Genomic DNA, 94,953 nt, shown 5'->3' with positions numbered 1-94,953 from the left:
AATGTCTATAGCAACATTTAAGACATGTACTTTTTCTTTTTCCTTAGAAAGTAGTGATTCTAGCTCTTTTATTCGTTGTTCTGGAGTATTCTTTTGTGACATAGATGGTAATTCTTTCCAATCTAAGATACTATGTTTTCGCATCCAAACCAAAACAGTGCTTCTACCTTGAATTCCATACTTTTTTTGAGCTTGTTTATAGGTTAACTCGCCTTTTTCTACTTCGGCAACTACTTGTAATTTAAAAGCTAGGCTGTAATCTCGTTGACTACGTTTTTGTCTTTGCGGGGATTGTGATTCCATAAATTAAGTTGTTTGAGTGACAACCTATTTCAGGACGGGACAACGTCACAAAAAAAGCCATTCAGATTGCGAATGGCTTTTGTAATTGTATCTGAAAAGTAATTTTTTATTTTCCTTTATTGGCTTCAATAATGTATTTTTCCAAAGCCATTGTCATGGAAGGCGTTGCTGGTGTTGGTGCAAGAATATCGACTCTTAAACCATGATCCAACGCTTCTTTTTGAGTTGTGCTTCCAAAAACAGCAATTCGGGTGTCGTTTTGTTCGAAGTCGGGGAAATTCATAAATAATGATTTTATTCCGGTTGGACTGAAGAAAGCCAAAACATCATAATAGACATCAGCTAAATCGGATAAATCGCTCATTACCGTTCTGTAAAAAACAGCTGGTGTCCAGTCTACTTTTAGTGCGTTTAGCGTTATTGGCGCGTCGGCATTCAATTGGTCTGAAGCAGGCAGTAAGAATTTTTCGTCTTTGTATTTTTTTATCAAAGGAGATAAATCAGCAAAATCTTTAGGTCCAACGTAAATTTTACGTTTTCTGTACACTACATATTTTTGCAGATAAAAAGCAATTGCTTCTGATTGGCAGAAATATTTTAATCCTTCCGGAACTTTATAACGCATTTCATCAGCTACTCTGAAAAAGTGGTCAACAGCATTTTTACTGGTTAAAATAATTGCGGTGTAATGATTAAGATCGATTTTTTGAAGTCTAATCTCTTTGGCATTAACTCCTTCTACATGAATAAAAGGTCTGAAATCAATTTTTACTTTATACTTTTGTTGAAGTTCAAAGTAAGGTGAATTTTCCACCTTGGGCTCGGGTTGTGACACCAAAATTGTTTTCACTTTCATATATAACGTTTTCTAAGCACTCCCTTTTGTAAACCAATAATACATAAAATAATAGGGAGCTATTTCGAGAGCGCAAAGATATAAAATAAAATAAAACAACTTACCGAATATTAAATTTTGATAATTTTTTATTGAAATCAAATATGTTAGTGTGTTTATTATCAGTATTATAGCTATAATTACTAACGGAATATTTCTTGAAATTGAGTCGTAATAAAACAAAATTATATTCAAAGGCAGTATGAATAATCCAATATACGTTCTGTAAGTCACTTTTTGCAGGTTAAACTGTTCCATAAATTCTTCAATATTGAAGGATGTGGCAATTATTTTTTCAATCAAATATTTCGATAAAATAAAGAAAACCAAAAACGTAAATATTTGAATGTAGAGCAACCAATCTGTTTTCGAGGCATGACCAAAATAACTCAGCGAAATTTGAATAAAGAACGCGACAGAAATCACTTGGACAAAAAACAAAGCAACAGTAAATCCACTTTTCAGGTGGCTGCTGTCTCTGTAAACTTTGGTGTATTTGTTGGAAAAAATAAGGTTTGCAAAATCACCAAATCGATTTTCGAAAACAGATTTAGTAATCGCGATAATTGCAAAAGACAGAACAAAAAGCACGGTTGCCCAGTCTTTATTCTCAGTTATTCGGGGATGAAGAATAGTTTCGATCATAGCGCTGCAAAATTACTAATTTTTCTATCATTCTTTTTATTATAATTTTATTAAGGCTGAAATGGCATAAAAAGTTTACTTTTGCGTGGAAATTAGTCAAAATATGAATGATTGTATTGTTATAATTCCTACTTATAACGAAATTGAAAATATAGAAAGCATTATTCGATCGGTGCTTTCGCAACACAAACCTTTTCATGTTCTAATTATTGATGATAATTCGCCGGATCACACTGCTGATAAGGTCATTTTACTTCAATCAGAATTTGAGGATAGATTGTTTTTGGAAAAAAGAGAAAAGAAATCAGGTTTGGGAACCGCTTATGTTCATGGATTCAGATGGGCACTGCGACATAAATATGATTTCATTTTTGAAATGGATGCTGATTTTTCCCATAACCCCAATGATTTAGAAAAATTATACAGCGCTTGTCATTTTGGTGATGCCGATTTAGCGATTGGTTCCCGTTATGTGACCGGAGTAAATGTGGTAAACTGGCCCTTGAGCCGCGTATTGATGTCATATTTCGCATCGGTTTACGTGCGAATGATTACCGGAATGAAAATTCATGATGCCACGGCAGGTTTCGTTTGTTACAAAAGAAAAGTTTTAGAAGAGATCAACTTAGACAAGATAAAATTTGTTGGATACGCTTTCCAAATTGAAATGAAATACAGAACCTACTGTAAAAAATTTCAAATTACTGAGGTTCCAATTATTTTTACCGACAGAACAAAAGGGCAGTCCAAAATGAGTAATTCGATAATTGTTGAAGCCGTTTTTGGAGTTATTGCGCTTAGATTAAAAAGATTAGTCAACACATTATAAGAAAAAGATACGATGAACAGGGTTTTAATTAAGAATGCCAAAATAGTAAATGAAGGAGCAATTTTTGAAGGCGATGTATTAATTGAGAATGACTTAATTGTTGAAATTTCAGAAAGTATCAGTGCCAAATTCTCGGACTGTAAGATTATTGATGCCGAAGGAAATTATTTAATTCCGGGTGCAATCGATGATCAGGTGCATTTCAGAGAACCAGGACTGACGCACAAAGGCGATATTGAATCAGAATCCAGAGCGGCAATTGCAGGCGGTATTACTTCCTACATCGAGCAACCCAACACGATTCCGAATGCAGTTACCCAAGAAATATTAGAGCAAAAATACGAGTTGGCTGCACAGAAATCGTATGCGAATTATTCGTTTATGATGGGTGCTACCAATGATAATTTGGAAGAAGTTTTAAAAACAAATCCAAAGAATGTTGCCGGAATCAAAATATTTTTAGGTTCCTCAACCGGAAATATGTTGGTGGATAATGAAGCCACTTTAGAGAAAATATTTTCGAGTACGCCCATGCTTATTGCGGTGCATTGCGAAGATGAAGCGACCATCAAAAATAATTTAGCCAAATACAAAGAAGAGTTTGGAGAGGATGTTCCCGTTACGGTTCATCACCTCATCCGAAGTGAGGAAGCATGTTATATTTCGTCTTCCAAAGCGGTTGCGCTGGCTAAGAAAACAGGCGCTCGTTTGCATATTTTTCATCTTTCGACGGCCAAAGAAATGGATTTGTTTACAAATAAAATTCCTTTGGAAGACAAGAAAATCACTGCCGAAGTTTGTATACATCATTTGTGGTTTACCAATGATGATTATGCTACTAAGGGCAACTTAATAAAATGGAATCCTGCGGTGAAAACCGCAAATGACAGAAAAGTGCTTTGGGAAGCATTATTGGACGACCGAATTGATGTGATTGCTACAGATCACGCGCCACATACTTTAGAAGAGAAAAAGCAATCGTACCTGAATGCGCCTTCCGGTGGACCATTAGTGCAACATGCTGTTGTGGCTATGTTTGAAGCGCACCACCAAGGAAAAATAAGCGTAGAAAAAATTGTGGAGAAAATGTGCCACAATCCGGCTAAAATCTTCAAAATAGAGAAACGAGGTTTTATCAAAGAAGGGTATTTTGCGGATTTGGTAATTGTAAATTCAGGTTTGCCTTGGAGCGTAAAAAAAGAAAATATTCTGGCTAAATGTGGGTGGTCGCCATTTGAAGGATTTACTTTTAAATCCAGAATTACCCATACTTTTGTGAACGGACAATTAGTTTACAACGCTTTTAAAGTGAAAGATATTCGTGCAGGAAAACGTTTATTATTCGAAAGATAAAATTTATCAGATGAGAAAAATTATACCATTTTTAGCGATACTGATTTTTTTAATAAGTTGTAAAGATGAAGTAGTCAAAAAACCGGAGCGTCTTATCAAGAAGGATGTTATCGTTAATGTGATGTATGATTTAGCTGTTTTGGAAGCGATAAAATATCAAAATCCAGCTTCTTTGGATACTTTTAAAATAAATTCAAGAGACTATATTTATAAAAAATATAAAATTGACAGCCTTCAGTTTGCCAAAAGCAATGTGTATTACGCATCGGATTATGAAGATTATAAATTGATGTTTGAACAAATTACAAAACGACTGGATGCTAATAAAAAAAGCGTCGATTCATTACTGAATTTAGATAAAAAGAAAAAGAAACCAATTCTTCAAAACAATAAAAAACCAGCTCCGATAGTTGTTGACACGACGAAATTGAAATAAAATAACTGCAGTTTTAAAGTTTAGAAATCTCTTTTATGTAGTGATGAATATTAATGAAATCAGTTTTCAATCGGTCTTTAATCTTCTCATTAGAATAATTATTTACCGAATAGGAAGCTCTTGCAGTGGCTTTAGATAATTTTCTCTTTTGTTGAAAAACATTCGAAACAAACCAATCCAACCTCCAGAGTAATTCCATGAAAAAAGGTTTTGCATGAGTTTTAGGGCGCTTTACACCTAATGAATCGGCCATAGAATTCAGAATTTCCCGGAAAACACTATTTTCTGCAATCAAAGTAAAGCGTTCATTCTTAATTTCGCTTTGCATTAATTGGTAAGTAATTCGAACGACATCAGTAACGGCAACAAATCCCGTTGAGCCCAGCGTATAAAATTTCAACCCGTTTTTTACTTTCGTAAAAAGTAGTCCACTTCCCTGTTCTCTAAAACCGGGACCAAGAATAACGCCTGGATTTACAATAATTACATGTAAGCCCTCTTGTTGTCCGCGCCAGATTTCCATTTCAGCGCCATATTTAGAAATGGCATAATCATTATGGTACTTTTCCGGATTCCATTCGGTTTCTTCTGTGATGAATTTTTCATGAGGAAGTAAATCACCCAAAGTGGCAATGGAACTCACAAAACACAGTTTTTTTATTTCATAGGCGATACAAAAATTCACAATATTCGCCGTGCCTTCAATGTTTGTTTTTCGCAATACATCTTCATCTTTTGGATCAAAAGAAATCAAAGCGGCGCAATGGTACACGATGTCAATATTTTGGAAGGCAATTTCTAAGGAAGGAACCTCGGTAATATCTGCGGGAATCCATTCGATTTGCTCAAATAGGGATTCCTTTTTATAGGTAGCGAACAATGATTTGGTTTTCTCCATTGAAGCAATTCTTCGATAAATAGCGCTTACTTTTTCTCCATTATCAATTAAATGAAGCAATAGATGTGCGCCTACTAAACCAGTTCCTCCTGTGACTAAAATCATAAATACAAATGTAATGAAATCAATTTCAATGGCAATAACAATAGCAATTTCAATCGGATGACATTTTCAATCACAACTTCAATTTAGCACTTTGAAATTAATTTTTTACAAAAATTGTTATTGTAATTGAAATTGATTTTTGCCATTGATATTCTTATCTTTGTGCAAATTGATTAAAAAGATGAAGAATTTTATTGAAGAAGTGACTTGGAGAGGAATGCTCCACGATGTTATGCCCGGCACAGAAGAACATTTGATGGAACAAATGCGTGTGGCGTATGTGGGAATTGACCCAACTGCCGATTCATTGCATATAGGACATTTAGTTGGGGTGATGTTGTTGAAGCACTTTCAACTATCGGGACACAAGCCATTAGCGTTAGTGGGCGGTGCAACAGGAATGATTGGTGATCCGTCAGGGAAATCGAACGAAAGAAATTTATTGGACGAACCAACATTACGTCACAATCAAGAAGCGATAAAAGGACAATTGGCTCGTTTTCTGGATTTTACTTCCGATGCGGCTAATGCGGCAGAATTAGTGAATAATTACGACTGGATGAAGAACTTTTCTTTTCTGGATTTTATTCGTGATGTAGGTAAACATATTACCGTAAATTATATGATGGCGAAAGATTCTGTAAAGAAACGTTTGTCTTCTGAAGCCGCCGAAGGAATGTCATTTACGGAGTTCACGTACCAATTGGTTCAAGGATATGACTTTTTACATTTGTACAGAGAAAAGAATTGTACGCTTCAAATGGGCGGAAGCGACCAGTGGGGAAATATCACCACGGGAACCGAATTAGTCCGCAGAATCGCTAGTGGAAAAGCGTATGCATTGACATGTCCGTTGATTACAAAAGCGGATGGAACCAAATTTGGAAAATCCGAAGGTGGCAATATTTGGTTGGATTCGGTAAGAACTTCACCATATAAATTTTACCAATATTGGTTGAATACATCTGATGTGGATGCGGAAAAATACATCAAGATTTTTACTTTTTTATCCAAAGAAGAAATCGAAATTTTAACCGAAAAACACAAAGAAGCACCGCATTTGCGTTTGTTACAAAAACGTTTGGCCGAAGAAATTACGGTGATGGTGCATTCAACAGAAGATTTAAAAAATGCAATAAAAGCGTCTAATATTTTGTTCGGGAATTCTACTTCGGATGATTTGAAACAATTGGATGATGCGACTTTCTTGGATGTTTTTGATGGAGTTCCTCAAGCGGAAGTCAGCAGAAATGAAATCGAAACTGGAATTAATATTGTTGACGTTCTAAACGAAAAAACAGGATTTCTAAAATCAAATGGTGAAGCAAGGCGCGCTTTGACAGCCAATTCTATTTCAGTAAATAAAGAAAAAGTGACGGAAGATTTTGTGCTTTCGACCAAAGATTTAATCAACAATCAGTTCGTATTATTGCAAAGCGGAAAGAAAAATTATTTTGTGGTGCGAGTGGTTTAACCGCAAAGTAAACATAGTTTAATTTTGTAAATTATTCTTTGTGAACTTTGTGCCTTATTCGTGTCTTTGTGCTTAAAGCACCATCAAATTACAACCTCGAATATCAGAATTATCAAAACGTCCCAATACCTCGAAAGAGTTGTTGGGATTTTTTTTGCCCAAATCCTGCGTGGCAATAAACGAACAGGAATTGAGGTTGGCCAAATCAATGACGTTGATTCCTCCTGTTTTTCCGTCTTGGATGTATGTCAGAGCATCTTCTGTATCACGAACGAGTATTTGCATCCAAGAAGGGCATTCAAACACTCCGTTTCCTAAAGAATACGCTTGCGAAAGTAATTCGGTCATCCCGTATTCAGAATGTATGGCTGAAACGCCAAATCCTTTACACAATTGTTCGTGCAATTCTTCCCGAATCATTTCTTTTCTTTTGCCTTTCATACCGCCAGTTTCCATGATTATTGTATGTTTTAGTTGGAACTGTTGATTCTCGATTAAGTCTAACAACGCAAACGTCACCCCAATCAAAATCACATTTTGGCCAGTCTCATCTAGGGTGATAAGTTTAGCAATTAGTTCGTCATGATTGTGCAGGTAAAAACCACTTTCGGGATGATTGGATAATTCAATTAAATCCTTGACCATGTATATTAACGAAGAGCCTTCTCGTTCCAGATAGGATGGAAGCAAGGCCAAAACAACGTAATCTTCGAGATTGCCGTAAAATTCAGAAAATCCTTTGCGGTAACTTTCTTCGTACAGAGTAACATCCGTTACTGAATGTTTGCTTGTAATCATTCCGGTAGTTCCGCTGCTGGTAAAGGTTTCTTGAATGGGATTGGTATTGGAAACCACTTTATGGCTCTTAAAAAACTGAATCGGTAAAAACGGGATCTGTTGTAATGATTTTACTTTTTGAGGATCTGTTTTTAAAAAATCACAAAACTCCTGATACACTTTATTGTTTTCATATTGGAAACGAAACATTTTCAAGGCAATTTTTTCAAACTGTTTTTGACTGGAAATGGTAAATATATCGGATGATGTGATCAAGAATTTTTTTTTGCAAAAGTAATCAAAAATTTAAAGGCAAACCAATAACGGAATTGGATAAACTTGATTCTTAGGATCGATTCCATTTTAACAAGACACAAAAAAAGCCCCAATTGCAATTGGAGCTTTAGTGCTGTATTTTTGAAATTATCGGATAATTAATTTTCTAGTTGCCGATGCTTCTCTTTCATTGATTTTTATAATGTACACACCAGAAGAAAGATTCGAAACATTCAATTCTTTTGAGCTTATCATGGTTTGAAGTACTTTTTTTCCTAAGACATCAAAGATTATTATTTCTTTATCAAGTTCGTTTTTTGTAGAAATGTAAACTTTGCCATTACTTACGGGGTTCGGGTACAAGCTTAAACCTTCTATAGTGGCGTTTTCTTGCATTCTTGGTTGTTGTTTAATTTCCTGAGCACTACCGTTCAGAGAAAATAAAAGAACCAATACAGTACTAATATAAAAGTAGTTTTTTGCCATCAGATCAGTTTGAATAGTAAATATACAAATAATAATTCAAAAAGCATACCAAAAAAAAACATCCTGATTGCTCAGGATGTTTGATATTGAATATAGGATTGTTGATTACAAATTTCCTAATAAGTTAACCCCGTCAACAATAGCCCAAGCACCAGGAGTCAATACAGCTCCAGTAGCAGTAGTACTAGTTGTATAGTTTGCAGGTAAAAATGTTACTGTGAAAGTTGTTGTACCAGCACCCCATAAAGAAGTATTGTCTGCAATTTTTACATTAAGCATTTTAATTTTTCCTGTAAGAACTTGATTGGTGTTTGTAGCAGCATCTTGAATTCTTACTGAAGTTGCATTTGCAGATGTATATCCAGAAATTACTACATTAGAATATTCTCCATTTCCTTCTTTTTTAAATTGGATTGCATCTACTTCAAGAGGATTTCCAGCTTCAGTAATGGTTCCGGCAGCTCTTCTTAAAGTAATATTTGATACTTTAGGAAAGAATGCATTATTTACACTTTTTGATTCAATTTCCATTCCAAAATTTCCTGCTCCAGTTTGATACGCATACCAGTTGGTATTTGCTTGACCTTGCCATCCATCTTGCCAGTCAAATGAATCATCTGTGTTTCCGTAAGAAATCAGGTTTTTTGCACTTACAGTTCCTCCGTAAAACTCAAACCCATCATCAGCTCCTTTGTATGAAACCAAATTTTCTAATACTGTTCCAGAACCAACGGAATAGAATGAAAAACCATTCATTTCAGAATTTCCGTCAAGGATTTTTTTACCTGCATATTCTACTCTTACATATTTCAGTGAACCACCGTTGTGAGCTGGATTTGTACCACCGTAAACAATGTTTGTGCCATCTTCAGAGGTAGCTGTTGTTATTGGAGCTCCGGTAGAAGAGCTTTTTCCAGAAACAATTGGAGCATCACCAAACATGATTATACCACCCCAAGAACCTGCAGTTTTAGATTTTTCAGTGAATACAACTGGTTCAGCGGCAGTTCCTGCAATATTTAATTTTCCTCCGTTTTCTACTAACAATGCATCTGCACCATTTGACGCATCTGCAGTAACTACTGAACCCGCTTCAAAAGTTAAGGTAACGCCACTTTTTACTCTCACGGTACCGCTCAATGCGTAAGTACCTTTTATGTACGTTTTTGATGCCGCAACGTCACCTGTGATATCGCCTGTTGCCATCGGTGGAGTAACCGCTACATCGTCGTCACTTGAAGTACAGCTTGTAAAAACTAAGCTTAATAAGGCAAGGCTGAATACTAATTTTTTCATTTTAATGATTTTAAAATTATAATTTTTTTATTATTTATTACATTCAAAAGTACATTGAGTCTTCTGAAATTTGGTTACGAAATTGTTACTAAAGTATTATATAACAATCAATTTGATGTAAATTTTATGTTACTTGTGTAAACAAGAAAAAGAGCTTTAATAGCTCTTTTTCTTATCATAATCTTTTTGTTCTTAAAATGTGTATCCTATGTTAACAGAGAATCCGACACCTTTTTTAAATTCTCTTAACACTAATGAGTCTTCAGTAATATTTGTAGTGCTTTTGCTTCCTAACTCTTTTTTATAACTTGGATTTAAGATGTTGTCTACACCAAATTTAAGTTCAACATTTTTCGAAAGTGAGCTCGTCCAGATGAAATCTAATTTACTGAATGATTTTTCATAAATGTGATCAATTCCTGATGAACCTACTGCGAAAATTCGGTCTCCGTAAACGTTATATACTAATGTCATAGAGTTTTTCCAATCTTTTCTCAAAACGAAATCGTATTTTAAATCGGAATTAATCAACCAGCTTGAAGCTCCTTGTAATTTTCGGTTGGTACTATTTTCTAATTCGTTTCCTTGTTTAGTAGGATCTACTTTTACATCAGTACTCATCAATGACGTATTCAGACCAAAGGAGAAATTAGAAAGTGATTCGTTGATTCTGCTCAATTGTAAAAGCATTTCTATTTCGGCACCATAAATAACGGCTTGTTCAGAGTTTTTAAAAGTTGTGATTTGACCACCACTATTTGCAGTTGGTTTGAAAACTCTTTCAATAGGATTGTTAATTACTTTTCCAAATACTCCTACAGCAAATAATTCTTTATTGTTTGGGAATAATTCATATTTGAAATCAGCATTGTAATTTTCACTGTCTTTCAAATCTGAATTACCACTTTCTGAAGTTCCGTCTGGATTAATGTAGTTTATGGGTAACAATTCCATTGCAACTGGACGAGTGATTGTTTTTGCCAATGAAAGTCTTAAATTGCTGTTTTCATTTAAAATGCGTTTTGCATTTACAGAAGGTAAGATATCAAGTTTTTCATCTGTTTTTTTGCGGAAAGCACTTCCAAAAACATCACCTTGGTTTCTGTATTTTATTATACGAGTAGAATTTTCAGCTCTAATTCCGGCATTTAAATCCCATTTTTCTCCAAGATTCATAAACAAATTGAAATATCCTGCATTGATAAACTGATTCAATTTAAATTTATAATCTCCGTTAGACTCTTCCTGAACATAAACAATTCCGTTGTTGATGTCTTGGTTGATGTTTTGGCTAATAGTATTTAAATCGGCAGTATAGCTTTTCTCAATACTTCTTCTTCCTGAGAAGAAACGGTACGAAGATTCCATGTCGTTCAACGAACTGTTGTATCCAATAGAAAGTTTATTAGAATCTTCTTGGTTTCCAAATTTCAAATTATATTCTAAAAGTGATGAGTAATAAAAGTTTCCTTTTACATCTAAGAATTGACGGTTCAAGTTGTTACCACCATAAGACATGTTGATGTCATTTTCGTTTACTTTTATACCAGTAATAAATTTTCTGTCCGGTTGCTGAAAAGAAGTTTTCACATAGGAACCTCCGGCTTTCAAACTGTGTTTACCGTCTTCAGATAATTTATAATCCCCGTACAATTGAGTGTTCCAGTAGTTAGACTCCTCGTACTGGTTTAATCGGATAAGATTATTCGTTTGATTTGCTAAACTGTTTGTGTATCCTAATTGATCTTGAATTTTGCTTTCAGTAGCTTTAATTAAAAACGTATTGAAGTTTAAATTAAAACGGTTTGTTTTATATTTCATTCCAGCTAAACCTGAAAATGTAGTGAAGTAACTGTATTGTGTATTGTATAAATTATTGTCGAAGTTCCCTTGTCCAAGATTAAAAGTTCTGTCTACACCTTCTCTGAAAGTGTATTTATTGTCAAAATTAAACGACATGATATAACTGATATTTTTCTCATTCTTAAGACTGAATTTTTGTGCATGTAAAAAACCAATGCTGCTATTCAAAGGACTTTGTGTGTTATTAACATCCCACGATTTGTTACCAAATCCATTTTCATGTTCTGCAGGAGAAAGTCTTTGTCCGCTTGGAACCGATCCAAAAACACTTGGAAGTGCTCTGTCTTTTCCTATAAGTCCTAAAGTTCCTTTATTAGAGTTTGAATCATCAGAAATAAGGAAATCCTTAAGATTATTGTTAGTTGTATAGCCAAAACCAATATTCAACTTAGTAATGTTTTTTGCTTGCGGTGTTTCAATGTTAACGGTTGCTCCAGCAAAATCTCCAGAAATATTAGGATTGAAGGTTTTGTAGATATTCAAAACTCCTACTACATCTGTAGGGAACAAATCCAGTGGAATGATTTTTTTGAAAGGACTGTTTGACGGTGATTGTAAATCGTTTATCAATAAGTTATTGTAACGATCTTCTAAACCTCTGATGAACAAACCTCTACCGTCAACTTTAGTAATTCCGGTGATTTTTGTCAAACCTTCTTCAACATCACTAATACCTTTACGGGCCATTTCTTGTGCGCCGATGCTTTGTTTAATCACAACCGCTTGTTTTTGGTCTAATAATAAGGCAGTTTCCTTTTCTCTATTTACTGCAGCTCTAACAATTACATCTTCTAATTTATACCCTGCGGAACCTAATGCTTGATTTATAGTTACAATTTCATTTGCAACAACAGTTACGGGAATTTCCACAGATTCATAACCTACGAAACTAAATTGAATAGTGTAGTTTCCCGGTGCTGCAACAATGGAATATTTTCCATCAATATCTGTATTGGTTCCTAAATTTGTTCCTTTAATAAGAACGTTAGCAAATGGTAGGGATTGATTATTAGCATCTTTGTCTGTTAACATTCCAGTAACCGTTCCTTTGTTCTGTGAAAAAGAAATGGCTGTTATTAATAACGTGAAAAATAGTAACTTGAATTTCATTTGGTTTTAATTTTTTGCAAAGTAACGCCCGAAATGTAAAATGTAAGTTACTGGTTTGTTATGATTATGTTTTGTTTTGTGCTGTAAAATGAACCCAATATTAAATTACGGTTAACAGCTTTTCAATACCCCAATTAGTATTACATTTACAATTCAAAAACAATTTTTGGCGCTTTATGAAGAAAAAACACACCAAGATTCTATTAGTAGACGACGAGCCGGATATCTTAGAAATTGTAGGGTACAACCTCTCTCAGGAAGGATATCAAATCTTTACAGCGGCAAACGGCAAAGAAGCTGTAGTCAAGGCAAAAAAAGAAATTCCAGACCTTATTATAATGGATGTTATGATGCCGGAAATGGATGGAATGGAGGCTTGTGAAAACATTCGAAAAATTCCGGAACTTAGCAATGTTCTCATCACCTTCCTGACAGCCAGAAGCGAAGATTACTCTCAAGTTGCTGGTTTTGATGCTGGTGCAGATGATTACATCACCAAACCTATCAAGCCTAAATTATTAGTTAGTAAAGTGAAAGCTTTGTTGCGCCGATTAAAGGAAAAAGAGCAAAACAGTGAAACACTGAACGTAGGCGGAATCGAAATTAACCGAGAAGAATACAAAATTGTAAAAGATAATATCGAAATTGCATTACCCAGAAAAGAATTTGAGTTGTTTTATCTTTTGGCTTCAAAACCTGGAAAAGTATTTAAACGAGATGAAATTTTGGACAAAGTTTGGGGTAATGAAGTAGTGGTGGGCGGAAGAACGATTGACGTTCACATCAGAAAATTACGTGAAAAAATAGGCGAAGATTTCTTCAAAACAATTAAAGGAGTGGGATATAAGTTTGAAGTGTAAATGACAATAAATTTTAAAAAAACATATCGTTTTGCCGTCAAGTCGGCTTTATATATTACTCTTTTTTCTACAGGATTAGTTAGTTTTCTCACCTACTTGTTTTTTACTTTTTCATATCAGTTTTCCCTTCTTTTTGCCTTATCAATTGCTACATTTTCCTTTATCGTAATTCAATATCGGGTGGAACGTTTCATTTATAAAAAGGTAAAAAAAATATACGATGATGTTTCTTTATTGGAATCAAGCACATTTAGAAACCAGCCTATAACTACTGATATGGCTACACTTACCCGTGAAGTCAAAAAGTTTGCCACGGATAAAAAGTTGGAAATAGAGACTTTAAAAGTCCGTGAAGAATACAGAAGAGAGTTTTTGGGCAATGTTTCTCACGAACTCAAAACTCCGCTTTTTATGGTTCAAGGCTATCTGTCAACTTTGCTTGACGGCGCCATGAACGACAAAACAATCCGAAAAAAATACTTAGAACGAGCCGAAAAAGGTGTGGAAAGACTCATTTACATTGTTCAGGATTTAGATATGATTTCCAAACTCGAAATTGGCGATTTGAACTTGGAAATAGCTAAATTTGATATTGTTAAACTCGTTCAAAATGTCTTTGATTTGCTCGAAATGAAAGCTTCTAAGAAAGATATTTTGTTAATGTTTGATATGAGATACAACAAACCTATTGTGGTTCTGGGCGATCAGGAAAAAATTCAACAAGTAGTAATGAATTTGATTGTGAACTCTATTAAATACGGAAAGTTAAAAGGTTCTACAGAAGTTAGTATTGAAGATTTAACGGACGAAAAAGTCATCGTCCGAATTACTGATAACGGCGAAGGGATAGAGAAAAAGAATATTCCCAGACTTTTTGAACGTTTTTACAGAGTAGACAAAAGCGGTGCGAGAACAGAGGGAGGTTCCGGCTTGGGATTATCTATTGTAAAACACATAATCGAAGCTCATGAGGAGAAAATTTATGTAGACAGTACGTTTGGCGTCGGGTCTGAATTTTCTTTTACACTTGAAAAAGTAAAAAACAATTAAGAAAATATAGCTTGTAAAGATTTACTATTTTAAAAAACCAATTCATCTGAATTGGTTTTTTTATTATGCTTAAAATAATTTACTATTTTTTAAAAACCTGAAACAAATCCATCCATTCTATTTTAGAATCCAATCTTGGTAGCCCTTTATAATCCTGAATTTCCTCAATGTTTTCCATCCTGAAATCATTTTGATTCGAATAAGGAGCCAAGCCTTCTTTCTTTAATTTTTTAGCCAAATATTCCTGTTCGTATTGCCCGGGTGTGGGAATAAAAAAAGCCTTTTTTCTCAAGATTGCAAGATCCATTATTGTGGTATAACCGGAACGACAAAGCACCATTTCACTTTCGTTAAAAGCTTGTTCCAGCGCTGTTGAATTCATGAAATTATAATAGGTTACATTTTCTTTTACAACAATTTTCTGTTCAGATTCAACGTTTCCTTCAATAAAAATCACATTTCCTTCGAACCGAACGATTTCTTTTTTTAAATGGTTTTCTAATAATCCCCGTTGAGGTTCCGGTCCCGAAAGAATCACGAGCAAGTCGTACTTTTTGGGCAACAGTTTCTTTTGCAGTCTGCTTACCGGTCCAATATATTTGATTTTGGTATTCACGCTGTCAATATGACCTAGTTTCCCAGTAAGATTTAGATTGCCGGGATGATCCGGAACCCAGCATTCAGTGTATTTATTAATAACATATTGATGGATTTTGCTTGTAATCCAAGTCGTGTTCCCTGTCAATACATTCAATTGATGCGTGATATACACCGAGGGAACTTTCCTACCGAAAACACCCAATCTGTTATCCGAAATAATGCCGTCAATGGCATATTTTTCAATCCAGTTTTCAATTATTTTCTTTTCTTGGCGAACTGCTTTTAAGGTTCTCAAACTATTTTTTAATAATTTCCATTTGAAATTTTGTCCTTTTTTTGCATATTCTATTTGGTAAGAGGGAAGTTCCAGTGTTTGTATGTTGGGAAATTCCTTTTTTAGCAATGCCAATGCAATCCCATCGGATGCAATTATTGGGATATAGTTGTTTTCTGATAGCGCTTTAATGATTGGAATGCATCGTGTAGCGTGACCTAAACCCCAATTTAAAGGTGCAACTAAAATAGTCTTTTGTTCCAATTTCAAATCCATGTGCAATAAGTAGGTTCGTTGTATTTAATGTGAAAGTTAGGCAATCAACCCGTTTCGCATATTTCTAAGGCATTACCAAACCATTAAATTATTTCATTAAAAATAAGCTCTTAATTGCACGTTTCCAGTATGAATGGCTTGGCTTGTTTCGCTTTTTCGACCTTGGTAATTAACGTTTATATCTAAAAATTGTGTGATATTTTTTTGCAAAAGCAATCTCCACGTCAAGTTTTGACCCGTTTGTAATCCTTCCAGCATTTGAAATCCTACGGAAGAGAATTCATTTCCTTCGAACTTATTTTGGTAAAAAGAAACCTCTCCATTCATCGTAAACTTTTTAGTTCCTGCATAAGAAAAGGCAGTCCCAAAGCGATTTTGCAGCAGCGTTTCCGCTACGCCAATTTGATTGTCTTTCTTTTGTAATTCATAAAAGATATCCCAACTGGTACTTTTGGAAAACAAATAACTGATTTTTGGAGCCAATTGATGACCAGTGATGTCGAAGTTTTTCTCAGGGAAATTCTCCGATTGAACGGTGGTTTGAATCGTTTTGGCAAAAAAACCAAACAGCCAGCTTTTCTGGTATAAATGGTTGTACTGCAATTGATGGGAATTGTTGGTAGCTTCCTGCGAACCTATGGACAATAAGTTTTTCGTTTTATTTTGAAGATAAGAATAGGTAATCGAATGGTTTTGTTTCCCTCGATTGTAAAACAAACTGTTTCTTAAACTGGAATTCAGTCCCAGCACATTTTCATTGGAGCCGCTAAACGGATTTAATTCAAAATTAGCTCCGTCACTTCTCGTTTTTCGGTCGATTATAAAAGCGGTTTGATTGTAGAAATAAGAAAGTAATTTTTTTATTCCTTTCTCATTTTGCCATTGATTTGGGTTTAAGGTTACGGATTGAGAGAACTTATTTTGATGTGTTTTTATATAAATCCGATTGTGTAAAAACACCCGGATAAATTTCGCCTGATCGATAAACGGAGCGACTTCAAACTCCTGTAATTCCTGAATTCCATTGTCGTTGTAATCATTCCAAGTGTAAACGCCCTGTCCGGCCGGTACTTCCAGATAGGTAAATTCCTGTTGCGGAATGGTTCCTGAATTCGTCTCGTAAACCGTTGTGCTTTGGATTAATTGATTGAAAAAACGGTCCGTGTACACGATTCTGGAATTCAATGTTGGTTCTTTTTTTCGTGTAGCGTCCACAAATTCCAAAATTCTGTAATTGGCATAAAGGGACAAATCACTTTTATTGGTTTGTATTAATTTTGATTTCAGCATAAAAGTCTGGGAGGAATTTACGCGCTGAATCAAACTCCCGACACTTCGGGATTGTAAGCTGTCATTGGTTCTTCTAAGATAACCCAATTCTACAAAAACTTTCGTGCTGTCTCCTCTTCCAGTAAAAAAACCGTACTCTGTAAATTTTTGGCTTAAAGCCGAAAACTGATTTGTGACTTTGTCTTTTTCCTGATTATCCTCTAATCGCAAACTGGAACCAACCCAATTTTTATCGAAGTGAAAACGCATTTGAGACTGGTTTCTTAAAAATTTGGAAGATAAAATATTTGCATCGCTGTTTAAAAAACTGCCTTGGTTTTGAAAAGTCCAATTTTTTATTCGAAACAAACCATTTAAAACATGCCTGCTACCCGAAAAATTTTCGGAGAAATCCAGTTTTTCAAATTGATACAATACTAATCCTTTGTTGGTGGATTTTGGTTTTGGATTTAAATCCAATCGCAATCCGGAAACTAATAAACTTTGATTTCCAATACCTGCAGTTCCTAAGTTCCAGTCCCTGTCAAATTCGACATTATAAAGCCGTTCCACAGACTTGAAATTGTTCTGAATAAATTGATAATTAGCGAAAGCATCCATCTGCCATTTTTTTGAAAAAAGCCGTTGTTTGGCATTTATTTTTCCAGCCAAACCTTTGTTATTCGCATCATCAATGGTCGAAAATAAATTTTTATCATTGTTGCTGATGCCAATTTCAAAATCTACAGCTGTTTTTTCAGTGGGTTTAAATTTCCCTAAAAAGGTGGCGACTTGTATCTTCGTTGGCGCAATAAGTTGAATTATGGGTTCGTAATTTCCTTGCGAAATCCCGTTTATAGGAACAATGTATTCGTAAACTCGGGTGATTTTTGCTGCATTGGTCAAAATATAATTCCCGCTATTGGTTCCTACCAAAGTGAATCGGACATTGAATAACTCTTGTTGTGCGTCATTCGAATATTCGAAAATTTCTACGGCATTAACTAGCGTTTTTCGATACAGCACTTTATTTTCGGAGTAAGTGTCAGAATAGGCTGAAGGTGCAGTCATCAAACTTGGATTGTCTCCGGAATTCACCAATATCTGGGCTTGTTCCTCTGAAAGGTTTTGTTGTAACGGTTGATTTTTCAAGTCGTTTTCCGAATATAAATAGCCACCAAAACTCCATTTTTCATTTTCATGCGTGGCTCCGGCGTAAGTTACAAAGCGGGTATAATTTCGATCGGAGTATTGATATTCGATAGCAATTCGCATTTCGGAAGTGATAGTAAAAAGTGGCGTAAATACAATTTCACCGGCGTTGTAATCTATTGTATAATCATTGTTTTCGCCACGTTTTAATAAAATGCCATTTACATAAACCCGTTCTGAACCTGAAACCACCAGAACATACAATTCGCCATTTTGTCCTTTTAATTTGTATGGACCTTGATTGCCCTCTTGTCCCACAAAATTACTTTTGGCATATTGTCCTCGAACTAATGCCGCTGACGCAAATACATTTGTTTTGTTTTCTTCGGTTCCAAAGTTGAAATTTGTCGCCAGTCCCTGTACTTTTTTGTTGAAATTCAGGAATTGGGTTTTCTTGTTTTCCAGAAAGATATCGCCCGCTCGAATATTCCAGTCCTCGCTGAACAATTCCATGAATACATTGTCAAACTGATCCAGTTTTTGAGAATAGCCGCCGTCCTGCAACGGAATATTACTGTCTTGGATGGAGGCTCTCAAACTTACTTTTTCGGAAATTTTCCCTGTGATTTGTAAATCTAAATTGGAGTTCAAAACCGCATTTTGATTGTTTCCAATCGTCAAGCCACGCGTAATGCTCCCGGAAGTATTCAATCCGTCAAAAGGCACATTTTTGTTTATGTTTTTTTCTTCAATTTTGTATAAATTTCCAGTTCCTGCCTCATTACTGACTACTCGGCTGGAGTCGTAAATATGGTATTCTTGAGTTAATATTGCCGGAAACTTTAGATACTGTATTGTAAGTGAATCGGAGCTAAAATTGCTGTTTTCCTTTAAAAGTAGCGTGCCTTTTTCGAAATTTATTTTAAATAATGTGCTGTCGATTCGCTTGCTATTGGCGTCAAGCAATTTGAAAAAACTGGAATTAATACTTTCTTTTTCAATATAAATCGTGTCGCTTGAGGGAAGGATTTTTTTGGTTTTGTACAGCGAATTCATTTCCTGGGCATGGAGCCCAGAAAAACAGCTTATTACAATCCAAAAAAGTAATTTTTTCAACATAAATATTATAACTCGAAAGTATCAAAAGTAGTATTTATAATTCGATAATTAGAATATGGGTTAATCAGAAAATCAGCCGATACATAAATAAACATATTCTCCATTTAAGCTTTTGTATTTATACTTTTAGCAACAAAAAATGGGAATCAAAATTTAATTTTGATTCCCATTTTTCAATAGTATTAAACAGTTTTTAAACTTCTTTTGTCACGACTTGCATGGTTTCACGACTGACTTGTTTCAATAAGACAATTTTGTTTTCTTCGACAGTTTGCGTTGCTTTGTCATCGAAATGTCTAATGGTATATAAAGTGACATTTTCATTAAACTCAACTTTGAATTTTTTAGATAAAATGGCATTCAATGCTTTAAAAGTATCAAATTTATCTTCCACACATACAGAGAAACTAATTGCAGAATTCTGAATTAAGTTTACTTTTATTTTGAATCGGTGAAACAATGCAAAAATCTCACTGATGTTTTCTTCCATGATGAAAGAGAAATCTATTGAGGAAAGCGAAATTAAAAGTTGGTTTCTTTTGACAATAAAACAAGGCAGATACGGTTCTAAATCGACACCTTTAGCAACACTTGTTCCTTTCAATAATGGGTTTATAAATGATTTCACATATAAAGGAATTTCCTTTTTCTGTAAAGGCTGCAACGTTTTTGGGTGAATAACTGTTGCGCCGTAAAAAGCTAATTCAATGGCTTCGCGATAGGAAATTTGATTTAATAAACTGGCATTTTCAAAATATCTTGGGTCGGCATTCATTACGCCGGGTACATCTTTCCAGATAGTTACGCTTTCGGCATTTAAGCAATATGCAAAAATCGCAGCAGTATAATCGGACCCTTCACGACCCAAAGTGGTAGTGAAATTATTCTCATCTGAACCCAAGAAACCTTGTGTGATGTTCAGTATTTTTCGTTTTACGTTTTTGGCAATATTTTTTTGCGTCAATTCCCAATCCACTTCGGCATCTCTATAATTTGCGTCTGTTTTTATGAAATTACGAACGTCTAGCCATTGCGTTTTTATGCCCATGAAATTCATGAAATGACTCAGAATAGTAGTCGAAATTAATTCTCCGTAACTTACAATTTGGTCGTAAACAAAATTATAATTGGGAGATTTATTGTGTGCCAAGAAATATTCTAAATCAGTAAATTGTGTATTTATAGCGGCAAAAACTTCATTTTTGTCATCTTCAAATAAATCCATCAAAATTTGATTGTGGTATTTTTTGACTTCCTGGACAGATGAATTTAATTCAGCCGATTTGTCGAAATAATTTTTTATGACAATTTCCAATCCATTCGTCGTTTTTCCCATTGCAGAAACGACCAACAATACATCTTCGTATCCCACTTTTTGTAAAACTTCATATACGTTTTTAATTCCTGCGGCATCTTTTACAGAAGCTCCTCCAAATTTGAATATTCTCATAGTTTTAAACAAAAATTGTTCTTTATGCTTTATTTTAATTTATCTTTCACGAAATGGTTGATTCCTATTTCGTCCATTTGTACCACATACCAATCTCGAAGCACTTTTGCACCTGATTTTTCATAGAATTCGATTGCCGGTGTATTCCAGTCTAACACATTCCATTCCACTCTTCGAACCTGATCTTTTTTCGCTTGTTTTAAAATTTCAGAATATAACGCATATCCAAGTCCGGTTCCTCGCATTTTGTCTTTTACCACTAAATCCTCTAAATGAATTGTTTTTCCTTTCCAAGTTGAAAAGCGGTAATACCATAATGCGATACCTACTATTTGCTTCGGCTGTTCGCTGTCGCTCGTGTCATCATCCACTTCGGCAACAAAAACATGAAATAAAGGAACAGGACCAAAACCATCCCGAATTAAATCGTCAACAGTTACAAGAACAGCATCTGGTTCTTTTTCAAATGCAGCTAATTCTTGAATAAGGCCTAAAACGGCTTGCATGTCTTGCGGATTTCCTCTTCGAATATTCATAAATTTTTATTTTAATGGTTCAAAAATGCAATAAAATTGCATTTTTACGTATTAATTTTGTGGTTTATTCAGCAAATATACAATACTGGTAAACTAAGTAAATTTTATTCAAATCATTTTCACAAAAAAAACGATATTTGTGACTTCAAATTAACTACATCGATTTCGTAATGGAAGAACGCAACAAAACACTAGGAGAATTTATTATTGAAAATCAAAACGCTTTTCAATATTCGTCAGGCGAATTATCCCGAATCATTAACTCCATCCGATTGGCTGCCAAAGTAGTCAATTATAAAGTAAACAAAGCAGGATTAGTTGACATTGTTGGGGCAGCCGGAGAACAGAATATACAAGGTGAAGATCAACAAAAACTTGATGTTTATGCCAATGAAGTTTTCATTCAAACTTTAATCAATCGTGAAATTGTTTGTGGCATTGCCTCTGAAGAAAATGATGATTTCATCACCGTAGAAGGAAGTGATAACAGCCATAATAATAAGTACGTAGTGCTAATGGATCCGCTTGACGGTTCATCAAATATTGATGTAAATGTTTCGGTTGGAACTATATTTTCGGTTTATAGAAGAATTACTCCAATAGGAACTCCAGTTACCCTTGAAGATTTTTTACAGCCAGGAATCAACCAGGTTGCAGCAGGATATGTAATTTACGGTACATCGACAATGTTAGTTTATACAACAGGACACGGCGTCAATGGATTTACGCTGAATCCGGCCATTGGAACCTTTTATTTATCGCATCCAAAAATGAAGTTTCCAACAGATGGTCATATTTATTCCATCAACGAAGGGAATTATGTTCATTTTCCGCAAGGAGTAAAAGATTATATTAAATACTGCCAGTCAGAAGAAGATGATAGACCTTACACATCACGTTATATAGGAAGTTTGGTTTCGGATATTCACAGAAATATGATTAAAGGCGGAATTTATATTTATCCAACAAGTTCCAAAGCATCAAAAGGAAAATTACGATTGTTGTATGAATGCAATCCATTAGCTTTTATTGCTGAACAAGCCGGAGGAAAGGCTTCTGACGGATTTAACAGAATCATGGAAATTGAACCGACAGAATTACATGAAAGGGTGCCGTTCTTTTGCGGAAGCTACAACATGGTAGAAAAAGCGGAAGAATTTATGCATGAAGCTAAATTAAGCAAATACTAAAATTCAGGTTTATAAAAAAAGCTCTCAGATTTCTGAGAGCTTTTTTCGTATGCTTTGTAATTACTTGTTCATGTTTTTCATTTCGAAAAGAAAAGTGTCCGAATCAACTTCTTTTTCTACTAATATCAGTGCTTTATCTACGATGTAATTCACATTTTCAGTGTTAAACCCTAAACCAACACCAATTTTTCTCAGCATCAGCTCTTGTTTCTCACCTAAATGATGATCAACGTGAACGATTCGGGCTAAATCATACAAGCGCTCTATTCTTTGTTCGTACAAATAAGGAGGATTGATTGGGTATTTTAAAGGATTCTCTAAAATTTCCTCATATTCTGCGGAAGAAATTTCTAATCGAACTGCCAGTTTGTCTAAAAATGCTTTTTCTTCTGGAGAAAATTTCTCGTCAGTAAGTGCTACACGGACAATTGATGCAAAATGGCCTTTATTTCTTTGCTTGAATTCGCTATCAAATAAATCTGAAAATGACATAATTATTGGTTTTATATCTTACAAAGATAAATCTATTTTTAAATTAATAATTTTTATTTTTTTTATATTTTTTCTTTGCTTTAGATGTCTTTTGAAATGTATTTATTTAAATAATCAAATCAATCATTTTCAAAATTAATCGTAAGTTTACAACCCCTTTATCAACCTAATTAATTACCGATGTCAGAATTTTGGATTTACTTTCAAATAGGATTAAAACACGTTTTAAATATTCATGCTTATGACCATGTTTTGTTTTTAATAGCATTAGCAGTTCCTTTCTCTTTCAAGGATTGGAAGCGAGTTGTGCTTTTGGTTACCCTTTTTACCATTGGTCACACAATGGCTTTAATGCTTTCGGTTTTTGAAATAATTGCCATAAAAGTAAATGTGGTCGAGTTGCTGATTCCAATTACGATACTCATAACGGCGTTGTTTAATCTTTTTACGGCAGGAAAATCAAGCAAGAAAGAAAGTATAAATGTGATATTTTTTATCACGCTTTTCTTTGGGATTATTCATGGTTTGGGATTTTCAAATTATTTCAAATCGATTCTGGGCGGTAATGCTATTTCTAAAATATTGCCATTGTCCGAGTTTGCGTTGGGAATAGAAGCGGCTCAGATTGTAGTGGTTTTTGTGGTTTTGATCTTGTCGTATATTGTTCAAACCGTTTTTAGATTTTCGAAACGCGATTGGACATTGGTAATGTCGGCCTTTATAATAGGAGTAGTTATTCCTATGATTGTTGAAAGTGAAATCTGGTAAAGATAAAATGAGCGAAAAAAAATTGAATAAGTACGATAAAGCATATCTCAGAATTGCCAAAGAATGGAGTCTTTTGTCCTATTGTAAACGCAAACAAGTTGGTGCGATTATTGTGCGGGATAGAATGATAATCTCTGACGGATACAACGGAACACCTACTGGTTTTGAAAACTGCTGTGAAGATGCAGAAGGCTTGACACGTTGGGATGTTTTACACGCTGAAGCAAATGCGATTCTAAAAGTAGCCCGATCCACGCAATCTTGTGAAGGCGCCACTTTATACATTACGCTTTCGCCTTGTAAGGAATGCAGCAAGTTGATTCATCAGTCGGGAATAAAAAGAGTGGTTTACCATAAGGGATATCGCGATGATTCTGGAATCCAATTTTTGATAAAAGCAGGAGTTGAGGTGGAACATATTTCAATTTTAGAAGAATAAATGAACTTTAATACTAAATATCTGCCCATTCTTATTTTTGCAACACTTGCTTTGGGTGTTGTCCTTGGTGGCATGTTGAATTTCCCTAATACAGCGGATTATTTAGTCAACAATAATTCAAAAAATAAACTGAATAAACTCATCGATTTTATTGATAATGAATATGTAGATGATGTCAACACAGATTCTATTGTAAACCTTACCGTTGATAATATTCTGGCGAAATTAGACCCACATTCCGTTTATATTCCGCCCAGCGACCAGCAGGAAGTGATGGAAAGCATGAAGGGGAACTTCGTGGGAATAGGCGTAAATTTTTACATGTATAAAGATTCTGTTGCCGTTATTAAACCAGTGGAGAACGGCCCTTCGGCAAAAGCTGGAATTAAAGCAGGTGATCGAATTTTATATGCCGATAAAACAAAATTATTTGGGCGAAAATTGCCAAGTGACAGTTTGTATTCTAAATTGAAAGGAACGGTTGGATCAAATATTGAACTTACCATTTACAGAAAATCGGAAGGCAAAAGACTAAAAGTGAAAATTAAGCGCGATGTTATTCCCCTGAAAAGTGTCGATGTGGCGCTGCTTTTGAGTAATAAAACAGGGTATATTAAAATAAATCGGTTTTCGGAAACGACCTACAGTGAGTTTATGTCAGGTTTAATAAAACTGAAGCATCAAGGTGCAAATTCACTTATCATTGACGTTCGAGATAACGGTGGAGGTTACATGGAAGAGGCCATTGCCATTGCCGATGAATTGTTGACGGATAAGCAACTGATTGTGTTCACAAAAAACAAAAACGGGAATATTGATAAAACATTTGCGACTGCAAAAGGCAATTTTGAAAAAAGGAATGTTTTTATTTTAATCAATGAAAACACTGCCTCGGCCAGTGAAATTCTTGCCGGAGCAGTGCAGGATAATGACAGAGGAACCATTGTAGGGCGCCGTTCTTTTGGAAAAGGATTGGTACAGCGAGAAATGAATTTTGCTGATGGTTCAGCCGTTCGATTGACTATTGCCAGATATTACACGCCAACCGGTCGTTCGATTCAAAAACCATATTCAAAAGGGAATGAAGCGTATTTCAAAGAATCTGAAGCCCGTTTTGGAAATGGGGAATTATATGAAAAAGACAGCATAAAAGTTTCGGACACTATAAAATTCAAAACTAAAAAAGGCAAAATTGTTTACGGTGGCGGCGGAATTGTACCTGATGTTTTTGTACCGCTGGAAGTGGAGCACGGAAATGAAAGTGCCGCTTATTTATTACAATCGGGAATCGTAGGTAATTTTGTTTTTGAACAATTAGATAAACATAGAAGCACTTTTAAAGGCTTGTCTTTTAACCAATTTAAAACTAAAATGACTAAAACGGATTTCTATTTCAATGCATTTGAAAAATTTATTTTCGGAAACGGTTTGGATTTGAATTTTAGAAAAAGCAAGGCTTTAGTAAAAAGATATTTGGCTGCTGAATTTGCCCGACAATTGTATGGGGAAAGCTATTACTATCAAATTGTTTTGAAAGAAGATGCGATGGTTAAAAAGGTTTTAAATCAAAAATAATTAATATTTTCTACAATATGCAATATAAGTTTTCTGGAATGACAGTTAATGAACGATTGTATGTTGCAGGACTTATGAATGATTTTGAAATTTGCTTAAAACAAAAGGATTTTGAAGGAATTAATTCTGTTTTAAAGAAAGTTGAATTGAATGAAGATTCTATTATTGAAATAATTAATAGTTTAAAGTTGATGCATAATTAAAAGTTTAATTCAACTTTTTCTGCCCAATACTGTCATGTGTTTGCGTTTTAATCTCGCCACTCCATAAAGTAAGAATGTCTGTTGCAACTGCGGCGCTACTTCCGGCAGCAATGACCAGTTGAATTCTCCAATCTGCTAAAGTTTCTGTCACATAAATGCGTTCGGCAACTTTATGGTCAATGTTCTTGAGTTGTATTTTTTGTTTTTCAAGAAGTGATTTTTAATGCGATTCTATATAATGCATTAAACCTTCACTGGAGAAAGCATTAGCCGAAGCAATTTCTGCCACAATTATACTGTTTTTGTAGGTAGTTTTATTTGTGGTCACTGTAAATGTCTGAAAACTGCCTTCAATTTTCAGTACTTTTTAACCGAGGATTTGTGTAATGTTTGAATACGTTTATTGAAGATATGTAATGCTTTCCTTCAATAAATCAGCTCCTAATACTGCCGAATGTATTCTACGTAGGCATTATTGAAAACCGCTTCTAAAATGAAGATATTTTTTGATGGGTAAAAACGCCGATTTTTTGATCGGATACAAGAGATTTATTTTTAGCAGAATATAAAATAAGCTAACATGACATTGCTGAAACGCTACCACCTAAGATAAGTATATCAAATTCAATGATTACTTTTCGTTGGTTTTTTCTTCAATTCTTTTTGAAATTCTAAAGATTAAGAGAATCATTACAGCACAAAACGAAGCTGCGATGCCAATAAAAGCAACGACACTATCTCCCTGAAAGGGATTTCTGAAATCCAGCAAAGTAACATTAAAAAGGATTAGAGCTATTGCTAAAATTACCAATATGTTGGTGAAAATTTTCATAATACGTTATTGTTTTTGTTTTGAAAGAAACAGATAGATGAGGTAAGTTTTTTAAACTGAAAATAAAATTCCCAAAAAATCTAATTTATTTTATTGCATTCAATTGGAGGGTAAATTTATGTAAATTTAATTTAGACAAACAAACCTTTAACATTCGCAGCGAATAATTTAACAGCAATCGCAAGTAGTACAACTCCAAAAGTCTTTCGGATGACTCCAAGTCCATTCTCGCCAAGCATTTTTTCTATTTTAGAAGAGGATTTCAAAACGATGTATACCAGAATAATATTCAAAATGATGGCGATTACAATATTTATAGTGTAAAACTGAGACCGTAATGAAAGTAAGGTAGTCATAGTTCCCGCGCCGGCTATAAGAGGAAACGCGAGCGGAACAATTGAGGCGGAACTGGCTTCCTCGTCACGATAAATCCGAATTCCTAAAATCATTTCCAACGCCAAAAAGAATAAGACAAACGAACCGGCAACGGCGAAAGAATTCACGTCGATACCAATTAATTTTAAGAGTTCTTCCCCTGCAAAAAGGAAAACAATCATAATAACACCGGCAACAATCGACGCTTTTTCAGACTCAATGTGTCCATGTTTCGTTCTTAAATCAACAATTATCGGGATTGATCCCACAATATCAATTACGGCAAAAAGTACCATACCCACTGTGATAATTTCTCTAATGTCGAATTCTAACATATCTTTTTTTGTATGCAAAGGTATATTTTTATTCTTGTATTTGCTTTTAGTTTTCTTCGGTGTAATACTTTAAAAACTTTTTTTAAAAATAATTTTTTGAAATTTTGAAGAATTTGAAATACTTAAATTCAACTCTTTATTTATTATTTGTTGGATATTTGAAAAATGGTCATTAGTACGGATTTCTGTGTTTTTTTTGTTTTAAACTCTATAACCAAATAGTTTTTTTTATTAATTTGGTTAAAATGTGTGATATGTTCAAAGAAATAATATTGTTTTAATCACTATATTTTTATTTGTAGGATGTTCTAAATCCCTTTATAACTTCATATTACTCAAATATGAATGAAATTCTTTCTTTTCCTTATGATTTAGTATTTGATAATTCAGGCATTTTATTTTTATCAACAGATGAGGGTGTAATTAAATAACTACTTCTGGGCTCATTTCAACTTTATTGAAATTATATTATTGGGGGATGTCTTTTGATACCAAAGGCAATTTATTCACTTTAAAATTTGAAAATACTTTGTCGAATATTAATAAAATTAATGTTTATGGAAACGCCATTCCGTTTTTAAAAGTTGATTTTTTTGCTGGCGATTTGTTTTTTGATGAAAAAACTGTGATTTATTTGTCAATGATTATTTTGATGGAAACTTAAAGAATGCAGATGGTTCAGGAAATATTTCTCAATTTACGTTAGGCTATGGATTAGTTGAAGATTTTACAATTGATACCAAAGGGACTTATTATTTGGCTTCTTATTCAAGTATTGCCTCAATAAGTTCCAAAGGTACTCACAGGTGGCTGATTTCTAATTTAGAATCTCCTTTAGCGATTTAAAATGTGATAGCAAAGGCAATGTATATATGGGTAATTTAAATAATACTATCAGTAAAATAACATCTACTGCAGAAGGAGTGTCTTATCAATCAGCTGGCAGTTTTGGAGGTTTAAGATGTATGACCATCGACAAATACGAGAATATTTATATAATTACGTCTAATCAAAACTCAAATTATAATTCTTTTATTAGTGTTTTTAAAATTTCATTTTAAAATTCCCTTTTGTCTTAGTTTGATTATCTTTGCATTTTATAATCATACTACTTCGTAATAATGTTTCAACTAGGAAAAACCATCGTCTCTGAAGACTTACTCCAAAAAGATTTTGTTTGCAATTTGACTGCTTGTAAAGGAGCTTGCTGCGTAGACGGCGACGCTGGAGCACCATTAAGTTTGGAGGAAACTCAAATCCTCGAATCTATTTATCCAAAAGTAAAACCATTTTTACGCAAGCAAGGAATTGCTGCTATCGAAGCGCAAGGAACTTGGGTAAAAGGAACTGATGGCGATCTTGAAACACCGTTAATAGATAATAAAGATTGCGCGTATGTAATTTTTGACGGTAAAACGGCTTTGTGCGGTATTGAGCAAGCGTACAATCAAGGAATAATCGATTGGAAAAAACCGGTGTCCTGCCACTTATACCCCGTTCGTGTAAAAGATTTTACGGAGTTTGCTGCTGTTAATTACGATAAATGGGATATTTGTGATCCAGCCTGTTCTTTAGGTCAAGAGTTAGAAGTTCCGGTTTATAAATTTGTCAAAGAAGCTTTGGTAAGAAGGTTTGGAGAGGATTGGTATGCCGAACTCGAAACAGTTGCGGAAGAGCTTAAAAATAATTCAAAATAGAATAAAAAATCCTTGTTTTCTATTTTTAAAATCCTATATTCTACGGTACTTTACAATGTTTTTTAAATTTTAATTAGCTGATTTACAGTTTTTTATAGTTTGAATAAAAATCCTCTTTATTTTTCTATTTGTTAAAAACTATAACCGATTGTGAATAAGTTTGGCTTTTAATTTCAGCAAAATTTCACAATCTTTGTAACTCCCAAAACGGAATTTATTTCGTTAAAATCTCAAAAAAACAAACAATTATAATGGCACAAGTTGAACCAATTTTACAAGAGAATAAAAATCGTTTCGTAATTTTTCCAATCAAACACCATGATATTTGGGAATTTTATAAAAGTATGGAAGCCAGTTTCTGGACTGCTGAAGAAATTGATTTGTCACAGGATTTAAATGACTGGAATAACAAACTTTCGGAAGATGAGCGTTATTTTGTTAAACACATTTTGGCATTTTTTGCTGCTTCAGATGGAATCGTAAATGAAAATCTGGCTGAAAATTTTGTGAACGAAGTGCAATATGCGGAAGCAAAATTCTTTTACGGTTTTCAGATTATGATGGAAAACATTCATAGCGAAACCTACTCGTTATTGATTGATACGTATGTAAAAGACGAGGCAGAGAAAGATGACTTATTCAATGCTTTAGAAGTTTTTCCTGCAATTAAGAAAAAAGCGGACTGGGCTTTGAAATGGATTGAATCTGATTCATTTGCAGAACGATTGATCGCTTTTGCAGCGGTGGAAGGAATTTTCTTTTCGGGAGCATTTTGTTCGATTTATTGGTTGAAAAAACGTGGACTAATGCCAGGATTGACGTTTTCTAACGAATTAATTTCTCGTGATGAAGGCGTACACTGTGATTTTGCCGTGCATTTACACAACCACCACTTGGTAAATAAAGTGCCAAAAGAAAGAATCAGAAGCATTATTGTAGATGCTTTAAATATTGAAAGAGAATTTATTACGGAGTCACTTCCCGTAAGTTTGATAGGAATGAATGCCGTATTGATGACACAATATTTAGAATTTGTTGCTGACAGATTATTAGTGGAATTAGGTTGCGATAGAGAATATAATACTACAAACCCATTTGATTTTATGGATATGATTTCGCTTCAAGGGAAAACAAACTTTTTTGAAAAGAAAGTAGCCGAATATCAAAAAGCAGGTGTAATGAATACAGATGGTGATGCTCAAAAAATATCTTTTGACGCCGATTTTTAAAATTTGAATTTTTATCGATTTATCAAATTTTTTTTTGTGCTACTCTTGCATTAGCCCAGATAGTAATGGAAATCCTTTCTAGTCCTGAACTTGTTTCAGGATCCTGAAACAAGTTCAGGACTAGAAAGATTGTAATGGATAGCTGGAAATAGCTCCAAAAAAAGATGCTGAAACAAGTTCAGCATAAATTACAAATAACGAAAAACAGCGAAGGGATTTTCTGTTTTAAAAAACAAACAAAAGTATGTACGTAGTAAAAAGAGACGGCCACAAAGAGCCGGTAATGTTCGACAAAATCACAGATAGAATTAAAAAACTATGTTATGGTTTGAATGATTTGGTTGATGCCGTGAAAGTAGCAATGCGAGTAATTGAAGGGCTTTATGATGGAGTTTCTACGTCAGAATTAGATAATTTAGCAGCCGAAACTGCGGCTTCAATGACTATTGCGCATCCTGATTATGCACAATTGGCAGCAAGAATTGCAATTTCGAATTTACATTCCAATACTAAAAAATCATTTTCGGAAACGATGAATGATATGTTCAATTATGTGAACCCTAGAAACGGTCAATACGCACCATTACTTTCTGAGGAAGTACATCAGGTGATTATGAAAAATGCGGAATTTTTGGATTCACATGTGATATATAACAGAGATTTTAATTATGATTATTTTGGGTTTAAAACCTTGGAAAGATCATATTTGCTTAAAATAAATGGCAAAATAGTGGAGCGCCCGCAACACATGTTGATGCGTGTTTCGGTTGGGATCCATTTAGATGATTTAGATTCGGTGATTGAGACGTACGACTTAATGTCTAAAAAATTCTTTACACATGCAACGCCTACATTATTCAATGCGGGTACTCCAAAACCTCAGATGTCTTCTTGTTTCCTTTTGGCGATGCAAGACGATAGTATTGACGGGATTTACGATACGTTGAAGCAAACGGCGAAAATCTCGCAGTCAGCAGGTGGTGTTGGGCTTTCTATTCACAATGTAAGAGCAACTGGTTCTTATATTCGTGGAACTAACGGAACTTCGAACGGAATTGTTCCGATGTTGCGTGTTTTCAATGATACGGCACGTTATGTAGATCAAGGTGGTGGAAAACGTAAAGGTAGTTTTGCAATATACATCGAAACTTGGCATGCGGATATTTTTGAATTTTTGGACTTAAAAAAGAATACCGGAAAAGAAGAAATGCGCGCCAGAGATTTGTTCTTTGCAATGTGGACTTCGGATTTGTTTATGAAACGAGTTCAAGAAGACAGTTATTGGACGTTGATGTGTCCTAACGAATGTCCGGGATTGTATGATGTGTATGGCGAAGAATTTGAAGCGATGTACATTGATTACGAGAAACGTGGAAAAGGTAGAAAAACCATTAAAGCGCACGAACTTTGGGAGAAAATTCTAGAATCTCAAATCGAAACCGGAACGCCTTACATGTTGTATAAAGATGCAGTTAATAGAAAATCAAACCAGAAAAATTTGGGTACGATTCGTTCTTCGAATTTGTGTACCGAGATTATGGAATTTACATCCAAAGATGAAATTGCAGTCTGTAATCTAGCCTCTCTTTCCTTGCCAATGTTTGTTGCCAATGGGAAGTTTGACCATGAATTGATGTATACCGTTACAAAACGGGTAACCAGAAACTTGAATAAAGTAATTGACAGAAATTATTATCCGGTAATTGAAGGAGAAAATTCGAATAAACGCCACCGACCAATTGGTCTTGGAGTGCAAGGATTAGCTGATGCTTTCATTATGTTGCGTCTGCCGTTTACGAGCGACGAAGCTAAAAAACTGAATCAAGAAATTTTTGAAACATTATACTTTGCTGCGGTAACCGCATCGATGGAAATGGCCAAAGAAGAAGGACCATATTCGACATTTAAAGGTTCGCCAATTTCTCAAGGAGAATTCCAGTACAATTTGTGGGGAATGAAAGATGAGGAATTATCTGGTCGTTGGGACTGGGCTTCATTACGAAAAGAAGTGATGGAACACGGAGTGAGAAACTCGTTGTTAGTGGCTCCAATGCCAACGGCATCGACTTCTCAAATTTTGGGGAACAACGAGGCATTCGAACCCTATACTTCTAATATTTACACCAGAAGAGTCCTTTCGGGAGAATTTATTGTGGTAAACAAACATTTGTTACACGATTTAGTGGAGCGCGGTTTGTGGAATGAAACATTGAAACAAGAATTAATGCGAAATAACGGTTCGGTTCAAGATCTGAATATTCCGCAAGACTTGAAAGAATTGTACAAAACAGTTTGGGAAATGTCAATGAAAGACATTATCGATATGTCCCGTCAACGTGGTTACTTTGTGGATCAATCACAATCATTGAACTTGTTTATGCAAAATGCTAATTATTCAAAATTGACATCGATGCATTTCTATGCCTGGCAATCAGGATTGAAAACAGGAATGTATTATTTAAGAACAAAAGCTGCGGTGGATGCGATCAAATTTACATTGAACAATGATAAAAAAGCAGAGCCAATCGAAATTAAAGAGCAATCAATCGTTGTTCCTGCAGTTGCTGAAGCAGTAGAAATGACTTCGGATGAATACAGAGCTATGCTTGAATTATCTAAAAATGCAGGTCCTGACGAATGTGAAATGTGTGGGTCGTAGGTCAGCGAGGAACGAAGCAAACTCATTTTGAAACCATTTTGTTGACATCAACTAAATGGGTTTAAAACAAAAAGGCAGTTATTGTAATGATGACTGCTTTTTTTTTGGAGCTATCTCCCGCTTTCCGTTGCAATCTTTTTATTTTTAAAGAAAAAATAAAAAGGATTTCCACTTCAATCGGGTCTAAAACACCAAGATTTAACATTAACATTTGTAAATAATTCACTATATTTGGGATAGTTATTAGCCTTAAAACCCTTTTTATTATAATCAAAAACATTAAAATGGAAAATAGAAAATTTACTGTTACAGATGATTTATTAGCTTCCAAAAGCAAGCGTTTCCTGAATCTCCTTATCGATATATTTATAATTTATGTTATCGGAATCAGTATTGGTACAACCATAATTTTAATTGGAGATTTGACTCAAAGTGATACAGGATCAAATTGGGTTACATCATTAAGCGTAGTTGAAAGTTTCTTTTTCGGACTTGTTATCTTGTTTTTTTATTATTTAATTACTGAAATGTACTTTTCCAGAACCTTCGGGAAGTATTTCACGAAAACAATGGTTGTAAAGCATGACGGTTCAAGACCCAACATGAAAAGTGTAATGATTAGAACACTTTCTAGATTAATTCCTTTTGAGCCTTTTTCTTTTTTAACTGCTAATAGAGGATGGCATGATACATTATCAGTTACTTATGTGGTGAAAAAACACGAATTTCTTGAGAAAAAGAAAATGTTTTCTGAGGAATAAAGAAATAGAAAAGATAAAAATAGCGGTCATTTTAGACTGCTTTTTTGTTTTTAAACACATCCTTTTCTTTATATTCGCTCCTTTTAAATACCAAAAATAAAATGATGAACTGGGAACAACTTTTATCACTGAAACGACAAGGCGACAAAGGCAAAAGATTGCGTGTAGAACAAGACGATACTCGTTTGGGTTTTGAGGTGGATTACGATCGTATTATTTTCTCGGCGGCTTTTAGAAGTTTGCAGGATAAAACGCAGGTTATTCCGTTATCAAAAACTGATTTTGTTCACACCAGGTTAACGCATAGTTTAGAAGTTTCGGTTGTGGGGCGTTCTCTAGGACGATTGGTTGGTAAAAAAATAATTGAAAAATACCCACATCTGAAAGAAGTTCATGGCTATCACATGAATGATTTTGGGGCTATTGTTGCCGCCGCATCTTTGGCGCACGATATTGGGAATCCTCCTTTTGGACATTCTGGCGAAAAAGCGATTGGAGAATATTTCTCCATTGGAAAAGGACAGCAATACAAAGACCAGCTTACGGCAAAAGAATGGCAGGATTTGATTGATTTTGAAGGAAATGCCAATGGGTTTTCGGTACTGACAGCCAGTCGTCCCGGAATTGAAGGAGGACTTCGAATTTCGTATGCAACATTGGGTGCTTTTATGAAATATCCTAAAGAAAGTTTACCTAAAAAACCAACCAAAGAAATTGCCGATAAAAAATACGGTTTCTTTCAAACCGACAAAGCTTTTTTTCAAGATGTGGCTTTAGATATGGGTTTGATTCCAAATAAATCAGGAACCGACATTGGTTTTGAAAGACATCCTTTGGCTTATTTAGTGGAAGCAGCCGATGATATTTGCTATACCATCATTGATTTTGAAGACGGAATAAACTTAGGATTAGTTTCCGAAGATTTTGCTTTAGAATATTTGATAAAATTGGTAAAAGACAGTATAGACACTTCCAAATATAAAACGCTTACTACTAAAGAAGATCGGATAAGTTATTTACGTGCCTTAGCTATTGGTAGTTTAATCAGTGATGCAGTAAAAGTATTTATCGAAAATGAAACATTAATTCTGGAAGGTAAATTCCCTTTTGCGATCATGGATAAAAGCAAGTATAAAGCACAAATGGATGATATTATCAAGATTAGTGTTAATAATATTTACCAAAGCCGTGAAGTCATCGAAAAAGAGATTGTTGGCTATCAGATTATTCAAACGTTGTTGGATAAATTCATTACGGCTTTTAATAATAAATACAACGGGAATACGTCTAATTACGACTCTTTAATTCTGAAAATGTTGCCTGAGAAACATCATCTTGAAAAAGAGGACCTATACGCAAGATTACTTCATATTTGTCATTATGTATCCATGCTTACCGATGGTAATGCACTGGAATTATTTGAAACTATTAAGGGGAGAAAAAAGAATTAATTTTTAAAATATATACTCAATTCCAACACCTATAGCCTGCCTTATTTGTGTTTTTGGGCCTTCTGTTACTTGTATTCCAGCAATTTCTCTTTTTGATTTGATATCGTCGTCATATATAACATGTGCTCCAATATTGGCTTTTACGTATTGATTCACCACAAGTTCGACTTGTAAATCGCAGTCTACGTCTATATTTCCAAAACGATTTACATAGTCTGAATATAAGCTTAAGCGGTTTTCTAAAATGACATTTTTGAAGATTTCTTTTTTGTATTTATTGGTTATTAAAAAACCAAGTTCCATTTTTGATCTTTCTCCTTCAGTGAGTAAATTTCCATCCAGATCGTAAGTAGCCTTAGGAACACCAAAGGCACCTTGATCAGCCAGTCTTTGATCTAAAACTAAAGTTGTTTTGAATGTAAATGGAGAGATATAAAATGTTCTGTTCTTATCTTTGTCAATATTTTCAGCGCCTATTCCCATAAAAATGTAAGCAGGTGCAAAGGGTTTTGAAATCGCTTTTTCAATATTTGGATACGCGTAACCGTTAGTAAATTGCGTATTGAAATTAAATTTAGCCGAATGAAACCAGTTTGAAAGCGTGTCTTTTCTGTAGCCAAATGTGGAGTTAAATTGGATGGCATCTTCGGTTTTTCTAAGATCAATTCCGTCTTGTTTATTCAAACCGTATTTTACGATTAACTCATTTGACCAGTTGTAATTACTTCGGTTATAAACTCTATGAAATTTACCTTTAAATAAACCTGAAATTGAACTTGTTCCCCCGGCAGACCAGTTGACGAAAGCCACTTCGGAAATGTCAAAGCCCAAACTGTTTTTTTTACTCCAATAAGTTAAAGGAAGGAAGTGTGTTTTGGTTTGTATTTTTAGTGGGACATGCAATGATTTTCCTGTGGTTGTTAGTGTTGTTACAGGTGTAAGTCCATCGGGAAGAGTGGTGTATGTTACTTCTTGGGAAAAACAATGAAGAGGAATTGTGAATGCAAGTAGTAATAATGTGTAGGTTAATAATTTCATTATAGTGTAGTTGTATTTAAGAGGGCAAAATAATTATTTTAATAACTTGAAAAAAGTATTTCAAGACTTTTAACGTCAATTTTGCAATATTGTTGTAATTCAGCTACAGTTCCGTGTTCAATAAATTCATCCGGAATACCCAGAACCGTTACTTTTGAAGTATAGTTATTCTCAGAAGCAAACTCGAGAATCGCACTACCGAAACCGCCTTTTATAATACCGTCTTCTATCGTTATGATGGTTGTAAATTTATGAAAAATGGTATGTAATACTTTGTCATCTAATGGTTTGACAAATGAAAAATCATAATGTGCAATGGTTTCCGGATGTTTCATTTTGGCTATAGCCAAAGAGACATTATTGCCAACAGTTCCATTGGATAAAACGGCTACTTTCGAACCTTGTTTGATACAAACACTTTTGCCAATTGCTATTTTTTCATAATTACCAAAATGTTGCGTTTGCCAATCTGCAATGACACCGCGTCCTCTCGGATAACGAATTGCGATAGGATGATTTAATCCCAATTGCGCTGTATATAAAATATTTTGTAACGCTATTTCATTTATTGGGGCATGAATAATCATATTAGGAATGCAACGCAGATAAGCCAAATCAAAAACACCGTGATGCGTTGCTCCATCTTCTCCCACTAAACCGGCTCTGTCCAGACAAAAAATTACCGGAAGATTTTGCAGAGCCACATCGTGGATTATCTGGTCGTAGGCTCTTTGTAAAAAAGTCGAGTAAATATTGCAATATACAATCATTCCTTGAGTTGCCATTCCGGCAGCCAAGGTAACCGCATGTTGTTCAGCAATTCCCACGTCAAAAGCACGTTTAGGAAATGCATCCATCATGAATTTCAACGAACTTCCGGACGGCATTGCAGGTGTAATCCCGATTATTTTCTCATTTTTTCTAGCCAAATCCAAAACCGTCAAGCCAAAAACATCCTGATATTTCGGAGGTAAATTTTCTTCTGATTTAATGTGAATTTCTCCTGTTAAAGCATCAAATTTTCCGGGAGCATGGTATTTTACCTGGTCTTCTTCGGCTTGTTGCAAGCCTTTTCCTTTGGTGGTAATGATATGAAGAAATTTTGGTCCTTTTACTTTTTGTAAGCGTTTCAGTTCTTTGATAACGGCAAAAATATCATGACCGTCTATTGGACCTGAATAATCAAAATTCAATGATTTAATCATATTATTTTGCCTCGGATTTTTTCCTTCTTTTACGGCAGTGAGATATTGTTTTAAAGCGCCGACACTTGGGTCAATTCCGATGGCGTTATCATTTAGAATTACTAATAAATTTGCATCAGTAACTCCGGCGTGATTTAAGCCTTCAAAAGCCATTCCTGAGGCTATAGAAGCGTCGCCAATCACCGCTATATGTTGTTTGTTGAAATCGCCTTTTAAATTAGAAGCAATTGCCATTCCTAAAGCTGCAGAAATGGAAGTAGAGGAGTGGCCTACGCCAAAGGCATCGTAAATACTTTCACTCCTTTTTGGGAAACCGGAAATACCGCCGAGTCGCCTATTGGTATGAAAGCTTTCTCTTCGGCCTGTGAGTATTTTATGTCCGTAGGCTTGATGGCCTACATCCCAAATCAATAAATCATTTGGTGTGTCAAAAACGTAATGCAATGCAATAGTCAATTCGATAACTCCTAGGCTTGCGCCAAGATGTCCTTCTTTTACAGCCACAATATCGATAATGAAATCGCGTAATTCTTGAGCGACTTCAGGAAGTTGGGATTCATCAAGCAGGCGTAAATCGGTTGGATTGTTTATGTTTGAAAGTAAATTATCTGACATGGGGCAAATGTACGAATTGAATACTGTATTTTTGCAATTATGATAAATCCTTTCACCGACGAATATTTCATGAAAAAAGCGTTGCAGGAAGCCGAAATGGCTTTTGAAAAGGGCGAAATTCCTGTTGGCGCTCTTATTGTCATTGATAATAAAGTCATTGCCAGAAGTCATAATTTAACCGAATTACTTCATGACGTTACGGCTCACGCCGAAATGCAATCCATCACTGCTGCTGCGAATTATCTTGGCGGGAAATATTTAATGGGTTGTACGCTTTACGTCACACTGGAACCTTGCCAGATGTGCGCCGGCGCTTTGTATTGGAGTCAGATTTCAAGAATTGTGTATGGAGCCACAGATGACAATCGTGGTTTTGTAAAAATGGGAACGCAATTGCATCCTAAAACAACTGTTGTGAAAGGTATTTTGGCAAATGAAGCTTCGGAGTTGATGAAGCGATTTTTTGTGGAAAGAAGGAGGTAATATAATACTCGAATACCCTAGCCCAGATAGAAGTGAAAATCCTTTCTAGTCCTGAACTTGTTTCAGGATCCTGAAACAAGTTCAGGACTAGAAAGATTGTAACGTATAGCTGGAAATAGCTCCTGAAAAAAAAGAGCAAAAAAAAACTCCTCAATTTCTTGAGGAGTTTGTTATTTATTCTATGACAGCATTTTCTTTTTTGTCGTAGAAATGATATTCTAAATACGTGTAAGCATCACGAGGTATGATTTTCACCCACTTTTTATGTTCAAGAAACCATTTTGAACGTAATGATGGAAAACCTTTGGTAAGGTATGCGGCCACAAACGGATGTACATTAAGCACAACATCTTTGTGGTTTTTTAATACTCTTTCCAGATCAAAAGCGATTTTATCAATGATTTGAATTGGCGCTTCAATTTCGCCGCTTTCATTGTTTGGATCTTCTTCTCTGGTCTTAATATTTACTTCTGGTCTTACTCTTTGTCTTGTAATTTGAACTAATCCAAATTTACTCGGAGGTAAGATCTTGTGTTTCGCTTTATCGTCGCTCATTTCTTCTTTCAAGAAATCGAACAAAACTTTACGATTTTCAGGATTTGACATATCGATAAAATCGACTACAATGATTCCACCCATATCACGAAGACGTAATTGTCTGGCAATTTCGGCAGCTGCAATCATATTCACTTCCATGGCTGTATCTTCCTGGTTGGTGGCTTTATTAGAACGGTTTCCGCTGTTTACGTCGATAACGTGCAAAGCTTCAGTATGTTCGATAATAAGATAAGCCCCTTTACTCATGGATACTGTTTTTCCAAAAGAAGTTTTGATTTGTCTCTCTATGTTGTATTTCTCAAAAATAGGTGTGTCTTTTGATTGATAAAACTTAACGATTGATTGTTTGGATGGTGCAATTTCTTGCAAATAATCCTTTGTTTGGTTGTACAACTCTTCGTCATCAATTTGAATACCACTAAAGGTATCATTAAATACATCTCTTAATATTGAAGAAGCTCTGTTGAGTTCTCCTAGTACTTTAGACGGATGATGAGCAGTTGGTAATTTTTTACACATTGCAGTCCATCTGCTGAGCAGGTTCTGCAAATCTTTTTCTAATTCGGCTGTATTTTTGCCTTCGGCTACTGTGCGAACAATAACACCAAATCCTTTTGGTTTGATGGATTGTACTAATCGTTTCAAACGGTCTTTTTCTTTTTTGTCTTCTATTTTTTGTGAAATAGAAACACGGTCAGAAAAGGGAACCAGAACAATAAAACGTCCGGCAAGAGAAAGCTCTGCGCTAATTCTTGGTCCTTTGGTAGATATAGGTTCTTTGACGACTTGTACTAAAACAGACTGATTGGAGCTTACTACATCAGTAATAGTACCATCTTTGTCTATTTCTTTTTCAAACTGAAAGGTTTTTAGGGAGAAATCTTTTAATTTACCTGCGCTTACAAGTTTTATGAATTTCAGTTGGGAAGCTAAATTAGGTCCTAAATCGTGATAATGTAAAAAAGCATCTTTTTCGAAGCCTACATTTACAAAAGCAGCGTTAAGTCCGGCAACTGGTTTCCTGATTTTGGCAATAAAAATATCACCAACCTGGAAGTTGCTTTTTTCTTCTTCTTTATGTAATTCAATTAGTTTTCCATCTTTTAATAAGGCAAAATCTACGGCTTCAGAACTAGATCTAATGATTAATTCTTTATTCACACTGTAAATTTTTTATCTATTCGCCAAAGCGAACAAATGGATTAAACAATATTTTAACAGGTATTGAACCCGGGGAAAATTAGCTGGCAGTTCGCAGTGTTAAGTTCGCAGTTGCCTGACTACTAAAAACTGAATACTGATGACTAACTTTCAATTTCAATGAACGTTTAAAAAGAAAAAAGTAGTTTAAAACTACTTTTTCTTTTTGTGACGGTTAGCTCTCGCTCTTTTCTTACGTTTGTGCGTTGCTACCTTATGTCTCTTTCTTTTTTTACCACTTGGCATGTCTTGTCGATTTTATGATTAATATTATTATTTTGCTTCGTTATTTGTTTTCACTCCTTCTACAAAAACTTTTGCAGGTTTAAATGCAGGAATGTTGTGTGCAGGAATTTTTATTGTGGTATTTTTAGAAATATTTCTTCCTGTTTTTTCCGCTCTAGTCTTCACTATAAAACTTCCAAAACCTCTTAAATAAACATTGTCTCCAGTTTCTAATGAATTTTTTACTTCATTCATAAAAGTCTCTACAGTTGCCTGTACATCTCCTTTTTCAAGACCTAATTTTTCTGAAATTTTTGCTACGATATCTGCTTTCGTCATTTTCTTTCCTATTTATAATGTTGTACTATTTTTTTGAGTTTGCAAATATAGGGATTTAAAAAACAATTATTCAAGCTAATTCATTAAATTTTAATCACATAAACTTTTACTTTTGCTAACAAAAAATTAAAACATGATTTTTTCTAACTTGTTAATACAATGGTATTTACGAAATAAACGCGATTTACCGTGGAGAAATACCACTGATCCGTATCCTATTTGGCTCTCTGAAATCATGTTGCAACAAACGCGTGTTGCGCAAGGAATGCCTTATTTTTTGTCTTTTACAACCGCTTTTTCCACTGTTTTTGATTTGGCGAAAGCCAATGAAGAACAGGTTTTGAAACTCTGGCAGGGATTAGGGTATTATTCCAGAGCCCGTAACTTGCATAAAACCGCGCAGTATATAGCACAGGAATTATCAGGAGTATTTCCAGGCAATTATAATGACTTATTGAAACTGAAAGGGGTAGGAGAATACACCGCCGCTGCCATTGCTTCTTTCTCCTATAATGAGGCCGTTCCTGTTGTTGATGGAAATGTGTTCCGGGTTTTGTCCCGTTATTTTGATATGGATACCGATATTGCTCAGGCTTCCGCCAAAAAAGAATTCGCTTCTTTGGCTTTCGAACTGATGCCAAAAAATAATCCTGCGACTTTCAATCAAGCTATTATGGAATTTGGCGCGTTGCAATGCGTTCCTAAAAGTCCGAATTGCGGTATTTGTATTTTCAACGAAAGTTGCGCCGCTTTGCAAAAAAACAAAGTCGATCAGTTGCCTGTAAAATCCAAAAAGATAAAAATTCGCAACCGATACTTTAATTATTTGGTTGTTGCAGATGAAAATGACAACACCATAATTCAAAAACGAACGGATAAAGGAATATGGCACAATCTCTATCAATACCCATTGATTGAAACAGAAAAAGAAGAAGATTTTGATTATGTAAGTGAAGCTGTTCAGGGTGATTATTTTAAAGATAATACTGTTATAAGTATGTTAGAATACAACGAGAAAAGTATCATTCATAAATTGTCACACCAACATTTGCATATCAAATTTTGGAAAATAAATGTAAAAGGAAGAATTGAAAACGGAATAAACAACGAGACTTTGAAATCGTTCCCATTCCCAATTGTGATTCATAATTTTATAGAAAAAGATTTGTAATATTTGTTTGACGAGTGTTTTTTATTCGTTTCTTTAATGAATGTTTGAAATTTTATATTTTATGAAATTGCTAGGCATCAATCTTTTAAAATTAATTTAAATAAATAAGAAAAATGAAAGTTACGTATCTACTTTTTTTATTGTCGATTATTGGATATTCCCAAACTGTCACGGTTAATTATGCTGAGAAGAACATTTTAAGTAAAGAAAACCTAGAAGCAACTCCTAAGTTTGCGAGAAAGATGAAGCTAGCTTCCCATAATTATATCATGCAATATCAAGACGGTATTTCATTATATAAAAATAGTACAGAAACTAAAAACATAGAAAAGATTGAAGAGGGTGGTTTCGAAGAACCTGAAGCACAGTACAATTTAACCAATTATTTCATAGAGAAATGGTATTATAAAGATTTCAATAAGAATGAGCTGTTATTTAATTTTTATAATAATAAAAATTTTTATGGGAAAGACAGTTTACTCAAATGGGATTGGAAAATTACCAACGAGACTAAAGAAATTCTTGGTTTTAAATGTAAAAAAGCAACGTCAAATGCTTTTGGTTATTTTTTTATAGCTTGGTTTACGGAGGATATTGCCATCAATGCCGGACCAGAAAAATTCGATGGACTTCCTGGGCTTATATTGTATGTTGGTACTGCATATCATGAAACTCACGCTACTGCATTGAAAATTGAAAAGACTCCGATTGAAATAGTAAAACCGGAAACACCTAAAGAAACCGTTACTATGGCGCAAGTTGAGAGTTATGTCAAAGTTAAGGTCAGTGAGTTTAATTCAGGACCTAAAACTACCACTGAAATTAGAGGGAACAGCACAATTACCAGAATAAAAATTTCCAGCAAAAAGCAGAGTATTGAAGGTCATTAAAGTGTAAAACGTTACAAATTGTGCTTCGTAATTTTATTGAAAAGGATTTATAGAGTTTCTAAAAAAATGTATCTTTGATAAAATACCAAATTTTAAAATGAACGGAACATTAAATAAGGTTATGCTAATTGGTTTTCTTGGCGATGATGTCAAAATGCATTATTTTGACGGAGGCAATTGTATTGGAAGGTTTCAGTTGGCAACAAACGAAGTGTATATCAACAAAACCACGAATGAAAAAATCACTTCTACAGAGTGGCATAATTTAGTTGTTCGCAATAAAGCGGCTGAACTTTGTGAAAAATACCTTTCTAAAGGCGATAAAATATATGTGGAAGGACGCATTAAGTCCCGTCAATGGCAGTCAGAGGATGGAAGTACGAAGCACACCACTGAAATTCAGGTAACCGAATTCACTTTTCTTTCCACAAAAAAAGACAGTGAAAACAACAAACAAATTCCTGCAGCTGATGTTGCGAAAAACACTAATTTTGACCCGGAAAATAATGTCTTGCCTATTAATGACTTGCCATTTTGATTGTTTAATTAATCTTAACTAATTTGGACCCAGAGCCCAGTTTATTTTTTGCTTACGTTATTGATAGTAATGTAGTATTTGGCTTTACAGGAATAGTTATTTTGCTATTTTGTTCTGCTTTAATTTCAGGTGCCGAAGTAGCTTTATTTTCGTTGTCACAAAAGGATATTGATAAAACAGTACAGGAAAATAACTCCAAAGGAAAAATTATTGTTAAACTTTTAGAAAAACCAAAAAAACTGCTAGCGACACTTCTTGTCGCTAATAATTTCATCAATATTTCTATAATACTGTTGTTTTCATTCGTTGGAAGAACTATTTTTTCGGGCGTAACATCGCCACTTTTAAAATTTATTCTGGAAGTGCTGACAGCCACTTTTTTAATTTTATTATTTGGCGAGGTCTTACCAAAAGTTTACGCAAGCAGAAACAATATAAAGTTTGCCAAACTGATTGTATATCCAATTGCTTTTTTGGATAAATTGCTTTCGCCAATAAGTTTACCCATGCGTGCCGTCACAATTTATTTGCACAATAAATTGGGAAAGCAAAAAACAAATTTCTCTGTCGACCAGTTGTCTCAAGCATTAGAATTAACAGCTTCAGATGAAACTTCGACCGAAGAGCAGAAAATTTTAGAAGGAATTGTAAGCTTTGGAAATACCGATACGAGGCAAGTGATGAGTCCCAGAATCGATATTTTTGCTTTAGAAATAGACGAATCTTTTTCTGTTATTTGTCCTAAAATCATAGAAAAAGGATTTTCCAGAATTCCGGTTTATCGAGACAATATAGACCAGATAGAAGGCGTTTTGTTTGTCAAAGATTTACTTCCGCATATTAATACAAATGAATTTGACTGGAAATCATTGTTGCGAGAGCCTTTCTTTGTTCCTGAAAATAAAAAACTGGACAATTTGCTAAAAGATTTTCAGGGTATGAAAAGGCATTTGGCGATTGTAGTCGATGAATATGGAGGAACTTCCGGTTTGGTATCACTTGAAGATGTTATTGAAGAAATTGTAGGTGATATCAGTGATGAATTTGATGACGAGAATATTAATTTTTCGCAAATTGATGATAAAAATTACCTTTTTGAAGGAAAAATAAACCTCAAGGATTTTTACAGAATAATTGATGTTGACGAAGAATTATTCGAAATAAAAAAAGGAGAAGCTGAGACATTGGCTGGTTTTATTCTTGAAATTTTAGGAAATTTTCCAAAAAAAAATGAGAAAATTTCATTCGAAAATTGTCTGTTCATTATAGAATCAGTGGATCAGAAACGGGTGAAGCAAATAAAAGTAACAATTGAATAATCCTCTGCCTAACCGCCTTCGAAGCAAGGGAAACTATTGTGGAATGTGTTTCTTTTGAAAAATAAGAGATTAAATAAATTTAGAATAAAAATGTTTAAAAAAATAATCACTTTTTTGGCAATAGTAATAATGTCACTGTTGAGTTTTAGTTGTAAAGATGATGTCTTGCCTAAACCTTCCAGCTATTTGCGATTGGATTATCCGGAAGCTAAATATGTAAATTTTGCAAATGAATGTCCTTTTACTTTCGAAATGAATTCGGCTGCTATTATCAAAAAAGAGACGGATTGCGGTTTTACCATTACGTATCCAAAAATGAAAGCAACTATTTATCTCACCTACAAACCAGTCACGAAAAATATTAATGAACTGTTGCGGGATGCGCAAAAATTGACTTTTGAACACGTGATAAAAGCGGACGATATTCTGGAACAACCGTATTTGAATCCCGATAAAAAAGTATACGGTATGTTTTATCAGGTAGAGGGAAATGCGGCCACAAACTCACAGTTTTATGCTACGGACAGCACGCGACATTTTGTGACAGGTTCCGTTTACTTCTATGCAAAACCCAATTATGATTCTATTATGCCGGCGGCGAGTTACATCAAAAATGACATGCAGCGACTGATGGAAACCTTGAAATGGAAATAATAACACTATAAATTTTCAACAAGCAATATTTTTTTATAATCATACAAGACATTTAATTACAAATAAGCGTGTAAATATTGGATACAGCGCTTTCTTAAATGAGTTTCACTTTCTTGTATAAAAAAAGCATTCGGTTACTGGCGAATGCTTTATTTATGCAATTTAAAAGTCTATTTACGACTTCATATTTGAAACTTTGTATGTTTTACCGTCTGCGGCGGCTTCGACAACTTTAGTCAATTTTTCTGGAGTTTGAACTGTTTTGTCAAAAGTTACGGTGGCTAATTTTTTTTCAAAATCTACCGTTGCTTTCTGAACGCCGTCCAGTCCGGTTAGATCTTCTTGAATCGTTTTGGCACAACCTACAGCGCATGTCATTCCTTCTACAGAGAAACTCGCTGTCTGAAGATTGGCAGCTGCAATTTTCTTCGGCTGTTCGCTATCGCTCGGGTCTTTTTCAACTTTTAGAGCTTCTGTAGTTGCTGTTTCTTCTGGAACCATTTTCGTTTCTTTTTCTTTACAACCTACAAATAAAATACTTGCAAGTACTAGCGTTACGATTGATTTTTTATAATTCATTATGATGTAGATTTTATAGATTAAAAGCGTCTTTGTATTTCACAAAATTAATTAAAAAAAGAAGGACTAATTCATAAAATAATTACAATTTTGGGGCAAAATTATTTTTATGGAATCGAAGCAGTTAAAATGGGTGTACTTGATAATTCTTGCCTTGGTGTGGGGAAGTTCATTTATACTAATAAAAAAAGGACTAATTGGCTTAACGGCTTTACAATTGGGATCGTTGCGAATCATTTTTGCTGCTGTTTTTTTAGTATTGATAGGGTTTAAAAGTTTGTCCAAAATTCCGGCACATAAATGGAAATACATTGCTTTAACTTCTTTATTCGGGACATTTATACCCGCTTACTTGTTTGCAATTGCACAGACTGAAATTGATAGTTCCGTGAGTTCTATTTTGAATTCCCTGACCCCTTTGAATACGCTGATTTTAGGAGCTTTGGTTTTTGGATTGCAATTCAAAAGAAATCAGATTTTTGGTATTCTAATTGGTTTATTAGGAAGCGCCTTGTTGATTTTGAACGGTGCCATGCATCATCCGGAACAAAACTATTATTATGCTATTTTGGTTTTAATAGCTTCGATATGCTACGCAGTAAATGTGAATTTAATCAAAAAATATTTGCATGATTTGAGTCCGTTGAGTATTACTACCGGGAATTTTATGGTATTGTTTTTTCCGGCATTCATAATCTTGGCTTTCTCCGGTTTCTTCGAAATAGTACATGATGTGAAAGTGCAGGAATCGATAATGTTTATAATGATTCTTGGGGTTGTGGGAACCGGAATTGCGAATATTTTGTTTTTTAAATTGATCCAAATGTCTTCACCGGTTTTTGCTACTTCAGTAACCTATTTGATTCCTGTTGTTGCTTTTTGCTGGGGATTGTTAGACAATGAAATGCTTACGTCAGTGCAGTTTTTTGGTGCCTTTATTATTTTAATCGGAGTGTATTTATCATCGAAGAAGTAGTAATCATTTTGAAAAGTTTAAATAGCATAAAACAACAAAGGCTGTCTTTTTAGACAGCCTTTGTTTGTTAATTCAAGATTTGATTATAAAAAATCAGCATCTGAAACACCTTCATTAATTTTTACATCAGACATTTTTATATCCAATTCAAAACCTACATTTTGTATGATATTAAAAGGAACTTTAACTCCTTTTACTTCTTTGTAATCTGCATAATTTGTAGTTTGTGTAATGCTTTTACCGCCTTGTTCAACCACTTTAGATTCGGCTAATTTTAAACCAGATGCTACGTCATAAAACAAAGTAGTTTTTCCGTTTTTAACAGCATAAGCATCTTTTCCGTTAATAGACTCAATAGTTTCTAAAGTTAATCCTTGTTTTTTAGAAAGAGATAATTCTTCAAATGGTGTTGCAGCCGCTTTCATGTCTGTTAGCATTGTTCCTTCGATGTTTTGGCGCTGTCCCTGTTGCATTACGTAAGCTCCTTTTTCATTTACCACTTGTTTCATTATGCTCATTGTTCCCATGGCTAATTCAACCATAAGTTTTCCTTTGGCATCAATTTTAGAAGTAAAATTTAATGGAGAAGGCGCTTGTGGAATTGTTGTAGTTCCAAACATTGCGATTGTTTTTACAGCCGAAGCTGCTTTTTCTCCGCCAATAGCTTTGATGTAATTGTCAATAACGCTTTTTGCAGTAACTCCAGCTGGAACCGATTTTTTGAATTCAGGTTTAGCCGTTGGATTTCCGTATTTATCAAAGTATGATACCGGGAATTTCAATTTTTCTAAATTAGGAGCTACATCAGCTGCTTTTCCTACAATTACAACTCTGCTGTTGTCAGCCAAGAAATATTTATTGGCAACTCTCAAAATGTCATCTGCTGTTACAGCGCTGATGTTTTTGATGTAATTTTCGTAAAAATCGGCCGGTAAGCTTTGCGTTTGAATTCTCAAAGCATATCCTGCTACCGTTTGTGGTTTTTCAATTTGCATTACAAATCGTCCAATGTATCCTGCTTTTACGCTGGCTAACATTTCTTCAGTCACTTTTTCAGTTCTGATTTTTTTGAATTCTTTGAAAATCTCAACAACCGTACTGTCTGTTACTGCATTACGAACTTGCGTAGAAGCATTGAAAGTAGAAACGCGTTTGTCTCCGTAAATGCTAGTTCTAGCGCCATACGTCCATCCGTGAGCTTCTCTTAAGTTCATATTAATATAACTGTTGAAATCACCTCCAAGGATTTGGTTTGCTATCAAAACAGCAAAATAATCAGGATCAGTCATTTTAAGTTTCGAAATATTCAATACCGCAACTTCTGATTGAACTGCATTCGGCATATCAATAAAGTTAATTTGTGAAGCCGAAACATCTTTTGGATCGCTGTAAGAAATAGAAGGAGCAGCTTCTTTTTTCCATGAACCAAAGAATTTCTCTACCATTTTTTTTGTTTCTTTGAATTTTACATCCCCAACAATAATTAGGTAAGCGTTACTTGGAACAAAATAAGTATTGTAATTCGCTTTTACATCCGCAAGTGTTACATTTTTCAATGTAGCTTCGCTTACATATTCGCCTGCGGGATGGTTTTTTCCATAAGTCAAAACATTTATAACTCTTGCTGCTACTGCTGAAACGCTTTTTTCATTTGCTTTCAATCCTTCAATAAGTTTTGTTTTTTCTTTGTCAAATTCCTCTTGGGTGAAGTTTGGGTTTAATGCACCATCAGCCATTAGTTCTAAAACTCTTCCAGAATATTTAGATAATGCGCTTGCTGAAGCGCCATTAGTACTAAAATTGATGTTGGCTCCCAGAAAATCCACTTCTTCATTGAAAGCTGTTTTAGAAATTTTAGTTGTGCCGCTTCCAATTAAAGTACTGGTCATGTCAGCAACTCCTTTTTTGTCGCCTTCAGCATACGGATCATTGTCTAACGTAAGACTGAATGATACTCGAGGTAATTTATGGTTTTCGACCACCATAACTTTTAAACCATTTTTTAATTCAAATGTTATCGGTTTTCCAATTTTTATTGTTGGAGCGACTCCGGGTTTAGGCTGAGGGATGATTTGTCCTTGCATGATTACTGTTAAGAACAAGCTTGATAAAATTAATATTGATTTTTTCATAATGATATATCTTAGTTTTGAGCTTTGTCTTTAGATGGAACGTAATCCAAAACTAATCTTTGGTTTGGATTTAAATATTTCTTGGCAATATCTCTGATTTCTTCACGAGTGATGGAATGGTAGATTTCGATTTCGGTGTTGATTAAGTTTACATCACCGTATAACAAATGGTAAGAAGCCAAGTTGTCAGCAATACCGTCAATGGTCGAATTGCTGTTTACATATTGGTTTTCGAATTTATTTTGTAATTTTTGTAAATCTTTTTCAGAAAGTAATTCCGTTTGAAGTTTTACAATTTCCAAGTCGATTTCAGCAAGAATATTCTCAGCAGTGTTTGGAGCTTGTGGCAAACCGTAAATGATATAACTGCCATAATCTTCTTGACTGTTACTAAAAGCGCCAATCTGCAGGGCCATTTTCTTGTCGTCAACTATTTTCTTGTATAATCTTGAGCTTTTTCCATCGCTTAAAATAGATGAAATCATGTCTAGTACTCTTGCATCTCTGGTTTTCATAGAGGGCGTTCTGTACGCTGCTACAATTGCAGGAATTTGGATGTTAGCATCTTCAAATTTTGCTTTGATGGTTTTGGTAATCGGCTCTTCAACAAATTTTTCTCTTTGAATAGCAGGTCCTTTTTTAATAGGTCCAAAATATTTTTGAATCCATTCTTTTGCTTGTTCATTTTTGAAATCACCGGCAACAATCAAAACAGCATTGTTCGGAATGTAAAATTTCTTGTTGAAAGCTTGGAATTCTTCTAATGTTGCAGCGTCTAAATGGCTCATAGAACCGATAGTTGCCCAACGGTATGGGTGTTTTGTGAAAATATTCTTTTTTACTTCCGCCAAAAAGTTTCCGTAAGGCTGATTGTCAACACGCAGTCTTTTTTCTTCTTTCACCACTTCGTTTTGAGTATTAACACCAATTTGATTGATTACTGGATGCAACATTCTTTCTGCTTCCATCCATAAACCTAATTCCAGGTTGTTAGAAGGAAAAACTTCATAGTAATACGTTCTGTCATCAGTAGTGTTCGCATTGTTGACACCGCCGTTTCCGGTTACAATCTTAAACCACTCACCGCGTTTGATATTTTCGGTTCCTTCAAATAACAAATGTTCAAAAAAGTGAGCAAAACCAGTTCTTTCCGGATTTTCGTCTTTGGCACCCACGTGGTACATTACTGAGGTAATCACAGTAGGAGCAGATGGATCGTTGTGTAAAATCACATGTAAGCCATTGTCTAATTTGTATTCCTCAAAAGCTACTTTCTGCGCTGAAGCGACTCCTCCTAGCATAAACAAAGCACCTAAAGCCATTAATGAATTTTTCATAAGGTTAATAATTTTGTTAATATGCAATATTAGTAGAGGTTTTAATTTTTTGTTACACAAAAATCACTTTGGTGTGGGAAATTTAACACTAGTTCATCAAGCTGTTTCATGGAAAAGCTTCAAAAAGTTGATGAAATAAGGAATTGTGACGTAAAAAATATTTTTTTTCTTCAACAGATTGCGAGGTAAATATTTAATTGTATATTTGCAACCTTAAAAATTATTAAAACAATCCAGTATGTATGCAATCGTAGAGATAGCAGGGCAACAGTTCAAAGTAAGCAAAGACTTAAAGGTTTATGTTCACCGTTTGACTAATGAAGAAGGTTCAAAAGTTTCTTTTGACAAAGTTCTTTTATTAGATGACAACGGGACAATCACTTTAGGCGCCCCAGCTATAGAAGGTGCTTCAGTAGAAGCCAAAGTGTTACAACACTTAAAAGGAGATAAAGTTATCGTTTTCAAAAAGAAAAGAAGAAAAGGATACAGAAAGAGAAACGGTCACAGACAATATCTTACTCAAATTGTAATTGAAGGTATTACTGGTGTTGGTGCTAAAAAAGCAGCTCCTAAAAAAGCAACAGCTGACGCAGTTACAGAAGAAGTTGAAGCTCCTAAAAAAAAGGTAGCAAAAGCTAAAAAAGAAGATACTCAAGAATAATAACAAAATATAAAACTAATACGTCATGGCTCACAAGAAAGGTGTCGGTAGTTCTAAGAATGGTAGAGAATCAGAATCAAAACGTTTAGGCGTTAAGATATTTGGTGGTCAAGCTGCTATTGCTGGGAACATCATCGTAAGACAAAGAGGTTCAAAACATAATCCAGGTGCAAACGTTTACATTAGTAAAGATCACACACTACACGCAAGAGTAGATGGAGTTGTTTTCTTCCAAAAGAAAAGAGATAACAAATCTTATGTTTCTATACTTCCATTCGAAGTTGAAGCATAATTGATTTTCTCAATTATTTAAAAACCCGTCCCGATTTTATCGGGACGGGTTTTTTGATTTTAATATTTCATGAAAAATTGATATCATGAATTATGTTTGAAGTTTAGATTGCAGATTTTTGATACCTGAATGAATTTGTGTATTCACTTAAGAAAAGTTGTTGCTATTTTAAAAAACTCTAGCTGTCTACAATAAAAATTAAACTTCTGATTGATTTATTCTAAGGTTTTATATAAAATATAGCTGTTCAACAGAAAGTAAAAAAAGGCTGGTAAGGAAACTAACAAAGAATCTTTCATTTTTATTCTTACGCCCACGCCAAGCAGCATCAACAAAGCTAAGCCCCCTGAGGCAAAAACTAAAATAGTATAATTCTGGATGCCTATAAATAAACCAAAAGCGCCTGTCAACTCTAAAACAGCGGTTAATATTCCAAACTTTTCAAGGCCAAAGCGTTTGAATTCATTTTTCATGTTTGTAGAGACAAAATAAGCGATTCCGTAAATAAGAAACGAGGCTGCCGAAAAGAAAATAAGTACGTTTAAGAAATTCATATTTTAATTATTTGGAAGCGAATAGCGCAACAAAAATGGATAACGCCAAAAGAAATAATGATGGAAAATGTTTAGACCAAGGATTTTTTGCTTTAAAATGAAAAAATTGTGCGCATGTCATTAAAAAAGCCATTAATAGTGCCGGTATAAATACTAATACAGGGAACCATATTCCTGTTACTAATAAGGTTGCCAAAGTTATTTTTGATGCGCCTACAATGTTTCTTGTCAAATCAGACAAGCCGTATTGTTTAAATTCTTTAACGATGTTGTCAAGCCTAAAAATCCAAACATAACATACAGACAATGCGATTATAAGTTGGGCGATAATAGAATAAGTATTCATGATTTTGTAGTTAAGGTTATTCTTGCTTCGGTTTTATGATTACGGCTTTTCAGTAAGTTTAAATTTCCTGAACAAAAATAATTCTCTCAAATATACCATAAACTTAGATTATAATGATTCCGTTACTGATTTATTAATAATGGGTGTTACTTTTATTGTGCTGTCAATTAAACCTCGGTCTGTTTACGTGTTAATAAATAAAATCTGTGAGATGGGTTTTACTAACAACAAAAAGACGCGCAACATGGTCACGAAAAACAAAAAACCCTCACATTGCTGCAAGGGTTGTATCTTAATACTTAGTAGAACATTCGTAATACTAATATCTGTAATATTCTGGTTTGAATGGTCCTTCAACTGGAACACCTATATAATCCGCTTGATCAGTACGTAAAGTCTCCAATTCAACACCTAACTTAGCTAAGTGTAACATTGCTACTTTCTCATCTAAATGTTTTGGTAACATGTACACTTCATTATTGTATGACGCGCTGTTTTTCCATAATTCGATTTGAGCTAAAGTTTGGTTAGTAAATGAGTTACTCATTACAAAACTTGGGTGACCTGTAGCACAACCAAGGTTTACTAAACGACCTTCGGCAAGGATAAGAATATCTTTTCCAGCGATAGTATATTTGTCAACTTGTGGTTTGATTTCAATTTTTGATGCACCGTGGTTTGTGTTTAACCAAGCCATATCAATTTCGTTATCAAAATGCCCAATGTTACAAACGATAGTTTTATCTTTCATTTTTTCAAAATGAGAACCCAAAACAATATCTTTATTTCCAGTCGTGGTAATGATAATATCAGCAGTAGCAATAACAGTATCTAATTTTTTTACTTCAAAACCGTCCATTGCAGCTTGTAAAGCACAAATTGGGTCAATTTCAGTAACAGTAACAATAGATCCGGCACCTCTAAAAGAAGCCGCAGTTCCTTTACCCACGTCACCGTATCCACAAACGATTACTCTTTTTGCAGCAAGCATAATATCAGTTGCACGACGAACCGCATCAACTGCAGATTCTTTACAACCGTATTTGTTATCAAATTTCGATTTTGTAACCGAGTCATTCACGTTGATTGCCGGCATCGGCAATGTTCCCGCTTTTACTCTTTCGTACAATCTGTGAACTCCAGTTGTAGTTTCTTCAGATAATCCTTTGATTCCAGCAACCAATTCTGGGAAACGGTCAATAACCATATTTGTCAAATCTCCACCGTCATCAAGAATCATGTTCAATGGTTTTCTGTCTTCGCCAAAAAATAATGTTTGCTCAATACACCAGTCAAAATCTTCCTCGTTCAATCCTTTCCAAGCATAAACCTGAATTCCTGCAGCAGCAATCGCAGCAGCAGCTTGATCTTGGGTAGAGAAAATGTTACAAGAACTCCAAGTAACTTCAGCACCAAGAGCGATTAAAGTTTCAATCAAAACCGCAGTCTGGATTGTCATATGCAAACATCCTGCAATACGAGCACCAGCAAGTGGTTGTTCGTTTTTGTATTCAGCACGAAGTGCCATTAAACCTGGCATTTCAGCTTCTGCTAGTTCAATTTCTTTTCTTCCCCAAGCCGCTAGAGAAATGTCTTTTACTTTGAAAGCCACAAAAGGCATAGTTGTAGTACTCATTTATAGTATATTTGTAATTGTAAATTTTTTGCAAATTTACGTAATAACTTTAGAATTTAACTGTTTTCCAAAAGATTTATGAATTGTTTAATTCGCTAATCTTTTGAACATTAACTAAATAATTTTTATTAGGAGCTATTTCCCGCTTTTTGTTGCAATCTTTTTATTTTTAAAGAAAAATAAAAAGGATTTTCACTTCAATCGGGGCTAAAAATCAAGATCATAACACGATGCCACTTTTCAAAACGATAAATTTATCTCGAATCGTCGGGAACACTACGCAAATTCTTGTTTGGAAAGTAACCGAATCCTATTCAGAATTATTAGAGCAAGTAATTTTAAACGAGACCAATCGCATGCGGCTTGACGGGATGAAATCTGAAATGCACCAGCGCGCATTTCTCAGTGTTCGCAAATTATTGCAGGAAACGGGCCATACCGATTTGGATTTGTATTACGATGAATTTGGGAAACCGCATCTTCATGGAGAAAAGCACATTTCGATAACGCATTCGCATAATTTTTCGGCTATTATTGTAAGTGACGAAACCGTAGGAATCGATATCGAATTGCAAAGAAATAAAATAATCCGCATTGCAGATAAATTTTGTAACTCAGAATTTCAATTCTTGGATCGGAATAGTGACGAATACATTCGAAAATTAACGGTTATATGGGGTGCTAAAGAAGCCATTTTCAAAATTAGAAATGAAAAAGGAATTAGTTTCAAAGATCATATAAACGTTCAGTCATTCGAGTTAAATGCTAAACAAAATAATACTAAACTTCATTATGATAATGTAGTGAAGGATTTCAATATTCATTTTGAAGAAATAGAAGATTTTACGTTAGTTTATGCTTTCGAAAAATAGTTCACAGTATTTCATGGCGAGGTTTTTCATTGCTTCGCCCGAATTGGTTAAGCAATGTCAAGACAAGTAATAAGTAACAGAAATAAGTTTAAATCTGTAAAATTCGCGTAATCTGCGTGCCAAAAATGACAAACATTTATAACGAAATCATCCAATCTAAAGTTGAACGTCAAAAACTTCTGGCAATTCTTCTTGATCCTGATAAAGTAGTTTTGGAAAATTTACCTATTTTAATTTCAAAAATAAATCAATCACCGGCAACTCATATTTTCATTGGCGGAAGCCACGTTAAAACTACTATTCTAGACGAATTAATTGTAAAAATTAAACAAAACTGCAATTTACCAATCGTTCTTTTTCCCGGAAATCCTTCCCAGATTTCAGCGAAAGCAGATGCCATTTTGTTTTTGTCTTTAATCTCTGGTCGCAATCCGGATTATTTAATCGAACATCAGGTAAAAGCCGCGCCCATTTTAAAACAAACCAAACTTGAAATTATTTCAACGGGATATATTCTCATAGATAGTGGCACAGAAACAGCGGTAGAACGCGTAAGTAAAACCAAGCCTTTAGACCGAAGCAATTTAGATTTAGTTTTGGGAACCGCACAAGCAGGCGAAATGTTAGGCAATAAGTTGATTTATTTAGAGGCGGGAAGCGGCGCGAAGCAAGCCGTTCCGCTGGAGATGATTAAACTACTTGCTCAAAATATTGAAATTCCACTACTCGTTGGCGGCGGAATTGTAGATTTGCAGGGAATCAAGAATGCGTATGATTCGGGAGCCGATTTAGTAATTATAGGAACTGCTTTTGAAAAGGATATTAATTTTTTTAACCCTTAATTAATGATAGATTATTTTTTTTCACAATACAGCGAATACCCAACATTAGACATTATATTGGAAATTACAGCTGTCATTTTTGGATTATTGAGTGTTTGGTACGCCAAAAAAGATAATATTTTAGTTTTTCCAACCGGATTAGTAAGTACATCCATATTTGTGTATTTGCTTTGGAAATGGACTTTATGGGGTGATATGATGATAAATGGATATTATTTTATTATGAGTATTTATGGTTGGTATCATTGGACTCGCAAAAAAGGGGATACTGAAGAATTTCCTATTTCAAAAATTTCGAGTTCAGAAAAACGAATTGCAATAATTCTTTTTATATTTACCGTCGCCTTTGTGGTTTCAGTTTACCATTATTTTGGTAAATTCACCACTTGGTATGCCTATATAGATACATTTATTACAGGGATTTTCTTTGTGGGAATGTGGCTCATGGCCAAAAGAAAAGTAGAGAATTGGATATTTTGGATTATTGGTGATGTGATTTCCATTCCGTTATATTTTGCAAAAGGCTATACTTTTACCAGTTTTCAATACATAGTATTTACAGTAGTTGCCATTTTTGGCTATTTAGAATGGAAGAAAATCTCAGACAGCTCCAGCAAACTGGAACCACAGAAATTATAAAAATTGCTCTTTTTGGTCCCGAAAGTACTGGCAAAACCACATTGGCCAAGCAACTTGCGGAATATTATAAAACCGAATGGGTTCCTGAATTTGCACGCAATTATTTACAAGAGAAATGGGATGCAAGTCAACAAATATGTACTGTTGACGACATGCTGTCAATTGCTTACGGTCAAGCCAAATTAGAAAATGAGCGAACGCTGATTGCCAATAAATATCTTTTTTGTGATACTAATTTAATGGTGACTAAAGTTTTTTCGGAGGTTTATTATAACTATTGTGATCCGTTGTTATATGAAGCAGCTTGCAATCACGAGTATGATTTGTTTTTTCTGACTGATATTGATGTGCCTTGGGAAAAAGACGATTTAAGAGACAAAGCCGAAGGCAGAGAGTCAGTTTTTGCTGTGTTTAAGCAATCATTAATCGATAATAACAAGCCATTTATAACACTTTCCGGAAACAAGGATTTACGACTTAAAAAAGCAATAGCGATTGTCGATGATTTGACTTTAGCGAGAGAATTAGGGTTTTCATCAGCTGATTTTCTACATATAAAAGAGTGTGGACTTTCAATGAAAAATATTCAAAAGCAATTGAATTTTTTTAAAGAGGGAATACCAAAAGCGGATGTCATTAGTCCTGCTACATTGTCAAATGGTATTTTGAAATTATCTGAAAAAGATTTTCAAGATAAAGCTAATTTTTTCGATGCCCATAAATTAAACCTGAAATTAAACAAATTTGTTCCTGCTTCTGGTGCAGCCAGCAGAATGTTTAAGTTTTTGACTGAATTTATTAATGAATTTGATATTGAAAACGAATCGATAAACGCTTACATCAACCGAAAAAAAGCAAGTGATCTTTCTATTTTCATAGTAGGAATGGAGCAGTTTCCTTTTTTTGAAGCAATAGATAAGCAACTGAGAGCGGAGTTTACAGATTTTGATTCTATGGACCGCAGTTTTAAGAATTACTATTTTATAAAATTACTTTTGTCATCGGAATCTTTTGATTTTGCAAATCAGCCAAAAGGGATTCTTCCTTTTCACAGGTATAAAACCCATATCGCAACTCCTGTTGAAGAGCATTTGCTGGAATGCACATATTATTCGAGTACTAATAATAGTACTCATTTGCATTTTACAGTGTCAGAATCACATCAGCAACATTTTGAAAGCATTATAGATGCAATTAAACCTGAAATTGAAAATACGTCGGGTGTAGCAATAAATATTAGTTATTCGTATCAAAATAAAAGTACAGATACCCTCGCGGTTACTGCTAAAAATAAGCCTTTGCGAGATGAAAACGGACAATTAGTTTTTAGACCTGGAGGCCATGGCGCTTTGATTGAAAATTTGAATAATCTGGATGCTGATATTGTGTTTATCAAAAATATTGATAATGTAATTCAAAACAATTTAGAGAAAATTTCTCTGTACAAAAAAGGCTTGGCGGGGTTGTTGTTAGAAATTCAGCAACAGGTTTTTAGTTATTTAAACTCTTTGGATTCTGTAACAATTGAACTCAAAATAATAGATGAAATTATTCTTTTTTTGAAGAATAATTTAAATATTTCAATGAAGGATGGTTTTTATTTAAATTGTTTAGAAAATAAAATTACTGAACTGCTAACTATTTTAAACAGACCAATACGTGTATGTGGAATGGTGAAAAACGAGGGAGAACCTGGCGGTGGCCCATTTTGGGTGCGTGATAATCTAGGAGAGATTTCATTACAAATAGTAGAAAGTTCTCAAGTCGATTTGGATAATGATACTCAAATGGCAATTCTGAATGCCGCTACTCATTTCAATCCGGTTGATTTGGTTTGCGGCATTAAAAATTATAAAAACCAGAATTTTGATCTGACTCAGTTTGTGGACTACAACAGCGGTTTTATTGTTGAAAAAAATGTGTCGGGCAAAAATATTAAAGGATACGAATTGCCCGGTTTGTGGAACGGCGCAATGGCAAACTGGCTGACGGTTTTTGTTCAAGTGCCTTTGATTACTTTTAATCCTGTAAAAACAGTGAATGATTTGTTGAAACCGGCACATCAATCTTAAAAAATCACCTGCAATGGAAATCGATAAAATCTTGTCCGAATTAACTTTTAAAGCCGTTCGCAGTAGTGGCGCCGGTGGTCAAAATGTAAATAAAGTTTCTTCAAAAGTCGTACTGACTTTCGATTTAAAAAATTCTCAGGCTTTAACTGACGAAGAAAAACTTTTGGTTGAAACCAAATTATCTTCCAGATTAACAACTGATGCTGTTTTAATCTTGAATTGTGATGAAGACCGAAGTCAGTTTAGAAACAAAGAAATTGTAATCAAACGATTTTTGGAACTTATAAAAAATGCATTGCATATAGCTAAAGAGCGAAAACCGACTAAAATTCCAAAATCTGTGATTAGAAAGCGAATAAAGGATAAAAAGAATATTTCTGAGGTCAAGAAAAATCGCAGGAAACCGGATTTAAATTAATTGTAATTTTTAGTTTTGATTTTTTTTAAAATCTAACCTTCAAACTATCTAAATATCTAAAAATCTTTTCTAAATTTGCGCTGTCTCAAAGGGGTGCTCTAAATAACGAGCTGAGATTATACCCAACGAACCTGAACAGGTAATGCTGTTAAGGGAAAAAATGATAAAAAATAGTGTGCACACTACTTTATTTGTCATAGGAAACAATCATTTTTTAATTTAACAAAAGAATAATTCCCCCTTTTATTCGTAATCTTTTTACGGATGAATACTTTACTTTATATTATTGGCCACAAAGGCAAAAAAGCACAAAGCGCAAAGGCGAAACCTTCAAACTCACTTTCGATTCGTCTATTTTCTATTTTCTTTTCTCTGTTTTCTTTTCTCTCTTTTTCGCAAGTCAAAGACACCACAAAAGTAAACCAACTTGATGAAGTCTTGGTTTCTGCGGTGCGGGTTACCACAAAAACGCCGGTAAGTTTTAGTAATTTGGACAAAAAGGAAATTAAATTCCGAAACTTAGGACAGGATATTCCTATTCTGATGAATTATTTACCTTCAGTTGTTACCACTTCTGATGCGGGAAATGGCGTGGGATATACCGGAATTCGGGTTCGTGGTAGCGATGCTACAAGAGTAAATGTTACCATCAACGGAATTCCGTACAATGATTCTGAAAGTCATGGAACCTATTGGGTAAATATGCCTGATTTTGCATCATCATTGGAGAGTTTGCAATTGCAACGCGGCGTAGGAACTTCTACTAACGGAGCAGGAGCTTTTGGTGCCAGCTTAAATATGCTTACCGATAATTTTGCCAAAGAAAGCGCAGGAGAAATCTCGAACTCTTTTGGAAGTTTTAATACCAGGAAACATACCGTAAAATTCAGTACAGGTTTAATGAACAATCATTTTGAAATCGCGGGACGACTATCGGCTATCAAGTCGGATGGATTTGTGGATCGTGGAGCGTCTGATATGAAATCCTATTTTTTGCAGGGAACATACGTGGGTAAAACGACTTTAATAAAAGCATTGGTTTTTGGAGGTACCGAAAAAACGTACCAGTCTTGGAATGGAATAGACGCAGAAACGCTGCAAAATGACCGAACGTTTAATTCAGCAGGTGCTTTTACGGACGAACAAGGAAATGCTCGTTTTTATCACAATGAAACCGATAATTACCAGCAAGATCACGCTCAGTTGCATTGGAACGAAAAAATATCTGAAAACTGGAGTACTAATTTTGCTTTGCATTACACCAAAGGAAAAGGATTCTATGAAAATTATAAAGAAGACGGTGATTTAGCTGATTATGGATTACAGCCTGCTGGCGCAGTAACAACAACGGATTTGATTCGTCAAAAATGGTTGGATAACGATTTCTACGGAACTACATTTTCTGCAAATTACAAGAAAGATAAACTGGATGTCATTTTTGGTGGTGGATGGAACAAGTATGAAGGCGATCATTTTGGAAAAGTGATTTGGGCACGGAATGCCTCACAGAGTGAGTTAGGAGATCGGTATTACGATGATTATGCGAATAAAACGGACGGGAATATTTTTGCGAAAGCCAATTACCAAATCACGGAACAACTAAGTTTATTTGGGGATTTACAATACCGTACGGTTAATTACAAAGCTAACGGCGTTCAGTCAACATTTGTGGATGATACTTTTAATTTCTTTAACCCTAAAACGGGATTAACCTACACAATCAATTCTGGAAATTCCGTGTATTTGTCATACGCCAGAGCCAATCGCGAACCGAATAGGAGTGATTACGAAGGCGGAAATGTAAAGCCGGAGAAACTGAATGACTTTGAATTGGGTTGGAGATATGTTGCGGAGAAAGTACAATTCAATTCGAATGTGTACTATATGGCCTATAAAGATCAATTGATTTTGACAGGAAGTTTAGATGATGTAGGTGCTCCGATACGTTCAAACAGCGAAAAAAGTTACCGTTTAGGACTGGAAGTAGATGCTACAATAGCGTTGACAAGTCAATTGATTATTCGTCCTAATTTTACGTTGAGTGCCAATAAAAATATTGATTTAGCAGTTGAAGGTCAGGATTATGGGACTACTGAAATTGCATATTCACCGTCAATTATTGCAGGAAATATTTTGGTTTATACACCAGTAGAGAATCTTCATATTTCATGGTTGCAAAAATTCGTTGGGGAACAATACATGAATAATATCGAATTACCGGCTGCTAAGTTGGCGGATTATTTTGTGAATGATTTAAATGTTGCGTATGAGTTTAAACCAAAATCGGTTTTTAAATCGATTATTTTGACGGGTTTAGTAAATAATTTTTTAGACAAAAAATATGTTTCCAATGGATATATGTATGATGTTTATCCGTATTATTACCCGCAAGCGGGAATTAATTTCCTTTTCGGATTGACACTGAAGTTTTAGAGTATTATATTAGTTACAATGAAAAAAATCCTGATAGTTTAACTGTCAGGATTTTTTGGATAATACTATTTGCCAGGAATTTTGCTGCAAATCTATTTGAAAGTTTTTTCTATTTTTTTTAGTTTTTTATAAGAAAAATTTTCTATTTTAGATTCGTCAGAAAAATAGAATTTGTTCTGATAGGATTTGAATTCACGTAATAATAGAATTAAATCTATTGGATTTAAATAGCCAAATATAAGATAGTTATATATATGTATATAAAATTAAACTTGTTAAATTTTTGTTAATTAAACAAGGCAATTCTTTAAATTATATTTTTTTTTTTGACATTTACAATGGTTAAGCAAGAAACTATTTATAATCTCAATCACTATCATAATGAAAAATTTCAAACCCATATTCATCATCATTTTGTTTTCTTTGGGTTTTAAAAGTTATTCGCAAATCGCTGTAACTGGATATTCTAATTATGCTCTGGGAATAAATACCAGTAAAAACAAGGCAGTAAGTTTTGAAATAAAGATTTTTACCAATAATTATTTAGAAGATATGCCGGTAGAGGGTACTATGTTTTATAATTTTAAAACCAAAGAATACCACAGATTCTCCATTGGATTAGGGATTAATCTGAGTCCCTTTAGTAGTCCTGATCAGGTAAATTCATTTGTTATTCCAGCCGTATTAGAAATTTTTCCAATAAAGGATTTTAAAAAAATAGCGATAATTTTCGAACTGGCACCAGAATTTAGGATTGAAGATGATGTTATTATCAGAAGCCTTTTTGGTATTAGATATACTTTTGACAAAAAAAATAATTCAAAATTGTAACTCACAATTTTAATATTTCCTTCTTAAAGCAAGCGCTTTGTCATCATTTTAAAAAATCCAAAAAGTTTTTAAACGTTTCGGATTTTTTGGTTTAATTATAAACCCGAAGCACATTTCCATTGACTTGAACGCGATATTGTTTCATAGGATATTGTAAAGTTCCTTGTCCGGTAAATAAACTGTATTCTTTACTGTCACATCCGCAAACGGCATTTATCCCATTTATGGTCATCGTAGAACAAGAGCTCATCGCTTGGTTGGGACAAGCAGCATCAAAAGCATTGTAACCACTGCCGGTATTAAAAACAATAATTCCACGTGCGCCTACTCCTTGATAATAAACCGCATTGCTTACATATTTGAGATTCGAATACGCCGGCAAATTAATATTAATATCTATCGTAAAAGTATAATTAGGGACAAAAGGATTCGTGTTGTCAAAACCTGAATCACTACACGAAAAAAAGAAAGGAACAACAACCAAGAGCAGCAGAATTTTTTTCATTTTAAAATAGTGTCGAAGTATTAGTGAAACAAATTTAATTTATTTAACTTTGAATTATATATGATTAACATATATTTATCGACGAAAAAAAAATAATAATATCTTTGTGGAAAGAAATCCCGTCCTGATGGGATTTTTTCTATTTATATAAATGAGGAATTTATGAGTACAGTATCGTATTACACAGCAGAAGGCTTAAAAAAATTAAGAGAAGAATTGGATCATTTAAAGAGCGTAATGCGTCCAAAAGCATCGGCGGATATAGCTGAAGCAAGAGATAAAGGCGATCTTTCTGAGAATGCTGAATATGATGCGGCTAAGGAAGCACAAGGTATGCTGGAAATGCGTATTGCTAAACTCGAAGAAGTGCATTCTAACGCCAGATTAATTGATGAATCTCATCTAGATCTTTCTAAAGTATTGGTTTTATCGAATGTAAAAATTAAAAACCAAACCAACGGAATGGAAATGACTTATACATTAGTTGCTGAAAGTGAAGCCGATTTAAAAACGGGTAAAATCTCGGTAACCTCACCTATTGGAAAAGGTTTGTTAGGAAAATCAGTTGGAGAATTTGCTGAGATCACGGTTCCGAACGGTGTTTTGAAATTTGAAATCTTAGAAATTTCACGCGATTAAATAGCGAAAGATTTAACAATTAACCCATTTCACAATGTCAAGTATTTTTACAAAAATTATAAACGGAGAAATTCCATGCTACAAAATTGCTGAAGATGAAAATTTCTTGGCTTTTTTGGATGTAAATCCAAATGCAAAAGGACACACTCTTTGTATTCCGAAACAGGAAATAAATAAGATTTTTGAGATGGAAGATGATTTGTATGTGGGACTAATGCAGTTTTCAAAAAAAATCGCAGTTGCTCTTGAAAAAACGGTTTCGTGTAAACGAATCGGAATGGCAGTTGTGGGACTTGAAGTTCCTCATGCGCACGTTCACTTGGTTCCGCTGAATGAAATGGATGAAATGCGTTTTCACAATAAAGTATCGTTGTCCAAAGACGAATTTGAAGCTTTGGCAGAAAGTATAAAAACCAATTTATAATAGTTGCAGAAATAAAATATTTTGGTATGGTTTTCGTTTAAAAGGGAATAGGTGAAAACCTGTTCCCTTTTCTAATTTATGAGGCCTTCATTCTATACTATGAAAAACATTTTTTTCTTTCTTTCTTTCTTTTGCTCCCTTCTTACTTTTGGACAGGTCAACAACGGATATTCTTTGGTTGATGCTAAAATGGCGGATATCCCCGAGAATTCAACAACTTCTACCCAAGCAATTGCAAAGTATATCAATGCAAATTTCAAAACAGAAACGGATAAAATCCGAGCTGCTTATTATTGGACGTCATCTAATATCAGTTATGATATTCCCGGAATGTATGCAGTAAATTTCAGCGAAACAGTACAACAAAAAATCACAAGGGCTTTAAAAACCAGAAAAGGCGTTTGTATTCATTATGCTTCCGTTTTTAATGATCTTTCCCAAAAAATAGGAATTCAATCCTATATAATTGACGGATACACTAAGCAGAACGGAAAAGTAAGTGATCTGGCTCACGCTTGGATTGCTGCAAAAATCGACAAAAAGTGGTATGTTTTTGACCCAACTTGGGGTTCAGGTTATGTCAATAATGGGAAATTTTACAAAAAATTAGATAATGTTTATTTCAAAGCAGAACCTACTAAAATAATCGCTTCCCACATTCCATTTGACTATTTATGGCAATTTTCGAATTATCCGATTACTAATAGTGAGTTTTATGAAGGTAAAATCCAAATCAATACAAGCAAGAAATACTTTGATTTTGAGAAAGAAATCGCAAAACATAATGGCTCGTCTGAAGCGGATCAATTATTTGCTTCAGTAGAACGGATAGAAAAAAATGGATTGATTAACCACATGATTTCAGCACGGTATGAAGGCAAAAAGAAGCAGTTGACCTATTTGCGACACAATACCAACATAGAAAAATTAAATTCTATTGTGAATGAAATGAATGAGGCCGTTGTATTATTAAATGATTTTATCCGTTATAGAAACAATAAGTTCAGCCCTGTTTTTTCAGATGATGAAATTTACCATATGATTGAAACACCAAGAGAAAAATTAGCCAAATGTCAAAATGATATTTACAAAGTTGGCTCAGTGGGCAGTGAGAATGCTTCAAATGTAGCTTCCATCAAAAAATCGATAAGCAGAGCTGTGGCGCAAGCCGAAGAGCATTCTTCTTTTGTGCAAGATTATTTGAATACCTCTAAAACGGTCAGAAAAACGATGTTCTTTAAAGTGTCTCGTTTAGGAGCTCGTTGAGTTAGATTACTTTTTTTAAACTTACTTGCATTGTTGTTCCTTTGCCAATTTCCGAATTCAAGACTTTTATGGTTCCTTTGTGGTATTCCTCCACGATTCTTTTAGTTAATGAAAGTCCCAATCCCCAACCTCTTTTTTTGGTGGTAAAACCAGGTTCAAAAATGTTTTTGAACTGTTTTTTCTTAATTCCTCCTCCGGTATCTGAAACGTTTATTTTTACATAATTTCCTTCTTGTTCAATTTCCAAAGCTAATTTTCCTTTTCCTTTCATCGCATCGATGGCGTTTTTTACCAAATTTTCGATGGTCCAACTGTGAAGTGTGGGATTGAAAGACACCATAATAGGAGCTTTTGGCGCTTTGAACGAAAACTCAATTTGTTTGGAGAATCGGGATTGTAAATAGTCGTAAGATTGCAGTGTTTCTGCTACAATATCTTTGTTTTCTAATTTGGGTTCCGAGCCTATTTTAGAGAAACGGTCTGTTATGGTTTGCAAACGTTCAATGTCTTTTTCAATTTCAAAAGTGGTGCTTTCATCTTCATTTTCGGATTTTAAGAGTTCGACCCAACCAATTAGAGAAGAGAGTGGAGTTCCTATCTGGTGCGCAGTTTCTTTAGCCATACCGGCCCAAAGTTTGTTTTGCGTTGCCATTTTGGTGCTTCGATAAAAATTGTAAACTAAAGCGCCAAAAAGCACAATAATTAGCACTAAAGCAACGGGATAATATTTTAATTTATTCAGTAAGGCCGAATTTCCATAATAGAGTTTTTGAAATTTTCCGGGGACATATTCAATGACAATGGGCTCGTTTTCACTTTTTAAATCATGCAAAAATGCGACTGCCTTTTTATTGTTTTTTACAATAACTTCATCAATGTTTACGGTGTTTATAATGCTGTCATTTTCTGTAAGTATAATAGGAATCGATGTATTGTCACTAAAAATTTGAAGCGGAAGGTCAACATCTGTATTTTCACCGGCGTTAATCAGTGTTTTTTGAGCTTGTGCCCAAAGATTCATTTTTAATCGTTCTTCATTTTTGAAGATTTGAAAAAAGGTGTAGGTGTTCCAAAGTATCAGTGAAATGATTAAAAAAGAGGCAAAAATTATAATCCAACGGGTTGTATTTCTTCTTTCAGAAAACTGCATAAATGAAAATTTGAATTATAAATGTAACGAAATAAATGCTGTAGTATTTTAGTTTTACTTAAAGATTTTTTTTTAAAATAAATCCACACATAATTTTATTCAAATTGGGCCTTCTGCTGCAAAAACTGAATCGATTTGTCTACTTTTGTATCTTAAGCAAATTTTGAAATATATGATTACTATTGATCCAAAAAGCATTGAAACGGCGAAATTACAGGGTTATTTGCAATGTTCAGTGGGTCCAAGACCTATTGCTTTTGCCAGTACCATGGATGCAAAAGGAAATTCTAATGTGTCGCCTTTTAGTTTCTTTAATGTGTTCAGTGCGAATCCCCCAATCCTTATATTTTCACCCGCAAGACGCGTTCGGGACAATTCAATAAAACACACGTTAATCAATGTTCAAGCAACTGGGGAAGTAGTCATTAATGTGGTGAATTATGATATGGTGCAACAGATTTCTCTGGCCAGTACGGAGTATGCTGATGGTGTGGATGAGTTTTTAAAATCAGGCTTGACGCCAATTGCTTCGGAGGTGGTAAAACCCTTTCGAGTAAAAGAATCGCCTGTTCAATTTGAATGCAAAGTCACTCAGATTATTCCGCTTGGAACAGAGGGTGGAGCTGGAAATTTAGTGCTTTGTAAAGTTGTTCGTATTCATATTGACGAATCTGTTTTAGACGAAAATGGAGCAATTGATCAATATAAAATTGACTTGGTTTCCAGATTAGGCGGCAATTGGTATTCCAGATCGAACCAAGGACTTTTTGAAGTGCCAAAACCATTATCTACATTAGGAATTGGAGTGGATTCAATTCCTAATTTTGTAAAAGAAAGTCCGGTTTTTAACGGAAATGATTTAGGCATGTTGGGGAATATAGAAGCCTTGCCTACACCAGAAGAAGTTAGTATATTTGTAAAACAGAATTTTGCTGTAAAAGGAGTTTTAAGCGCTGATGATCAGCAAAAAGTACACTTGGCGGCAAAAAAATATCTGGATGACAATGATGTTTTATCGGCTTGGAAAGTACTTTTGGCAAAATAATAATATTATAAATAACATTAAAAACAACGAAGATGGAAGTTACAGGAAAAATTAAAATGCTTGGGGATGCAAAAAATGTGGGAAGCGGAAGTTTCTTGAAAAGAGAATTAGTTGTAACCACCGAGGAGCAATATCCACAACATATTTTAGTGGAATTTGTACAAGATAAGTGTGATTTGTTGAACAGTTTTAAAGTGGGTGAAGCGGTAAAAGTTTCTATCAATTTAAGAGGACGCGAATGGGTTGATCCGCAAGGAGTGACTAAATATTTTAACGCAATCCAAGGTTGGAGAGTAGAAAGAGTAGCTACTGAAGCGACTGCTGCACAAATGCCTCCGATGCCAGCTGCTGAAGCATTTGCACCAGCAACAAACTTAAATGAAGAAGAAGCAGACGATTTACCATTCTAAGAGATAAAAAAGTTAGAAGTTATAAGTCAGAAGTTTGAGTTTTACTTGAATTTCTGACTTTTTTATTTTTTGAAATTGCCATTGAAATTAATTTTTGAAATTGAAAAATGTATTATTTATCTTTAGATTTATTTTTCCCGCCTGTCTCCGAAGCAAATTGGGATGGGATTTTGGCCATTGGCGGAGATTTATCTTCGGAACGATTGCAGCTTGCTTATAAAAGCGGCATCTTTCCATGGTTTGAAGAAGGCGAACCCATTATGTGGTGGTCACCAAATCCAAGAATGGTGTTATTTTTGGATGAATTGATTGTTTCAAAAAGTATGCGAAACATTCTGAATCGGAAAATTTTCACCGTTACTTTCAATCAAAATTTCAGAGACGTAATTTCAAACTGTCAAAATATAGAACGTGACGGTCAAAATGGAACGTGGATTACTAATGACATGATAGAAGCCTATTGTAAACTTCATGAATTAGGAATAGCAAAATCAGTTGAGGTTTGGCAAGATGAGGTTTTAGTTGGTGGTTTATACGGAATCGATTTGGGAGATGTTTTTTGTGGTGAAAGTATGTTTTCGAAAGTATCTAATGCGTCGAAAGCGGCTTTTATAGCTTTGGTCAACCAAATAAAAAAAGAAGATTACAAACTTTTGGACTGTCAGGTTTATAATCCTCATCTAGAAAGTTTGGGTTGCAGGGAAATTGACAGAACAAATTTTATGGAAATATTAAAAGGTAGATAACACTTAAAATTTCAACTTCTTAAAACTCCAATCCAGCGTATTAAAAAGAACCAATTCATTTTTCAATGTCGGTAAATTCATAATCAGTTTTAAAGTCTCCTGCGCCATCATAGTGCCAATAATTCCAGGAAGTGTGCCTAATACGCCATTCAAATTGCAATTAGGAACATCTTTAGGATTTGGTGGTTTAGGGAATAAGTCACGTAGATTTTTATTTCCATTATGGTTGAAAACCGCCATTTGTCCGTCAAATTTTAAAATGCTGCCATAAATCAATGGTTTGCCTAATTTTACGCAAGTATCATTTACGAGATAACGGGTTTCGAAGTTATCACAACCATCAACAACTACATCAAAATCCATGATGATTTCTTTGGCGTTTTCTACCGTTAATTTTTCTTTAAAAGCAATTACACCAATCAATGGATTTAAAGTTTCTAAAACTGATTTTGCCGTGATTGCTTTTAATTGACCCACGTGCTTTTCCGTATATAAAATTTGACGGTGCAAGTTGTGCAATTCGATTTTGTCAAAATCAACTATGCCAATAGTTCCTACTCCAGCCGTTGCAATATATTGTAAAATAGGACAACCCAATCCGCCCGCGCCAATTACTAAAACTTTAGCTTTTTTTAGTTTTGCTTGGCCCGAATCTCCTATTTCCGGCAGCATCATCTGGCGGTTATAACGTAAAAAATCTTGAATGATACTCATTTAATTTTAGATTGAAATGAAAATATTTCTTTTCCCCTTTCGGGATAATGTCATAAAATTTGTGGGATTTTTGGATGAAGATTAACGATTTTTGAATTCAGTTTTGGTACATATAAGATTGTTAATTTATTGGGTCTCATACATCTGAAATCTAAAATCATTATTCTAAAATCTGCAATCATAACTTCTGTCCCAATCCTTCCAAACGGGTTCGTATCCTTTGCTGGAAATAACTTTTGCAATCTCAGCGGCAGATCGCTCGTCACTGATCTCAAATTGCTCCAATGATTGTGGATCAACTACATAACCACCGGGATTAGTTTTGGAACCGGCACTCATACTGGTAATTCCAATTGGAATAATATTGTCCCGAAATTTTTCGTTCTCTCGGGTTGACAGAGAGATTTCTAAATCTTCATTCCACAAACGATAGGCACAAATGAGCTGGGTCAAATCAGCATCATCCATGATAAAGTTGGGTTTAATAACTCCTTCTGCCGGTCGTAATCTGGGAAATGAAACTGCATATTTCGTTTGCCAATACGTTTTTTGTAAATAATCTAAATGCAAGGCATTAAAAAAACTGTCAGTGCGCCAATCTTCTAATCCTAATAAAACACCCAGCCCAATTTTACGAATGCCCGCAGTTCCCACTCGATCCGGTGTTTCTAAACGAAAATCAAAATTGGATTTTTTGCCTTTGGTATGATATTGTTTATAAACATCACGATGATAGGTTTCCTGATATACTAAAATCGAATAGACACCCGCTTCTTGTAATTGTTCGTATTCTTCTGTAGAAAGCGGCTGTACTTCGGCTGAAATAGTGGAAAAATAATTTTTTATTTGTGCTATTGCCTTCAAAAAATAATGAATATTTACTGTGTGATTAGCTTCGCCTGTTACTAATAAAACATGGTCAAATCCCGCTTTTTTTAAGACCTCGATTTCTTGCGTAATTTCATTTTCGGTAAGTGTTTTTCGTTTGATTTTGTTGTCTAAACTAAACCCACAATACGTACAAATGTTTTGGCATTCGTTGCTTAAATACAAAGGAGCATACATTTGAATCGTTTTACCAAATCTTTTTTTGGTTAGTTCATGTGACAGTTGCGCCATTTGCTCTAAGTAAGGTTTTGCAGCTGGTGAAATCAATGCCAAAAAATCATTAAGGTTGCGTTTGTTTTTGGCTAACGCAGATTCGACTTCATGAGCAGTGGTACTGTATATTTTTGTTTTGATTGTTTCCCAATCGTAGTTGTCAAAAACCGATTTAAATGTTTTCATTTATTAGATAATGAGTTAATTTATTTTGCTCCATGTTTTTATACGGCGATGGCTCCCTCTCCTTTGGAGAGGGTTGGGGAGAGGATTACTCATACAAAAACGCTGTCAAAGGACTTGAAGCCATTGCGCGATTTACTTTTTGAGCCAATTGCGCTTCGTAGGCTTTTCGGCCTGCAATAACGGCTTCTCTGAAAGCCTCTGCCATCAATATAGGGTTTCCTGCCACGGCAATTGCTGTGTTTACTAAAACCGCATCAGCTCCAAGTTCCATTGCTTTTGCTGCATCGGATGGTGCGCCAATTCCGGCATCTATAATCACGGGAACTTTGCTCTGTTCGATAATTATTTCTAAAAAATCGATGGTTTTCAATCCTTTGTTACTGCCAATAGGTGAGCCCAGTGGCATTACAGCCGAAGTTCCAGCCTCTTCTAGCCGTTTACATAAAACCGGATCTGCATGAATATAAGGTAAAATAATAAACCCTAATTTGGCTAGCGCTTCTGTAGCTTTTAAGGTTTCAATTGCATCGGGCATCAAATATTTTGGATCGGGATGAATCTCGAGTTTAAGCCAATTAGTTTCTAATGCCTCCCGAGCTAATTGTGCCGCAAAAATCGCTTCTTTAGCATTTCTTGCTCCGGAAGTATTGGGCAATAAATTAATTAGCGGATGTTTTAGATGTGATAAAATGGCATCGGTTTCCGTTTCTAAATCGATACGTTTTAACGCTACGGTTATTAACTCGCTCCCGGATGCTAAAATGGCTTCTTCCATCTGTTGATTGGAACCGAATTTTCCTGTGCCTAAAAACAAGCGGGATTGAAAGGTTTTGTCTCCTATTTTAAATGGTATCATATAATTTGTCATTAAGTTGAGTAATAAGTTGTGATGGATTTTCGCTTTGCGTAATCAAACCAGAAACTGCAATACCCTGAATTCCGGTTTCCATCAGGTCTTCAACGTTTTCTAGTGTGATTCCTCCAATGGCATAAATGGGAATTTGGATGTTTTTTATTTTCATTTGTTGGAAAATCAATCTATACCCTTCAAGTCCTAGAATTGGACTTAAATTTTGTTTGGTAGTTGTGAATTGAAACGGACCCAGACCTATATAATCACACTTTTCGGCTGTCCTTTGGAGTACCTCTTCAAAAGTATTTGCCGTTCCCCCAATGATTTTTGTTTTTCCTAAAAGGATTCGGGCCTCTTCAACTTTCATGTCACTTAAACCCAAATGAACGCCATCCGCATCCAATTGCTTTGCTAAATGGACGTTGTCATTGATGATAAAAGTGGCTAAATATTCTTTACATAAGATTTTTACTGCTTCCGCCAAAGTGAAAACTTCAAGCGGGTTTTGATTTTTGAATCGCACTTGTATCCAAAGGCAGCCATTTTCCAGTGCTTTGTGAATATTTTGCAATTGTTCTTGGACGGAATTTCCTTGCGAAATGTATTGTAGCTTATTAAACATGATGGTATCCTAATTTGGTTTGATTAGATTCTAAATAGGTTTCTATATATTTTTTGGCATTGTTGCAAGCTGTCTTTAAATCTTGTCCCAAAGCTAAATTGGCTGTAATCGCGGATGACAGTACACAGCCTGAGCCATGCTTTTCCGAAACTATAGTGTTATTTGGCACAAGCCTAAAGGTTTCCTTTCCGGTGTATAAACAATCAACACCAATTGCAAGTGGATTGTGACCGCCTTTTAGTAATACAGCACAATGTTTTGATACATCATGAGCAATTAAATCAGGGTTTTTTGGTACTGCGGAAAATTGTAAAATTTCATTATAATTAGGTGTTATTAAATCTATTTTTTCCAATATTTCAAACAATACAGCTTGATTTTCTATAGTTATAAAACGAAATTCGGTTGTCGATTTTAAAACAGTATCCCAAACAATCTTTGTTTTTGGTGAAAGCTTTTTTATAGCGAAAACAATATCTTTTAAATAATCCAGTGAAGGAACAATTCCAATTTTTACTGCTTTGATACTATAATTTTCAAACAATTTGTCCAGTGATCGCAAAACAAAAGCTTGGTCAGTCCATTGCATTTCGAAGAACTGATTTTCGGTTTGAATGGTGTTGCCGGTATTGATAGCAAAACCATAAACGTTATGTTGCTCGAATGTCTTGATGTCTGCTAAAACTCCCGCGCCTCCAGATGGATCAAAGCCTGCAATTGTTACTACGAAAGGTCGGTTTTCTGGCATAGTTTAAAATTTTCTATTGGATGATTACTGTTCCAAATGGTACCTAAAAGGGCCACATTGTCAAATCCATATTCTAATGCGGTCTTGATTTTTTCAGCGGTAATTCCTCCAACCGCTAGTAATGAAGTTTTGTTATTCTTTCTGTGTTCCAATTCTTTTTTAAAGTCAAGATTCGAAGCATACTTTGGTTTAGAAATACTTTCGAAAACAGGACCAAAAAAAGCATAAGCAAAAACAGTAGATAGTTCTTCAAAATCAATCATTTGATGAATCGAAGTAGAGAGTGAAAATCCGTTTTTCTGCCAGATTTTTAAACCTTCCTCACATGTTTCAATTCTTGCTTTTTCTGTAAAATGAATCCGATCTATTCTAGCTGCTGAAGCCAGTTGATGATGACTGTGCAAAACCAATTGCTGTCTGAAATTTGATTTTATTTTGGATAAAAAAGCGTTCATTTCTGTTTCTGTAAAATCAGGTTTCCGAATATGAAGCAACTCCAGTCCATTCTCAAAAAGGGAATGAATGGTGTCGATTTCATTAGTTATAGGAATTGGATTTGTAATTACAATCATGACTTTGCTCTAATCTCTTTTCTAGATCTTCTAATTTCTTATATGTAAATTTCTTTTCCGCTTTCCACAAATTCTTGTGATTTGGCTGCCATCCCTTTTTCGGCTTCAGCTACATCCCGAATTTCTTGTGAGATTTTCATCGAACAAAATTTGGGTCCACACATGGAACAGAAATGAGCTACTTTGGCACCATCTGCCGGTAATGTTTCATCATGAAATTCACGCGCTGTATCGGGATCTAAGGATAAGTTGAATTGGTCTTCCCATCGGAATTCAAAACGTGCTTTGCTTAAAGCGTTGTCACGGTATTGCGATCCGGGATGCCCTTTGGCCAAATCAGCAGCATGGGCCGAAATCTTATACGTGATTACGCCGTCTTTAACGTCTTTTTTGTTGGGTAAACCAAGGTGTTCTTTTGGAGTCACGTAACACAACATCGCACAACCGTACCAACCAATCATTGCCGCGCCAATTGCGGAGGTGATGTGATCATAACCCGGGGCAATATCGGTTGTTAATGGGCCTAAAGTATAGAAAGGAGCTTCGTCACAGTGCTCTAATTGTTTATCCATGTTTTCTTTTATCATGTGCATCGGTACGTGACCAGGGCCTTCAATAAATACTTGAACATCGTGTTTCCACGCTACTTTTGTCAGTTCACCAAGTGTTTCTAATTCGGCAAACTGAGCGGCATCATTCGCATCGGCGATAGAACCTGGGCGTAACCCATCTCCTAACGAAAAGGCCACGTCATATTGTTTCATGATTTCGCATATTTCCTCAAAATGGGTGTAAAGAAAGTTTTCTTTATGGTGAAACAAACACCATTTTGCCATGATAGAGCCTCCACGGGAAACAATACCAGTAACACGGTCAGCTGTCAAATGGATGTAACGTAATAAAACACCGGCATGGATTGTAAAATAAGAAACTCCTTGTTCCGCTTGTTCGATTAACGTATCACGATAGACTTCCCAAGTGAGATCTTCGGCAACGCCATTTACTTTTTCTAGAGCTTGGTAAATAGGCACCGTTCCTATGGGCACAGGAGAATTTCGAATAATCCATTCTCTGGTTTCGTGAATGTTTTTACCAGTAGACAAATCCATAATCGTGTCAGCTCCCCAGCGGCAAGCCCAAACTGCTTTTTCTACTTCTTCTTCGATAGTTGAGGTTACAGCGCTATTCCCGATGTTAGCATTAATTTTTACCAAGAAGTTACGACCTACAATCATAGGCTCACTTTCGGGATGGTTGATGTTATTTGGAATAATGGCACGGCCTCTGGCTACTTCGCTTCGGACAAATTCAGGTGTGATTTTCCCCACCCCGGCCCTCCCCGAAGGAGAGGGAGTGTTTGCACCCCAACTATTTCCTTCGTGTTGGTGTTGCATTGCCTTGGTTTGATCGTTAATTAACTCCAAGCGTTGGTTTTCACGAATGGCAATGTATTCCATTTCGGGAGTAATGATTCCTTGTTTTGCATAATACAATTGAGAAACGTTAGCTCCTTTTTTGGCACGCATGGGTTTGTGTAAATATCCAAAACGCAATTCGTTTAATTTTTCGTCATTCAAACGCTTTTTTCCATATTCGGAAGAGATTTCACTTAATTCTTCTACATCATTACGATCCAGAATCCATTGTTCGCGAATGCGGGGCAATCCTTTTCGAATGTCAATTTCGATATTTGGGTCGGTGAATGGGCCCGAGGTATCATAAACGGTTACGGCTGGATTTTTTTCTATTCTGCCATTTGACATTTTAGTGTCAGCTAATACAATTTCTCGCATCGCTACTTTTATGGGATGAATGGTTCCGTCTACATAAATTTTTGTAGAGTTTGGAAAAGGAGTTCTTGAAATTTTTTCTTCTGATTTCATTTATAGATGTCTTTAAGTTTATTGAGCTATGTTTTCACGCAGATTCGGCAGATGGAGCAGATTTTTTTGTTTTAGTTTTTAAAGCTTTATTGATAAAATAATTTTTTAGTAGTCGGAGTTCTGCTAGGGATAGTAATGGAAAGCCCGTAAAGTGGAAAGCCTAATAAAACAAGGATTAGTGAAGCGACCGTTAGGAAGCTATGACTAAGACTATGTTTTATAGGATTGCAACTGCGGACTTGAAATGGATAGCCCGCCCGAGCAGCAAAACTATCCTCCTTGAGTTGCAGTGATAATTAGAATGTCGTCGGTTTCTTGAATGATGTGGGAATTCCAGTTGGATTTTGGAATTATAGTATCGTTTATGGCAAAGGCAATTCCGTTTTGTTTTATGGGAATTTCCAAGTCAAGAAGTGCCTGAACAGTTAGACTGTCCGTTGCAAATTGTTTCGTTTGATTGTTGATTTTTAGTTCCATTCCTTTTGAATTTAGTATATATTTATACTTTAGGAATGGCTATAGTAGTACATAAATGTACCAGGAAGTCATCTTACTTTTCCCTACGCTAGTATGAACTAGATCAGGTTCAGAGGGTAATTCTCAGCCTACAATGTTGTAGACACCCCTAAAGTGTGAAACAAATGTAGGATATTTTTTTAGATGTAATTCTTAAATTTTGAAAAAAAAAGAAACTTTTTAAACTTGTTTTGTTATTGATTTTTGAAAAATTACTGTTTTTTCCAACAATCTGCTACATGATCATCAACCATTCCGGTTGCTTGCATGTGTGCATAAACTACCGTAGAACCAACGAATTTGAATCCGCGTTTTTTCAAATCTTTGCTTATTTTATTTGAAAGTGTAGTGGTTGAAGGAACTTCTTGTAAAGATTGCCGGTTGTTTTGAATGGGTTTTCCTCCGGTAAATTCCCAAATATAATTTGAAAAACTGCCAAATTCCTCTTGTACTTTCATAAAGGCCGCCGCATTTGATACTGCCGACCTGATTTTTAATTGATTGCGAATTATTCCGGCATCTTGAAGTAATTCCTGGATTTTATCTTCGGTGTAAAGTGCGACTTTTTTATAGTCAAAATCATTAAAAGCTAATTTGAAGTTTTCTCTTTTTCTTAGGATTGTAATCCAACTTAGTCCAGCTTGGAACGTTTCCAAGATTAGAAATTCAAATAATTTTTGATCGTCATAAACGGGAACTCCCCATTCTTCATCATGGTATTTTTTGTATAAATCACTTGAGGAGCACCAACCACATCGCATTTTCTCATCCATAATTATTCTTTTTCGGAGGCTAAGTAATTTTTTATTAAATAGTGACCCAAGTAAACTAAGGGCGTGAAGAGAATGGCAATTCCGAGTTTGAATGTATAACCAGTCAATGCCGAAGTTATAAAAGTATCAAAGTTTATTTTTCCGGGTAGCCAAAAAGCAATTCCCAACACAATAAATGAATCGAACAACTGAGAAATTATAGTGGAGCCTGTTGCTCTAAGCCAGATTTTTTTATTTCCAGTACGGTTTTTGAAAAACCAAAAAACAGTTACATCAATTAATTGAGAAACCAAGAATGCGATGATGCTTCCAACGATGATCCACATGCTTTGCCCAAAAACTGCAAAGAATTGGTCGTCATTGACCGGGCTTATTCCTTTCGCTGCGGGAATGTTTATGGCTAAAAACAAGAGGATGAACGCATAAGCAATTAAACCAGCGGTAATTAAAGATAATTTTTTTACTCCTTTTTCTCCAAAATATTCATTGATTAAGTCAGTAGTGAGGAAAACGATTGGCCAAGGCAAAATACCGATGCTCATAACAAATGGACCTATTTGTATTAATTTGCCCCCAATGAGTTCGGCTGTGACACCATTAGTGATGAAGATGCCGGCGAGAATAACAAATACGAGCTCTTTTTTGGTTTTGAACATAAAAAATAATTAGTATTCAAATTTAGTATTTTATTTAAAAATATTAATTTGTATTGTTGTTTTCGATGTAAATTTATTCTACCCATGATTCTATTTTTTTTCATTTTTATTAAATAAAACCGTTTGATTAATTTATAATCACATTAGTAAAAAAGAAGAATCATGTAACTTTAATATTTTGGCTAGAGATAGTTTTTCGATTATTAAGTTCAAATTTTACATTAAATAAGCCAATTTGTGCTTAGCAATCTAATTTAACATAGCTTTTACTATTCATCCTCTACTTAGGATATTTTAAGAATTTGGATTTTTTGAACGATATTGAAAAAAAATATGACCATAAAAAAAAGAGCCCAACTTGTGGACTCCTTTGTTTAATTAGTTTTAATTGGATTAAAATCCGCTTACATTCAATCTACTACCTGTTGCACATTTTCCAGAAAGAGATGAAGTAGGAGTAGCGCTGTTCAAAAGTGCAGCTTTAATTTGTGTAGCTGTTGCTCCAGGATTCAAAGATGCGTATAAAGCAGCGGCTCCTGACACATGTGGAGTTGCCATTGAAGTTCCGTTATAACTAGCATAGCTAGATACAAACTTACCTTTAGATCTTGCAGGTACTGTTGACCATATTCCTGAACCAGGAGCTCCTAAATCAACAGAGGTAGCGCCAAATTGAGAGAAACTTGATAGAGCTCCTGTATTGGTAATTGATGCAACGGCGATTACATTTGCGTTAGGATAACTTGCAGGATAACTTGGTGTGGTGTCATTGTCAGTTCCACTATTCCCTGCAGCAGCAATGAACAGTATTCCAGCAGTATTGGCTCTCTCAATTGCATCCTGAAGACCTTGTGAGAATCCTCCTCCTCCCCAAGAGTTATTAGTAGCCACAATGTTTAAACCATGTCTTGTTTTTAAATCAGTGAAATAGTCAATTGCTTTAATTGCATTTGCTAATGTTCCGCCTGTTCCGCCTAAAAATTTAGCATTTATCATTTTTACATTCCATACAACACCAGCAACACCTTTTCCATTCCCTCCTACAGCGCCAATTGTACCGGCAACATGTGTTCCGTGGTCATCGTCAACTCCGTCAAAAACAGTATTATCGTTTGCGGCAAAATCATAGCCATACACATCGTCAACAAGGCCATTGCTATCATCATCTATACCATTTCCATCTATTTCACCTGGGTTTTTACCTGCATTGGCTGCTAGATCTTCATGAGTATACATGTAACCTTCGTCAATAATACCGATATACACAGTAGCTGATCCTAACTTATTGTTTGCCCAAGCAGCTGCGGCTTGCGAACCAAACTGATTTGATGGAGAAGTTGTAGATCCATACATGCCCCAAAGTGAACCATTAGTATAATAAGTGTCATTTGAAACTGCAAAATGATTGTATATCCAGTTTGGCTCTGCATACTCTACTCCTTGTAAATCTTTAATAAGCTCAATAGCTTCCATTGTGCCTAACTTTGAATTTACCAATAAAAGTTTTCCACCTGTAGTGTTTGTTTTAGCATTGGAAGTTTTCATAGAATTAGTGTTAATAACTTCTACTGTAGTTCCTCCAATTAGAGATAAAATGTTTGTTGATGTTTTAGCTGCAGTTTCTGTAGGTTTGAATTTAATAAGTAGTTGGTTCGCAACATAACTTGGTTGTACCTTATTTTGTACTACTTCTGTTGGGTTTAAATTTTCATCAGTACAAGAGGAAAATGCGAACAAGACTAGGGACGCAATAAATAAATTCTTCATAAATTTGAGGTTTTGGTTAAAAAGTTAAAAGTATTAAAAAAACATGGTAACTATAACTTTTTTGATAAAAATATAAATAATTCTAGGTGATGGTCGTTTTATGTTGCATTTTTATGATGCGTGTTTTGAGGTAGGAATTTTCGTTTTGTATTTATAAGCTATTTAATTTAAATTGTTAGTGGATAATGGACACTGCATGAAGTTCAGTTTTTTATATTCTAATATGTTTAAGAGTTCTTTTTTAATGAATGCGATAAAAAAAACCCATTTTTAATCTCTTTGAAATGGGTTGTATATAAATCTGAGTTCAAATATTATAATCTGAAATCAAAAAATCAATTTATCCTAACGCAGCTCTTTGGAAACCTGTAGCTCTAAGCCAGATTTTTTTATTTCCTGCACTGTTTTTGAAAAACCAAAAAACAGTTACATCTATCAATTGAGAAGCCAAGAATGCGATGGTGCTTCCAACGATGATCCACATGCTTTGTCCAAAAATTGCAAAAAACTGTTCGTCAGTTACCGGGCTTATTCCTTTTTCGGCGGGAATGTTGATCGCAAAAAGTAAAACAAGGAAAGAATAGGCAGTTAAACCAGCTGTGATTATGGACAGTTTTTTTACTCCTTTTTTTTCAAAATATTCATTGATTAAATCAGTAGTCAGGAAAACACTAGGCCGAGGCAAAATACCGATGCTCATTACAAACGGACCAATTTGTATCAGTTTTCCACCGATTAGTTCTGCGGTAACGGCGTTAATGATGAAGATTCCGGCGAGGATTACAAATACGAAGTCTTTTTTGGTTTTGAACATAAATGAATTTTAAAGTCAAATTTAGTGTTTTAATTATTTTAAAATAATGGGAGTTGTATAAATTCAGTGGAGGTTTTTTGACTAAAAAGTACTCCGTAGTTTTGGTGGCATGATGTTTTTATCGTTTTTAGAAGCGAAATCGTATAAGTTGCTAATTATAAAAGTGTTGAAAATCCTAGTTTTTTCGGTATTGTAAGAATAATTTTGTAATTATTTTATAAATTGTAGTAAATTTATTAGGTTAAATTGGTTTTTTTTTTTTGATTTGTACTCGGACGTCCAAAACCACTTATTGAAAAATTCAGTAAGTATTTAACCAAATTATTTTAAAATTATGAAAAAATTCTTACCTAGTGCAACTTTATTAGTTGCCTTTTCTTTAACTTCGTTTGCTGCTGAAAAAGAGGTGAACATTGTAGTAAATGCGAACATTGAATCTGATATTGGACTTACCAAGAATGCGGATAATGGTTGCGAAACTTTTGTGTACAGATGGGCAGAAGGAGAAAGTGATGGTGAAGGTGGAATGATATTAACATTTCATAGTTTTAAATTCGAAATCTGTTCGGATATAATTATTATTCTTTAACAATAAATTTAAAATTAACCAATAAGGTTTTCGATTCTACTCCTTATTTAATTAAATGTTATGAAATATTTTCAATTTTATTTCTTAATGGTTTTTTGTAATTGTCTATACGCTCAGAAAAGCGTAAAAATCACTTACGAACAAAAAATATTTTACAGCGATGCTTTTTTTAGCCAAGTTCCAAGTGTTGATAGCGAAGAATTTAGGGGTGCGCTTAGAAAGCCTAAATATTTTGAGCTCATCAATAATGGAGATTACTCGTTGTTCAAAAGCGTAAATTTGAAAGAGGAAATCATTGCTTCTAATGAAGTTAATACTGCAACATCTATTAATACTGGAACTTTTATTAAACCCTATAAAATTTGGATTTTAAAAGACTTTACAAAGCAATCTATCGTTGCAAGCTCAGAAGTGGAGGGTAAGGAGTATTACACCGAAAAACCATTCTCAATAGAAGAATTGAAATATGATAAAAAAGTCAAAGTTATTGATGGATATTCATGCTTATCAGCTTATTCTGTTTCTGCAACTAATGATACGACGCAATACTGGTATACACAAGAAATACCGGTAATTGATGGTCCTTTTTTTATGAGTACAATTCCTGGTTTAATTCTAAGCGTTGAGTCAAAGAAGAAGCAAGTTTATGCAACCAAAATTGAATTTTTTGATAAAAAATTAGAATTTGAAACCATTAATAAAAAAATTTCATTTGTTACTGAAGTTGATTTAGCTAAATTGAAACAAGAGGCTCTAAAGCCAAAATCGTATACGGATCAGTTTGGTGGAAAGCATGAGACAAGTTCTACAACTATAAAATCAGAAAATTAAATTTTGTAGTATGAAACAAATATTTTTATCTATCCTATTAGCTTTAATGTTTAGCGCTACTTATTCTCAAACAGCCATCAAAGTTATGTTTCAAACGCAAACTGTCTATAAAGAGGAATTATTGAAAAGTATGCCTGTTCACATTAGAGCAGCAGCTTTACAACAGTTGAACAGCATAAAAAAAGAATCGTTCATGACTGTTCAAAGTAATAAAGTTTATTTTGAAATCAAATCACAGAAAATCGACAAAAAACAAAGTGGTGCTATAAATTCTACGGATAAATCATCAAATGTTTTATTCGCAAAAGATTTGTCTTTATCAGGTTCGTATCCAGCTGTTAAACTAATAAAAGATTTCAAAACGAAAACAATTGTAACCAAAACAAAAGATAAGCTGACAACTGAAAAATTAATTTCAGTAAATTGGAAATTTACAAATAAACAGATCAAAGTTTTAGGATATTCCTGTTATGAAGCAACAACTGAATTTAAAAATAAATTGTTAACGGTGTATTTTACAAAAGATTTAAAAGTTTCTGCTAGTCCTAGTAATTTACCTTTTATTGATGGAGTCGTTTTGGCATACAAACACGGAAATAGTACCACCACCGCACTTAAAGTTGAACTTCAGCAACCTGAACTTACTAATTTTTTATAATTTATTAAAATTGAATATTAAGTACATCCTTTTACTTTTATTTCCAGTCTTACTCTTTTCTCAACATTCTATTCGTTTTAAAGTAGTCGATGAAAATAATTTGCCTATTTCCAGAGCGATTGTTATTGTAAGTCAAAACAACAATCAAATACGTTTTGGGACAACAAATGAAAATGGTATTTTAGATAAAGAAATTGCTTCAGGTCAATATGATTGCAAGATAAGTAAACTTGGTTTTACAACTCTTTACAATGCTGTTTTGGTTGATAAAGAACGAGATTTTGAGTTTATTCTAAAAGAAGAAATAAATAAACTTAAGGATGTAGTGATCACAAGCAGGCCTAAAATTATGCGAATTAAGGAAGATACCATTTCGTATAACTTAAAGGCAGTGGTTGATGGTACGGAGAATAAAATTGAGGATGTCATAAAAAAACTTCCAGGTCTGGATATTGACCAAGATGGAAAAGTATTGTACAAAGGACAGAAAATTGATAATGTTCTTGTGGATGGTAATGAATTTTTTGGGAACAAGCATCAAATGGTTACTCAAAATATTAATGCTGACATGATTGAAGGTATCGATTTGTTAACTGGTTATTCTGGTTTTGCAAAAGCGAGTGGAGGACAAAAAGGTATTGCTCTAAACCTTAAAACTAAAGATAGTTATAAGAATAAGTGGATTACGGATCTTGAACTGGCCGCAGGATTGAATGTCTCTTTTCGCTTTCATTCTAATTCCTTTAAATTTTTCAAAAAGGGAAATCTTGCTATAATTTCGGATTACAACACTATTGCTAAAACACCAATTTCTAGGGAAGATTACAATGAAATGAGGATAGTGTCTGAAGTGGATAGTGAAAATGGCGAATTTAAATCCGTTGAAACGCCTACTTTTCTAAATCCAAACGCTTTTATTAAAGACAAAAGAAATGCGTTCATTGGGCTAAATTACACCAGCTTGTTGGGTAAACGCTCTAAAATTACGATGTCAAATATTTTTAACAAAACTAATATTGCTGAGGAAAATGCAAGACTTCAAACTAATATTGGAGAAACTCAAAGCCAGTATTCGTTTTTGGAAAATAAAGCTGCAACTTACAGCCTCAATAATAGTTCGCTAAAATGGGAGTTTAATAAATCTAAATCCACTTTTATATCCTATGTTGTCGGATTTACACCAAATGGCGATGAGGACAATCAGGATTTACTGCGCTCAGCAAACGAATTTCGGTATAATAAAAGCAATACTAATTTTAGTTTTGCTCATGTCGCAAAAGTGCAGTCTACGCTTCTCAAGACTATTAATTATAAGTTTACAGCCAGGCATTCGGTGGATGATAATCGTCAAAAAGTTGATTTATTTTCTCAACAAAACTTATTCGATAGCACATTTGATACAATTAATCAAAATCAAAAGAATCAAGAGGTCAATATTAGTTTGAACAACGCATTTACAATCACCAAAAAATCAAATGTTTTTTCTTTAAAAATAAACTTTTTGTCGCAGCAGGACAGATTTAATAGTTATGTTGTTCAAAATGATACCGTTGACATCGGTTTAAAATTACAGCGTCAATCTATCCAAGCTAATCTTTCATGGGCCAAAAAATGGCATGCTAAATTGCAGTCCATGCTAGGCTTCAATACTACTGCTGTGAAGAGTCAGTTTAAAGAGTTGCAAGATGCATTTACCAGATACGAACCTAATTTGAGTTTGACTTATATTTTATCAGGTTTAAATAAAATATCGTTTAGTTATGCACTAGATCATCAATTACCTGAATTGAATCAGGTGCAGCAAACTGATTTTATATTTGATTTTCAAACTCTTGTCAAGCCTAGTTTAGTCAGTTTTAATCAAATGCTACCTAAAAACACTTTTTCGCTGCAATATTTTGGTGTAAATCCAAAGAATCAAAGTGTGCTTTTCTCCACTTTGTCCTATGATGTAGAGCAAAATGCTGTTTCGAATAGTACGAAATATAATGCTGATTTTATAGAAACTACCGCCATTACAACAAAAAATAGAAAAAGTATAAAGGGATTAGTATTGTATGATTTAAAATTCAAGCGCTTACCGTTTTCAATTAAAACGACCTTGTTTTATTTAAAATCGATAGGGTTTTCACAATTTGATGGTGTTAATAATCAGGTTGAAATTCAAAACCTTACAAATCGTTTGCAAGTGATATCTAATTTTAAAAAATCAGCTGTTCAGTTTGGTATTGATTATAATTTCATTCGAAGAACTTTAGAGCAAAACATTGCTGATTTTAAAAATACAACTCAAAACCATCAGCTTACTCTTTCATTGCGTGGCAAAAACAGTACTAAATTGAAATGGGATTTGGGTTTAAAAATGGATAATCAGGATTCTGGTTTTAGGACAAATAATACTTTCTTTCTTAATGCTAACATCCAATATGTTTTTGCCAAAGATTTCAAGTTCATTTTTAATGGAAACAATATGTTAAACTTAAATAAGAGCCAACTTATTTCAACTTCATTTAATCAAAGCTTTTTTACAGAATCAGTAGTTTCAATCAGACCTGGGTATGTGATGATTGGGGTTAATTACTCAATGTAGTAGTGAGTTTAGCACAATAAAAAACCCATTTCAAATTAATTGAAATGGGTTTTTTATAATAATGCGGATGGCGAAATTCACTAGTGTGATTGTTTCGTTCCTCGCTATAACTTTATCCTAAAGCAGCTCTTTTGAAACCTGTTACGATAAGATCTTTATCTAAAGATTTAGCATAAGCAGCAACGCTCATTTTGTTGTCTTTGATATAATCTTGGTTTACTAAAGTATTGTCTTTGAAGAAACGAGCCAATTTACCTTTAGCGATATTGTCTAACATTGCTTCTGGTTTTCCTTCTTGACGTAGGATATCTTTAGCGATTTCGATTTCTTTAGCGATAGTTTCAGCGTCAACACCAGTTTCGTCTAAAGCAATAGGAGACATAGCTGCAGCTTGCATAGCGATGTTTCTTGCTACTTCATCAGCACCTGCTAATTTTGCAGATAAACTAACTAAAGTGGCGATTTTGTTTCCAGAGTGGATGTAAGATCCGATAAAAGCACCTTCTAATTTCTCGAAAGTTCTGATTTCTAATTTTTCACCAATAACTCCTGTTTGCTCGATTAATTTATCAGCAACAGTGATTCCGTTGAAATCAGCCGCTAAAAATTCTTCTTTAGTATTGAAGTTCAATGCTAAATTAGCCATTTCAGTAGCCATTTTCACAAAGTTTTCATTCATCCCCACGAAGTCAGTCTCACAGTTCAATGTGATAACAACTCCAGCAGTTTTGTCAGTGTTTACAACAGCAATTGCAGCACCTTCAGTAGATTCTCTGTCAGAACGGTTTGCAGCTACTTTTTGTCCTTTTTTACGTAAGTTTTCGATTGCTAAATCAAAATCTCCTTCTGATTCAACCAAGGCTTTTTTGCAGTCCATCATACCTGCACCAGTGATTGTTCTTAATTTATTTACGTCTGCAGCAGTAATTATTGCCATATTGTATTATTTTTTAAGGTTAAAATTAAAAAATTCCAAGTGTTAAATCCAATTTCCAATTTTATTAAATTATCAACTTTAGGTTTCTAATTTTTTTTGGAGAGGAATTTAAAACTTGGAATTAAATGTTTATTTATTCTTCAGTTGTAGTCGGCGCAGCAGCTTCTACAGTAGGAGCAGCTTCTGCAGCAGGAGTAACTTCTGCAACTTCAGCAGCAGGAGCAACAACTTCAGCAGTAGCATCACCTTCCTTGTCAGAACCTCTATCAGAAAGTCCTTCAACAATTGCAGCTGTAACTAAAGTTAAAATTTTATCAATTGATTTAGAAGCATCATCGTTAGATGGGATTACAAATTCAACCTCTCTTGGGTCAGAATTGGTATCCACCATTGCGAAAACTGGAATGTTTAATTTTTGAGCTTCTTTTATTGCAATGTGTTCCGCTTTGATATCAACTACGAACAATGCAGCTGGTAGTCTAGACATGTCAGCGATTGAACCTAAGTTTTTCTCTAATTTAGCACGAAGACGATCCACTTGTAAACGTTCTTTTTTAGAAAGGGTCATGAATGTACCATCTTTCTTCATTTTATCAATAGTAGCCATTTTTTTAACAGCTTTACGGATAGTTACGAAGTTAGTTAGCATTCCACCAGGCCATCTTTCAGTAATGTAAGGCATGTTTGCAGCTTTTGCTTTTTCAGCAACGATGTCTTTTGCTTGTTTTTTGGTAGCAACGAATAATATTTTTCTACCTGATGCAGCGATCTTTTTCAAAGCTTCATTAGCTTCTTCAATTTTTGCTGCAGTTTTATATAGATTGATAATGTGAATACCATTACGCTCCATATAAATGTAAGGAGCCATGTTTGGATCCCATTTTCTAGTCATGTGTCCAAAGTGAACACCTGCTTCTAGTAATTCTTTTACTTCTACTTTGTTTGCCATTTTTGTTCTAGTTTACGTTCTGTTGATTAGCAATGAATAAATGGCGATTTCTCGGCTTTATACATTTAGATGCTAAACTATTTCCTACCTCGGTAGGAGAGCAACAACAACTGTTTTTTTTAAATTTTTATGCTAAATTTATTTTAGCATCTTTTCAGTTTAGGCTGATAATAAAACCAGCGTATGAACTTGATAATCTGAAACAAGTTCAGATTGAATATTAACGTTTAGAGAATTGGAATCTCTTACGAGCTTTCTTCTGACCGAATTTCTTACGTTCAACCATTCTTGGATCTCTTGTCAATAAACCTTGTGGTTTCAAGATAGCTCTATTTTCAGCATTTACTTCACACATTACGCGTGCCAAAGCCATTCTTACAGCTTCTGCTTGACCAGTTGAACCGCCTCCGTAAACGTTCACTTTTACGTCAAAGTTGCTTACATTTTCTGTCATAGACATTGGTTGTAAAACTTTGTACTGTAAAGTTGCAGTAGGGAAATAAGTTTCGAATGGTTTTTTGTTTACAACGATTACTCCTGTTCCTTCCGAAACATAAACACGTGCAACAGCGGTTTTTCTTCTACCGATTTTGTGAATAACTCCCATTACTTAAGATCGTTAAGGTTAACTGTTCTAGGTTTTTGAGCGCCTTGTTTGTGCTCTGATCCTACAACAACATTTAAATTTCTAAAAAGTTCAGCACCAATTTTATTTTTTGGCAACATCCCTTTTATCGCTTTTTCTACTAGTAATGCAGGATTTTTCGCTTGCAATACTTTAGCAGTTAAAGTTCTTTGACCTCCAGGGTAACCAGTGTGACGGATGTATGTTTTTTCATCCATTTTGTTACCTGTAAGGTTAATTTTTTCTGAGTTGATAACGATTACGTTATCTCCGCAGTCCACGTGTGGTGTGTAACTTGGCTTGTACTTACCTCTCAAAATCATAGCGACTTTTGAAGCAAGACGACCTAAGTTGTGACCATCAGCATCTACAACAATCCACTCTTTTGTAACGGTGGCTTTGCTTGCTGATTGTGTCTTGTAGCTTAATGCGTCCATAATATATTTTTAATTAAACATTCCATCCCCAATAAAGGGGTTGCAAAAGTACAATTAATTATTTTAAATACAAACACCTGTAAAAGATAATTTTAACGATGAATCTCTAGATTATTATTTTATGAAAATAATGATATTAAATGTAATAATACGGTAATATATAGTGTGATACATAAAAAAACCATTTGAATTGTAAATTCAAATGGTTTTAATCAGGAGTGCAAATATTTTTACACGATAAAAATATTTGCGATTGCTACCGCTTGAGCTGTAGTCAGTGGCTCGTCATAAGATTCTGAACCTGCATCTGCTCCAAATAGTGAAGCTGTGTTGTATCCTGCTTGCAGTGTAACTTCTTCACCGTCATATACAGCTTGTGTTGCTGCTGGCATACCTGCACCTCTTTGATTTCCAGTAATCCAGCCTTTTAATCCTCTTAACCTTCTTACCTCTGAGGCATGTCGGGCTTCAACAGAATGAATTTGTAATGCAGCGGTTAACAAGTCGGGAGTTGAAATTAGATTTCCAGCCTGTCCTTTGTATGCTCTTACTCCTGTGTCTTCTAATGCTTGTGCCAAGGCAAGAAATGTTGGGTAATCGTTAAAGGGTCTAAAAGCACCACCAACTGTAAAGTCAAAAGTGGGTTTAGGTACAAAATTTGCGCTTGCTGTACCTCCTAACCCTGCGATTAGAAAAGTGACATGGCTAGTTTCGTGTTTGGAGATCTGTTCAAAAACTTTTCTATCACGTCCTGCATTTTCAGATAAAGGTATTACACCAGAATCTAAACCCATCTGATAAAATTCTTTTTCAAGATATTCTAATGTCAAGGCCAATTGTAAAGCTCCAATTGGCGTGCTCGGAGTTGGCGAAATATCCGCAGCATAAGCTGAGGTTGATGCTAATCCGAATGGAATAGCTGCTAACGCTAAATTTTTACCTAATTTACTGAATTGGCCTAAACTTTCTCTTCTGGAGCCTTTAGCTTGCATTACACTTTCATCTGCAAGAGACTCTATAAATTTTAATATGTTCATAATTTCTAAATTTAAAAGTTTAAGGTAAATACTGAGCAGTAAATTTTGTGGTAATAAATCCGCCAGCTATTGGGATTACTTGCGATGGATTACTAGCAACATCTAATCCAGTAGTGACATTTACAACATCATCGCCGGCAAAATCTTTTGAATTTGGATTGATTAAACTTCTAATAGCCGATGCATGTCTTGCTTCAACAGAAACTATCTTCCCCGCTAATAAAAGGTAGTCAGGACTCTTTAATAATTTTCCAGCACCATTATAAGCAGCTACTCCTGTGTCTTCCAAGGCTTTGGCTGTAGCTAGGACTTGAGTGCGGTTGCTAAAATTCAAGGTTCCATAGTTAAAAGCTAAGTTGGGTAGCAATTGAGTTTTAGCGTCTGGTAAAGCACCGGTTAAGGCAGTCTTGAAAAATTCTCTGTGAATTACTTCATGACGATACAAATCAGTAAGAATTATTTGATCTTGCGCTGTGAAATTTGTCGTGAATCCTGAAGCGTTGACGACTTTAGTATAAAAATCGGCTTCTAATTGTTCCAGTGCATAAGCATAGGTTAAAACACCAAAATCTCCTCCTCCTAAATCAAAAACTCCATTTCGTGGTCCGGGAAACTGATTTACTGGTTTATTCTCATCATCGTCATTATTACAGCCCGCTAATAACAAACTGGTGCCCACAAGTGTGAGGCCACTAATTTTCAGGAAGCTCCTTCTGTTTGTGCAAGATGGTTTTACTTCTTGAATCGAAACTACATTTTTCATAATTTACTTTCTTTAAGGGTTATTAATAGTAATTATACGTTTAGTAGGTATAAACGAAATCTTAAGGTGTTCAGTTTTAAATTTTTAGGATTTTTTTTTAATACCACATAAAAAACTTAATTACGGAAATTTTCGGGCAGATTAGGAGTAGTTTTTGGGCTTACTTATTGAATCAAAACTCTATTTTTTCATACTCTAAACATTTAAAAGGTTAATAGTTGTATTCCTTCTGATTAATGATTTAATATGTATATTTGCAACTGACGAATTATTATTACAAATATAATGATAATAAACCACGTTATGTATTGATTTTCAATTAATTACAATGTAAAATTGGTTTAATTATAACGATTATTATTATAGAATTGTTGAAATAGTTTATATAATTACCATATAGTCTCCTCGTTTCCCTTTAATATTTCAAAATATATGAAAGCCAAAGCTACATTAAAACAAATAGCAAAAGAACTTAATGTTTCTGTCTCAACAGTTTCAAAAGCGCTTAATGATAGTCCGGAGATTAGTGAGGTTACTAAAGTGAAAATTAAAGAATATGCGAAACTAAAAAATTACAAACCTAATGTTATTGGTCTGAATCTTAAAAACAGAAAAACAAAAACCATTGGTGTCATTATACCAAATATTCTAAATTCTTTTTTTGCCAAAGTATTTAGCGGTATCGAAAAAGTAGCGGACGAAAAAGGATACAACGTTATTATGTGTATTTCCAATGAATCGTCAGAAAAAGAAGCGCATACACTGGAAATGCTGAGCAATGGAACTATTGATGGCTTTATTGTTTCAGTTTCTGAGGAAGCACAAAAAAATCAGGATTACGATCATTTCTCAGCAATTATTAATGATGGAACTCCAATTGTTATGTTTGATCGCATTGCGGAAGGCGTTGATTGTGACAAAGTAATTGTAGATGATTTTGATTCTGCTTTAAATTCTACCCAGCATTTAATTGATTTGGGCTGCAAAAATATCGCTTTGTTGTCTTCTATCGATAATTTAAGTGTTGGTAAGTTAAGAGCCGAAGGGTATTTGAAAGCTTTGGAAAAAAATAATATTGCTGTAAATAGCAATATAATCCTAAGAACGGACGCTGAAGAAGATTTAAAAGAGAAAATTGAGAAAATTTTTGAAAATACAATTGATGGCATTTTTGCTTTGGAAGAAAATGATTCTGTTGCCGCTTTACGAATTGCGCTTAAAAAAGGATTTAAAGTTCCGGAAGATATTTCAATCATTGGTTTTGCCGATGGAATTCTTGCTTCCCGTAGATTGTCTCCCAGTTTAACAACCATAAGTCAGCACGGAATAGAAATAGGAGAAGTGGCTGCTAAATTACTGATTGACAGATTAGAATCTAAAGAAGAACATGTTCCCTATGAAACAGTTGTCATTAAAACAAAATTGAAAGAAAGAGAGTCAACAAGAAAATTGTAGAAACTCATATAATATGAGTCTGATAAAATCTCTAATCGTTTTTAAATGATTAGAGATTTTTTTTGGGTAGAGTAAAAGATAATTTTAATGCGCTTGCAACCAATCTTTTCCTTCTCCTAAATCAACGTCCAACGGAACAGCAAGTGTGAAAGCATGCTCCATTTCGTGTTTAATCATTGGTTTGATTTTTGGAAGTTCCGAATTATGCACATCGAAAACAAGTTCATCGTGAACCTGCAAGAGCATTTTACTTTTCCAATTTTCGGAGGTTAGTTTTTGATGAATGTTAATCATTGCAATTTTGATGATATCAGCAGCACTTCCTTGTATCGGCGCATTTACCGCGTTTCGTTCTGCACCTCCTCGAACAATGGCATTTTGTGAATTGATATCTTTTAAATAACGGCGACGGCCAAGGATTGTTTGCACATAGCCGTTCTCTCTGGCAAATTCTATTTGTTCCTGAATATAGGATTTTAATCTTGGATAGGTTTGGTAATAGGCTTCAATCAGAGCCGCACTTTCACTTCTGGACAATGAGGTTTGATTGCTCAGTCCAAAAGCCGAAACCCCATATATAATTCCGAAATTTACCGTTTTGGCATGACTTCGTTGCTCACGAGTCACTTCTTCAAGCGGAACATTAAATACTTTTGAAGCAGTAGATTTGTGAATGTCTTCATGATTTTGGAATGCCTTTATCATGTTTTCTTCCCCGCTTAATGCGGCAATTACACGCAATTCTATTTGAGAATAATCCGCAGAAACCAAAGTGTAGTTTTCATCTCGTGCTACGAATGCTTTTCTTATTTGTCGGCCCCGTTCAGTACGAATCGGAATATTTTGTAAATTAGGATTATTGGAACTCAAACGACCGGTTGCGGCAACAGTTTGCATATAATCGGTGTGAATGCGGCGAGAGATTTCATCTACTTGATTGGGCAGCGCATCAACATAGGTGTTTTGCAGTTTCACTAATTGTCTCCAGTCCTGAATGTCTTTTACAATTGGGTTTTCGGCGGCTAAATAACTTAAGATTTCCTCTCCTGTTGCGTATTGACCGGTTTTGGTTTTCTTTTGCTTTACACCACCAATTTTCAATTTGTCAAATAAAATATCGCCTAATTGTTTAGGGGAAGCGAGATTGAATTTTTCACCCGCAGTTTCAAATATGTTCGCTTCTAAAATTTTGATATCGTCATCCAATGTTTTCGACAGCGATTTCAAGAAATCTACGTCTACACGAATACCTTCTTTTTCCATATCAGCCAAGACTTTTACCAATGGAATTTCGATTTCCTCAAATAGTTTTTTGGTGCCGGTTTTGTCTAATTCCAACGTGAATATTTCCTTGAGTTGCAAGGTTACATCGGCATCTTCAACGGCATATTCTTTTATTACTTCCAGTTCAACCTCGCGCATTGATTTCTGGTTTTTTCCTTTTTTTCCAATTAAAGTTACAATGGACTGAGGCGAATATTTTAAATAAGTTTCCGATAAAATATCCATATTATGACGCATATCCGGATTAATAAGATAATGCGCAATCATGGTATCGAATAGCTTTCCATGTACGGTAACATTGTAATTAGAAAGAATTTTTAAATCATATTTTAAATTCTGACCAATTTTCTCGATGCTTTCATTTTCGAAAAAAGGAATGAATTTTTCGATTAAAGTTTGTGCTTCCTCTTGATTTTCCGGAAACGGAACATAAAATCCTTTTCCTTTTTCGTAAGAGAATGATATTCCAACCAACTCTGCATGCAAAGCATCTAAACCCGTAGTTTCAGTATCAAAACATACTGAAGTTTGTTTTTGTAAATTCTGTAACAGCAATTTCAGTCCTAAATCACCTTGGATTATCTGATACGAATGTTCTGTATTTGCTAATGAACTGTAATATTGATGACGTGTTTCTTCAGAAGAATCGTCATGAATGGTACTTCCAAAAAGGTCGAACTGTTCTTCGTTTTTAGCTTGAGGTTTTTTATACAATTTAATTTCATCAACTGGGTTGTTGCTGTCAGAGGCAGTTCCGCCTTTTTTGAATATAGCGTCAAATTGTTCCGCCATTCGTCTAAATTCTAATTCGTTGAATAGCGCATCCGTTTTTTCGACATCGGGACTGGATAATTCATAATCTGTTTCGTCAAAAATAACTGGACAATCCAGAAGAATAGTTGCTAAAGTTTTGGACAATAATCCTTTTTCCTTGTTGGCTTCAATGTTCTCTTTCATTTTTCCTTTCAGCTTGTCTGTGTTGGCTAGAAGGTTTTCCATGGTTCCAAATTCCTTTAAAAGTTTCTTAGCCGTTACTTCGCCTACGCCAGGCAGTCCCGGAATATTATCGGCAGCATCTCCCATCATTCCAAGAAAGTCAATTACTTGATCTGGTCGTTCGATTTCAAATTTTGCCAAAACCTCAGGAATCCCCCAAATTTCTATTCCAGTTCCCATTCGGGCGGGTTTATACATAAATATATTTTCGGAAACGAGCTGTGCAAAATCCTTATCTGGCGTAACCATAAAGACTTTGTAGTTTTCTTTTTCCGCTTGTTTTGCAATAGTCCCAATTAAATCATCAGCTTCATATCCCTTTACTTCAATAATAGGAATATGCATGGCTTTCAATAGTTCTTGTATGTATGGAATGGCAATTTTTATGGCTTCGGGAGTGGCATCTCGATGGGCTTTGTACTCGGGAAATATTTCATTTCGCAATTGGCTTCCACCATTATCAAATGCAACGGCTAAATGGTCTGGTTTTTCTCTTTTTATAACATCCATCAAGGAATTCATAAATCCCATAATGGCTGATGTATCCAGTCCTTTCGAGTTGATTCTTGGGTTTTTTATGAAGGCATAATAACCTCTAAAGATTAAGGCATAAGCATCAAGAAGAAAAAGTCGTTTTTGTTGTGACATGAATTGTGATTTTGTAAAGTTTTCAAAAGTACGAAACTTGGCAGATAAAGGAGTAAAGGATCGAATTATTTCTTTTAGGATGCACTGTAAAATCCAATTTTGAAAAGAATAAATATAAGTTATAATTCTAAATTTTATGATTTTGGTTTAAGTACATATTTTGCCAGCTTTTATATACAGGAAAATAATTACAAATAGTAAAATGGATATTTTTAATAGTATTAAAAATGTAAGATTATAAATATATTAAATTTAAGAAAGTGCGTTTAATCGATTAAATTAGTGTTTTATCGATGTAAAGTATAATTTTGAGTATCAGTTTAAAAAACTGAATTATAGTCTTGGAGTTTAATAATTTAATTCATCTGTTATGAAAAAACATTACTTTGCTAAAAAGGTATTACTGGCCTGTTTGTTATTTTTTATGACAATAACAACAAATGTGTTTGCTCAAGTAGGCATTGGAACTATTACTCCGAATGCAAGTTCTGTATTAGATGTGTCCTCTACAACTCAAGGAATGTTGACACCCAGAATGACAACGGCACAACGTGTTGCCATTGTATCTCCAGCCGATGGTTTAATGGTGTACGACACGGATTTAAAAACTTTTTATCATTTTAATTCCTCGATAACGTCTTGGAATGTTATTAATAGCGGTACTACCGGTAGATTAAAATTTAAAAGAATTAAATCTACAGATGTTTTAGCGACGGTTTTGGCGGCGGAGAAGACAGCAGGAGGTGATACAAAATATCTTTTGGAAGCAGGAACCTTATATGAAATAAACGGGCAAGTATTAGTAGATCTACCTATTGAATTGAATAATGCTTATGTTATTGGTTTAGATTCTGGAGAGGATAAGTTGGTTAAACTTAGTGGAGATCTTTTTATGGGAACAACAGGTGGGTCAATTAGGGGATTAGCATTAGTGGCATCAGGTACGGGGGGCAATGTTTTTAATATTACAGGTGACGGAACTTCAAATTTAATTTTAAGAGATGGAATTATTGCCAATTCAGCTAATGTAGGTCTTATCAAAGGTTTTTCACTGGTATTTGTGAGTATTATACAATATGTTGGTAATGCAAATGGAATTATTTATCAAGACATTAAAAAGTTGTTGATTAATAATGCAGGTTGGTTCGGAGGTGCTTTACCTCTAGGAAATTCTGGGACTTATGAAAAGATTGTTGGTACATTTGGACAAGTGGCCAAGCAAGGAGGATTTAGTGAGGTTTCTGGGTCAAGCATTGGCTTTGATGTGTCTTCCAATCCAACAATAACTGGAGATGCTGTCATGGAGACCGTTGTGTTTACTGGAGATTATCCAGCAGGATATGTAAAACCGTATACACTTGGGAGTTATGCAGGTTATAATTTCAATAATAAATGGAATGTTCGTTGCGCAGGAATTCCTACCGAAACGGATTTAACCGCCGTGGGTAATATTAATTTCAATTATACTGTAGCATCTGCTTTTACAACAGTATTAAGTGGTACTACCGCTAAAAAAGTGGATGGTGTAACTACATCTGAAGATCTTTTTAGATTTTCTAAAGTTGGTGATA

Annotated in this window: 91 protein-coding genes, 1 pseudogene and 1 riboswitch (1 of these 93 cut by a window edge); of the genes and pseudogenes, 45 read left to right on the top strand and 47 right to left on the bottom strand. The window is 34.6% G+C overall.

Annotation, left to right across the window (positions count from 1 at the left end; translation table 11 throughout):
- The 3 genes from BMZ76_RS16025 to BMZ76_RS02165 all read right to left on the bottom strand — a co-directional run.
- A partial coding sequence (locus BMZ76_RS16025) for a helix-turn-helix domain-containing protein (protein ID WP_244281731.1) occupies nucleotides 1-303 on the bottom strand: 303 nt, incomplete at its 3' end.
- Between the two features lie 106 nt (nucleotides 304-409).
- A complete protein-coding gene (locus tag BMZ76_RS02170) occupies nucleotides 410-1,159 on the bottom strand; it encodes a uroporphyrinogen-III synthase (RefSeq protein WP_091203067.1) in 750 nt (249 codons plus the stop codon).
- 12 nt (nucleotides 1,160-1,171) lie between these two features.
- Nucleotides 1,172-1,843 (bottom strand): DUF4271 domain-containing protein, encoded by a 672-nt coding sequence (locus tag BMZ76_RS02165; protein WP_091203066.1) that lies wholly within the window; start codon nucleotides 1,841-1,843, stop codon nucleotides 1,172-1,174.
- 103 nt (nucleotides 1,844-1,946) lie between these two features.
- Between BMZ76_RS02165 and BMZ76_RS02160 the strand changes: the two genes are divergently transcribed.
- The 3 genes from BMZ76_RS02160 to BMZ76_RS02150 are packed head-to-tail and all read left to right on the top strand — an operon-like array spanning nucleotide 1,947 to nucleotide 4,461.
- Nucleotides 1,947-2,672, top strand: a complete 726-nt coding sequence (locus tag BMZ76_RS02160) for a polyprenol monophosphomannose synthase (RefSeq protein ID WP_091203065.1) — start codon at nucleotides 1,947-1,949, stop codon at nucleotides 2,670-2,672.
- Between the two features lie 12 nt (nucleotides 2,673-2,684).
- Nucleotides 2,685-4,025 carry a dihydroorotase gene (locus tag BMZ76_RS02155; RefSeq protein ID WP_091203064.1) on the top strand — a complete coding sequence of 447 codons (1,341 nt, stop codon included), beginning with the start codon at nucleotides 2,685-2,687 and terminating at the stop codon, nucleotides 4,023-4,025.
- Between the two features lie 10 nt (nucleotides 4,026-4,035).
- Complete coding sequence (locus BMZ76_RS02150) at nucleotides 4,036-4,461, top strand: DUF4296 domain-containing protein (RefSeq protein WP_091203096.1); 426 nt, start codon at nucleotides 4,036-4,038, stop codon at nucleotides 4,459-4,461.
- 13 nt (nucleotides 4,462-4,474) lie between these two features.
- Here BMZ76_RS02150 and BMZ76_RS02145 read toward each other — a convergent pair whose 3' ends face one another.
- A complete protein-coding gene (locus BMZ76_RS02145; RefSeq protein ID WP_091203063.1) occupies nucleotides 4,475-5,464 on the bottom strand; it encodes an NAD-dependent epimerase/dehydratase family protein in 990 nt (329 codons plus the stop codon).
- Between the two features lie 181 nt (nucleotides 5,465-5,645).
- Between BMZ76_RS02145 and tyrS the strand changes: the two genes are divergently transcribed.
- The gene (tyrS, locus tag BMZ76_RS02140; RefSeq protein ID WP_091203062.1) at nucleotides 5,646-6,938 is read left to right on the top strand and encodes a tyrosine--tRNA ligase; all 1,293 of its coding nucleotides are present in this window, start codon (nucleotides 5,646-5,648) and stop codon (nucleotides 6,936-6,938) included.
- Between the two features lie 72 nt (nucleotides 6,939-7,010).
- On the opposite strand, the gene BMZ76_RS02135 is transcribed toward tyrS, so the two are convergent.
- The 4 genes from BMZ76_RS02135 to BMZ76_RS02120 form a co-directional block, all read right to left on the bottom strand.
- Nucleotides 7,011-7,991 (bottom strand): LuxE/PaaK family acyltransferase, encoded by a 981-nt coding sequence (locus tag BMZ76_RS02135; protein ID WP_091203061.1) that lies wholly within the window; start codon nucleotides 7,989-7,991, stop codon nucleotides 7,011-7,013.
- Nucleotides 7,992-8,138: 147 nt separating this feature from the next.
- The gene (locus tag BMZ76_RS02130) at nucleotides 8,139-8,477 is read right to left on the bottom strand and encodes a T9SS type A sorting domain-containing protein (protein ID WP_091203060.1); all 339 of its coding nucleotides are present in this window, start codon (nucleotides 8,475-8,477) and stop codon (nucleotides 8,139-8,141) included.
- 105 nt (nucleotides 8,478-8,582) lie between these two features.
- A complete protein-coding gene (locus tag BMZ76_RS02125) occupies nucleotides 8,583-9,773 on the bottom strand; it encodes a hypothetical protein (RefSeq protein ID WP_091203059.1) in 1,191 nt (396 codons plus the stop codon).
- Between the two features lie 192 nt (nucleotides 9,774-9,965).
- Nucleotides 9,966-12,746 carry a TonB-dependent receptor gene (locus BMZ76_RS02120; protein WP_091203058.1) on the bottom strand — a complete coding sequence of 927 codons (2,781 nt, stop codon included), beginning with the start codon at nucleotides 12,744-12,746 and terminating at the stop codon, nucleotides 9,966-9,968.
- 176 nt (nucleotides 12,747-12,922) lie between these two features.
- Here BMZ76_RS02120 and BMZ76_RS02115 point away from each other — a divergent pair, with 176 nt between their 5' ends.
- Complete coding sequence (locus tag BMZ76_RS02115) at nucleotides 12,923-13,606, top strand: response regulator transcription factor (RefSeq protein ID WP_091203057.1); 684 nt, start codon at nucleotides 12,923-12,925, stop codon at nucleotides 13,604-13,606.
- Complete coding sequence (locus BMZ76_RS02110) at nucleotides 13,607-14,656, top strand: sensor histidine kinase (protein ID WP_091203056.1); 1,050 nt, start codon at nucleotides 13,607-13,609, stop codon at nucleotides 14,654-14,656.
- 82 nt (nucleotides 14,657-14,738) lie between these two features.
- Here the strand turns inward: BMZ76_RS02110 and BMZ76_RS02105 are convergent, their stop codons facing one another.
- The 4 genes from BMZ76_RS02105 to BMZ76_RS02090 all read right to left on the bottom strand — a co-directional run bounded on the left by BMZ76_RS02105 (nucleotide 14,739) and on the right by BMZ76_RS02090 (nucleotide 21,332).
- Nucleotides 14,739-15,806: a glycosyltransferase gene (locus BMZ76_RS02105; protein ID WP_091203055.1), complete on the bottom strand. Its 1,068-nt coding sequence runs from the start codon at nucleotides 15,804-15,806 to the stop codon at nucleotides 14,739-14,741.
- 96 nt (nucleotides 15,807-15,902) lie between these two features.
- Nucleotides 15,903-19,346 (bottom strand): hypothetical protein, encoded by a 3,444-nt coding sequence (locus BMZ76_RS02100; RefSeq protein ID WP_091203054.1) that lies wholly within the window; start codon nucleotides 19,344-19,346, stop codon nucleotides 15,903-15,905.
- A gap of 193 nt (nucleotides 19,347-19,539) precedes the next feature.
- Entirely contained in the window at nucleotides 19,540-20,796 is a 1,257-nt protein-coding gene (locus BMZ76_RS02095; protein WP_091203053.1) for an aspartate kinase, read from the bottom strand.
- Between the two features lie 29 nt (nucleotides 20,797-20,825).
- Nucleotides 20,826-21,332: a GNAT family N-acetyltransferase gene (locus BMZ76_RS02090; protein WP_091203052.1), complete on the bottom strand. Its 507-nt coding sequence runs from the start codon at nucleotides 21,330-21,332 to the stop codon at nucleotides 20,826-20,828.
- 170 nt (nucleotides 21,333-21,502) lie between these two features.
- Between BMZ76_RS02090 and fbp the strand changes: the two genes are divergently transcribed.
- Nucleotides 21,503-22,522: a class 1 fructose-bisphosphatase gene (gene fbp, locus BMZ76_RS02085; RefSeq protein WP_091203051.1), complete on the top strand. Its 1,020-nt coding sequence runs from the start codon at nucleotides 21,503-21,505 to the stop codon at nucleotides 22,520-22,522.
- 60 nt (nucleotides 22,523-22,582) lie between these two features.
- On the opposite strand, the gene BMZ76_RS02080 is transcribed toward fbp, so the two are convergent.
- The gene (locus tag BMZ76_RS02080; RefSeq protein WP_091203050.1) at nucleotides 22,583-23,014 is read right to left on the bottom strand and encodes a tellurite resistance TerB family protein; all 432 of its coding nucleotides are present in this window, start codon (nucleotides 23,012-23,014) and stop codon (nucleotides 22,583-22,585) included.
- Nucleotides 23,015-23,194: 180 nt separating this feature from the next.
- Between BMZ76_RS02080 and BMZ76_RS02075 the strand changes: the two genes are divergently transcribed.
- From BMZ76_RS02075 to BMZ76_RS02060, 4 genes are read left to right on the top strand one after another with little or no spacing between them, the layout of a single operon-like run.
- Nucleotides 23,195-23,782, top strand: a complete 588-nt coding sequence (locus BMZ76_RS02075; protein WP_091203049.1) for a HupE/UreJ family protein — start codon at nucleotides 23,195-23,197, stop codon at nucleotides 23,780-23,782.
- 7 nt (nucleotides 23,783-23,789) lie between these two features.
- Nucleotides 23,790-24,221: a deoxycytidylate deaminase gene (locus BMZ76_RS02070; protein WP_091203095.1), complete on the top strand. Its 432-nt coding sequence runs from the start codon at nucleotides 23,790-23,792 to the stop codon at nucleotides 24,219-24,221.
- Nucleotides 24,222-25,796, top strand: a complete 1,575-nt coding sequence (locus tag BMZ76_RS02065) for a S41 family peptidase (protein ID WP_091203048.1) — start codon at nucleotides 24,222-24,224, stop codon at nucleotides 25,794-25,796. It abuts the gene before it with no gap.
- A 38-nt stretch (nucleotides 25,797-25,834) separates the two neighbouring features.
- Complete coding sequence (locus BMZ76_RS02060) at nucleotides 25,835-25,999, top strand: hypothetical protein (RefSeq protein WP_244281729.1); 165 nt, start codon at nucleotides 25,835-25,837, stop codon at nucleotides 25,997-25,999.
- Nucleotides 26,000-26,003: 4 nt separating this feature from the next.
- Here the strand turns inward: BMZ76_RS02060 and BMZ76_RS16350 are convergent, their stop codons facing one another.
- The 3 genes from BMZ76_RS16350 to BMZ76_RS02045 all read right to left on the bottom strand — a co-directional run bounded on the left by BMZ76_RS16350 (nucleotide 26,004) and on the right by BMZ76_RS02045 (nucleotide 27,541).
- Nucleotides 26,004-26,150 (bottom strand): hypothetical protein, encoded by a 147-nt coding sequence (locus BMZ76_RS16350; RefSeq protein WP_317615043.1) that lies wholly within the window; start codon nucleotides 26,148-26,150, stop codon nucleotides 26,004-26,006.
- A gap of 480 nt (nucleotides 26,151-26,630) precedes the next feature.
- Nucleotides 26,631-26,831: a hypothetical protein gene (locus tag BMZ76_RS02050; protein WP_091203046.1), complete on the bottom strand. Its 201-nt coding sequence runs from the start codon at nucleotides 26,829-26,831 to the stop codon at nucleotides 26,631-26,633.
- Between the two features lie 131 nt (nucleotides 26,832-26,962).
- Complete coding sequence (locus BMZ76_RS02045; RefSeq protein ID WP_091203045.1) at nucleotides 26,963-27,541, bottom strand: MarC family protein; 579 nt, start codon at nucleotides 27,539-27,541, stop codon at nucleotides 26,963-26,965.
- A 457-nt stretch (nucleotides 27,542-27,998) separates the two neighbouring features.
- Between BMZ76_RS02045 and BMZ76_RS02040 the strand changes: the two genes are divergently transcribed.
- The 6 genes from BMZ76_RS02040 to dgt all read left to right on the top strand — a co-directional run bounded on the left by BMZ76_RS02040 (nucleotide 27,999) and on the right by dgt (nucleotide 35,338).
- Nucleotides 27,999-28,205, top strand: coding sequence for a hypothetical protein (locus BMZ76_RS02040; protein ID WP_143071039.1), 207 nt, complete (start codon nucleotides 27,999-28,001; stop codon nucleotides 28,203-28,205).
- A gap of 457 nt (nucleotides 28,206-28,662) precedes the next feature.
- Complete coding sequence (locus tag BMZ76_RS02030; protein ID WP_091203042.1) at nucleotides 28,663-29,238, top strand: DUF3109 family protein; 576 nt, start codon at nucleotides 28,663-28,665, stop codon at nucleotides 29,236-29,238.
- 251 nt (nucleotides 29,239-29,489) lie between these two features.
- A complete protein-coding gene (locus tag BMZ76_RS02025; protein WP_091203041.1) occupies nucleotides 29,490-30,467 on the top strand; it encodes a ribonucleotide-diphosphate reductase subunit beta in 978 nt (325 codons plus the stop codon).
- Between the two features lie 244 nt (nucleotides 30,468-30,711).
- Nucleotides 30,712-33,126 (top strand): ribonucleoside-diphosphate reductase subunit alpha, encoded by a 2,415-nt coding sequence (locus BMZ76_RS02020; protein WP_091203040.1) that lies wholly within the window; start codon nucleotides 30,712-30,714, stop codon nucleotides 33,124-33,126.
- Between the two features lie 284 nt (nucleotides 33,127-33,410).
- Nucleotides 33,411-33,887: an RDD family protein gene (locus BMZ76_RS02015; protein WP_091203039.1), complete on the top strand. Its 477-nt coding sequence runs from the start codon at nucleotides 33,411-33,413 to the stop codon at nucleotides 33,885-33,887.
- 104 nt (nucleotides 33,888-33,991) lie between these two features.
- Nucleotides 33,992-35,338, top strand: a complete 1,347-nt coding sequence (dgt, locus tag BMZ76_RS02010) for a dGTP triphosphohydrolase (RefSeq protein ID WP_091203094.1) — start codon at nucleotides 33,992-33,994, stop codon at nucleotides 35,336-35,338.
- Nucleotides 35,339-35,341: 3 nt separating this feature from the next.
- Here the strand turns inward: dgt and BMZ76_RS02005 are convergent, their stop codons facing one another.
- A complete protein-coding gene (locus BMZ76_RS02005) occupies nucleotides 35,342-36,376 on the bottom strand; it encodes a DUF3078 domain-containing protein (protein ID WP_091203038.1) in 1,035 nt (344 codons plus the stop codon).
- Between the two features lie 38 nt (nucleotides 36,377-36,414).
- Nucleotides 36,415-38,196 (bottom strand): 1-deoxy-D-xylulose-5-phosphate synthase, encoded by a 1,782-nt coding sequence (locus BMZ76_RS02000; protein ID WP_091203037.1) that lies wholly within the window; start codon nucleotides 38,194-38,196, stop codon nucleotides 36,415-36,417.
- 39 nt (nucleotides 38,197-38,235) lie between these two features.
- On the opposite strand from BMZ76_RS02000, the gene BMZ76_RS01995 reads away from it, so the two are divergent.
- Entirely contained in the window at nucleotides 38,236-38,679 is a 444-nt protein-coding gene (locus tag BMZ76_RS01995; RefSeq protein ID WP_091203036.1) for a nucleoside deaminase, read from the top strand.
- A gap of 174 nt (nucleotides 38,680-38,853) precedes the next feature.
- Here BMZ76_RS01995 and BMZ76_RS01990 read toward each other — a convergent pair whose 3' ends face one another.
- Complete coding sequence (locus BMZ76_RS01990; RefSeq protein ID WP_091203035.1) at nucleotides 38,854-40,398, bottom strand: Rne/Rng family ribonuclease; 1,545 nt, start codon at nucleotides 40,396-40,398, stop codon at nucleotides 38,854-38,856.
- A gap of 312 nt (nucleotides 40,399-40,710) precedes the next feature.
- On the bottom strand, nucleotides 40,711-41,001 hold the full coding sequence (locus BMZ76_RS01985) for an HU family DNA-binding protein (protein ID WP_066080765.1): 291 nt from the start codon (nucleotides 40,999-41,001) through the stop codon (nucleotides 40,711-40,713).
- Between the two features lie 133 nt (nucleotides 41,002-41,134).
- On the opposite strand from BMZ76_RS01985, the gene mutY reads away from it, so the two are divergent.
- The 5 genes from mutY to gldD all read left to right on the top strand — a co-directional run bounded on the left by mutY (nucleotide 41,135) and on the right by gldD (nucleotide 45,573).
- Nucleotides 41,135-42,172 carry an A/G-specific adenine glycosylase gene (mutY, locus tag BMZ76_RS01980; RefSeq protein ID WP_091203034.1) on the top strand — a complete coding sequence of 346 codons (1,038 nt, stop codon included), beginning with the start codon at nucleotides 41,135-41,137 and terminating at the stop codon, nucleotides 42,170-42,172.
- A 113-nt stretch (nucleotides 42,173-42,285) separates the two neighbouring features.
- Nucleotides 42,286-43,062 carry a GLPGLI family protein gene (locus tag BMZ76_RS01975; RefSeq protein WP_091203033.1) on the top strand — a complete coding sequence of 259 codons (777 nt, stop codon included), beginning with the start codon at nucleotides 42,286-42,288 and terminating at the stop codon, nucleotides 43,060-43,062.
- Nucleotides 43,063-43,159: 97 nt separating this feature from the next.
- Nucleotides 43,160-43,600, top strand: coding sequence for a single-stranded DNA-binding protein (locus BMZ76_RS01970; RefSeq protein ID WP_091203032.1), 441 nt, complete (start codon nucleotides 43,160-43,162; stop codon nucleotides 43,598-43,600).
- A gap of 23 nt (nucleotides 43,601-43,623) precedes the next feature.
- Nucleotides 43,624-44,919, top strand: a complete 1,296-nt coding sequence (locus tag BMZ76_RS01965) for a gliding motility-associated protein GldE (RefSeq protein WP_091203031.1) — start codon at nucleotides 43,624-43,626, stop codon at nucleotides 44,917-44,919.
- A gap of 90 nt (nucleotides 44,920-45,009) precedes the next feature.
- Nucleotides 45,010-45,573, top strand: coding sequence for a gliding motility lipoprotein GldD (gldD, locus tag BMZ76_RS01960; RefSeq protein WP_091203030.1), 564 nt, complete (start codon nucleotides 45,010-45,012; stop codon nucleotides 45,571-45,573).
- Nucleotides 45,574-45,747: 174 nt separating this feature from the next.
- Here gldD and BMZ76_RS01955 read toward each other — a convergent pair whose 3' ends face one another.
- The gene (locus BMZ76_RS01955) at nucleotides 45,748-46,152 is read right to left on the bottom strand and encodes a heavy-metal-associated domain-containing protein (protein ID WP_091203029.1); all 405 of its coding nucleotides are present in this window, start codon (nucleotides 46,150-46,152) and stop codon (nucleotides 45,748-45,750) included.
- 109 nt (nucleotides 46,153-46,261) lie between these two features.
- Between BMZ76_RS01955 and BMZ76_RS01950 the strand changes: the two genes are divergently transcribed.
- Nucleotides 46,262-47,128: a DMT family transporter gene (locus tag BMZ76_RS01950; protein WP_091203028.1), complete on the top strand. Its 867-nt coding sequence runs from the start codon at nucleotides 46,262-46,264 to the stop codon at nucleotides 47,126-47,128.
- 83 nt (nucleotides 47,129-47,211) lie between these two features.
- On the opposite strand, the gene BMZ76_RS01945 is transcribed toward BMZ76_RS01950, so the two are convergent.
- Both BMZ76_RS01945 and BMZ76_RS01940 read right to left on the bottom strand, forming a co-directional pair.
- Nucleotides 47,212-49,260, bottom strand: coding sequence for an insulinase family protein (locus BMZ76_RS01945; protein ID WP_244281728.1), 2,049 nt, complete (start codon nucleotides 49,258-49,260; stop codon nucleotides 47,212-47,214).
- Nucleotides 49,261-49,271: 11 nt separating this feature from the next.
- Nucleotides 49,272-50,597, bottom strand: coding sequence for a M16 family metallopeptidase (locus tag BMZ76_RS01940; protein ID WP_091203026.1), 1,326 nt, complete (start codon nucleotides 50,595-50,597; stop codon nucleotides 49,272-49,274).
- Nucleotides 50,598-50,835: 238 nt separating this feature from the next.
- Here BMZ76_RS01940 and rplU point away from each other — a divergent pair, with 238 nt between their 5' ends.
- Together rplU and rpmA are read left to right on the top strand one after the other, a co-directional pair.
- Nucleotides 50,836-51,258, top strand: coding sequence for a 50S ribosomal protein L21 (gene rplU / locus BMZ76_RS01935; protein WP_091203025.1), 423 nt, complete (start codon nucleotides 50,836-50,838; stop codon nucleotides 51,256-51,258).
- A gap of 25 nt (nucleotides 51,259-51,283) precedes the next feature.
- Nucleotides 51,284-51,550 carry a 50S ribosomal protein L27 gene (rpmA, locus tag BMZ76_RS01930; RefSeq protein WP_086453627.1) on the top strand — a complete coding sequence of 89 codons (267 nt, stop codon included), beginning with the start codon at nucleotides 51,284-51,286 and terminating at the stop codon, nucleotides 51,548-51,550.
- A 215-nt stretch (nucleotides 51,551-51,765) separates the two neighbouring features.
- Here the strand turns inward: rpmA and BMZ76_RS01925 are convergent, their stop codons facing one another.
- From BMZ76_RS01925 to ahcY, 3 genes are all read right to left on the bottom strand, one after another.
- Nucleotides 51,766-52,104: a DoxX family protein gene (locus tag BMZ76_RS01925; protein WP_091203024.1), complete on the bottom strand. Its 339-nt coding sequence runs from the start codon at nucleotides 52,102-52,104 to the stop codon at nucleotides 51,766-51,768.
- A gap of 7 nt (nucleotides 52,105-52,111) precedes the next feature.
- On the bottom strand, nucleotides 52,112-52,450 hold the full coding sequence (locus BMZ76_RS01920) for a DoxX family protein (RefSeq protein WP_091203023.1): 339 nt from the start codon (nucleotides 52,448-52,450) through the stop codon (nucleotides 52,112-52,114).
- 319 nt (nucleotides 52,451-52,769) lie between these two features.
- Nucleotides 52,770-54,086: an adenosylhomocysteinase gene (gene ahcY, locus BMZ76_RS01915; protein ID WP_091203022.1), complete on the bottom strand. Its 1,317-nt coding sequence runs from the start codon at nucleotides 54,084-54,086 to the stop codon at nucleotides 52,770-52,772.
- A gap of 230 nt (nucleotides 54,087-54,316) precedes the next feature.
- Between ahcY and BMZ76_RS01910 the strand changes: the two genes are divergently transcribed.
- The 7 genes from BMZ76_RS01910 to BMZ76_RS01880 all read left to right on the top strand — a co-directional run bounded on the left by BMZ76_RS01910 (nucleotide 54,317) and on the right by BMZ76_RS01880 (nucleotide 62,193).
- A complete protein-coding gene (locus BMZ76_RS01910) occupies nucleotides 54,317-54,958 on the top strand; it encodes a 4'-phosphopantetheinyl transferase family protein (RefSeq protein WP_091203021.1) in 642 nt (213 codons plus the stop codon).
- A gap of 125 nt (nucleotides 54,959-55,083) precedes the next feature.
- On the top strand, nucleotides 55,084-55,800 hold the full coding sequence (locus BMZ76_RS01905; RefSeq protein ID WP_091203020.1) for a phosphoglycerol geranylgeranyltransferase: 717 nt from the start codon (nucleotides 55,084-55,086) through the stop codon (nucleotides 55,798-55,800).
- A gap of 3 nt (nucleotides 55,801-55,803) precedes the next feature.
- Nucleotides 55,804-56,439 (top strand): nicotinamide riboside transporter PnuC, encoded by a 636-nt coding sequence (pnuC, locus tag BMZ76_RS01900; RefSeq protein WP_091203019.1) that lies wholly within the window; start codon nucleotides 55,804-55,806, stop codon nucleotides 56,437-56,439.
- Entirely contained in the window at nucleotides 56,388-58,511 is a 2,124-nt protein-coding gene (locus tag BMZ76_RS01895) for a DUF4301 family protein (protein WP_091203018.1), read from the top strand. The genes pnuC and BMZ76_RS01895 overlap by 52 nt, the downstream gene beginning before the upstream one ends.
- 13 nt (nucleotides 58,512-58,524) lie before the next feature.
- The gene (gene arfB / locus BMZ76_RS01890; protein WP_091203017.1) at nucleotides 58,525-58,929 is read left to right on the top strand and encodes an alternative ribosome rescue aminoacyl-tRNA hydrolase ArfB; all 405 of its coding nucleotides are present in this window, start codon (nucleotides 58,525-58,527) and stop codon (nucleotides 58,927-58,929) included.
- 264 nt (nucleotides 58,930-59,193) lie between these two features.
- Entirely contained in the window at nucleotides 59,194-61,362 is a 2,169-nt protein-coding gene (locus tag BMZ76_RS01885) for a TonB-dependent receptor (RefSeq protein WP_091203016.1), read from the top strand.
- A gap of 381 nt (nucleotides 61,363-61,743) precedes the next feature.
- Entirely contained in the window at nucleotides 61,744-62,193 is a 450-nt protein-coding gene (locus BMZ76_RS01880) for a hypothetical protein (RefSeq protein ID WP_091203015.1), read from the top strand.
- Between the two features lie 91 nt (nucleotides 62,194-62,284).
- Here BMZ76_RS01880 and BMZ76_RS01875 read toward each other — a convergent pair whose 3' ends face one another.
- Entirely contained in the window at nucleotides 62,285-62,698 is a 414-nt protein-coding gene (locus tag BMZ76_RS01875; RefSeq protein ID WP_091203014.1) for a Rieske (2Fe-2S) protein, read from the bottom strand.
- Between the two features lie 162 nt (nucleotides 62,699-62,860).
- On the opposite strand from BMZ76_RS01875, the gene greA reads away from it, so the two are divergent.
- From greA to BMZ76_RS01860, 3 genes are all read left to right on the top strand, one after another.
- A complete protein-coding gene (gene greA / locus BMZ76_RS01870) occupies nucleotides 62,861-63,337 on the top strand; it encodes a transcription elongation factor GreA (protein WP_091203013.1) in 477 nt (158 codons plus the stop codon).
- Between the two features lie 34 nt (nucleotides 63,338-63,371).
- A complete protein-coding gene (locus BMZ76_RS01865) occupies nucleotides 63,372-63,761 on the top strand; it encodes an HIT family protein (RefSeq protein WP_091203012.1) in 390 nt (129 codons plus the stop codon).
- A gap of 99 nt (nucleotides 63,762-63,860) precedes the next feature.
- Complete coding sequence (locus BMZ76_RS01860) at nucleotides 63,861-65,027, top strand: transglutaminase domain-containing protein (RefSeq protein WP_167547400.1); 1,167 nt, start codon at nucleotides 63,861-63,863, stop codon at nucleotides 65,025-65,027.
- Between the two features lies 1 nt (nucleotide 65,028).
- Here the strand turns inward: BMZ76_RS01860 and BMZ76_RS01855 are convergent, their stop codons facing one another.
- Nucleotides 65,029-66,177 (bottom strand): sensor histidine kinase, encoded by a 1,149-nt coding sequence (locus BMZ76_RS01855; RefSeq protein ID WP_091203010.1) that lies wholly within the window; start codon nucleotides 66,175-66,177, stop codon nucleotides 65,029-65,031.
- A gap of 172 nt (nucleotides 66,178-66,349) precedes the next feature.
- Here BMZ76_RS01855 and BMZ76_RS01850 point away from each other — a divergent pair, with 172 nt between their 5' ends.
- From BMZ76_RS01850 to aat, 3 genes are all read left to right on the top strand, one after another.
- Nucleotides 66,350-67,222 (top strand): flavin reductase family protein, encoded by an 873-nt coding sequence (locus BMZ76_RS01850; RefSeq protein WP_091203009.1) that lies wholly within the window; start codon nucleotides 66,350-66,352, stop codon nucleotides 67,220-67,222.
- Between the two features lie 32 nt (nucleotides 67,223-67,254).
- Complete coding sequence (locus BMZ76_RS01845; RefSeq protein ID WP_091203008.1) at nucleotides 67,255-67,632, top strand: DUF3127 domain-containing protein; 378 nt, start codon at nucleotides 67,255-67,257, stop codon at nucleotides 67,630-67,632.
- A 107-nt stretch (nucleotides 67,633-67,739) separates the two neighbouring features.
- Nucleotides 67,740-68,378: a leucyl/phenylalanyl-tRNA--protein transferase gene (gene aat / locus BMZ76_RS01840; RefSeq protein WP_091203007.1), complete on the top strand. Its 639-nt coding sequence runs from the start codon at nucleotides 67,740-67,742 to the stop codon at nucleotides 68,376-68,378.
- Between the two features lie 3 nt (nucleotides 68,379-68,381).
- Here the strand turns inward: aat and BMZ76_RS01835 are convergent, their stop codons facing one another.
- The 12 genes and pseudogenes from BMZ76_RS01835 to BMZ76_RS01780 form a co-directional block, all read right to left on the bottom strand.
- Nucleotides 68,382-69,092 (bottom strand): HesA/MoeB/ThiF family protein, encoded by a 711-nt coding sequence (locus BMZ76_RS01835; RefSeq protein ID WP_091203006.1) that lies wholly within the window; start codon nucleotides 69,090-69,092, stop codon nucleotides 68,382-68,384.
- Nucleotides 69,093-69,257: 165 nt separating this feature from the next.
- Nucleotides 69,258-70,379 (bottom strand): 2-iminoacetate synthase ThiH, encoded by a 1,122-nt coding sequence (gene thiH / locus BMZ76_RS01830; protein ID WP_091203005.1) that lies wholly within the window; start codon nucleotides 70,377-70,379, stop codon nucleotides 69,258-69,260.
- 85 nt (nucleotides 70,380-70,464) lie between these two features.
- On the bottom strand, nucleotides 70,465-71,235 hold the full coding sequence (locus BMZ76_RS01825) for a thiazole synthase (protein WP_091203093.1): 771 nt from the start codon (nucleotides 71,233-71,235) through the stop codon (nucleotides 70,465-70,467).
- Nucleotides 71,222-71,854, bottom strand: a complete 633-nt coding sequence (locus BMZ76_RS01820) for a thiamine phosphate synthase (protein ID WP_091203004.1) — start codon at nucleotides 71,852-71,854, stop codon at nucleotides 71,222-71,224. The genes BMZ76_RS01825 and BMZ76_RS01820 overlap by 14 nt, the downstream gene beginning before the upstream one ends.
- The gene (locus BMZ76_RS01815; RefSeq protein ID WP_091203003.1) at nucleotides 71,847-72,602 is read right to left on the bottom strand and encodes a hydroxymethylpyrimidine/phosphomethylpyrimidine kinase; all 756 of its coding nucleotides are present in this window, start codon (nucleotides 72,600-72,602) and stop codon (nucleotides 71,847-71,849) included. The genes BMZ76_RS01820 and BMZ76_RS01815 overlap by 8 nt, the downstream gene beginning before the upstream one ends.
- Nucleotides 72,578-73,174, bottom strand: a complete 597-nt coding sequence (locus BMZ76_RS01810; protein WP_091203002.1) for a thiamine phosphate synthase — start codon at nucleotides 73,172-73,174, stop codon at nucleotides 72,578-72,580. The genes BMZ76_RS01815 and BMZ76_RS01810 overlap by 25 nt, the downstream gene beginning before the upstream one ends.
- A 38-nt stretch (nucleotides 73,175-73,212) precedes the next feature.
- The gene (gene thiC, locus BMZ76_RS01805; RefSeq protein ID WP_091203001.1) at nucleotides 73,213-75,057 is read right to left on the bottom strand and encodes a phosphomethylpyrimidine synthase ThiC; all 1,845 of its coding nucleotides are present in this window, start codon (nucleotides 75,055-75,057) and stop codon (nucleotides 73,213-73,215) included.
- A 270-nt stretch (nucleotides 75,058-75,327) separates the two neighbouring features.
- On the bottom strand, nucleotides 75,328-75,534 hold the full coding sequence (thiS, locus tag BMZ76_RS01800; RefSeq protein ID WP_091203000.1) for a sulfur carrier protein ThiS: 207 nt from the start codon (nucleotides 75,532-75,534) through the stop codon (nucleotides 75,328-75,330).
- Nucleotides 75,535-75,597: 63 nt separating this feature from the next.
- A riboswitch (TPP riboswitch) is annotated at nucleotides 75,598-75,694 on the bottom strand.
- A 91-nt stretch (nucleotides 75,695-75,785) separates the two neighbouring features.
- Nucleotides 75,786-76,346: a DNA-3-methyladenine glycosylase I gene (locus BMZ76_RS01795; protein WP_091202999.1), complete on the bottom strand. Its 561-nt coding sequence runs from the start codon at nucleotides 76,344-76,346 to the stop codon at nucleotides 75,786-75,788.
- 2 nt (nucleotides 76,347-76,348) lie between these two features.
- Entirely contained in the window at nucleotides 76,349-77,002 is a 654-nt protein-coding gene (locus tag BMZ76_RS01790; RefSeq protein ID WP_091202998.1) for a queuosine precursor transporter, read from the bottom strand.
- Between the two features lie 393 nt (nucleotides 77,003-77,395).
- The gene (locus tag BMZ76_RS01785; RefSeq protein ID WP_091202997.1) at nucleotides 77,396-78,769 is read right to left on the bottom strand and encodes a S8 family peptidase; all 1,374 of its coding nucleotides are present in this window, start codon (nucleotides 78,767-78,769) and stop codon (nucleotides 77,396-77,398) included.
- Nucleotides 78,770-79,133: 364 nt separating this feature from the next.
- Nucleotides 79,134-79,583: pseudogene (locus BMZ76_RS01780) on the bottom strand (queuosine precursor transporter); the annotation flags it as partial.
- Nucleotides 79,584-79,917: 334 nt separating this feature from the next.
- On the opposite strand from BMZ76_RS01780, the gene BMZ76_RS01775 reads away from it, so the two are divergent.
- Genes BMZ76_RS01775 through BMZ76_RS01760 form a run of 4 tightly spaced genes read left to right on the top strand, consistent with a single transcriptional unit; the run spans nucleotide 79,918 to nucleotide 84,251 of the window.
- A complete protein-coding gene (locus tag BMZ76_RS01775) occupies nucleotides 79,918-80,172 on the top strand; it encodes a hypothetical protein (RefSeq protein WP_091202995.1) in 255 nt (84 codons plus the stop codon).
- A 60-nt stretch (nucleotides 80,173-80,232) separates the two neighbouring features.
- Nucleotides 80,233-81,003: a GLPGLI family protein gene (locus BMZ76_RS01770; protein WP_091202994.1), complete on the top strand. Its 771-nt coding sequence runs from the start codon at nucleotides 80,233-80,235 to the stop codon at nucleotides 81,001-81,003.
- A 10-nt stretch (nucleotides 81,004-81,013) separates the two neighbouring features.
- Nucleotides 81,014-81,661: a GLPGLI family protein gene (locus BMZ76_RS01765; RefSeq protein WP_091202993.1), complete on the top strand. Its 648-nt coding sequence runs from the start codon at nucleotides 81,014-81,016 to the stop codon at nucleotides 81,659-81,661.
- Between the two features lie 10 nt (nucleotides 81,662-81,671).
- Nucleotides 81,672-84,251 carry a carboxypeptidase-like regulatory domain-containing protein gene (locus tag BMZ76_RS01760; RefSeq protein WP_091202992.1) on the top strand — a complete coding sequence of 860 codons (2,580 nt, stop codon included), beginning with the start codon at nucleotides 81,672-81,674 and terminating at the stop codon, nucleotides 84,249-84,251.
- Between the two features lie 112 nt (nucleotides 84,252-84,363).
- Here BMZ76_RS01760 and tsf read toward each other — a convergent pair whose 3' ends face one another.
- The 6 genes from tsf to BMZ76_RS01725 form a co-directional block, all read right to left on the bottom strand.
- Nucleotides 84,364-85,188, bottom strand: a complete 825-nt coding sequence (tsf, locus tag BMZ76_RS01755) for a translation elongation factor Ts (protein ID WP_091202991.1) — start codon at nucleotides 85,186-85,188, stop codon at nucleotides 84,364-84,366.
- A 133-nt stretch (nucleotides 85,189-85,321) separates the two neighbouring features.
- Complete coding sequence (rpsB, locus tag BMZ76_RS01750) at nucleotides 85,322-86,137, bottom strand: 30S ribosomal protein S2 (RefSeq protein WP_091202990.1); 816 nt, start codon at nucleotides 86,135-86,137, stop codon at nucleotides 85,322-85,324.
- A gap of 220 nt (nucleotides 86,138-86,357) precedes the next feature.
- Nucleotides 86,358-86,744, bottom strand: a complete 387-nt coding sequence (gene rpsI / locus BMZ76_RS01740; protein WP_091202987.1) for a 30S ribosomal protein S9 — start codon at nucleotides 86,742-86,744, stop codon at nucleotides 86,358-86,360.
- A complete protein-coding gene (rplM, locus tag BMZ76_RS01735; RefSeq protein WP_091202984.1) occupies nucleotides 86,744-87,199 on the bottom strand; it encodes a 50S ribosomal protein L13 in 456 nt (151 codons plus the stop codon). The genes rpsI and rplM overlap by 1 nt, the downstream gene beginning before the upstream one ends.
- 230 nt (nucleotides 87,200-87,429) lie before the next feature.
- Nucleotides 87,430-88,236 carry a ferritin-like domain-containing protein gene (locus tag BMZ76_RS01730; RefSeq protein WP_091202981.1) on the bottom strand — a complete coding sequence of 269 codons (807 nt, stop codon included), beginning with the start codon at nucleotides 88,234-88,236 and terminating at the stop codon, nucleotides 87,430-87,432.
- Nucleotides 88,237-88,255: 19 nt separating this feature from the next.
- A complete protein-coding gene (locus BMZ76_RS01725) occupies nucleotides 88,256-88,999 on the bottom strand; it encodes a ferritin-like domain-containing protein (protein WP_091202978.1) in 744 nt (247 codons plus the stop codon).
- Nucleotides 89,000-89,431: 432 nt separating this feature from the next.
- On the opposite strand from BMZ76_RS01725, the gene BMZ76_RS01720 reads away from it, so the two are divergent.
- Entirely contained in the window at nucleotides 89,432-90,454 is a 1,023-nt protein-coding gene (locus tag BMZ76_RS01720; protein ID WP_091202976.1) for a LacI family DNA-binding transcriptional regulator, read from the top strand.
- Between the two features lie 84 nt (nucleotides 90,455-90,538).
- On the opposite strand, the gene polA is transcribed toward BMZ76_RS01720, so the two are convergent.
- On the bottom strand, nucleotides 90,539-93,382 hold the full coding sequence (polA, locus tag BMZ76_RS01715; RefSeq protein WP_091202974.1) for a DNA polymerase I: 2,844 nt from the start codon (nucleotides 93,380-93,382) through the stop codon (nucleotides 90,539-90,541).
- Nucleotides 93,383-93,752: 370 nt separating this feature from the next.
- Here polA and BMZ76_RS01710 point away from each other — a divergent pair, with 370 nt between their 5' ends.
- Nucleotides 93,753-94,953, top strand: partial view of a hypothetical protein gene (locus BMZ76_RS01710; RefSeq protein WP_091202972.1) — the 5' portion only. The gene runs 290 nt beyond the window's last position; only the first 1,201 of its 1,491 coding nucleotides appear in the window; the start codon lies at nucleotides 93,753-93,755; the stop codon falls past the right edge of the window.

Origin of the sequence: Flavobacterium xueshanense, assembly GCF_900112975.1 — a bacterium.
GTDB classification, from domain to species: domain Bacteria; phylum Bacteroidota; class Bacteroidia; order Flavobacteriales; family Flavobacteriaceae; genus Flavobacterium; species Flavobacterium xueshanense.
Note: the sequence above shows the minus strand (reverse complement) of the source record. Positions and strands in the feature narration are given on the sequence as shown.

Coding starts and splice junctions, on each gene's coding strand:
- BMZ76_RS02170 (WP_091203067.1), bottom strand. CDS start 1,159: ATGAAAGTGAAAACAATTTTGGTGTCACAACCCGAGCCCAAGGTGGAA.
- BMZ76_RS02165 (WP_091203066.1), bottom strand. CDS start 1,843: ATGATCGAAACTATTCTTCATCCCCGAATAACTGAGAATAAAGACTGG.
- BMZ76_RS02160 (WP_091203065.1), top strand. CDS start 1,947: ATGAATGATTGTATTGTTATAATTCCTACTTATAACGAAATTGAAAAT.
- BMZ76_RS02155 (WP_091203064.1), top strand. CDS start 2,685: ATGAACAGGGTTTTAATTAAGAATGCCAAAATAGTAAATGAAGGAGCA.
- BMZ76_RS02150 (WP_091203096.1), top strand. CDS start 4,036: ATGAGAAAAATTATACCATTTTTAGCGATACTGATTTTTTTAATAAGT.
- BMZ76_RS02145 (WP_091203063.1), bottom strand. CDS start 5,464: ATGATTTTAGTCACAGGAGGAACTGGTTTAGTAGGCGCACATCTATTG.
- tyrS (WP_091203062.1), top strand. CDS start 5,646: ATGAAGAATTTTATTGAAGAAGTGACTTGGAGAGGAATGCTCCACGAT.
- BMZ76_RS02130 (WP_091203060.1), bottom strand. CDS start 8,477: ATGGCAAAAAACTACTTTTATATTAGTACTGTATTGGTTCTTTTATTT.
- BMZ76_RS02125 (WP_091203059.1), bottom strand. CDS start 9,773: ATGAAAAAATTAGTATTCAGCCTTGCCTTATTAAGCTTAGTTTTTACA.
- BMZ76_RS02120 (WP_091203058.1), bottom strand. CDS start 12,746: ATGAAATTCAAGTTACTATTTTTCACGTTATTAATAACAGCCATTTCT.
- BMZ76_RS02115 (WP_091203057.1), top strand. CDS start 12,923: ATGAAGAAAAAACACACCAAGATTCTATTAGTAGACGACGAGCCGGAT.
- BMZ76_RS02110 (WP_091203056.1), top strand. CDS start 13,607: ATGACAATAAATTTTAAAAAAACATATCGTTTTGCCGTCAAGTCGGCT.
- BMZ76_RS02105 (WP_091203055.1), bottom strand. CDS start 15,806: ATGGATTTGAAATTGGAACAAAAGACTATTTTAGTTGCACCTTTAAAT.
- BMZ76_RS02100 (WP_091203054.1), bottom strand. CDS start 19,346: ATGTTGAAAAAATTACTTTTTTGGATTGTAATAAGCTGTTTTTCTGGG.
- BMZ76_RS02095 (WP_091203053.1), bottom strand. CDS start 20,796: ATGAGAATATTCAAATTTGGAGGAGCTTCTGTAAAAGATGCCGCAGGA.
- BMZ76_RS02090 (WP_091203052.1), bottom strand. CDS start 21,332: ATGAATATTCGAAGAGGAAATCCGCAAGACATGCAAGCCGTTTTAGGC.
- fbp (WP_091203051.1), top strand. CDS start 21,503: ATGGAAGAACGCAACAAAACACTAGGAGAATTTATTATTGAAAATCAA.
- BMZ76_RS02080 (WP_091203050.1), bottom strand. CDS start 23,014: ATGTCATTTTCAGATTTATTTGATAGCGAATTCAAGCAAAGAAATAAA.
- BMZ76_RS02075 (WP_091203049.1), top strand. CDS start 23,195: ATGTCAGAATTTTGGATTTACTTTCAAATAGGATTAAAACACGTTTTA.
- BMZ76_RS02070 (WP_091203095.1), top strand. CDS start 23,790: ATGAGCGAAAAAAAATTGAATAAGTACGATAAAGCATATCTCAGAATT.
- BMZ76_RS02065 (WP_091203048.1), top strand. CDS start 24,222: ATGAACTTTAATACTAAATATCTGCCCATTCTTATTTTTGCAACACTT.
- BMZ76_RS02060 (WP_244281729.1), top strand. CDS start 25,835: ATGACAGTTAATGAACGATTGTATGTTGCAGGACTTATGAATGATTTT.
- BMZ76_RS02050 (WP_091203046.1), bottom strand. CDS start 26,831: ATGAAAATTTTCACCAACATATTGGTAATTTTAGCAATAGCTCTAATC.
- BMZ76_RS02045 (WP_091203045.1), bottom strand. CDS start 27,541: ATGTTAGAATTCGACATTAGAGAAATTATCACAGTGGGTATGGTACTT.
- BMZ76_RS02030 (WP_091203042.1), top strand. CDS start 28,663: ATGTTTCAACTAGGAAAAACCATCGTCTCTGAAGACTTACTCCAAAAA.
- BMZ76_RS02025 (WP_091203041.1), top strand. CDS start 29,490: ATGGCACAAGTTGAACCAATTTTACAAGAGAATAAAAATCGTTTCGTA.
- BMZ76_RS02020 (WP_091203040.1), top strand. CDS start 30,712: ATGTACGTAGTAAAAAGAGACGGCCACAAAGAGCCGGTAATGTTCGAC.
- BMZ76_RS02015 (WP_091203039.1), top strand. CDS start 33,411: ATGGAAAATAGAAAATTTACTGTTACAGATGATTTATTAGCTTCCAAA.
- dgt (WP_091203094.1), top strand. CDS start 33,992: ATGAACTGGGAACAACTTTTATCACTGAAACGACAAGGCGACAAAGGC.
- BMZ76_RS02005 (WP_091203038.1), bottom strand. CDS start 36,376: ATGAAATTATTAACCTACACATTATTACTACTTGCATTCACAATTCCT.
- BMZ76_RS02000 (WP_091203037.1), bottom strand. CDS start 38,196: ATGTCAGATAATTTACTTTCAAACATAAACAATCCAACCGATTTACGC.
- BMZ76_RS01995 (WP_091203036.1), top strand. CDS start 38,236: ATGATAAATCCTTTCACCGACGAATATTTCATGAAAAAAGCGTTGCAG.
- BMZ76_RS01985 (WP_066080765.1), bottom strand. CDS start 41,001: ATGACGAAAGCAGATATCGTAGCAAAAATTTCAGAAAAATTAGGTCTT.
- mutY (WP_091203034.1), top strand. CDS start 41,135: ATGATTTTTTCTAACTTGTTAATACAATGGTATTTACGAAATAAACGC.
- BMZ76_RS01975 (WP_091203033.1), top strand. CDS start 42,286: ATGAAAGTTACGTATCTACTTTTTTTATTGTCGATTATTGGATATTCC.
- BMZ76_RS01970 (WP_091203032.1), top strand. CDS start 43,160: ATGAACGGAACATTAAATAAGGTTATGCTAATTGGTTTTCTTGGCGAT.
- gldD (WP_091203030.1), top strand. CDS start 45,010: ATGTTTAAAAAAATAATCACTTTTTTGGCAATAGTAATAATGTCACTG.
- BMZ76_RS01955 (WP_091203029.1), bottom strand. CDS start 46,152: ATGAATTATAAAAAATCAATCGTAACGCTAGTACTTGCAAGTATTTTA.
- BMZ76_RS01950 (WP_091203028.1), top strand. CDS start 46,262: ATGGAATCGAAGCAGTTAAAATGGGTGTACTTGATAATTCTTGCCTTG.
- BMZ76_RS01945 (WP_244281728.1), bottom strand. CDS start 49,260: ATGAAAAAATCAATATTAATTTTATCAAGCTTGTTCTTAACAGTAATC.
- BMZ76_RS01940 (WP_091203026.1), bottom strand. CDS start 50,597: ATGAAAAATTCATTAATGGCTTTAGGTGCTTTGTTTATGCTAGGAGGA.
- rplU (WP_091203025.1), top strand. CDS start 50,836: ATGTATGCAATCGTAGAGATAGCAGGGCAACAGTTCAAAGTAAGCAAA.
- rpmA (WP_086453627.1), top strand. CDS start 51,284: ATGGCTCACAAGAAAGGTGTCGGTAGTTCTAAGAATGGTAGAGAATCA.
- BMZ76_RS01925 (WP_091203024.1), bottom strand. CDS start 52,104: ATGAATTTCTTAAACGTACTTATTTTCTTTTCGGCAGCCTCGTTTCTT.
- BMZ76_RS01920 (WP_091203023.1), bottom strand. CDS start 52,450: ATGAATACTTATTCTATTATCGCCCAACTTATAATCGCATTGTCTGTA.
- ahcY (WP_091203022.1), bottom strand. CDS start 54,086: ATGAGTACTACAACTATGCCTTTTGTGGCTTTCAAAGTAAAAGACATT.
- BMZ76_RS01910 (WP_091203021.1), top strand. CDS start 54,317: ATGCCACTTTTCAAAACGATAAATTTATCTCGAATCGTCGGGAACACT.
- BMZ76_RS01905 (WP_091203020.1), top strand. CDS start 55,084: ATGACAAACATTTATAACGAAATCATCCAATCTAAAGTTGAACGTCAA.
- pnuC (WP_091203019.1), top strand. CDS start 55,804: ATGATAGATTATTTTTTTTCACAATACAGCGAATACCCAACATTAGAC.
- BMZ76_RS01895 (WP_091203018.1), top strand. CDS start 56,388: ATGGAAGAAAATCTCAGACAGCTCCAGCAAACTGGAACCACAGAAATT.
- arfB (WP_091203017.1), top strand. CDS start 58,525: ATGGAAATCGATAAAATCTTGTCCGAATTAACTTTTAAAGCCGTTCGC.
- BMZ76_RS01885 (WP_091203016.1), top strand. CDS start 59,194: ATGAATACTTTACTTTATATTATTGGCCACAAAGGCAAAAAAGCACAA.
- BMZ76_RS01880 (WP_091203015.1), top strand. CDS start 61,744: ATGAAAAATTTCAAACCCATATTCATCATCATTTTGTTTTCTTTGGGT.
- BMZ76_RS01875 (WP_091203014.1), bottom strand. CDS start 62,698: ATGAAAAAAATTCTGCTGCTCTTGGTTGTTGTTCCTTTCTTTTTTTCG.
- greA (WP_091203013.1), top strand. CDS start 62,861: ATGAGTACAGTATCGTATTACACAGCAGAAGGCTTAAAAAAATTAAGA.
- BMZ76_RS01865 (WP_091203012.1), top strand. CDS start 63,372: ATGTCAAGTATTTTTACAAAAATTATAAACGGAGAAATTCCATGCTAC.
- BMZ76_RS01860 (WP_167547400.1), top strand. CDS start 63,861: ATGAAAAACATTTTTTTCTTTCTTTCTTTCTTTTGCTCCCTTCTTACT.
- BMZ76_RS01855 (WP_091203010.1), bottom strand. CDS start 66,177: ATGCAGTTTTCTGAAAGAAGAAATACAACCCGTTGGATTATAATTTTT.
- BMZ76_RS01850 (WP_091203009.1), top strand. CDS start 66,350: ATGATTACTATTGATCCAAAAAGCATTGAAACGGCGAAATTACAGGGT.
- BMZ76_RS01845 (WP_091203008.1), top strand. CDS start 67,255: ATGGAAGTTACAGGAAAAATTAAAATGCTTGGGGATGCAAAAAATGTG.
- aat (WP_091203007.1), top strand. CDS start 67,740: ATGTATTATTTATCTTTAGATTTATTTTTCCCGCCTGTCTCCGAAGCA.
- BMZ76_RS01835 (WP_091203006.1), bottom strand. CDS start 69,092: ATGAGTATCATTCAAGATTTTTTACGTTATAACCGCCAGATGATGCTG.
- thiH (WP_091203005.1), bottom strand. CDS start 70,379: ATGAAAACATTTAAATCGGTTTTTGACAACTACGATTGGGAAACAATC.
- BMZ76_RS01825 (WP_091203093.1), bottom strand. CDS start 71,235: ATGATACCATTTAAAATAGGAGACAAAACCTTTCAATCCCGCTTGTTT.
- BMZ76_RS01820 (WP_091203004.1), bottom strand. CDS start 71,854: ATGTTTAATAAGCTACAATACATTTCGCAAGGAAATTCCGTCCAAGAA.
- BMZ76_RS01815 (WP_091203003.1), bottom strand. CDS start 72,602: ATGCCAGAAAACCGACCTTTCGTAGTAACAATTGCAGGCTTTGATCCA.
- BMZ76_RS01810 (WP_091203002.1), bottom strand. CDS start 73,174: ATGATTGTAATTACAAATCCAATTCCTATAACTAATGAAATCGACACC.
- thiC (WP_091203001.1), bottom strand. CDS start 75,057: ATGAAATCAGAAGAAAAAATTTCAAGAACTCCTTTTCCAAACTCTACA.
- thiS (WP_091203000.1), bottom strand. CDS start 75,534: ATGGAACTAAAAATCAACAATCAAACGAAACAATTTGCAACGGACAGT.
- BMZ76_RS01795 (WP_091202999.1), bottom strand. CDS start 76,346: ATGGATGAGAAAATGCGATGTGGTTGGTGCTCCTCAAGTGATTTATAC.
- BMZ76_RS01790 (WP_091202998.1), bottom strand. CDS start 77,002: ATGTTCAAAACCAAAAAAGAGCTCGTATTTGTTATTCTCGCCGGCATC.
- BMZ76_RS01785 (WP_091202997.1), bottom strand. CDS start 78,769: ATGAAGAATTTATTTATTGCGTCCCTAGTCTTGTTCGCATTTTCCTCT.
- BMZ76_RS01775 (WP_091202995.1), top strand. CDS start 79,918: ATGAAAAAATTCTTACCTAGTGCAACTTTATTAGTTGCCTTTTCTTTA.
- BMZ76_RS01770 (WP_091202994.1), top strand. CDS start 80,233: ATGAAATATTTTCAATTTTATTTCTTAATGGTTTTTTGTAATTGTCTA.
- BMZ76_RS01765 (WP_091202993.1), top strand. CDS start 81,014: ATGAAACAAATATTTTTATCTATCCTATTAGCTTTAATGTTTAGCGCT.
- tsf (WP_091202991.1), bottom strand. CDS start 85,188: ATGGCAATAATTACTGCTGCAGACGTAAATAAATTAAGAACAATCACT.
- rpsB (WP_091202990.1), bottom strand. CDS start 86,137: ATGGCAAACAAAGTAGAAGTAAAAGAATTACTAGAAGCAGGTGTTCAC.
- rpsI (WP_091202987.1), bottom strand. CDS start 86,744: ATGGGAGTTATTCACAAAATCGGTAGAAGAAAAACCGCTGTTGCACGT.
- rplM (WP_091202984.1), bottom strand. CDS start 87,199: ATGGACGCATTAAGCTACAAGACACAATCAGCAAGCAAAGCCACCGTT.
- BMZ76_RS01730 (WP_091202981.1), bottom strand. CDS start 88,236: ATGAACATATTAAAATTTATAGAGTCTCTTGCAGATGAAAGTGTAATG.
- BMZ76_RS01725 (WP_091202978.1), bottom strand. CDS start 88,999: ATGAAAAATGTAGTTTCGATTCAAGAAGTAAAACCATCTTGCACAAAC.
- BMZ76_RS01720 (WP_091202976.1), top strand. CDS start 89,432: ATGAAAGCCAAAGCTACATTAAAACAAATAGCAAAAGAACTTAATGTT.
- polA (WP_091202974.1), bottom strand. CDS start 93,382: ATGTCACAACAAAAACGACTTTTTCTTCTTGATGCTTATGCCTTAATC.